Source organism: Pseudomonas sp. B392_1p, from assembly GCF_052245235.1.
GTDB lineage: Bacteria > Pseudomonadota > Gammaproteobacteria > Pseudomonadales > Pseudomonadaceae > Serpens > Serpens gallinarum.
Window position 1 is genome coordinate 57,672 of record NZ_JBQPXM010000007.1, and the last position, 115,343, is coordinate 173,014.

The 115,343-nt window shown below is 59.6% G+C and carries 98 protein-coding genes, 3 tRNA genes and 1 pseudogene (2 of these 102 cut by a window edge); 56 read left to right on the top strand and 46 right to left on the bottom strand.

Annotation, left to right across the window (positions count from 1 at the left end; genetic code table 11):
* Positions 1-8 carry the beginning of a universal stress protein gene (locus ACTV8E_RS11715; protein ID WP_251836176.1) on the bottom strand. It extends 889 nt beyond the left edge of the window, so 8 of the gene's 897 nt are visible here — the first part of the coding sequence; it begins with the start codon at positions 6-8; the stop codon falls past the left edge of the window.
* Between the two features lie 201 nt (positions 9-209).
* On the opposite strand from ACTV8E_RS11715, the gene ACTV8E_RS11720 reads away from it, so the two are divergent.
* The 3 genes from ACTV8E_RS11720 (at position 210) to ACTV8E_RS11730 (ending at position 2,968) form a co-directional block, all read left to right on the top strand.
* On the top strand, positions 210-1,187 hold the full coding sequence (locus tag ACTV8E_RS11720; protein WP_443199616.1) for a ribose-phosphate diphosphokinase: 978 nt from the start codon (positions 210-212) through the stop codon (positions 1,185-1,187).
* A gap of 9 nt (positions 1,188-1,196) precedes the next feature.
* Complete coding sequence (locus ACTV8E_RS11725) at positions 1,197-2,318, top strand: CapA family protein (RefSeq protein ID WP_443199617.1); 1,122 nt, start codon at positions 1,197-1,199, stop codon at positions 2,316-2,318.
* Positions 2,319-2,407: 89 nt separating this feature from the next.
* The gene (locus ACTV8E_RS11730; RefSeq protein ID WP_443199618.1) at positions 2,408-2,968 is read left to right on the top strand and encodes a phosphoribosyltransferase family protein; all 561 of its coding nucleotides are present in this window, start codon (positions 2,408-2,410) and stop codon (positions 2,966-2,968) included.
* 9 nt (positions 2,969-2,977) lie between these two features.
* Here ACTV8E_RS11730 and ACTV8E_RS11735 read toward each other — a convergent pair whose 3' ends face one another.
* Both ACTV8E_RS11735 and ACTV8E_RS11740 read right to left on the bottom strand, forming a co-directional pair.
* A complete protein-coding gene (locus tag ACTV8E_RS11735) occupies positions 2,978-3,646 on the bottom strand; it encodes a dienelactone hydrolase family protein (RefSeq protein WP_443199619.1) in 669 nt (222 codons plus the stop codon).
* Positions 3,633-4,343 carry a phosphoribosyltransferase gene (locus ACTV8E_RS11740; RefSeq protein ID WP_443199620.1) on the bottom strand — a complete coding sequence of 237 codons (711 nt, stop codon included), beginning with the start codon at positions 4,341-4,343 and terminating at the stop codon, positions 3,633-3,635. The genes ACTV8E_RS11735 and ACTV8E_RS11740 overlap by 14 nt, the downstream gene beginning before the upstream one ends.
* Positions 4,344-4,937: 594 nt before the next feature.
* On the opposite strand from ACTV8E_RS11740, the gene ACTV8E_RS11745 reads away from it, so the two are divergent.
* From ACTV8E_RS11745 to ACTV8E_RS11815, 15 genes are all read left to right on the top strand, one after another.
* The gene (locus ACTV8E_RS11745; RefSeq protein ID WP_443199621.1) at positions 4,938-6,383 is read left to right on the top strand and encodes a glycosyltransferase; all 1,446 of its coding nucleotides are present in this window, start codon (positions 4,938-4,940) and stop codon (positions 6,381-6,383) included.
* The gene (locus ACTV8E_RS11750; RefSeq protein ID WP_443199622.1) at positions 6,380-7,936 is read left to right on the top strand and encodes a glycosyltransferase; all 1,557 of its coding nucleotides are present in this window, start codon (positions 6,380-6,382) and stop codon (positions 7,934-7,936) included. The genes ACTV8E_RS11745 and ACTV8E_RS11750 overlap by 4 nt, the downstream gene beginning before the upstream one ends.
* Positions 7,937-7,938: 2 nt before the next feature.
* Positions 7,939-8,823, top strand: a complete 885-nt coding sequence (locus ACTV8E_RS11755) for a class I SAM-dependent methyltransferase (protein ID WP_443199623.1) — start codon at positions 7,939-7,941, stop codon at positions 8,821-8,823.
* Between the two features lie 47 nt (positions 8,824-8,870).
* Entirely contained in the window at positions 8,871-9,695 is an 825-nt protein-coding gene (locus ACTV8E_RS11760) for a class I SAM-dependent methyltransferase (protein ID WP_443199624.1), read from the top strand.
* A gap of 118 nt (positions 9,696-9,813) precedes the next feature.
* A complete protein-coding gene (locus ACTV8E_RS11765; RefSeq protein WP_443199625.1) occupies positions 9,814-10,956 on the top strand; it encodes an acyltransferase family protein in 1,143 nt (380 codons plus the stop codon).
* A 29-nt stretch (positions 10,957-10,985) separates the two neighbouring features.
* Positions 10,986-11,894 carry a GDP-mannose 4,6-dehydratase gene (locus ACTV8E_RS11770; protein ID WP_443199626.1) on the top strand — a complete coding sequence of 303 codons (909 nt, stop codon included), beginning with the start codon at positions 10,986-10,988 and terminating at the stop codon, positions 11,892-11,894.
* 132 nt (positions 11,895-12,026) lie between these two features.
* Positions 12,027-12,998: a GDP-mannose 4,6-dehydratase gene (gene gmd, locus ACTV8E_RS11775; protein ID WP_443199627.1), complete on the top strand. Its 972-nt coding sequence runs from the start codon at positions 12,027-12,029 to the stop codon at positions 12,996-12,998.
* A 6-nt stretch (positions 12,999-13,004) separates the two neighbouring features.
* Positions 13,005-14,444: a mannose-1-phosphate guanylyltransferase/mannose-6-phosphate isomerase gene (locus tag ACTV8E_RS11780; protein ID WP_251836188.1), complete on the top strand. Its 1,440-nt coding sequence runs from the start codon at positions 13,005-13,007 to the stop codon at positions 14,442-14,444.
* Positions 14,444-15,241, top strand: coding sequence for an ABC transporter permease (locus tag ACTV8E_RS11785; protein WP_251836189.1), 798 nt, complete (start codon positions 14,444-14,446; stop codon positions 15,239-15,241). The genes ACTV8E_RS11780 and ACTV8E_RS11785 overlap by 1 nt, the downstream gene beginning before the upstream one ends.
* On the top strand, positions 15,241-16,476 hold the full coding sequence (locus tag ACTV8E_RS11790; protein WP_251836190.1) for an ABC transporter ATP-binding protein: 1,236 nt from the start codon (positions 15,241-15,243) through the stop codon (positions 16,474-16,476). The genes ACTV8E_RS11785 and ACTV8E_RS11790 overlap by 1 nt, the downstream gene beginning before the upstream one ends.
* Before the next feature lie 22 nt (positions 16,477-16,498).
* Positions 16,499-17,878 (top strand): glycosyltransferase family 4 protein, encoded by a 1,380-nt coding sequence (locus tag ACTV8E_RS11795; protein ID WP_251836191.1) that lies wholly within the window; start codon positions 16,499-16,501, stop codon positions 17,876-17,878.
* A complete protein-coding gene (locus ACTV8E_RS11800; protein WP_251836192.1) occupies positions 17,862-18,995 on the top strand; it encodes a glycosyltransferase family 4 protein in 1,134 nt (377 codons plus the stop codon). The genes ACTV8E_RS11795 and ACTV8E_RS11800 overlap by 17 nt, the downstream gene beginning before the upstream one ends.
* Positions 18,995-20,107 (top strand): glycosyltransferase family 4 protein, encoded by a 1,113-nt coding sequence (locus ACTV8E_RS11805; protein WP_443199628.1) that lies wholly within the window; start codon positions 18,995-18,997, stop codon positions 20,105-20,107. Before ACTV8E_RS11800 ends, ACTV8E_RS11805 begins: the two co-directional genes overlap by 1 nt.
* Positions 20,108-20,197: 90 nt before the next feature.
* The gene (locus tag ACTV8E_RS11810) at positions 20,198-21,196 is read left to right on the top strand and encodes a catalase family peroxidase (RefSeq protein ID WP_443199629.1); all 999 of its coding nucleotides are present in this window, start codon (positions 20,198-20,200) and stop codon (positions 21,194-21,196) included.
* A gap of 39 nt (positions 21,197-21,235) precedes the next feature.
* Positions 21,236-22,783: an FAD-dependent oxidoreductase gene (locus ACTV8E_RS11815; RefSeq protein ID WP_443199630.1), complete on the top strand. Its 1,548-nt coding sequence runs from the start codon at positions 21,236-21,238 to the stop codon at positions 22,781-22,783.
* 526 nt (positions 22,784-23,309) lie between these two features.
* Here the strand turns inward: ACTV8E_RS11815 and ACTV8E_RS11820 are convergent.
* The 3 genes from ACTV8E_RS11820 to ACTV8E_RS11830 form a co-directional block, all read right to left on the bottom strand.
* Positions 23,310-23,394: transfer RNA gene (locus ACTV8E_RS11820), tRNA-Leu, on the bottom strand.
* Positions 23,395-23,448: 54 nt separating this feature from the next.
* Positions 23,449-23,524 (bottom strand) — tRNA-His (locus ACTV8E_RS11825).
* A 35-nt stretch (positions 23,525-23,559) separates the two neighbouring features.
* Positions 23,560-23,636: transfer RNA gene (locus ACTV8E_RS11830), tRNA-Arg, on the bottom strand.
* Between the two features lie 284 nt (positions 23,637-23,920).
* On the opposite strand from ACTV8E_RS11830, the gene folD reads away from it, so the two are divergent.
* On the top strand, positions 23,921-24,775 hold the full coding sequence (gene folD / locus ACTV8E_RS11835; protein WP_251836196.1) for a bifunctional methylenetetrahydrofolate dehydrogenase/methenyltetrahydrofolate cyclohydrolase FolD: 855 nt from the start codon (positions 23,921-23,923) through the stop codon (positions 24,773-24,775).
* Positions 24,776-24,835: 60 nt separating this feature from the next.
* Here the strand turns inward: folD and ACTV8E_RS11840 are convergent, their stop codons facing one another.
* From ACTV8E_RS11840 to ACTV8E_RS11865, 6 genes are all read right to left on the bottom strand, one after another.
* Complete coding sequence (locus ACTV8E_RS11840; protein WP_251836197.1) at positions 24,836-26,572, bottom strand: ABC transporter substrate-binding protein; 1,737 nt, start codon at positions 26,570-26,572, stop codon at positions 24,836-24,838.
* An 85-nt stretch (positions 26,573-26,657) separates the two neighbouring features.
* Positions 26,658-26,930 carry a DUF2160 domain-containing protein gene (locus tag ACTV8E_RS11845; protein ID WP_443199631.1) on the bottom strand — a complete coding sequence of 91 codons (273 nt, stop codon included), beginning with the start codon at positions 26,928-26,930 and terminating at the stop codon, positions 26,658-26,660.
* A 1-nt stretch (position 26,931) separates the two neighbouring features.
* Entirely contained in the window at positions 26,932-27,732 is an 801-nt protein-coding gene (locus ACTV8E_RS11850; RefSeq protein ID WP_443199632.1) for a carbohydrate ABC transporter permease, read from the bottom strand.
* A gap of 10 nt (positions 27,733-27,742) precedes the next feature.
* Complete coding sequence (locus ACTV8E_RS11855) at positions 27,743-28,609, bottom strand: carbohydrate ABC transporter permease (RefSeq protein ID WP_251836200.1); 867 nt, start codon at positions 28,607-28,609, stop codon at positions 27,743-27,745.
* Positions 28,606-29,703, bottom strand: coding sequence for an ABC transporter ATP-binding protein (locus ACTV8E_RS11860; protein WP_443199633.1), 1,098 nt, complete (start codon positions 29,701-29,703; stop codon positions 28,606-28,608). The genes ACTV8E_RS11855 and ACTV8E_RS11860 overlap by 4 nt, the downstream gene beginning before the upstream one ends.
* 9 nt (positions 29,704-29,712) lie before the next feature.
* Positions 29,713-30,795 (bottom strand): ABC transporter ATP-binding protein, encoded by a 1,083-nt coding sequence (locus ACTV8E_RS11865; protein ID WP_443199634.1) that lies wholly within the window; start codon positions 30,793-30,795, stop codon positions 29,713-29,715.
* Between the two features lie 248 nt (positions 30,796-31,043).
* Between ACTV8E_RS11865 and ACTV8E_RS11870 the strand changes: the two genes are divergently transcribed.
* From ACTV8E_RS11870 to ACTV8E_RS11880, 3 genes are all read left to right on the top strand, one after another.
* Entirely contained in the window at positions 31,044-32,861 is a 1,818-nt protein-coding gene (locus tag ACTV8E_RS11870) for a sigma-54-dependent Fis family transcriptional regulator (RefSeq protein WP_443199635.1), read from the top strand.
* Between the two features lie 731 nt (positions 32,862-33,592).
* On the top strand, positions 33,593-34,765 hold the full coding sequence (locus ACTV8E_RS11875) for an ATP-binding protein (protein WP_443199636.1): 1,173 nt from the start codon (positions 33,593-33,595) through the stop codon (positions 34,763-34,765).
* A gap of 227 nt (positions 34,766-34,992) precedes the next feature.
* The gene (locus tag ACTV8E_RS11880) at positions 34,993-35,193 is read left to right on the top strand and encodes a hypothetical protein (protein ID WP_443199637.1); all 201 of its coding nucleotides are present in this window, start codon (positions 34,993-34,995) and stop codon (positions 35,191-35,193) included.
* Between the two features lie 106 nt (positions 35,194-35,299).
* Here the strand turns inward: ACTV8E_RS11880 and cysS are convergent, their stop codons facing one another.
* Together cysS and ACTV8E_RS11890 are read right to left on the bottom strand one after the other, a co-directional pair.
* Positions 35,300-36,685 (bottom strand): cysteine--tRNA ligase, encoded by a 1,386-nt coding sequence (gene cysS / locus ACTV8E_RS11885; protein WP_273538802.1) that lies wholly within the window; start codon positions 36,683-36,685, stop codon positions 35,300-35,302.
* A gap of 3 nt (positions 36,686-36,688) precedes the next feature.
* Positions 36,689-38,362, bottom strand: coding sequence for a glutamine--tRNA ligase/YqeY domain fusion protein (locus ACTV8E_RS11890; RefSeq protein ID WP_443199638.1), 1,674 nt, complete (start codon positions 38,360-38,362; stop codon positions 36,689-36,691).
* A 118-nt stretch (positions 38,363-38,480) separates the two neighbouring features.
* On the opposite strand from ACTV8E_RS11890, the gene ACTV8E_RS11895 reads away from it, so the two are divergent.
* Together ACTV8E_RS11895 and lpxH are read left to right on the top strand one after the other, a co-directional pair.
* Positions 38,481-38,975 (top strand): peptidylprolyl isomerase, encoded by a 495-nt coding sequence (locus ACTV8E_RS11895; RefSeq protein ID WP_273538799.1) that lies wholly within the window; start codon positions 38,481-38,483, stop codon positions 38,973-38,975.
* 4 nt (positions 38,976-38,979) lie between these two features.
* Positions 38,980-39,711, top strand: coding sequence for a UDP-2,3-diacylglucosamine diphosphatase (gene lpxH / locus ACTV8E_RS11900; protein ID WP_443199639.1), 732 nt, complete (start codon positions 38,980-38,982; stop codon positions 39,709-39,711).
* 32 nt (positions 39,712-39,743) lie between these two features.
* Here lpxH and ACTV8E_RS11905 read toward each other — a convergent pair whose 3' ends face one another.
* A complete protein-coding gene (locus ACTV8E_RS11905) occupies positions 39,744-40,355 on the bottom strand; it encodes a tRNA-(ms[2]io[6]A)-hydroxylase (RefSeq protein WP_443199640.1) in 612 nt (203 codons plus the stop codon).
* A gap of 212 nt (positions 40,356-40,567) precedes the next feature.
* Here ACTV8E_RS11905 and ACTV8E_RS11910 point away from each other — a divergent pair, with 212 nt between their 5' ends.
* Positions 40,568-41,434: a universal stress protein gene (locus tag ACTV8E_RS11910; RefSeq protein ID WP_273538795.1), complete on the top strand. Its 867-nt coding sequence runs from the start codon at positions 40,568-40,570 to the stop codon at positions 41,432-41,434.
* Between the two features lie 80 nt (positions 41,435-41,514).
* Here ACTV8E_RS11910 and ACTV8E_RS11915 read toward each other — a convergent pair whose 3' ends face one another.
* Positions 41,515-41,976 (bottom strand): DUF1289 domain-containing protein, encoded by a 462-nt coding sequence (locus ACTV8E_RS11915; RefSeq protein WP_443199641.1) that lies wholly within the window; start codon positions 41,974-41,976, stop codon positions 41,515-41,517.
* A gap of 391 nt (positions 41,977-42,367) precedes the next feature.
* Here ACTV8E_RS11915 and acnB point away from each other — a divergent pair, with 391 nt between their 5' ends.
* From acnB to cobA, 12 genes and pseudogenes are all read left to right on the top strand, one after another.
* On the top strand, positions 42,368-44,977 hold the full coding sequence (acnB, locus tag ACTV8E_RS11920) for a bifunctional aconitate hydratase 2/2-methylisocitrate dehydratase (protein ID WP_443199642.1): 2,610 nt from the start codon (positions 42,368-42,370) through the stop codon (positions 44,975-44,977).
* 146 nt (positions 44,978-45,123) lie between these two features.
* Positions 45,124-45,333: a YgdI/YgdR family lipoprotein gene (locus tag ACTV8E_RS11925; RefSeq protein WP_251836214.1), complete on the top strand. Its 210-nt coding sequence runs from the start codon at positions 45,124-45,126 to the stop codon at positions 45,331-45,333.
* Between the two features lie 225 nt (positions 45,334-45,558).
* Positions 45,559-46,191 carry an ANTAR domain-containing response regulator gene (locus ACTV8E_RS11930; protein WP_443199694.1) on the top strand — a complete coding sequence of 211 codons (633 nt, stop codon included), beginning with the start codon at positions 45,559-45,561 and terminating at the stop codon, positions 46,189-46,191.
* A gap of 104 nt (positions 46,192-46,295) precedes the next feature.
* Entirely contained in the window at positions 46,296-47,624 is a 1,329-nt protein-coding gene (locus ACTV8E_RS11935; protein WP_443199643.1) for a PQQ-dependent sugar dehydrogenase, read from the top strand.
* A gap of 134 nt (positions 47,625-47,758) precedes the next feature.
* Positions 47,759-48,991, top strand: a complete 1,233-nt coding sequence (gene alaC / locus ACTV8E_RS11940) for an alanine transaminase (RefSeq protein WP_273535005.1) — start codon at positions 47,759-47,761, stop codon at positions 48,989-48,991.
* A gap of 367 nt (positions 48,992-49,358) precedes the next feature.
* Entirely contained in the window at positions 49,359-50,630 is a 1,272-nt protein-coding gene (locus tag ACTV8E_RS11945; RefSeq protein WP_443199644.1) for a CmpA/NrtA family ABC transporter substrate-binding protein, read from the top strand.
* A 17-nt stretch (positions 50,631-50,647) separates the two neighbouring features.
* A complete protein-coding gene (ntrB, locus tag ACTV8E_RS11950) occupies positions 50,648-51,487 on the top strand; it encodes a nitrate ABC transporter permease (RefSeq protein WP_443199645.1) in 840 nt (279 codons plus the stop codon).
* 119 nt (positions 51,488-51,606) lie between these two features.
* Entirely contained in the window at positions 51,607-52,395 is a 789-nt protein-coding gene (locus ACTV8E_RS11955) for an ABC transporter ATP-binding protein (protein WP_443199646.1), read from the top strand.
* 250 nt (positions 52,396-52,645) lie between these two features.
* Positions 52,646-54,493: a sulfatase-like hydrolase/transferase gene (locus ACTV8E_RS11960; RefSeq protein WP_443199647.1), complete on the top strand. Its 1,848-nt coding sequence runs from the start codon at positions 52,646-52,648 to the stop codon at positions 54,491-54,493.
* 339 nt (positions 54,494-54,832) lie between these two features.
* A pseudogene (locus ACTV8E_RS11965) lies at positions 54,833-56,086 on the top strand (NAD(P)/FAD-dependent oxidoreductase); the annotation flags it as partial.
* Positions 56,087-56,121: 35 nt separating this feature from the next.
* Positions 56,122-58,860, top strand: a complete 2,739-nt coding sequence (locus ACTV8E_RS11970; RefSeq protein ID WP_443199648.1) for a nitrate reductase — start codon at positions 56,122-56,124, stop codon at positions 58,858-58,860.
* Positions 58,861-58,886: 26 nt separating this feature from the next.
* Complete coding sequence (gene cobA / locus ACTV8E_RS11975; RefSeq protein WP_251836222.1) at positions 58,887-59,624, top strand: uroporphyrinogen-III C-methyltransferase; 738 nt, start codon at positions 58,887-58,889, stop codon at positions 59,622-59,624.
* Between the two features lie 46 nt (positions 59,625-59,670).
* Here cobA and ACTV8E_RS11980 read toward each other — a convergent pair whose 3' ends face one another.
* The 8 genes from ACTV8E_RS11980 to ppsA all read right to left on the bottom strand — a co-directional run bounded on the left by ACTV8E_RS11980 (position 59,671) and on the right by ppsA (position 67,561).
* Positions 59,671-60,648: an OmpA family protein gene (locus tag ACTV8E_RS11980; protein WP_443199649.1), complete on the bottom strand. Its 978-nt coding sequence runs from the start codon at positions 60,646-60,648 to the stop codon at positions 59,671-59,673.
* A 94-nt stretch (positions 60,649-60,742) separates the two neighbouring features.
* Positions 60,743-61,336: an RNA polymerase sigma factor SigX gene (gene sigX / locus ACTV8E_RS11985; protein ID WP_251836224.1), complete on the bottom strand. Its 594-nt coding sequence runs from the start codon at positions 61,334-61,336 to the stop codon at positions 60,743-60,745.
* Positions 61,337-61,420: 84 nt separating this feature from the next.
* On the bottom strand, positions 61,421-62,245 hold the full coding sequence (locus ACTV8E_RS11990) for a mechanosensitive ion channel family protein (protein ID WP_251836225.1): 825 nt from the start codon (positions 62,243-62,245) through the stop codon (positions 61,421-61,423).
* A gap of 3 nt (positions 62,246-62,248) precedes the next feature.
* Complete coding sequence (locus tag ACTV8E_RS11995) at positions 62,249-62,500, bottom strand: CrfX protein (protein ID WP_443199650.1); 252 nt, start codon at positions 62,498-62,500, stop codon at positions 62,249-62,251.
* Positions 62,501-62,553: 53 nt separating this feature from the next.
* Positions 62,554-63,549 (bottom strand): CorA family divalent cation transporter, encoded by a 996-nt coding sequence (locus tag ACTV8E_RS12000; protein ID WP_273534998.1) that lies wholly within the window; start codon positions 63,547-63,549, stop codon positions 62,554-62,556.
* A 16-nt stretch (positions 63,550-63,565) separates the two neighbouring features.
* Positions 63,566-64,054, bottom strand: coding sequence for a ribonuclease E activity regulator RraA (gene rraA / locus ACTV8E_RS12005; protein ID WP_251836228.1), 489 nt, complete (start codon positions 64,052-64,054; stop codon positions 63,566-63,568).
* Between the two features lie 73 nt (positions 64,055-64,127).
* Positions 64,128-65,123, bottom strand: a complete 996-nt coding sequence (locus tag ACTV8E_RS12010) for an alpha/beta fold hydrolase (protein ID WP_443199651.1) — start codon at positions 65,121-65,123, stop codon at positions 64,128-64,130.
* A 68-nt stretch (positions 65,124-65,191) separates the two neighbouring features.
* Positions 65,192-67,561: a phosphoenolpyruvate synthase gene (gene ppsA, locus ACTV8E_RS12015; RefSeq protein ID WP_251836230.1), complete on the bottom strand. Its 2,370-nt coding sequence runs from the start codon at positions 67,559-67,561 to the stop codon at positions 65,192-65,194.
* A 158-nt stretch (positions 67,562-67,719) separates the two neighbouring features.
* Here ppsA and ppsR point away from each other — a divergent pair, with 158 nt between their 5' ends.
* A complete protein-coding gene (gene ppsR / locus ACTV8E_RS12020; RefSeq protein WP_251836231.1) occupies positions 67,720-68,538 on the top strand; it encodes a posphoenolpyruvate synthetase regulatory kinase/phosphorylase PpsR in 819 nt (272 codons plus the stop codon).
* A 47-nt stretch (positions 68,539-68,585) separates the two neighbouring features.
* On the opposite strand, the gene prpD is transcribed toward ppsR, so the two are convergent.
* The 6 genes from prpD to ACTV8E_RS12050 all read right to left on the bottom strand — a co-directional run bounded on the left by prpD (position 68,586) and on the right by ACTV8E_RS12050 (position 76,852).
* Complete coding sequence (gene prpD / locus ACTV8E_RS12025; RefSeq protein WP_443199652.1) at positions 68,586-70,070, bottom strand: 2-methylcitrate dehydratase; 1,485 nt, start codon at positions 70,068-70,070, stop codon at positions 68,586-68,588.
* Between the two features lie 55 nt (positions 70,071-70,125).
* Entirely contained in the window at positions 70,126-71,316 is a 1,191-nt protein-coding gene (gene prpF, locus ACTV8E_RS12030) for a 2-methylaconitate cis-trans isomerase PrpF (protein WP_443199653.1), read from the bottom strand.
* A gap of 60 nt (positions 71,317-71,376) precedes the next feature.
* Positions 71,377-73,989, bottom strand: a complete 2,613-nt coding sequence (acnD, locus tag ACTV8E_RS12035) for a Fe/S-dependent 2-methylisocitrate dehydratase AcnD (protein ID WP_273534995.1) — start codon at positions 73,987-73,989, stop codon at positions 71,377-71,379.
* Positions 73,990-74,056: 67 nt separating this feature from the next.
* Positions 74,057-75,184 carry a bifunctional 2-methylcitrate synthase/citrate synthase gene (gene prpC, locus ACTV8E_RS12040; protein WP_443199654.1) on the bottom strand — a complete coding sequence of 376 codons (1,128 nt, stop codon included), beginning with the start codon at positions 75,182-75,184 and terminating at the stop codon, positions 74,057-74,059.
* A gap of 76 nt (positions 75,185-75,260) precedes the next feature.
* Positions 75,261-76,148 carry a methylisocitrate lyase gene (gene prpB / locus ACTV8E_RS12045; RefSeq protein WP_251836236.1) on the bottom strand — a complete coding sequence of 296 codons (888 nt, stop codon included), beginning with the start codon at positions 76,146-76,148 and terminating at the stop codon, positions 75,261-75,263.
* Positions 76,145-76,852: a GntR family transcriptional regulator gene (locus ACTV8E_RS12050; protein WP_251836237.1), complete on the bottom strand. Its 708-nt coding sequence runs from the start codon at positions 76,850-76,852 to the stop codon at positions 76,145-76,147. Before ACTV8E_RS12050 ends, prpB begins: the two co-directional genes overlap by 4 nt.
* Positions 76,853-77,158: 306 nt before the next feature.
* Here ACTV8E_RS12050 and rloA point away from each other — a divergent pair, with 306 nt between their 5' ends.
* Genes rloA through ACTV8E_RS12065 form a run of 3 tightly spaced genes read left to right on the top strand, consistent with a single transcriptional unit; the run spans position 77,159 to position 80,217 of the window.
* Positions 77,159-77,695, top strand: a complete 537-nt coding sequence (gene rloA, locus ACTV8E_RS12055; RefSeq protein WP_251836238.1) for a retropepsin-like aspartic peptidase RloA — start codon at positions 77,159-77,161, stop codon at positions 77,693-77,695.
* A gap of 8 nt (positions 77,696-77,703) precedes the next feature.
* Complete coding sequence (rloB, locus tag ACTV8E_RS12060; protein ID WP_251836239.1) at positions 77,704-79,230, top strand: osmotic stress tolerance membrane protein RloB; 1,527 nt, start codon at positions 77,704-77,706, stop codon at positions 79,228-79,230.
* Positions 79,231-79,233: 3 nt separating this feature from the next.
* The gene (locus ACTV8E_RS12065) at positions 79,234-80,217 is read left to right on the top strand and encodes an alpha-L-glutamate ligase-like protein (protein WP_443199655.1); all 984 of its coding nucleotides are present in this window, start codon (positions 79,234-79,236) and stop codon (positions 80,215-80,217) included.
* A 59-nt stretch (positions 80,218-80,276) separates the two neighbouring features.
* Here ACTV8E_RS12065 and ACTV8E_RS12070 read toward each other — a convergent pair whose 3' ends face one another.
* The 7 genes from ACTV8E_RS12070 to ACTV8E_RS12100 form a co-directional block, all read right to left on the bottom strand.
* A complete protein-coding gene (locus ACTV8E_RS12070) occupies positions 80,277-81,398 on the bottom strand; it encodes a MalM family protein (protein WP_443199656.1) in 1,122 nt (373 codons plus the stop codon).
* Between the two features lie 9 nt (positions 81,399-81,407).
* The gene (locus ACTV8E_RS12075) at positions 81,408-83,009 is read right to left on the bottom strand and encodes an outer membrane protein transport protein (protein ID WP_443199657.1); all 1,602 of its coding nucleotides are present in this window, start codon (positions 83,007-83,009) and stop codon (positions 81,408-81,410) included.
* Positions 83,010-83,027: 18 nt separating this feature from the next.
* On the bottom strand, positions 83,028-84,044 hold the full coding sequence (locus ACTV8E_RS12080; RefSeq protein ID WP_443199658.1) for a transporter: 1,017 nt from the start codon (positions 84,042-84,044) through the stop codon (positions 83,028-83,030).
* 67 nt (positions 84,045-84,111) lie between these two features.
* On the bottom strand, positions 84,112-84,873 hold the full coding sequence (locus ACTV8E_RS12085) for a C39 family peptidase (RefSeq protein WP_251836244.1): 762 nt from the start codon (positions 84,871-84,873) through the stop codon (positions 84,112-84,114).
* Positions 84,874-84,956: 83 nt separating this feature from the next.
* Positions 84,957-85,397 (bottom strand): DUF6160 family protein, encoded by a 441-nt coding sequence (locus tag ACTV8E_RS12090; RefSeq protein WP_251836245.1) that lies wholly within the window; start codon positions 85,395-85,397, stop codon positions 84,957-84,959.
* 200 nt (positions 85,398-85,597) lie between these two features.
* Positions 85,598-88,315 carry a LuxR C-terminal-related transcriptional regulator gene (locus ACTV8E_RS12095; RefSeq protein ID WP_443199659.1) on the bottom strand — a complete coding sequence of 906 codons (2,718 nt, stop codon included), beginning with the start codon at positions 88,313-88,315 and terminating at the stop codon, positions 85,598-85,600.
* Positions 88,316-88,317: 2 nt separating this feature from the next.
* Positions 88,318-91,011: a LuxR C-terminal-related transcriptional regulator gene (locus ACTV8E_RS12100; protein ID WP_443199660.1), complete on the bottom strand. Its 2,694-nt coding sequence runs from the start codon at positions 91,009-91,011 to the stop codon at positions 88,318-88,320.
* A 159-nt stretch (positions 91,012-91,170) separates the two neighbouring features.
* Between ACTV8E_RS12100 and pabB the strand changes: the two genes are divergently transcribed.
* The 5 genes from pabB to ACTV8E_RS12125 all read left to right on the top strand — a co-directional run bounded on the left by pabB (position 91,171) and on the right by ACTV8E_RS12125 (position 99,008).
* Positions 91,171-92,514 carry an aminodeoxychorismate synthase component I gene (pabB, locus tag ACTV8E_RS12105; RefSeq protein ID WP_443199661.1) on the top strand — a complete coding sequence of 448 codons (1,344 nt, stop codon included), beginning with the start codon at positions 91,171-91,173 and terminating at the stop codon, positions 92,512-92,514.
* Positions 92,515-92,657: 143 nt separating this feature from the next.
* On the top strand, positions 92,658-96,332 hold the full coding sequence (locus ACTV8E_RS12110; protein WP_443199662.1) for an ATP-binding protein: 3,675 nt from the start codon (positions 92,658-92,660) through the stop codon (positions 96,330-96,332).
* Positions 96,332-96,973 (top strand): hypothetical protein, encoded by a 642-nt coding sequence (locus ACTV8E_RS12115; RefSeq protein ID WP_443199663.1) that lies wholly within the window; start codon positions 96,332-96,334, stop codon positions 96,971-96,973. The genes ACTV8E_RS12110 and ACTV8E_RS12115 overlap by 1 nt, the downstream gene beginning before the upstream one ends.
* Positions 96,970-98,190, top strand: a complete 1,221-nt coding sequence (locus ACTV8E_RS12120) for a phosphoenolpyruvate carboxylase (RefSeq protein ID WP_443199664.1) — start codon at positions 96,970-96,972, stop codon at positions 98,188-98,190. Before ACTV8E_RS12115 ends, ACTV8E_RS12120 begins: the two co-directional genes overlap by 4 nt.
* Positions 98,175-99,008, top strand: a complete 834-nt coding sequence (locus tag ACTV8E_RS12125) for a DUF7281 domain-containing protein (RefSeq protein ID WP_443199665.1) — start codon at positions 98,175-98,177, stop codon at positions 99,006-99,008. The genes ACTV8E_RS12120 and ACTV8E_RS12125 overlap by 16 nt, the downstream gene beginning before the upstream one ends.
* A gap of 156 nt (positions 99,009-99,164) precedes the next feature.
* Here the strand turns inward: ACTV8E_RS12125 and thrH are convergent, their stop codons facing one another.
* Positions 99,165-99,782 carry a bifunctional phosphoserine phosphatase/homoserine phosphotransferase ThrH gene (gene thrH, locus ACTV8E_RS12130; protein WP_443199666.1) on the bottom strand — a complete coding sequence of 206 codons (618 nt, stop codon included), beginning with the start codon at positions 99,780-99,782 and terminating at the stop codon, positions 99,165-99,167.
* A gap of 185 nt (positions 99,783-99,967) precedes the next feature.
* On the opposite strand from thrH, the gene ACTV8E_RS12135 reads away from it, so the two are divergent.
* Entirely contained in the window at positions 99,968-100,702 is a 735-nt protein-coding gene (locus tag ACTV8E_RS12135; protein WP_443199667.1) for a phosphoadenylyl-sulfate reductase, read from the top strand.
* A gap of 83 nt (positions 100,703-100,785) precedes the next feature.
* Here ACTV8E_RS12135 and cysB read toward each other — a convergent pair whose 3' ends face one another.
* The gene (gene cysB / locus ACTV8E_RS12140) at positions 100,786-101,760 is read right to left on the bottom strand and encodes an HTH-type transcriptional regulator CysB (protein WP_443199668.1); all 975 of its coding nucleotides are present in this window, start codon (positions 101,758-101,760) and stop codon (positions 100,786-100,788) included.
* 319 nt (positions 101,761-102,079) lie between these two features.
* On the opposite strand from cysB, the gene ACTV8E_RS12145 reads away from it, so the two are divergent.
* Positions 102,080-103,156 (top strand): 3-deoxy-7-phosphoheptulonate synthase, encoded by a 1,077-nt coding sequence (locus ACTV8E_RS12145; protein WP_251836256.1) that lies wholly within the window; start codon positions 102,080-102,082, stop codon positions 103,154-103,156.
* Positions 103,157-103,208: 52 nt separating this feature from the next.
* Here ACTV8E_RS12145 and ACTV8E_RS12150 read toward each other — a convergent pair whose 3' ends face one another.
* On the bottom strand, positions 103,209-103,487 hold the full coding sequence (locus ACTV8E_RS12150) for a GNAT family N-acetyltransferase (protein WP_251836257.1): 279 nt from the start codon (positions 103,485-103,487) through the stop codon (positions 103,209-103,211).
* Between the two features lie 440 nt (positions 103,488-103,927).
* Here ACTV8E_RS12150 and ACTV8E_RS12155 point away from each other — a divergent pair, with 440 nt between their 5' ends.
* A complete protein-coding gene (locus ACTV8E_RS12155) occupies positions 103,928-104,179 on the top strand; it encodes an Lpp/OprI family alanine-zipper lipoprotein (protein WP_251836258.1) in 252 nt (83 codons plus the stop codon).
* Between the two features lie 93 nt (positions 104,180-104,272).
* On the opposite strand, the gene ACTV8E_RS12160 is transcribed toward ACTV8E_RS12155, so the two are convergent.
* From ACTV8E_RS12160 to ACTV8E_RS12170, 3 genes are all read right to left on the bottom strand, one after another.
* Positions 104,273-105,229, bottom strand: a complete 957-nt coding sequence (locus ACTV8E_RS12160; RefSeq protein ID WP_251836427.1) for a L,D-transpeptidase family protein — start codon at positions 105,227-105,229, stop codon at positions 104,273-104,275.
* 55 nt (positions 105,230-105,284) lie between these two features.
* Complete coding sequence (locus ACTV8E_RS12165) at positions 105,285-105,566, bottom strand: hypothetical protein (RefSeq protein WP_251836259.1); 282 nt, start codon at positions 105,564-105,566, stop codon at positions 105,285-105,287.
* A gap of 67 nt (positions 105,567-105,633) precedes the next feature.
* Complete coding sequence (locus ACTV8E_RS12170) at positions 105,634-106,239, bottom strand: arylesterase (RefSeq protein ID WP_251836260.1); 606 nt, start codon at positions 106,237-106,239, stop codon at positions 105,634-105,636.
* A 10-nt stretch (positions 106,240-106,249) separates the two neighbouring features.
* Here ACTV8E_RS12170 and ACTV8E_RS12175 point away from each other — a divergent pair, with 10 nt between their 5' ends.
* The 3 genes from ACTV8E_RS12175 to greB are packed head-to-tail and all read left to right on the top strand — an operon-like array spanning position 106,250 to position 109,975.
* Positions 106,250-106,933: an ABC transporter ATP-binding protein gene (locus ACTV8E_RS12175; protein ID WP_251836261.1), complete on the top strand. Its 684-nt coding sequence runs from the start codon at positions 106,250-106,252 to the stop codon at positions 106,931-106,933.
* Complete coding sequence (locus ACTV8E_RS12180; RefSeq protein ID WP_443199669.1) at positions 106,933-109,440, top strand: ABC transporter permease; 2,508 nt, start codon at positions 106,933-106,935, stop codon at positions 109,438-109,440. The genes ACTV8E_RS12175 and ACTV8E_RS12180 overlap by 1 nt, the downstream gene beginning before the upstream one ends.
* 37 nt (positions 109,441-109,477) lie before the next feature.
* Positions 109,478-109,975: a transcription elongation factor GreB gene (gene greB, locus ACTV8E_RS12185; RefSeq protein WP_251836263.1), complete on the top strand. Its 498-nt coding sequence runs from the start codon at positions 109,478-109,480 to the stop codon at positions 109,973-109,975.
* Here greB and ACTV8E_RS12190 read toward each other — a convergent pair.
* Positions 109,966-110,292, bottom strand: coding sequence for a class I SAM-dependent methyltransferase (locus tag ACTV8E_RS12190; RefSeq protein WP_251836264.1), 327 nt, complete (start codon positions 110,290-110,292; stop codon positions 109,966-109,968). The genes greB and ACTV8E_RS12190 overlap by 10 nt on opposite strands.
* 179 nt (positions 110,293-110,471) lie before the next feature.
* Here ACTV8E_RS12190 and thpR point away from each other — a divergent pair, with 179 nt between their 5' ends.
* The 4 genes from thpR (at position 110,472) to ACTV8E_RS12210 (ending at position 113,962) form a co-directional block, all read left to right on the top strand.
* Positions 110,472-111,002, top strand: coding sequence for an RNA 2',3'-cyclic phosphodiesterase (thpR, locus tag ACTV8E_RS12195; protein ID WP_443199670.1), 531 nt, complete (start codon positions 110,472-110,474; stop codon positions 111,000-111,002).
* Between the two features lie 167 nt (positions 111,003-111,169).
* Positions 111,170-111,514, top strand: a complete 345-nt coding sequence (locus ACTV8E_RS12200) for a lipase secretion chaperone (RefSeq protein WP_251836266.1) — start codon at positions 111,170-111,172, stop codon at positions 111,512-111,514.
* Positions 111,515-111,546: 32 nt separating this feature from the next.
* Positions 111,547-112,347 carry a TatD family hydrolase gene (locus ACTV8E_RS12205; RefSeq protein ID WP_443199671.1) on the top strand — a complete coding sequence of 267 codons (801 nt, stop codon included), beginning with the start codon at positions 111,547-111,549 and terminating at the stop codon, positions 112,345-112,347.
* Between the two features lie 133 nt (positions 112,348-112,480).
* Positions 112,481-113,962, top strand: a complete 1,482-nt coding sequence (locus ACTV8E_RS12210) for a methyl-accepting chemotaxis protein (protein ID WP_443199672.1) — start codon at positions 112,481-112,483, stop codon at positions 113,960-113,962.
* Positions 113,963-113,981: 19 nt separating this feature from the next.
* Here ACTV8E_RS12210 and ACTV8E_RS12215 read toward each other — a convergent pair whose 3' ends face one another.
* Positions 113,982-114,776, bottom strand: coding sequence for an acyl-CoA thioesterase (locus tag ACTV8E_RS12215; protein ID WP_443199673.1), 795 nt, complete (start codon positions 114,774-114,776; stop codon positions 113,982-113,984).
* Between the two features lie 138 nt (positions 114,777-114,914).
* Positions 114,915-115,343, bottom strand: the 3' portion of a protein-coding gene (locus tag ACTV8E_RS12220) for a CHAD domain-containing protein (RefSeq protein ID WP_443199674.1). It continues 336 nt past the right edge of the window; 429 of the gene's 765 nt are visible here — the last part of the coding sequence; its start codon lies beyond the right edge, outside the window; it ends in the stop codon at positions 114,915-114,917.

Sequence of the window (115,343 nt, forward strand, 5' to 3'; positions counted from 1 at the left end):
TGGCTCATGGAGTACTCCGTCGATGTGAAGATCGGGATACGGTGCGCTCGCCTGCCGACTGCCGAGCAGGGCCGTCTTGATCCTCAGCATAGGCCAGCCGTACCGTTTGATACCTGATCTCACGGACAATGGTAGCTGCCCCACCTACTTGACTCTGCCCCCACAGGGACAATGCTGAAAACATCAGCGCCGCGTCGTGGAGAGGTGTCATGGGCACAGAGCCACCCCTGCTGTTCGCCCTGCAAGGCAGCCAGGACTACGCACGTCGCGTGGCGCAACGTCTCGGCTGTCCGCTAAGCCCCCACGATGAGCACGAGTTCGAGGACGGCGAGCACAAATGCCGGCCTCTGGAGTCGGTCAATGGCCGGCAGGTAGTGGTCTTCCACGGCTTATATGGCGATAACCGGCACAGCGTGCACGACAAGCTTTGCCGGCTGCTGTTTTTCTGCGCGGCCCTCAAGGATGCCGGGGCTTGTCAGGTGCAAGTGGTCGCGCCCTACCTCTGTTATGGACGCAAGGAACGCCGCACCCATCCCCAGGACCCGGTGATCAGCCGTTATGTCGCAACCTTGTGCGAGGCATGCGGCGTGGACCGGTTGATGAGCCTTGAGGTGCATGATCTGGCGGCCTTCGGTAATGCCTTTCGCATACCGACCCAGCATCTGTCCTGCGCCGAGTTGTTCGCCGCCCATTTCGCCTCGCTGCTGGTCGGCGATGCGGAGGTGGTTGCGGTGTCTCCGGACGCGGGCGGCGCTAAGCGGGCGGAACTGTTCCGCCAGGCGTTGCAACAACGCATCGGCCGTCCGGTTGGCAGTGCGCTGATGGAAAAACATCGCAGCAATGACGTGGTCACCGGCTCGCTGCTGGGCGGCGACGTGCAAGGCAAGACGGCCATCATCGTCGATGACCTGATCAGCACTGGCGGCACGCTGCTGCGTGCCGGCCAAGCCTGTCGGGCGAACGGGGCCAGCCACGTGTTCGCCGCCGCGGCTCACGGGCTGTTTACCGAAGGCTCCGATCTGCTCGACAGCCCGCAGTTCGAGCACATCGTCGTCTGTGACAGCGTGCCCGCCTTTCGCCTGCCGGCGGAGTTGGTTGCGCGGCGCTTGCACATTCTCGATACCACGGCGGCCGTGGCGGCTCTGCTGGCGGACAGCTATGGCCTCCTCCTTCCCACGCCGTCGTGAGCACCTGCCATGTCAGGTAGCGCACAACAATGCCGACTGTTTCTGACCGGCGACCTGATGCTGGCCCGTGGCATTGATCAGATCCTGCCGCACCCGGGCAACCCCAGGCTCTACGAACCCTGGGTCAAGGATGCCCGCGACTATGTGCAACTGGCGGAACGGCGCAACGGGCCAGTGCCCCGGCCGGTGGAATTCGATTATGTCTGGGGCGTGGCGCTGGGGGCGTTGAGTCAACGCCAACCGGACCTGCGCCTGGTCAATCTGGAAACGGCGGTAACCCGCCGAGGCAAGCCGCAGCTCAAGGGCATTCATTACCGCATGCACGCGGCCAACCTGCCCGTGCTCATGAGCGCCCGCATCGACGCTTGCTCCTTGGCCAACAATCACGTGCTGGATTGGAGCGAGACCGGCCTCGCCGACACCCTCCACCACCTGGGCATTCAGGGCCTGCGCCATGCCGGCGCGGGGCGCGACCTGCGCAGCGCCGAGGCGCCGGCCATCCTGGCGCTGCCGGGAGAACGACGTCTGCTGCTGTTTGCCTTCGCCACCGGCGATTGCGGCGTGCCGCCGGAATGGGCGGCCCGTGATGATCGCCCGGGTGTGGCCCGCCTGGATGACCTCTCAATGCACAGCGTACAGCGCATCGCCCGCTGCATTGCTGCCCGGAAACGGCCCGGCGATCGTGTCGTCCTCTCGTTGCACTGGGGCGGCAACTGGGATTTTGCCGTGTCTGCAGAACAGCGGCGCTTCGCCCATGCACTGATCGACAATGCTGGTGTGGACGTGCTGCATGGCCATTCTTCGCACCATATCAAGGGCATCGAAGTCTATCGCCAGCGTTTGATTCTCTATGGCTGCGGCGACCTGTTGAACGACTACGAAGGCATCGAAGGCCACGCTACCTATCGCGGCGAACTCGGCCTGTTGTATTTCGCCGACCTGGACAATGAAGGCCGCCTGCTGGCGCTGGAGCTGCTGCCTACCCGCCGGCGGCGCCTGCGCCTGGAGTGGGCCGAGGGCGAGGACCGTCGATGGGTACAGGACACCCTGGAGCGCGAATGTGCACGCTTGGGCTGCAGTCTTCATAACAGCGGTGACCGGGCTTTCACCCTGGATTGGCCGATGCCCTGACCAGACGACAGCCAACCGGACGGCACCAACAGGCGCATCACGCCCGGCGCGCTATGGTTAAGCCGCTGCCATTGCCATGGAGAAGCCTCATGCCCAACCCTGTTCAACGGTTTTGCCTGTACGACGCCAAGGAAGTCGATGATGTACTGCGGCGCATGGCGCACCACGCGGCGATTCTGTTTGGCGACCGACCGGCTGCGCTGGTCGGTATCCTGCGCCGCGGCGAGCCGCTGGCCCGCCTGCTTCTGCAGCATCTGGCACAGTTGACCGGGCAACCCGAATGGCCGCTCTACCCGCTTAAAGTGAAGCGCTACGCTGACGATCTCAGCCTGCTGCATCCACACACGCTGTTGGCTGAAAACCCGCAACTGGCCGCACTGGATCTGGCCAATACGCCCTTGCTGGTGATCGACGATGTGCTCTATGAAGGCCACTCGCTGCTGCGCACCTGCGCCTACCTGGCCCATCTGGGGGCTACCGAGGTGCGCACAGCGGTGCTGGTCGACCGGCACGCGTGCCGCCAGCCTGTGCGAGCCGACATCGTCGGCGTGCATTTGCAGGTCGCGGCTGACGATGTCGTGGAATGTCACGTGCCGCCTTATGAAGACCAATTGCGCATCGAAGTCTGGCGCCACGGTGCCACGCACTGAGCTGACCTGTTACCGCTCAGCAGGAGAGTTGAGGAACCGCGTAAACCAATCACCGGCCAGCCGCGCCACTTCATTCAGCGTGCCGGGCTCTTCGAACAGATGACTTGCACCGGGCACGATCTGCACCTGCTGCTCCCCATGCAGACACTGGCTGACTTCGCGGTTCAGGCGCAGCACCTCCGGGTCTTCGCCGCCAACAATCTGCAAGGTGGGCGCCGCAACCCGGCCCAGCGACTCCTCCGCCAAGTCGGTACGCCCACCCCGGGAAACCACCGCACGAATCACATCCGGCCGCTCCGCTGCGGCCACCAGCGCCGCGGCCGCCCCCGTGCTGGCCCCAAATAGTCCCAGGTGCAGGCCAGATAATTCGTGGTCGTAACCCAGCCAGTCGATCACGCTGATGATGCGCCGCGACAGCAACGGGATGTCGAAACGCATTTCGTAAGTGACATTATCGATGCGCTGTTCCTGCTCGGTGAGCAGGTCGAACAACAGCGTCGCCAGCCCTCTCTCGCTTAAATAATGTGCCACTTGCTGGTTGCGCGGACTGCGCCGGCTGCTGCCGCTGCCATGCACGAAGACCACCAACCCTTGGGCCCTCTCCGGCTGCAACAGATCTGCCGCCAGCCCGGCATCGCTCAGCGTCAGGAACAAGGGCATTGCTTCACAAGCTCGCATCCGACTTACCTCCTGCGGTTTGTTCGCACTCGCGCTGCCAGGCGCGCTGCAGAAGCTCGATAACGTGTTGATCCGGTACCTGGGTGAAGTCCCGGTACCAGCGACCGATGGCGATCAGGTCGTCGGGAGCCAACGGACAGACCACTTCATCGGCCTCGATCCGCAGCTGCGCCAGCGTATCGGGGGGCGCCACGGGCGCCGCAACGACGATGTGCGCAGCGCCCTGTTGACGCACAGCCTGGACTGCGGCGCGCATGGTCGCCCCGGTGGCGATACCGTCATCTACCAACACCACCCACTGGTCATGCAAGGCGGGTACTGGCCGGCCGGCTCGATAGGCCTGATCGCGGCGCAACAGCTCATCGGCCTCCTGATTGGCCACGGCCTCCACCGCTGCATCCCCAATTCGGAGCGCGCGGATCACGTCGTGATTGAGCACCCGCACCCCACCACTGGCAATCGCTCCCATGGCCAGTTCAGCATGCCCCGGCACACCCAGCTTGCGCACCAGCATCAGATCCAGGCGCACATTCAGCGCCATGGCAATTTCATAGGCAACCGGCACACCGCCTCGTGGCAAGGCCAGCACAATGGCGTCGGATCGTTCTCGGTGGCCGTCCAACAACCCGACCAACGCCTGCCCAGCGGCGACCCGGTCGGGAATGGGTATTTCCAGTGAAGACGTGTAACGGGCCATCCGGCAACCCTCGAATGAGTGGTCAGGATGAGTGCGAGGTTACATCCAACCCTGCAAACCTCGCCTAGTCATGGATAGTGGCTGCGGATATTAATCACTTGCTGCGCAGTCGTTTTTACAGCATAGAAGACGCATGAGCCCTACAGGCTCCGTCCGACAGTCCTGCACACGCAGGTATCAGCATTAGTGGTGACCGGGAACCAAACCGAGGACAGTCTCGGCCGACTGCCCCATACAGCAACCAGGCCATTCACCGAAGCACTTTTCACCCACAGATTGGTCGGTCAAGGCCTTCCCAGCCCTACGCCCATGTGTCTGGAATGCCCGCTTTAGAGCCGAAACAAGACAACGGCAGCAAAAATTACAAACTGACTATCTGGTCACGCGATAGAAGCTCAGCGCGCTCTTGCAACCCGAGCAAAATACTGGTGCTATACCGCTTACCTGATCACCAAGGCATTCCGCGCAGCCGCCATCGAGCTGCCAAAATGTTGGCGAATCAGTATAAAAAGCTTGGCTGCTTAAAAATAATAATTGATAGGCCACGTTGCTAAGTAGCGGCGTGCTTTTATCCAGCCGTACATAGCGGTTCAAATGATAATTCTAATAAGTTCAAAAGTTCGCAGCGCCAATATCCAAGCATCGCTGGGCAAGCCTGAGTACAGCTATTTCTTCTTGATGAAGGACTTCCTGCCTGCGCTGGAGCGGGTAGGCACGGTAATCCAGGTGCAATCGCCGGACGAAATCGAGTCCTTGCACGCCAGCTATACCGCCCAGGGCGAAGCGGTCATCTTCATCAGCTTCAGCCCGCCGCATCAAACTCCGCTCAATCTTCCCTGCCCTACGGTGACGCTTTTTGCCTGGGAGTTTGACAGCCTGCCTTCGGTCGCTTGGGATAGTAATCCTCAGAATGATTGGCGTTATGTTTTTGCCCACAGCCACGGCGCAATTGCCACCAGCCGCGAAGCGGCACTGTTGGTGGAGCAGGCTATGGGAGATGATTTCCCTGTTACGTCTCTTCCCGCACCGGTTTGGGATCGCTTTGCAGCAATAGGATCAATCAATAGTACTTCCACCAGTGGAGAGCGGGAGTTTCCCTTCACCGGGATCGTAATCGACAGCCCTCTATTAGGGTTATCTGCAGATGGCCTCGTACGCAAGGCGGATGAAACTCCTATACAAGAGACTGTGATGCCGCAGCCTCCGGCTAGGCACTTTCAGGCAAAACCTTTGCTGGAAGCATGGCGACTCAGCATGACGCTTGTTAAAGACTGGTGGAAAGAGATTCGTCACTCTACCGATTCAAATGACGCCATTCTGACCTCACCGCAACGACAGGTTATCCCTGAAGTACCGCAGCACATTAAGGTCCGAGGAATCGTCTACACCACCGTTCTCAATCCGGCCGACGGCCGCAAGAACTGGATCGATCTGATTACTGCGTTCTGCTGGGCGTTCAAACACTCCGACGAGACCACCCTGATCGTCAAAATGACTCACCACGACCTCGAGTTTTATCGCGTAGCGTTGATGACGCTGCTGTCGCGCTTGGCCCCGTTTCAGTGCCGTGTTCTGGTTCTGCATGGTTTTCTGGAGGATGAGCACTACCAGGGACTCATTCGTGCCAGCGATTTCTATGTCAATGCCTCGTCTGGTGAAGGACTTTGCCTGCCCTTGATGGAGTTTCTGGCAAGCGGAAAGCCCGCCATTGCGCCTGACCATACCGCGATGGCCGACTATGTAAACGAGCGACTGGCTTTTGTACTTAAGCATTCACTTGAACCGACCTGCTGGCCGCATGACCCCACAGGGATGCTGTTCACCCACCGGCATCGCCTCAACTGGCAATCATTGATGCAGGCCTTTCACAGTAGCCATCAAATGGCTCGTGACAACCCTTCTCAGTATCAGGAAATGTCTCGCGAAGCGTACCAGCAGATGCGTTATTTCGCTTCGGTTGAACAGGTCAGCAAACCGCTCGAAAGATTCCTGCAACAGGTGCTGGATACTGAAGGTTGCTTATCGGGGGTTAAAGCATGAGATTTCTGGTTTATTCGGAAGTCACTGCCGAATGCATTGCCGAAAGTCTCGGCTTACCTGAATACAGCTATTACTTTGTTCTGCGCGACTTTCTTCCCATTCTCCGCCAGATAGGCGAAGTACAGATTGTCGAAAACCCTGAAACGGAAGTCGATCCGCTATACGACGCGGCTTACGCCAGAGGCGAGCGCTGTGTGTTCTTGTCTTTCTCGCCGCCGCACAAAACACCTCTGAACTTACGCTGTCCGATAATCCCGGTTTTCGCCTGGGAGTTTGACAGCATTCCGAATGAGTACTGGCTGGACGAAATGAACCAGGATTGGAGCCATGTCCTGACGCATTGTGGCCGTGGGATTACCCACTCCGGCCTCACAGTCCAAGCAGTCAAGAGCGAGCTGGGCGAGACCTTCCCAATTACTTCCATCCCTTCACCGGTATGGGACAAATTCCAGGCACTACGTGAATTTCCGAACGAACTGCCGCGGACCCAGGGTATAAAAATCCAATTGCGCGAAGGCGTAGTATTAGACACTCATGATGTAGCCCTTGAGCACTATATGCCGGGTCTTAATGCCGTGGCCAAATCTGTCGCAGCAGCACGAGATGCCAAAACCGCCTGCACTCCAACTGAACACAGGAAACTGCCCCTACCGCAACAATCACGACTTAAAATCACCCGGCGCTATTTAGGTGAGTGGTATTTGCAGGTATTGCGCCCTCTCCTACCCGGCCTGAAAGCACCCACTCCTGAATCAGTTCAGGCAAGCGAATCACCAACGATAAATTTGGCTACAGCAACCGAGGCACAACGGCTCGAACCACACAATCAAGTTGAACCTGCTGCGCTGCCAAAGTCCGGAGTAGAATTGCCTGCCATGGAATGGCCATTGTGCGAATGTAGCTTTGAATTGTCAGGCGTCGTGTTTACCGCCTTGTTCAATCCGTATGATGGCCGTAAGAATTGGGTCGATATGCTCACGGCGTTTTGCGCTGCGTTTAAGGAATGTGCAGACGCAACACTGGTGTTCAAGCTAGGCCATCATGAATATCAATCCGCGATGAATGACATGCTGATGTGCATGGCACGAATGCCAGCCTTCCAATGCCGCGTGATCTTGCTGCAAGGGTTTCTCGACAAAGCGGAATTCGACACCCTAGTCAGTGCCAGCGCTTTCGTGGTTAATGCCTCGCATGGTGAAGGACAGTGCCTGCCACTGATGGAATTTCTCTCCTGTGGCAAGCCCGCCGTAGCACCACGCCATTCGGCGATGCTCGACTATATCGATAGCGAAGTAGCGTTTGTTGTGGACAGTTGGCTGGATGCAACTGCCTGGTCCCACGATCCTCGCCTGGCCTACCGAACCTTGCGACACCAGATTGACTGGTCGTCACTGGTCGATGCGTATCGCGCCGCATACCACTGCGCACTAAAAGAGCCTGCACGTTACGCCCAGATGTCAGCCGCCGCGATTGAACGGATGCGCAAGCACTGCTCACAGGCGACCGCCAAGAGCAATTTCCAACGTTTCCTTCAAATCAACGAGGCGTATTGACTATGAATCAGTTCGATTTATTTCGTCGCCTCGGAGGCCTTCAAACCGATCCTCGGAGTACAGAGGAAATCTGGGCAGAAGTTTCTAGCCAGCCGGATTTCGTCGATTCACGGGACTGCGGTCTGGTCGACGCCGTGCAGAGCGGCTGGTACCTGGGAGAAAGTAACGAACTTTTCAAAGGTTTCCCAATCAGCGCCGAAGACTGCGTACTTGATGTCGGCTGCGGTGCAGGTGGCGCCACTCTGTTTTGCGCCAATCGTGGCGCACAGGTGACCTTTACAGACGTAGCGTCCGAGAAAATCGAATCACTACAAGCCAGGGTAGCGCTTACCCCAGCCCGAAAAGCTGAAGGCTTCGTGTCCGATAGCATGCCGTTGCCGGTGGCGACCAACAGCATGTCACGAGTTATTTCCATGGAGGTGCTCGAACACGTCGAGGATCCAGCGGCTTTTCTGCGCGAATTGGTGCGAGTAGGACAGCCCGGTGCGCTTTATCTACTAGCAGTCCCAGATCCCCTGGCTGAAAACATACAAAAAAACTTCGCTCCGGCTTATTACTTTGAACGGCCGAACCATATCCATGTGTTTGAACGGGATGAATTTTCCCGCCTGGTTAGTGAAGCCGGTCTAGAGATCGTCCAGCGCGATTCATTTGGTTTTTTTTGGACTTTTTGGATGTTTCTCTACTGGGCATTGGCCAAAGCTTCGGGCGCCGAGTTGACGGGCACTTCACATGACGTCGTGCAACCGCCTTACCCACCGCTGCTGAACGACTGGGCCAAGCTCTGGCACCAAATAATCCAAATGCCAGAAGCAGCCCCAGTTAAGCAGGCCCTTGATCAGTTATTGCCCAAAAGCCAGGTGATTATTGCTCGAAAGCCAGCTTGAGCACTGATTACCCACACATGCACTGAACTTCTTCTAAGGAAGGCAGGATGCTTCGACGATTGAAACAACTTATCTTCGTAAAAGGGACCTCCTCCCTCTTGGCTCCGGCGTCTCAGGAGTCTGCCATCCCACTCAACGACCCGACCTTGACCGATGCCTATTTGAGTGGCTGGTTTCGCCGAGAGGATGGGGAATTATTCGAAGGATTTCCAATCAATGCAGAGGATTCTGTCCTAGATATCGGCTGCGGTGATGGTCCGTTTGCATCGTTCTGCGCGGAGCGCGGCGCCGAAGTGATCTTCGCTGATATTGATGCTGACAAAGTTGCCGCTATTGAAACCATGCTCAAAGGCTCTCCAGCAAGAGCTATCCTGCCACTAGTAACGGACGCCAACCCCATTCCACTGCCTGATAACCGCGTCAATAAAGTGATCGCTATGGAAGTTCTGGAGCATGTCGCTGATCCGGCGCAGTTCATGCGCGAACTGGTACGCGTGGCCAAACCGGGCGCCCAATTTTTGATCACTGTCCCGGACCCTCTAGGCGAAAGCGTGCAAAAGAAACTAGCGCCAGCCGCCTACTTCGAGCATCCAAACCATATCCGCGTTTTTCAGCGGGAGGAATTTACTCACCTTATCGAAGAAGCCGGTCTGATTATCGAGCGACGAGCTGATTACGGATTCTACTGGTCGATCTGGTGGTTCTTCTTCTGGGCCTGCAAACAAGACCTGTCGCCCCCTTGGCATCCATTGCTTGAGTCATGGACATCCACTTGGAATTTATTGCTTTCCACGCCTGACGGTCCACGTATCAAGAAGGCGCTGGATGAAGCCATGCCTAAAAGTCAGGCGATTATTGCGCGTAAGCTATAGCTGGCGAATCGCGTAAAGAGACATTGCCAGCCTGCGACGAGAAGCAGAAAAAATTTATCAATATCTTCTAACTATGGGCTCCTTAAACTTTCCTTCTTTTCTGGGAAGAGGCTAACCAGTGACCACCCGAATCAACGAAGACATTCAGGCTCTACGTGCAATCGCAATAATTTTGGTGATCATACATCATGCACCTTTAAACCTAATCCAAGCTCTTCCTCCATTCCTTGAAAGATTTTACTCCTATTTTTTTGGCGCCGTCGGGGTAGATCTATTCTTTGTAATATCCGGCTTTGTTATTTCTCGCTCGTTGTTATCATCACTATCACATCAGGCGACACCACAAGCACTGCGTAGCTTTTGGTTAAAACGCGCTTACCGTATATTTCCGGCAGCTTGGCTATGGCTAACGATAATTATCATTCTAACTTTAACCTTAAATAAATCGGGATCATTTGGTAGCTTTCGCGCAGCCTATGAGGGTTCGATTGCAGCTGTCCTTAACATTGCAAATATTCGTTTCGGAAACTGCTATGGGTTCTTTGAGTGCGGCCCCACAACAGTCTACTGGAGCCTATCACTAGAAGAACAATTCTATATAATAATGCCGATTTTAATTTTAATTTTCAGAAAATTTACACCACACCTACTAACAATCTTCATAATCTCCCAGATAACTATTGATTCAATCACTCTGCCTTCAACTTTTAGAATGACAGGTCTCGCCCTTGGCGTTGTCATGGGCTGGTACTCGAAAAGCCAAAACTATCAGACCTTCTTTAAAATTTTCACTACAAATAAAACCAAACTCTTAATAGCTTTACTTTTTTTATGTCTCATGACCGTCCAAAACCCGAGCCTTAACATTACCTCGGAACGCCTTGGCTACCAGATAGTAGCACTCATATCTGGGATTTTAGTTTATATTGCTTCAATGAATCAGAATTGCTTTTTTGGAGCCGGCCGGGCCAATCATTTTATGTGCTGGATCGGCAACCGTTCTTATTCACTATACCTTAGCCACATGCCAGCTTTTTTCTTAACAAGGGAGATAGTATATCGATTTCCCGAAGAAGCACTTACTGGTCAATCCCTGCTGCTATTCTCTATTACCTGCTCATCAATACTAATGTTTATCTCTGCGGATCTTTGCTTCAAGTATGTAGAGCTTCCATTTCAAGAAAAAGCTCGTAGAGAATTAGAAAGATATAGAACTTTCGATTGTAAAAAACAGACTATAACCGAAGCATCTGTTAAGTAAAAAAATACTTGAATAGGGAGCAAATCCAGTTGAAGAAACGCCTACTAGTCACCGGCCTTAGTGGCTTCGTTGGCCGCCATTTGCAATCCCACCTGGAGTCCAAAAATGCCGCATGGGAACTAGTACTTCCAGCCGACCACTACGATCTGACCCAGCCAGAAACCCTGACTACTTGGTGCGCGGCCTGCCCTGACGCCGTCTTACACTTAGCCGGGCAGACTTTCGTACCGGAATCCTTTCGCACCCCCCAGCGCACGCTTGAGGTAAATCTTATAGGCACCCTCAACCTGCTGCAGGCGCTCAAGACCAACGGTTTCAACGGCACATTTCTCTATATTAGTTCGGGTGATGTTTACGGCCAGGTTCCTGAAACCGAATTACCCATTAAAGAAAGCCGCATTCCACGGCCCCGCAACCCTTACGCAGTAAGCAAATTCGCCGCAGAAATTCTTTGTCTGCAATGGGGTTATACAGAGTCCTGGCGTGTCATAATCGCTCGCCCTTTTAATCATACGGGCTCCAGCCAGAGCGATGCTTTTGTTATCCCTAGCATCGCTCGTCAGTTGATTCGAGTGCGCACAGGCGCACAACCATCAGCAATCGAGGCAGGAGATTTCGAGGTAACTCGTGATTTTCTCGATGTCAAAGACGTTATTCAAGCTTACTTTTATTTACTTGAGCACGGCCGAAGTGGGGAGGTTTATAACGTCTGCTCTGGTATTGGTCTACGTGTTCGAGATTTAATCGCAGAAATGGCCAATTTGGCAGGCGTTGAAGTTGAATTAGTCCAAGATCCTCATCGCATGCGCCGTTCAGAACAGCGGCGCGTGGTCGGATGCTCGGATAAATTACAACAGGAAACTGGATGGAAACCTTTCACGCCGATCAAGGATACCTTGCAGGACGTGCTTGCTGATTGGGAATCCCGAAAACAATAAATTTTTACTTAATCACCGGTTAGTGCTACCTAATATGCGAATTTGAAACTTTAGATCACGGGATAGTTTGCCAAGCATAACGACTTATTACAGTTACTGAGCATGCAGCAAGGAAAACAAGGAAAATAAGAAATGTCTAATGTTGCTTTGATTACCGGCGTGACCGGCCAAGATGGCGCCTACCTGGCCAAGCTGTTACTTGATAAGGGGTATGAAGTACATGGATTGGTAGCCCGGCGCAGCAGTGATACCCGCTGGCGTTTGCGTGAGTTGGGCATTGAGGGTGAGGTGCGTTATCACGACGGCGACCTCGCGGACGCATGCTCCATCCAACGCGCCGTAATCAAATCCAGGCCGCAAGAAGTCTACAACCTTGGTGCGCAAAGCTTTGTGGGCAGCTCGTGGGATCAGCCTGTGACGACCGGTATCGTGGACGGGCTGGGCGTAACCCACTTGCTCGAAGCCATTCGCCAGTTCGCGCCGGAAACGCGCTTTTACCAAGCCTCGACCAGTGAAATGTTTGGTCTTATCCAGGCCGAACGCCAGGATGAAAACACGCCGTTCTATCCGCGCAGCCCCTATGGTGTGGCCAAACTGTATGGCCATTGGATCACGGTCAATTACCGCGAAAGCTTTGACCTGCATGCCTCCAGCGGCATCCTCTTTAACCATGAGTCGCCGCTGCGCGGAATCGAGTTCGTGACGCGCAAAGTGACCGACGCGGCAGCCCGTATCAAGCTCGGCAAGCAAAAAGAGTTACGGCTGGGCAATATCGATGCCAAACGCGACTGGGGTTTTGCGGGTGATTACGTCGAAGCCATGTGGCTGATGCTTCAACAAGAAAAGGCCGATGATTATGTAATAGCCACCGGCGTGACCACCACCGTACGGGATATGTGCAAACTGGCCTTCGAGCATGTTGGCTTGAACTATGAGGATCATGTCGTTATTGATCCGCAATTCTTCCGTCCAGCCGAGGTTGACGTGCTGCTGGGTAATCCCGCCAAGGCTGAACATCAGCTGGGCTGGAAGCCGAAGACCAGCCTGGCTACTTTGATTCAAATGATGATGGAAGCCGATCTACGCCGCGTTGACCGGGAGTAAGGACACATGATCATCCCCGTTATCCTCTCCGGCGGAGCCGGTACACGCCTATGGCCTGTCTCCCGAGAAGACCATCCGAAGCCATTCATGCGCTTGCCGGATGGCCAGTCCTTGCTGCTAAAGACCTACCTGCGCGCCGCCGGGCTGATCGCCGATGGCGGCGAGATCGTCACGGTCACCAACCGCGAACACTACTTTGAAAGTAAAGACCACTTTGCAGAGGCCGAATTGGCCGGACGCAGAGCACGCTTTTTACTTGAGCCTCAGGGGCGAAATACTGCCCCGGCGATTGCAGTGGCGGCCTTGGCCTTGGCCGCTGAATATGGTGAAGACGTGGTCTTGGTGGTAATGGCTGCAGATCATCTGATCCATGATTTGTCCGGTTTCAAGACAGCTACAGAGCATGCAGTAACCCTGGCTCAGCAGGGTTACCTGGTTACCTATGGCGTACGCCCCACCGCACCGGAGACTGGCTTCGGCTATATCGAGGCCGGAAAGCAGATTGATGAATGGGGTGGATGCCAGGTTTACCAATTCGTTGAAAAACCTGACCGCGCTACCGCTCAGGAATATCTGAACAGTGGGCGCTTCCTGTGGAATTCGGGCATGTTCTGTTTTACCGCAGGCAGCCTGATCCGCGAGCTACATACCCATGCTCCGGATCTGATAGAGCAGGCGCGTATTTGTATTGAACACAGTCCGCTGCAAAACACGTCGGGGGTAGCGCTGCAAGAACTGCACGGTTCGAGCTTCGCCAGTCTGCCGGACATTTCCATCGACTATGCGGTAATGGAACGCTCCTCACGGGTCGCCATGGTACCGGCCGCCTTCGACTGGAGCGATATCGGCTCTTGGACGGCGCTGCGCCAACTTGTCGAGCCGGACAGCGAGCTAAATCGTGCTCACGGCAACGCCATCTTCATCGATAGCCGAAACACTTATGTGCAGACTCAGGGCCGGTTGGTGGCGACTGTCGGGGTTGATGATCTGATTGTGGTTGAAACCGACGATGCCGTACTGGTGGCCCACGCTGACCGGGCGCAGGACGTGCGCCAGGTCGCCAAGCGGCTGAAACTGGAAAACCACCCCGCCCACCGCCTGCATCGTACAGTTACTCGGCCTTGGGGGTCCTACACCGTGCTTGAGGAAGAAGCGCGATTCAAGATCAAACGCATCGTGGTCAAGCCTGGCGGCGCGCTGTCACTGCAACTCCACCATCATCGCAGTGAGCACTGGATTGTGGTGCAGGGTATGGCCAAGGTTATCAATGGCGGTGAACCGCGCTTCGTTAATAGTAACGAGTCCACCTTCATCCCCGCAGGACACAGACATCGCCTGGAAAACCCCGGTGTGATCGATCTGGTCATGATTGAAGTACAAAGCGGTGAATACCTCGGCGAGGATGACATCGTTCGCTTCGAAGACCAATACGGCAGGGTGCAGTAATGGCGCCGGATATAGCGCGCGCGGTATGGGGCTACCGCGGATTTGTACTGGGTAGCGTGCAGCGCGAGTTTCAAACGCGCTATCGCAATTCCTTGCTGGGTGCCGCCTGGACGATCCTCAATCCGCTGTCGATGATCATCGTGTACACGGTGATCTTCTCGCAATTGATGAAAGCTCGACTGCCGGGAGTGGACAACAGCCTGGCCTACGGCATCTACCTGTGCGCGGGCATTCTTGCCTGGGGGTTTTTCGCCGAGGTGATCGGTCGAAGCCAGTCGGTATTCCTGGAACACGCCAACCTCATCAAGAAGTTGAGCTTTCCGCGGATCTGCCTGCCGTTAATTGTGGTTCTGAATGCCGGGTTGAACTTCGCCATTATCTTTGCGTTGTTTCTCGGCTTTCTGCTCGTCACACAGAACTTTCCGGGCTGGGCCGTGCTGGCGGTGATTCCGGTGCTGGCCATACAGATCGCCTTCTCCATCGGCCTGGGCATCATCCTGGGTGTGCTCAATGTGTTCTTTCGCGACGTCGGCCAATTTGTCGGCATCGTTCTGCAATTCTGGTTCTGGCTGACCCCCATCGTATATCCGGCATCGATTCTGCCCGACGGCATACGTCCGGTGATCGAAGCTAATCCGATGTTCGCGCTGATCGCCGCCTACCAGGGAATTTTCGTCTATGGCCGCTGGCCCGAGTGGTCGACGCTCTGGCCGTCCGCAGTAATCGCAACAGTGCTTTGCCTGCTGGCAATGCGCTTGTTCCGTAAACGCTCCGGTGAAATGGTGGATGAACTCTGATGGGCAGCATTCAGGTTATTCAGCTGGGCAAGGCCTATAAGCAGTACCCCACCCGCTGGTCACGCCTGGCCGAATGGATGATTCCCTTCACCAAGCCACGCCACCAACTGAAATGGGTGCTGCAGGACGTCTCTTTCACCGTCAATCCCGGCGAGGCGCTGGGGATTATTGGCATCAATGGCGCTGGCAAAAGCACGCTGCTGAAAATGATCACCGGCACAACCCAGCCCAGCGCCGGTCAGATTCACATTCAGGGCCGGGTTGCCGCGCTTCTGGAGCTCGGGATGGGCTTTCATCCCGACTTCAGCGGGCGCCAGAACGTCTTCATGGCCGGACAGCTGCTGGGCCTTGACATGGAAGAACTGCACGCCCTGATGCCCGAAATCGAGGCGTTTGCTGAAATCGGCCCGTACATGGACCATCCGGTGCGCACTTACTCGAGCGGCATGCAGATGCGCCTGGCGTTCAGCGTGGCGACTGCACGGCGCCCCGACGTGCTGATCGTCGACGAAGCGTTGTCAGTCGGCGATGCCTATTTCCAGCACAAGAGCTTCAACCGCATCCGCGAGTTCCGAAAGGCCGGCACAACGCTGTTGATCGTTTCCCATGATCGCCAGGCGATTCAAAATCTCTGTGATCGGGCCATCCTGCTCGCCAATGGGAAGCTGGCCCTGGAAGGCGCACCCGAAGAAGTCATGGATTTCTACAGTGCCATGATTGCTGAAAAGGAGCAGCACACGGTGCGTCAGGAACGGCTCGATAATGGCAAGGTACGCACCATTTCCGGGACTGGCGAGGCCGGCTTTGCTGATATTGCCCTGCTCAATGCGCAGGGGCAGCGGGTCGAGGTGCTTGAGGTGGGCAGCCGCGCAACGCTTGAGATCACGGTCGAGGTTCGCGCACCGATCAGCCGCCTGGTGCTGGGCTTCATGATCAAGGATCGCATGGGTCAGTCTATTTACGGCATCAACACTCACCGCCTGCACCGTGAATTGGAAAACCTCTGCGCAGGCGAGCGCATCGTGTATCGCTTTGCGTTTCCAGCGAACCTGGGCAAAGGCAATTATTCGATTGCCTTGTCTCTGTCGCGTTTCGACTCGCATCTGGACACCAATTACGAATGGCGCGACTTCGCCCTGGTGTTTCACATGATCAATATCAACAAGCCCGACTTCGTCGGCTGCGCTTCGCTGGATGCCGAAATCAGCATACAGCGCGAGACACAGCCTGCATGAAGCGACTTATGGCGAGAACTGCATGCGCTTTCTGATTGAATGCACCTATGTCTATGAGCATCCGGAAGTCAATTCCGGCATCCAACGAGTGGTGCGCAATATCATCGGTCAACTGGGCAACCAGCAGACCGAGGTGGAATGCATACCGGTGATGATGAATGGCGGCCAGATCTATCAGGTCCTGAGCCTGGCCCCCCTAACAGTTGAGCATGGTCTCACCCAGCGTCAGGCCTGGATCGTGAAACTGGATCACCTGCGCAACCGTTACTGGTGGTGGCACTCGCGGCTGGAGCGGCTCTGGCCCTTTCGCAGCTCAGAAACCGCGCGTCGCTTGCTGTACTGGCCCTGCAAAGTTGCCAGCCTGCTGATCACCCTGCCCTTGCGTGGCCTCCTTCTAATCAACCGCAATTCGCCACCAGCGCCTCAGCGTGCGGTCCCATTGCAGGCTCAGGCGGGTGACCAGTTGATCTTGCTTGACTCGTCCTGGCATGCCGATTTCTTTCCCATGGCTGAGCGACTCAAAAGCCAAGGCGTCGGCATCATTTCAGTGGTGTATGACCTGATTCCGCTGACCCATCCGCAGTTCTGCGATGCGGGTCTGGTCAAGGTTTTTGACCGTTGGTTCGACTGGATCGCCGAAACCGCTGATGGCTTCATGGCCATTTCCAAAACCATCAGCCAGCAGGTCGAGGCGGAAATTCAACGTCGCCTGGGAAATGAAGAGGCCGCCAAACGCTGGCATGGCCATTTCCATCTCGGTTCCGAACTGGACCTGCTGCGCAAGGGACAACGTGTCGATGCCGACCTGCTAAGCATGTTTCGCGATCCGGCACCGGTCTACCTGATGGTCAGCACCATTGAGCCGCGCAAGAACCATGCTTATTTGCTGGACGCTTTCGAACTGCTGTGGGCCCAGGGCAGCCACGCGCGCCTGTGCATCATCGGCAAGGTCGGCTGGAAGTGCGATGCGTTGATTGCGCGAATCAAGCAACACCCCTTGCTGAATAAGCAGCTGTTCATGTTCAACCAGATTAATGACAAGGGCCTTGAATATGCCTATGCAAATGCCCGCGCGCTGGTTTTTCCGTCCCATGTCGAAGGATTCGGCCTGCCTCTGGTAGAGGCCATGCAGCGCGGTTTGCCGGTTATAGCCAGCGATATTCCGGTATTTCGCGAAGTGGGTAGTGATTTCATTGCTTATTTCGATTTGGCTGACCCACAGAGTCTGGCTATACGGGTAATACAATACGAATCCAACGGCGTCTTCCCCTCGAACAGACAGGTGTCCGACTGGCAGTGGATCGGTTGGCGCGAAGCCAGTCAGCAATTGATAGACGGCACGCTCATGGGGCTGCGCAACAATTCACGACAATCAAGCCAGCCCAATGCGAATTGCTCTTAACGCCAACATCTTGCGGGCGCCACGTACGGGCATCGGTCACTATCTCGCCGAACTGGTGCAGGCATTGTCCGCAGAGGAGCCCGAACTCGAGTTGCAGCTTTTCAACGGCTGGAGCTGGCAGTCTGAATTGCCCGCCGCGGCTCTGCCGGGTTATTCACGCTTGAGCAGCCTGATCAAGCGTTGCGTACCCCATGCCTATAAACTGCGGCGTAACATCGAGCAACAGCGATTTGCACGGTGCGCTGGCGACGCCTCGCTCTATCACGACCCCAGCCTGTGGCCCTTTGAGTTTGACGGCCCCATGGTCATGACCCTGCATGACCTGACCCATGTGCATTTTCCCGAGACCCAACCCAAGGATCGTCTGGCGGAAATCGAACGCCATGCCGCGAACAGTGTGAAGCGTGCGCGCCACATCCTTGTGGACTCCCGCTTTATCGGCAATGAGGTCTGTCGTCATTACGGCGTACCCATCGAACGCGTGACAGTGGCTCCTTTGGGCTGCTCGGCACGTTTTCACCCTCGCACAACATCGCAATTAATAGCGAGCCTACAACACCTGAACCTGCAACCCGGCCGCTACCTGTTGTGCGTGGGTACGCTCGAACCGCGAAAAAACCTGCAGGTAGCGCTGCGTGCCTATGAACACTTGCCTCCGGTAACGCGCGAGCAATACCCGCTGGTCATCGTCGGCATGTCTGGCTGGCGTCCCGAACAACTGGCAGCACCTCTGCAGAAAGCCTTGGCAACAGGTCAAGTACGCTTGCTGGGATATCAGGACGACAACCAAGTCGCCGAGCTTGTGGCGGGAGCAAGACTGATGCTGTTCCCATCGCTCTATGAAGGGTTTGGCTTACCCGTGCTCGAGGCCATGACCAGCGGCACGCCGGTAATTGTGACTCGCAATTCGTCGTTACCCGAAGTGGCAGGCGAGGCTGGCACCTATATCGACGCACATGATGATCGAGCCTGTGCCGAGTCTATCCAGCGGCTCATGGAAGATCAGCCGTACTGGCAACACCAACGCGACGCAGGTTTGCTGCGCGCCCAAGCGTTTTCCTGGCAGCGCTGCGCGCAAATCACGGCGAGCGTTTACCGACAAGTTGTGGAGTCCTGATGCGCGTTCTGCATTTTTTCAAAACCTACCTCCCAGATACCATGGGCGGAATCGAGCAAGTCATCTTTCAGCTGTGCGAGAGCATGCACCCGCACGGTGTTGACAGTGAGGTGTTGACGCTCAGTGCCAATCCCGGATCGTCCGAGCTAAAGGTCGGCGGTCATCGCGTTCATCAGGCCAAGCTTGATCTGCATCTGGCGTCCACAGGATTCTCGTTCAGCGCGTTGAGCCGTTTGAAAGCGTTGGCCGCACAGGCGGATATCGTGCATTACCATTTTCCATGGCCCTTCATGGATATGTTGCACTTCGCTGCGTCTATCGACAAACCTTATGTCGTGTCTTACCACTCGGACATCGTCCGCCAAAAATGGCTGCTGCACCTGTATCGCCCCTTGATGCTGCGTTTTCTCGCCAAGGCCAACCGTATAGTCGCCGCATCGCCTAATTACCTCGAAAGCAGCGAGGTGTTGACCCGCTTTCGGGACAAGGTCGACGTCATCACTTACGGCCTGGAGCGGGCGTCATACCCGGAGCCGGACGCCCTGCGCCTGCAGCACTGGGCGGAGCGTTTCGGCCCTCGATTCTTCCTCTTTGTAGGCGTCATGCGTTATTACAAGGGCTTGCATGTACTGCTCGACGCAGCGCATGGCACCGATTATCCCATCGTGATTGTCGGTTCCGGTCCTTTGGAACAGGAGCTGCATGCACAGGCCAAGAGGCTAGGGCTCACTCACTTGCACTTCATAGGCCGGCTTGACGAAGCAGACAAAGTGACACTACTGACACTGTGCACTGCCATGGTTTTCCCATCCCACCTGCGCTCCGAAGCCTTCGGGATATCCCTGCTTGAAGCAGCCATGTTCGGCAAACCGATGATTTCCTGCGAAATTAGCAGCGGTACTTCTTATATCAACCTGCACGGAGAGACCGGATTAGTGGTGCCTCCGGCCGATCCGATTGCCTTGCGCGAGGCCATGCGTAGCTTGTGGGACGATCCTCAGCGGACCGCTGAAATGGGAGTTAGAGCTGCACAACGCTACCGCGATTTTTTCACCGCTGACCGAATGGGCGAACAGATGGCCAATCTTTATGGAAAACTGCTAGACCGCTGACAGACTGACAAAGCGCCCGTATCTGCGAGACAACCCAGACTATGCTGCACGGTAATCTCCATTCGAGGCGACGCCTGCAGAGGCTCGGGCATGAAAATTCACTCTTTACTGACGGCAGGATTCCTCTCGACAGGGCTGGGCCTCATCGCACCGTCATGCTTGGCACAGGACGTGACGGCCGAGCAAATGGTGAACGCCTTCGAGAACACCTTCGGTGTCACCCCAGGAGAGCGTCGCAATCACATCAAGGGCACCTGCGCGACCGGTGAATTTGTCGGCTTGCCCACTGCGGCCGCCTATTCACGCTCGGCGCTGTTTTCCGGTGAAACCGTCCCAGTGGTCGCCCGCTTCTCACTGCCCGGCGGCAATCCCAAAGTGGCCGATACGGCAAAAATCCCCCGCGGCATGGCGCTGGAATTCAAGCTGGGCGACGGCAGCCTGCAGCACATGACCATGATCAACACGCCGTTGTTTGGCGCTGCCCAGCCGAAAACCCTTCTCGATCAGTTGATTGCCATGCAGCCTGACCCGGCAACCGGCAAGCCCGACCCGGAAAAGATCAAAGCCTTCCGCGCCAGCCACCCGGACAGCCTGGCGCAGGCGGATTTTCTCGCCAAACACAACCCACCGACCAGTTTCGCCACCAGCAGTTATTTCGGCATCCATACTTTCAAGTTCATTGATCGGAAGGATCAGACCACCTTGGTGCGTTGGCGCTTCGTGCCCCAGGACGGTGAGCAGCGCCTTTCCGACGCGGAACTCACCTCCTTGCCGGCGAACTTCCTTGAACAACGCTTAATGGAACGGACCCAGCAGGGGCCCGTTCGCTGGGACATGATCGTCACCCTCGGCGCTCCCGGTGATGCCGAGACCGACCCGACCGTGGCCTGGCCGGAGAACCGCGAACAGCTCAAGGTCGGCACTCTGACGATTACTGCGGCCATGCCACAGAAAGGCGCCGCCTGCGAAAAGATCAACTTCGATCCGCTGGTGATGAGCAGTGGCATTGCGCCCACCGATGATCCGATCCTGCTGTTTCGCTCACCAGCGTACGCAGCGTCGTTCGCCAAGCGGCTGAGCGGGCACTAGCACGCCCACTGGGCGATCACCTATTAAAAGAGTCGCGCCATGGCTCATGCCGATACCACACCCCGAGGCCCTGACCTCACCAACGGCGTGCCGGTGGCGCACGTGCCGACAACCGGCGTGCTGGTTGGCCATGTGGAGGGTGACGCCGTTCTGGTGGCCCGACTGGACGACGGCTTCCATGCGCTCAGCGCGACCTGTACCCATTATGGCGGGCCGCTGGCCGAGGGCCTGGTGGCCGGCGAGGAAATCCGCTGTCCCTGGCACCACGCCTGCTTCAGTTTGCGCACGGGAGCTGCGTTGCGGGCGCCGGCTTTCACCGCACTGACGAAATGGAACGTGGAGATCATCGACAACACCCTGTTCGTGCGCAGCAAGGCTACGGCCGAGCAGCCGGCAGCGCCCAGCGCGCCTCGCAACCGGCCAGGGCGCATCCTGATCATCGGTGGCGGCGCCGCCGGATTTGCCGCCGCCGAACGGCTTCGCGAGCTGGGCTACGCCGGCGCCCTATCGATGCTCAGCGCCGATACATCGGCACCCTACGACCGCCCAAACCTGTCCAAGGATTACCTGGCCGGCACCGCTTCGGAAGACTGGATTCCCCTGCGCGGACCGAAGTTCTACGCCAAGCGCGGGATTGATTTGCGCCTCGATTGCCATGTGACCGCCATCGATACTGACGCCCGCGAGGTAGCGACCCACTCTGGCGGGCGGCTGGCCTATGACTCCTTGCTCATCGCTACGGGCGCGGAGCCGCGACGTCTGTCTTTACCTGGATTCGAGCGGCCCAATGTGTTCCTGCTACGCTCGCTGGCCGATGCCCGGGCCATTATCGAGGCCAGCCAAGGCGCAGCTTCGGTGGCCCTGATCGGCGGCGGTTTCATCGGCTTGGAGGCGGCCGCCGCCCTGCGCCAACGTGGACTCAGGGTGCATGTGATTGCCCGGGATGAAGTGCCGATGGCGCGTGCGCTCGGCCGTGAACTGGGCAATTTTCTCACCGACCTGCATCGGGAACAAGGTGTGGTTTTCCACCTGAACGCGGCACCCTCCCACTTCGACGGCAAGGTGCTGACGCTGGAGGACGGCAGCCGGTTGGCGGCGGACCTGCTGATCGTGGGCGTAGGGGTTACGCCGCGCACAGAGCTCGCCGCTGCCGCCGGACTGACGATCCAGGACGGTATCCAGGTCGGCCTCGACCTACAAACCTCGCTCCCCGGCCACTTCGCCGCCGGGGATGCCGCCCGCTATCGATACGGTACGCAGCTGATCCGGGTCGAACATTGGGTGCATGCACAACGACAAGGCCAGACAGCCGCGGCCAATATGCTCGGTGCCGGACTGGCCTTTACCGATGTGCCGTTCTTCTGGACTCACCATTACGACCTGGACCTGCGCTACACCGGCTACGCGGCCGATTGGGACGACGTCCAGATCCATGGCAGCCTGACGGAGCAGGATTTCACGGCACGCTTCTTTCGCGCGGGAACCCTGGTCGCTGCGGCATCGGTCGGCCGCGACCTGGAAAACCTCTGCATCGAGGCGGCGCTGCAGCAGATGAACAATGACGCTGTTGCCGGCGGCATCAAATAATCCGCTCTGCGCTTACCTAAGGCGAAGAAACATGTTGCCGCATGGAGTGAAGGCGACTTAATGCTCGCTTTCGAGACGTGCCGCATGGTGATGGCACACATGTGGACTTCAAAGACAGAACGGCATAAGTCGTCGAGCATGGAAACAGCTTTAGCAAAGCGGGATACGGACTGCTGATCATCCTCGCTTTCTTATCGCTGGCTTATGCCCTCGATTGGAAGGAACGTAACAAACCATCTCACACTGCTGGCCAGACACAGACTTGGCTGCGACCCGCCGTGGCCATTGGCAGCCGAGAACACCAGATACAAAACTCTGAGGACGGCCCAGACATGATCGGACTGTTGGAGCATGCATTGAAATGGTGAGCGGGACGGGCCGCAGAAACGAAAACGGGGCAGCACCTGCAAAGGGCTGCCCCGTTTCTTTTCCCTGCCTGTAGTCCCATATCGGTCCCATGGCAGTCCCAAAAGGCACTTTATCGTCACTCTTGGGGAGGAAAACCCTTATGAATCAAGGGCTTAGATGGTGCGGACAGAGAGACTCGAACTCTCACACCTTGCGGCGCCAGAACCTAAATCTGGTGTGTCTACCAATTCCACCACGTCCGCATGTCAAGCTTGAAACGAAAACGCCAGGCTCGTGGCCTGGCGCTTTCTCGAATATGGGGTGGACGATGGGGATCGAACCCACGACACCAGGAGCCACAATCCTGTGCTCTACCAACTGAGCTACGCCCACCATATTGCGTTTACTTGTGCCTAAGCTGCCTTTAATGGCGCACCCGGCAGGACTCGAACCTGCGACCATCCGCTTAGAAGGCGGATGCTCTATCCAGCTGAGCTACGGGCGCTTAATTATCTGCATTCTCAGACTGAGCGCGGACTTTTAAAGCTTCGACTGCAGTAGAAATCCTAACTTCTATCCCTACTGCCATCTCACCCAGCGACTAGCTGTGCTCGACAAGTGGGGCGCATCTTAGCGATGCTCCTTCACCTCGTCAACACTCAAATGAAAAAAAATTCCTGTGAGATAAACGAGTTACGTCAAAGCACCGGGCGCACATCTTTGCCCACCGGCTTGCGCGTGAGAGAATGCCCGCCCCTTTCTTCCCCTTACGATGGTTAACCAAGCGTAATGACCGCACAACTGATCGATGGCAAAACGATCGCTGCCACTCTCCGCCAACAGATCGCCCAACGCGTGACTGATCGCTTGCAGCAAGGCCTGCGCGCGCCTGGCTTGGCCGTGATTCTGGTCGGACATGATCCGGCATCCCAGGTATACGTCGCCCACAAGCGCAAGGACTGCCAGGAGGTGGGTTTTCTGTCCCGCGCCTACGACCTACCGGAAAACACTCGCCAGGATGAGTTGCTTGGTCTGATCGACCAGCTCAACGACGACCCGGCCATTGACGGCATTCTGGTCCAACTGCCGCTGCCCAAGCATCTCGACGCCTCGCAACTGCTCGAGCGCATTCGTCCGGACAAGGACGTGGATGGCTTCCATCCCTATAACGTCGGCCGCCTGGCCCAGCGCATGCCGCTGCTGCGTCCATGCACCCCAAAAGGCGTGATGACCCTGCTGGAAAGCACCGGCGTGGATCTGCATGGTTTGAATGCCCTCGTGGTCGGTGCTTCCAATATCGTTGGTCGACCGATGGCGCTGGAGCTGTTACTGGCAGGCTGCACGATCACCGTGGCCCACCGTTTCACCCACGATCTGGAAGCCCACGTCAGGCGTTCCGATCTGCTGGTGGTCGCCACCGGCATCACCGACTTGGTCAAGGGTGAGTGGATCAAGCCGGGCGCCATCGTCATCGATGTTGGTATTAACCGTCAGGCAGACGGCAAGCTGCGCGGTGACGTTGAGTTTGCCCCGGCTGCCGAGCGCGCCAGTTGGATCACTCCGGTACCGGGTGGCGTCGGCCCCATGACCCGCGCCTGCCTGCTGGAAAATACGCTGTACGCCGCTGAAGAACTGCATCCTTAAGCGCTGGCAGACAATAAAACGGCACCTTCGGGTGCCGTTTTTTATTGGACAGTCTGCTGCTTACCGCGCCTGCTCCCAGGACTTGATCAGCTCCTCGTAACTCACCGTTTGCCCCTGTGGCTTCTCGTTGGCCAGCTTCGGTTTCGGCGCACCCGGCTGGTTCAGCCAGTATTCGGGATCGCGCGGCTCGTTGAGTTTCGGCCCGCAGTTGGGCTGCACACCGGAGCGCTCGATACGCGCCATCATGGTGTCCTGGGCTTCGGCCAAACCATCCAGAGCCTGTTGGGGGGTCTTGTCACCGCTGGCCGCTTCGGCAATGTACTGCCACCAGAGCTGCGCCAGACGCGGGTAGTCCGGGACGTTGGTGCCGGTCGGCGTCCACTGTACCCGCGCCGGGCTGCGGTAGAACTCCACCAGGCCACCAAGCTTGGGCGCGGCCTCGGTCATGGCCGCCGACTCGATATCGGATTTGCGGATCGGCGTCAGGCCCACCAGGGTCTTCTTCAGCGATACCGTTTTCGCGGTGACGAATTGCGCATACAGCCAGGCGGCCAGCCGACGCTTCTCCGGCGTGGATTTTAGGAAGGTCCAGGAACCGGCGTCCTGATAGCCGAGCTTCATGCCCTCTTCCCAGTACGCGCCCTTGGGCGACGGAGCCATGCGCCACTTGGGTGTGCCGTCCGGGTTGACCACCGGCAAGCCGGGCTTGGTCATATCCGCCGTGAACGCGGTGTACCAAAATATCTGCTGGGCAATGTTGCCTTGTGCCGGGACGGGTCCTGACTCCGAAAAGGTCATGCCCTGCGCCTCGCGTGGCGCGTATTCACGCATCCAGTCGACGTATTTCTGTGTCGCATAGACCGCGGCCGGACCATTGGTATCGCCGCCACGGCTGACACTGGAGCCGACCGGATGGCAGTTCTCGACGCGAATCCCCCACTCGTCCACCGGCAAGCCATTGGGCAAGCCCTTATCGCCGGCACCAGCCATGGAAAACCAGGCATCCGTGAAGCGCCAGCCCAGCGACGGGTCTTTCTTGCCGTAATCCATGTGCCCATAGACGCGCTTGCCGTCGATTTCCTTGACGTGCTTGCTAAAGAATTCGGCGATGTCCTCATAGGCCGACCAGTTCACCGGCACGCCCAACTCGTAGCCGTAGCGCTCCTTGAATTGCTGTTTCAGTTCCGGGCGCTCGAACCAGTCGGCGCGAAACCAGTAGAGGTTGGCGAACTGCTGGTCGGGCAGCTGATAAATCTTGCCGTCCGGCGCGGTGGTGAAGGAAATACCGATGAAGTCGTCGAGATCGAGGGTCGGCGAGGTCACGTCCTTGCCTTCGTTCTTGATCATGTCGCTGATCGCAACCGCCTTGCCGTAGCGAAAATGCGTGCCGATCAGGTCCGAATCATTGACCCAGCCGTCATAGATGTTCTTGTCGGACTGCATCTGCGTCTGCAGCTTCTCCACCACGTCGCCTTCCTGGATCAGGTCGTGGCGCAGGCGAATGCCGGTGATTTCGGTAAAAGCGCGCGCCAGGGTCTTGGCTTCGTACTCGTGGGTGGTGATGGTTTCCGAGACGACGTTGATCTCCATGCCGCGAAACGGCTCAGCGGCCTTGATGAACCACTTCATCTCCTCCATCTGCTGTTCCTTGCTTAGGCTCGAGGGCTGGAACTCTTCCTCGATCCACTTCTTCGCCGCATCCTCATAAGCGTCGGCCCAGGTCAGGCCACTGATACCGGACAACGTCAGCAGGGCCGCCAGTGCCGTGCTATGTCGGGTCTTGTTATTGTCGAACATAGACACCTCCAGGTATTCAACGTCTGCTGCGCGTCAGCCCTGCTGCGCTAAACGTTGGCTTTTAAGAAGGAACCGACCCACTCAGTCAGCCCCAGCGCATCACCGCACATAACCAGACGACGGATAGCGCCGAGGCTATCCACAGATTCCAATCAGTCACGCCGACTACCAGCAGATGCAGGTAGGCGCTACCCAATAAACCGATGAACAGCCGATCACCTCGCGTGGTGCTGATCGGCAGGAAACCCTTGCGCTCGAGGCTCGGCGAACGCAGCTGCCAAAGGCTCATGCCGAGCAGTAGCACGCCGATGCCGGCGAAGAACAACGCGGTGGGTGAGGTCCAGGCCATCCACGCCATGTCATACCCGCCCCAGGGCAAAGCCCTTGGCCACGTGGTTGCGCACGAACCAGATGACCAGCATGCCGGGCAGGATGGTCAGCACCCCGGCGGCGGCCAGTACACCCCAGTCGATGCCGGCGGCGGACACCGTACGGGTCATCACCGCGGCAATCGGCTTGGCGTTCACCGAGGTCAGGGTGCGCGCCAGCAGCAGTTCGACCCAGGAGAACATGAAGCAGAAAAACGCAGTAACGCCGATGCCCGAGCGGATCAGGGGCACGAAAATCTTCACGAAGAACGTGGGAAAGCTGTAGCCGTCCAGATAGGCCGTTTCGTCGATTTCCTTGGGCACCCCGGACATGAAACCTTCAAGAATCCACACCGCCAGCGGCACGTTGAACAGGCAGTGAGCCAGTGCAACGGCGATATGCGTGTCAAACAACCCGATCGATGAATACAGCTGGAAAAACGGCAATAAAAACACCGCTGGCGGCGCCATGCGGTTGGTCAGCAGCCAGAAGAACAGGTGCTTGTCGCCCAGAAAGCGGTAGCGCGAAAAGGCATAGGCCGCTGGCAGTGCCACGCCCAGGGAAATCAGCGTGTTGAGAGACACGTAATACAGCGAGTTGATATAGCCGCTGTACCAGCTGCGGTCGGTGAAAATTACCCTGTAGTTGTCCAGGGTGAACTCCCGCGGCCAAAACGTCAGGCTGCCAAGAATCTCGCTGTTGCTCTTGAACGACATGTTCAGCAGCCAATAGATGGGCACCAGCAGAAATAGCAAATAGATCACCAGGACAAGGACTTTGCGGATGTTCATCGGCCGGCCCTCAGCGCGTCTGGTCGCCGTGGGTCATGGCCGTGTAGAACAGCCAGGACAGCAGCAGGATGATCAGGAAATAGATCAGCGAGAACGCCGCCGCCGGCCCCAGGTCGAACTGTCCCACGGCCATCTTGGTCAGCGTCTGGCTGAGGAAGGTGGTGGCATTGCCCGGCCCGCCGCCCGTGAGCACGAACGGCTCGGTGTAAATCATGAAGCTGTCCATGAAACGCAGCATCACCGCGATCAGCAGCACGCTTTTCAGTTTGGGCAGCTGGATATGGCGAAACACCGCCCAGGCCGAGGCTCGGTCGATACGCGCCGCCTGGTAATAGGCATCCGGAATCGCCCGCAGACCGGAGAAGCACAGCAGCGCCACCAGCGAGGTCCAATGCCAGACATCCATGACCAGCACCGTGACCCAGGCATCCAGCGTATTGGACGCATAGTTGTAGCTGATGCCCAACCGCGTCAGCACCCAGCCCAGCAGACCGATATCGGCGCGGCCGAAGATCTGCCAGATGGTGCCCACCACGTTCCAGGGAATCAGCAGCGGAATGGCCATGAGGATCAGGCACAGCGAGGCCCAGCGTCCACGAGCCGGCATGTTCAAGGCAATGGCGATGCCCAGGGGAATCTGGATCAGCAGCACGCAGGCGGAAAACACGAACTGGCGCAGCAGCGAATCGTGCAGGCGCGGGTCCTGCAGAACCTGACGGTACCAGTCGGCGCCGACGAAATAGCGCGTCGAGGGATCGAAAATGTCCTGCACCGAGTAGTTCACCACAGTCATCATCGGCAACACGGCGCTGAAGGCCACCAGCAGGAACACCGGCAGCACCAGCCACCAGGCACGGTTGTTGGGAACCCGATTCATTCCTCGCCCTCCACCAGCAGGTCATCGGCATACAGCATCAGCCACTGGCCGGGGAAACTGACCCACGCCCGTCCGGTCGGTGCTGGATCTTCTTCAGCCAGGCGGGCCTTGAGGCGCTGGCCCGCTAGGAGAAAGGTAAGGATCTTGTAGGTGCCCAGATCTGCGAGGTGCTCCACCTCGGCACCCAGCATTCCCTCGCGAGGCTCTGCGCAGACCTGCACGAATTCAGGACGAATGCCCACGTGCAGACGCTTGCCACTGAGTGCCGGCAAGCGCCGCAGCACGCCGGACGACAAGGGGAGATTCACGTCTGCGAAGCCCACCCCACCGGCCTCGGCGCGCACCTCGATCAGGTTCATCCCCGGGCTCCCAATGAAAAAACCCACGAAAGTGTGCCGTGGCCGCTCGAACAACTCGCGCGGCGTACCGAATTGAACGATCTGCCCGGCGTGCATCACCGCGATCTTATCGGCGAAGGTCGAGGCCTCCAACTGATCGTGGGTGACGTAGATCATGGTCAGGTTGAACTGCTCGTGGATCTGCTTGAGCTTGCGGCGCAGCTTCCACTTCAGGTGCGGGTCGATGACCGTGAGCGGCTCGTCGAAGAGGATCGCCGACACGTCGTCGCGTACCAGACCACGGCCCATGGACACCTTCTGCTTCTCATCGGCGGTCAGGTTGCGCGCCTTACGCTGCAGCAGCGCCTGCAGGTCAAGCACCTCGGCGATTTCCCGCACCCGGCTATCGACCTTGCTGGCCGGCTGCCCCTGGTTACGCAGCGGAAAGGCCAGGTTGTCGTACACCGTCATGGTGTCGTAGACCACGGGGAACTGGAACACCTGGGCAATGTTGCGCCGCTCCGGCGGCAAGTCGTTGACCACTTTGGTGTCAAATAGCACCTCGCCCTGGGAGGGCGTGAGCAACCCGGAAATGAGGTTGAGCAATGTGGTCTTGCCGCATCCTGAAGGGCCAAGCAGCGCATAGGCACCGCCCTGCTCCCAGACATGGTTCATCTCCAGGATGGCGTAGTCTTCTGCGCCACTGGGACGACGGTTGTAGCTGTGGGCCAGGTTGTGCAGGCGGATCTCGGCCATCTCGCTTCCTCAGGCGTGCAGGCCCGGCGCCCGAACCAACTGGTCTCGGGCATCGAACACGAACAGCTTGTGGGTGGGGATGTACACGTGGATCGGTGCGTCCACGTCGTAGTCATGTACGCCCTGCAAGTGCAGCACCAGGCCGAACTGTTCGTTGCGCAGATGCAGGAAGGTTTCCGAGCCGCTGATTTCGGCCAGCTCAACCACGCCGGACACTTCCAGATCGTCATCGTTAGACGGTACAAGGCCGATATGACTGGGTCGTACACCAAAGCGATAACTTCCCTCCGCCAGGCTGCGCAGATCGGCGTTCAGCGGAAAGTGCAGGGAGTCCTGCACGCTCACCTCGTTGGCGGTGATCCGTCCAGAGAGCAGATTGATCGGCGGCTCGGAGAACAACTCGGCGGCCAGTACCTGACTGGGCCGATGGTAGACCTCTGCCGTCGGACCGCTCTGGATCACCTGGCCCTGATGCAGGATGGTCACCGTGCCGCCGAGAGCCAGCGCCTCATTGGGCTCGGTGGTCGCATACACGGCGATGCTACGGCGCGCCTTGAACAGCTCGCGCATTTCCTGGCGCAGTTCCTCGCGCAGCTTGTAGTCGAGATTGACCAGCGGCTCGTCGAACAACACCAGTTCAGCGTCCTTGACCAGTGCCCGGGCCATCGCCGTACGCTGCTGCTGGCCGCCCGACAGCTCCAACGGATAACGCTCGAGCAGCCCCTCGATGCGCAGCATCTGTGCGGTCTCGCGCACCCGATGCTCGATCTCTTTCCGCCCCGTGCCGTTCTGGCGCAGCGGCGAAGCGATGTTCTCGAACACGCTCAGGGTCGGGTAATTGATGAACTGCTGGTAGACCATCGAAACGTTGCGCTTGCGCACCGGAATACCCGTGACATCATGGCCATGCATCAGGATGCGCCCACTGCTGGGCTGGTCGAGGCCGGCCATCAAGCGCATCAAGGACGTCTTGCCGGACAGCGTGCGGCCGACCAGCACGTTGAAGGAGCCCGGTTCAAAGCTCAGGTTCACCGCGTCGATATGCGTCTGTCCATCGACGACTTTCGAGACTCGATCCAGCGTCAGCGACATGGCGGACCCTGCAACGTTATTGTTTGCCTCTGCTTAGCGACAAGCATGCCAACCCGCTTATCAGGCTCTAAAACGGCATCTCACGCGATTCCGGCGCCTGCCGGCGAGCGCGCCTTGAACAACCTTGAACATTGACACTGCACAGGTACGTACAAGACTGTTCACACACACTTGGGTTTGGCGGCGCTGAAAAGCCACGCAGTCTTTTCGGGAATCGGGCCGCAGCCCCCTCTCGCTGAGGCGCCGCCATGACCGCTTCTACCCATGAAGCATTGATCCGCGACTCCTGGACACGCTGCGAAGGCTACGGTCTTACCCACCGCAGCCCGCCCCGTTTCAGCACCGAGGACGGGCTGGATATCACCACGCTGCTGCACACTCAACACACCCTGCTGCATACCACCCAGCGCGAAGTGTTGCCTTACTACGAAAACATCCTGGCCAATTCCCGCTGCCTGGTATTGCTCACCGATGCCCAAGGGCTATTGCTGCACTCCTGGGGTGACCGGCGCAATATCGAGCCTGCCCTGCAGCCGGGTTTCAGCCTCGGCGCCAGTTGGCTGGAGCGTCATTGCGGCACCAATGCCATCGGCACCGCCCTGGCCTGTGAGCAGGCACTGCATATTCAGCGCGACGAGCACTTTCTCGAAGCCACCCGCTGTCTGAGTAGCGCTGCCGCGCCGATCTGCGATGCACAGCGCAGGGTAATCGGCGTCCTCGATGTGTCCAGCGACAGCTACCTGCCGCCCTCTCACACCCTGGGGCTGGTGAAAATGCTCTGCCAGTCGGTGGAGAACCGCCTGCTCCTCGATCAGTTTCACCGCGAGCATCATCAGCTGGTCTTCAATACCGGCCAGGACAATTTGGACAGTCCCTGGGCGGGCCTGCTGCTCTTCGATGACAGCGGCTGGGTCGTCGCCGCCAACCGGCGCGCCGACAGCCTGCTGGGCACGACGGCGGCCCAAACCCATCTGGAGCGCTTGTTCGATACGCCCCTGCGGCTGTTGCTTGATCTGCCCGAAAAGCAACCCTTGCTGCTGCACAGCACTGGCCAAGTGCATTTTCATGGCCAGGTACGAAAATTTCAGCGTCCAGGGCCCGTGGTCACAGCTGCGCAGCGAGTTTGGCAACCGCTCACACTCAGCGATATCAACCTGGGTGATGCTCAGGTTCATAAACTCGTCGATCAGGCGCTGCGCCTACTGGAAAAGGATATTCCCCTGCTGATCCACGGCGAAACCGGCGTCGGCAAGGACGTCCTGGTCAAGGCGCTGCACCAGGCCAGTTCACGGGCCGGCCGGCCGTTGGTGGCCGTCAACTGCGCAGCGCTGCCTACCGAACTGGTGGAGTCGGAACTGTTCGGCTACGAAAAAGGCGCGTTCACCGGCGCCCACCAAAAAGGCAGCCTTGGGCTGATCCGCAAGGCTGACAAGGGCCTGCTGTTTCTGGATGAAATCGGTGATATGCCTCTCAACGTCCAAGCCCGTCTATTGCGGGTCTTGCAGGAACGCTGCGTGCAGCCGCTGGGCGGCGGCGACGCGGTTACCGTGGACTTCCGCTTGATCTGCGCAACCAATCGTCCCCTGCGCGAGGAAGTTGCCGCTGGACGATTCCGGGCTGATCTTTATTACCGCATCTGCGGCCTGGGCCTGAAAATCCCCCCGTTGCGCCAGCGCAGCGACAAGCTTGCCCTGATCCAGCGTGTCTGGGAGCAGCACCGCGCGCCGAGGCAAACCGCCGGCCTCAGTCCCGAGGTGATGGCACTGTTCCTGCGTCACCCCTGGCCGGGCAACCTGCGCCAACTGAGCAATGTGCTGAAGATTGCCTTGGCCCTGGCCGACGACCAGCCCATCCGCGTGGAACATCTGCCTGAGGAGTTTTTCGGCGACCTGCAACCCGCGTCTGGCCCGCAACCGCAGGCTCATTTAGTGCCGACGGATATCGCCAACGACACCCTGATCAACCAACTGCAGGCCTGCGGCGGCAATGTCTCACGCCTGGCACGCAGCTTGGGAATCAGCCGCACGACGCTGTACAAACGGCTACGCGAGCCAATGGGAACCTAACGCACGGCTGCCTTTATTGGGGCGGGCCAACCTGAGCGGGAGCCGATATGCCCTACCAAACGAGGCACGCATCTTTGACGGGGCTGCACCCGCGTTACGTAAAAAACTGCCGTCACGCCGGTAGGGGCGAATTCAAAAGCGTTCCACTTCGTCACCGTCCAACTCAACCAGGCCATAACACCACACCGCGGCTACCCCTCGGGCCTAAGCACTCTGCGCACCTCGCATAAAAGCGTTCGCTATCGAACCAGTGCAGGGCTTGCGCAACCGACGGATGCAGAATCCAGCTCTGCGCATTTTTCGCTGAGCCAGCCTTAACTGACCCGTTCATGGGGTATGGCCGCAGCACGTTGTGCCGCACTCGCATCAGTCGCCACCACGTGCCGAAAGTCTTGGGCCAGATGGGTTGCCGCCTGGCCATTGCCCGCTCCGCAATCCCACGAGAGACCATGCTGCCCGCATTGTCGGCTCAGCCACTTGAACAACTAGCCGGGATAGGTGGGCTGATGCTCAAGGTAGTCTTGGGTCACATTCTTGAAATGATCAACAAACACCTTGGGCATCATGCTGTCTCCCTATTGTCCCAGGCCGGTTAGCGTGGCGATGTTACTGAGTTTTCCAAGGTGGGAGATGAACAGACCTGATAGCGATAGTTCAACGTGTCGGCCCTCAATGGGTGATTACTGTAACTGCGGCCCGGATACAGGCTGCGTCCAGCAGGAGGCTCGTCCATGGCCCACTTTTCGCTGACGTCGCGCCTGAGCCTACTGTTCACACTGGCGGTGTGCGGCGTTCTGGTCGCGTCTGGGTTCGTGTTCGATCAATTCAGCCAACGCCATTTCGACAGGTTCGACCAGTACGTGCTGGAGGAGAAACTCAATGGCGCCGAAACTCTATTACTGGGGCTTGGCGATCTGCATCAATTGCAGGTGGTGCAACCCGAGCTGCAGTCTCTAATGGGCGGACACCGTGACTTGTCCGCGCTGATTTTCGATGCCGATGGGCGCGTTCTGTTCAGCGAACCCGAACAGGTCGCAATTCCGCTGAATTACCCGCAATGGCAGCGGCGAGGGACCGCCGAATGGTCGCACAACGCGAAAACCTGGCGTGGTCTGCAGCGCCAGATCACACGCGACGGGCAACAGCTCAACGTGTTGCTGATGCTGGATGTCACTGAGCATCGCGCGTTTCTTCGTTCTCTGAGCGGCTGGTTATGGGCTGCCCTGCTCCTGGTCATACCCGGCAGCGTGCTGCTGGGATGGACCATAGCGAGCAGAGGGCTGCGCCCGGTTCACGAGCTGAGCCAGACGGCAATTTCGGCCTCGGCACAATCACCCGTGGTGTGCCTCTCCACCCAGCAAATACCTGCCGAGCTGTTGCCGCTGGCCTTGGCGTTCAATGCCGTCCTAGCCCGTCAGGCACGCATAATCGACGACATCCCAGCCAAGGCCAACCCTGACTCAATCCTCTCGCATCGCGAGCCTGTCGAGCTGCGTGAGTTATGCGCTAGTGTGCTGGATTTTTATGAAGTACCCGCCAAAGGGCGTGGCATCCACTTTGAACTAGATGGCACAGGCATGCTGCAAGGCGATGCTCTGATGCTGCGTCAGGCCTTGTCGAACCTGCTGGCGAACACACTGCGCGACACGCCGGACGGCGCAACGATATCGCTGGAAATTGCACAGGACGAACACTGCCTATTCCTGACACTGGCCAACCCAGGTATTTCCTTGCAACCAGAGCCACGGCAGCCGGTGAGCGAACCTGGTGGCTGCGTATACCACGTTCGGGGCGTTGACCGAGGAGGGGCCTTCACCCATTCCATCATCGAAGCGCACCAGGGAAGCATCAGCTACAGCACCGTTAATGGCGAGAAGTCACTTGCATTGGTGTTTCGCATCTAGGCCGCCCTTATCCTCTACGCATCTGCATAGGATGCTGTCAGCGCGCTCGTAGGGTGGCGTGGAGCGCAGCGATACCTATCATCGAGCCTTGCTCGAATCGAGTGTCCATGCCCCTTTAGCTGAAAGCGTTGAGGCCTAACAAGCGATAGGCGGTAAAGAAAGATTGCAACTTGTGATGGCATAATGGCACTACGAAGCAACCATCCTTTACCTGCTACGAGTTCCTTATGGGCACAGAAATATGCTACTCGGTCATTCTGGAACACAGCCAGGGAGTGCTGCTCGAAAACGCGACGACCGAGCAACTGGAGGCGTTTTGGGATGCCAACGACACGCGCTACTTCGGACTACGCCTGGAAAACGAGAACAGCACACATGCTCAGGTGATCGTTACGGATGTAATGCCCGAGGAAGAAGAAGACCTCTAACCTCCATATGTAAAGTGCCTGCGCAGGGTAACGTTTCGTCCGCCCCCAACAGCTTCTCCAATGAAAAAAGGCCGCATAGCGGCCTTTTTTCATCAGTACGACAGGTTTACTCAGCCAGACGCCAGGTCGTGCCACCCTTGCCATCTTCCAAGACCACACCCATCGCCGTGAGCTGGTCGCGAATACGGTCGGATTCGGCCCAATTCTTCTCCGCGCGCGCTTGCAGGCGCGCAGCGATCAGGGCATCCACTTCGGCCGCATCGACCTTGCCAGCGGCACCGGCCTGCAGGAAAGCCTCAGGCTCGAGTTGCAGCACGCCGAGTACGGCAGCCAACTCTTTCAGGCGTGCAGCCAGCGCGGCAGCGGATTGCACATCCGTGTCACGCAAGCGGTTGACCTCGCGGATCATCTCGAACAGTACCGAACAGGCTTCCGGTGAGTTGAAGTCATCGTCCATGGCCGCGGCAAAGCGCTCCATGAATGCTTCGCCACCGGCGGGTGCCGCTTCAGGCAAGCCTTTCAGACCGTTATAGAAACGCTCCAGGGCGCCCTTGGCTTCCTTGAGGCTGTCTTCGGAGTAGTTGATCGGGCTGCGGTAGTGGCTGGCCACCAGCAGGTAGCGCACCACTTCCGGGTGGTACTTCTCCAGCACTTCACGGATGGTGAAGAAGTTGCCCAGGGATTTGGACATCTTCTCGCCGTCCACGCGCACCGCGCCGGCGTGCATCCAGGCATTGGCGTACAACTTGCCGGTGGCCGCCTCGCTCTGCGCGATTTCGTTTTCATGGTGCGGGAACACCAGGTCCGGGCCGCCGCCATGAATGTCGAAGGTTTCACCCAGGCAGCAGGTGGACATCACCGAGCACTCGATATGCCAGCCGGGACGACCGGCACCCCAGGGCGACTGCCAGCTCGGCTCGCCGGGCTTGACGCCCTTCCACAACACGAAGTCCAGCGGGTCTTCCTTGGCCTCGTCGACCTCGATGCGCGCACCGATCTTCAGGTCTTCGATCTTCTTGCGCGACAGCTTGCCGTAGCCGGCGAATTTGCCGACCCGGTAATACACGTCGCCATTGCCCGGCGCGTAAGCGTAGCCCTTGTCGATCAAGGTCTGGATCATCGCGAACATGCCGTCGATGTGCTGCGTGGCACGCGGCTCGATGTCCGGGCGCAGCACGCTGAGGCGCGCCTCGTCCTCATGCATGGCGGCAATCATGCGTTCGACCAGCGCTTCGAACGGCTCGCCGTTCTCCTGGGCGCGGCGGATGATCTTGTCATCGATGTCGGTGATATTGCGCACATAGGTGACGTCGTAACCCCGGTGACGCAGCCAGCGCGTCACCACGTCGAACGCCACCATCACCCGCGCATGGCCGATGTGGCAGAAGTCATACACCGTCATGCCGCACACGTACATGCGCACCTGGTTGTCGACCAGGGGCGTGAAGACGTCCTTGGTCTTGCTCAGGGTGTTGTAGATCGACAACGCCATGGATCAGGCTCCCCAGGAGTCGCGCAGCGTGACGGTGCGGTTGAACACCAGCGCACCCGGCGCGGAATCCTGACTGTCGACGCAGAAGTAGCCCTCGCGCTCGAACTGGAAGCGCTCTTCGGCCACGGCATTGGCCAACGAGGGTTCGGCGCGGCAGCCTGTGAGTACGACCAGGGAATTAGGATTGATGTTGTCCAGGAAGTTGCCGCCGCCCTCTTCGCTTTTTTCCGGGTTCGGCGAGCGGAACAGGCGATCGTACAAGCGCACTTCGCACTCAACGCTTTCGGCGGCCGGCACCCAATGGATCACACCCTTGACCTTGCGGCCTTCCGGATTCTTGCCCAGGGTGTTCTCGTCGTAGGAGCAGCGCAGCTCGACGATATTGCCCTCGGCGTCCTTGATCGCTTCGTCGGCGCGGATCACGTAGCTGCCGCGCAGGCGCACTTCGCCGCCTGGGATCAGGCGCTTGAAGCCGGCCGGCGGTACTTCCTCGAAGTCGCTGGCATCAATGTAGATTTCGCGGGAGAACGGCAGCACGCGCACGCCCATGTCCTGCTTGGGATGGCGCGGCAACTCGAGGTTTTCCACCTGCCCTTCCGGGTAGTTGGTGATCACGACCTTGAGCGGCTTGAGCACGCACATGGCGCGCCCTGCGTTGGCGTCCAGGTCTTCGCGCAGGGCGAATTCCAGCATGCCGATGTCCACCAGGCCGCCCGCGCGGTTGACACCGATCATGTCGCAGAAATTGCGGATCGAGGCCGGGGTATAGCCACGGCGGCGGAAGCCGGACAACGTAGACATGCGCGGATCATTCCAGCCGGCGACATGCTGCTCGTCCACCAACTGCTTGAGCTTGCGCTTGCTGGTAATGGTGTAGTTCAGGTTGAGGCGAGCAAATTCATACTGGCGCGGCGTGGCCGGCACCGGCAGGTTGTCCAGGAACCACTCGTACAGCGGACGATGGTCCTCGAACTCCAGGGTGCAGATCGAGTGGGTGATCCCTTCGATGGCATCCGACTGACCGTGGGTAAAGTCGTAGCTCGGGTAGATGCACCATTTGTCACCGGTCTGGTGATGGTGGGCGTGACGAATGCGATAGAGGATCGGGTCGCGCATGTTCATGTTCGGCGAGGCCATGTCGATCTTCGCCCGCAGGGCGCGCGCGCCATCGGGGAACTCGCCGGCTTTCATGCGCGCAAACAGATCCAGGTTCTCCTCAACGCTGCGCTCGCGGAACGGGCTGTTCTTGCCGGGTTCGGTCAGGCTTCCGCGATACTCGCGCGCCTCATCCGGTGACAGGTCGCAGACATAGGCCTTGCCGGTGTTGATCAGGTGCACGGCCCAGTCATACAACTGGTCGAAATAGTCGGACGCGTAGTGCTCTTCGCCGGCCCACTGGAAACCCAGCCACTGCACATCGGCCTTAATGGCATCGATGTATTCCTGGTCTTCCTTGGCCGGGTTGGTGTCATCGAAACGCAGGTTGCACTGCCCGCCGAACTCTTCGGCCAGGCCGAAGTTCAGACAGATCGACTTGGCATGGCCGATGTGCAGGTAGCCGTTGGGCTCCGGCGGGAAGCGGGTAATGATTTTCGCGTGCTTGCCACTGTCCAGGTCGGCCTGAACGATGGGGCGGAGGAAATTCGCGGCGGCGGCGGGAGTCTCGGGCTTGCTCATGGGATCCTTGGACAGACAGTGCGCGGCTCAGGGTAGGCCGGGCAAAACAAAGGCCGTATCATAGCCCAAGCTGTCAAGCACCTGACAGACCTACTAATCCGCTACAGAGAGCCTTGTCATGATCAAGCTGCACACCAACCACGGCACCATCACCCTGCAACTGTTCGCCGACAAGGCCCCGGAAACCGTGGCCAACTTCATTCAGTATGTAAAAGACGGCCATTACGACAACACCGTCTTTCATCGGGTCATCAGCAATTTCATGATCCAGGGCGGCGGCTTCGAGCCGGGCATGAAGCAGAAATCCACCCGTGCCACCATCAAGAACGAGGCCAATAACGGCCTGTCCAACAAGAAATACACTGTCGCCATGGCCCGCACCATGGAGCCGCACTCGGCCTCCGCGCAGTTCTTCATCAACGTCAAGGACAACGATTTCCTCGACCACACCGCGCCGACCATGCAGGGCTGGGGCTACGCGGTCTTCGCTGAAGTGACCGAAGGTCAGGACGTTGTGGATGCGATCAAGGGCGTGGCCACCACCTCCAAGGCCGGCCACCAGGACGTGCCGGTGGAAGACGTGGTGATCGAGAAGGCGGAAGTCATCGAGTAAGACGATGATCCTGCTGATCTCCGATCTGCACCTCGAAGAACAACGCCCGGACATCACCCGGGCGTTTCTGCGTTTTTTGCGCGAACGCGCCGTGCAGGCCGAGGCCCTGTACATCCTTGGCGACTTTTTCGAGGTCTGGATCGGCGATGACGGCATGTCGCCCTTTCAGCACGACATCGCCGTAGCCCTGCGCCAGCTGAGCGAGACGGGCACACGCATCTTCCTGATGCATGGCAATCGCGACTTCCTCATCGGCCAGGCGTTTTGCCGCGAGGCTGGCTGCACCTTGCTGAACGACCCCTGCGTGGTGGAGCTGGAAGGCGAACGGGTCCTGCTGATGCACGGCGACAGCCTGTGCACCGCCGACCAGGCCTACATGCGCATGCGTCGCTTGCTGCGCAACCCGCTGTCGCTGTTCATCCTGCGTCATTTGCCTCTGGCAAAGCGGCAGCAATTGGCGCGCAAGCTGCGCAATGAAAGCCGCACCCAGACGCGCATGAAGGCAGAGGCAATCACTGACGTCACCCCGACCGAAGTGGAGCGGGTGATGGCCGAACATCGCGTACACACCCTGATCCACGGCCACACCCACCGTCCGGCCGTGCATGAGCTGACCGTCAACGGCCAGCCGGTGCAACGCATCGTGTTGGGCGATTGGGACACCCAGGGCTGGGCCTTGCAGATAGACGAACAGGGTTTGGAGCAGGCGCCGTTTGCGTTGGAAGCAGAAGCGTAGCCATTGATGGTTATCGCTTCGCTCCACCCATCCTACGCAGCGTAGGATGGCACGCCGCTGTGGAAGCGGAATTCCGTGTCCGGGCTTTCGATCAACTCGCGCTCCAGCTCGCGAAAGCGCAGGACCGACGCATCCACATCCGCTTGCTCACCGAAGGCGTAGGCGAACTTCAGGTAGTTCTGGAAATGCCGCGCTTCGGACTGCAGCAGCCCCGCATAGAACTTGCCCAATTCCTCATCCAGGTGCGGCACCAGCGCCTCGAAACGTTCGCAGCTGCGCGCCTCGATATACGCGCCGACGACCAGGGTATCGACCATCTTGTGCGGTTCGGACGTGCGCACGCCTTTGCGCAACGCCGAGGCATAGCGGCTCGCCGACACGGGGCGCAGATTAATCTTGCGCTTCTTGATCAGGCGCAGAACCTGCTCGTGGTGTACCAGCTCCTCGCGGGCCAGGCGCGACATGTAATTGACCAGGTCCAGCCGGTCGTTGTAGCGGGCGATCAGGCTCAACGCCGTCGAAGCGGCCTTGAATTCGCAGTTCTTGTGATCGAGCAGGAGGACCTCCTGCTCCGTCAACGCGACGCTCACCCAGGCTTCGGGCGTGCGGCAGCCCAGAAAGTCGTGAATTTCCGGCAAACTCACGCCAGCCTCCCGGAATCCGCAAGGAAACGAGCCCGCAAAGGGGATAGAGCGACAGATAACAGCATGAGTCTCGGCTCGGTTGCAGAAAACGGGGCATTATACGAGTGCCGGCCCGTGATAACAGGCCTGCGCACTTGATATGAGTCAACGCGATTTATCGCACCCCGACTAAAGTGGAAGCTAATCAATTCCCGGTTTGAAGGAGCACACCTATGCAAGCGATCCGCCGCATTCTGGTCATCGTCCAGCCCGAGCTGCCTGAGGCGCTTGCCCTCAAACGTGCCAAGTTGATCGCCGGCGTCACACAATCGCAGCTTCACCTGCTCATTTGTGCGGAGGGCAAACAGGACCATTCCGCCCTGTTGGCAGAGCTGGGCGAGCAGCTAAAGGCTGAAGGCTACAGCGTCAGCACCCAGCAATACTGGAAGGAAAATCCGCACCAGACCGTCATCGCCGTGCAGCAAGCCGAGGGTTGCGCACTGGTGATCAAGGAACATCAGCGCGACAGCCTGCTGAAAAAAGCCTTTCTGACGCCCGAGGACTGGAAGCTGCTCCGCTATTGCCCCTGCCCGGTGCTGATGGTGAAAACCGAAAAGCCCTGGAGTGGACGTCCCGTATTGGCCGCCGTCGATGTGGGCAACTCCGACAACGAACATCGCACGTTGCACAGCGGCATTGTCAGCCACGGCTTCGACATCGCCAGCCTGACCCAGGGCGAACTGTATGTCCTGAGCGCCCACCCCTCGCCAATGCTCTCCGCCGCCGATCCGACCTTCCAACTCAAGGAAACCATCGAGGCACGCTACCGGGAAGCCTGTAAGCAATTCCAGAAAGATTTCGAAATCGCTGACGATCACTTGTATGTCAAGGAAGGCCCGGCTGACGTACTGATTCCGAAAACCGCCCACAAGCTCGATGCCGCTGTGACCGTGATCGGCACCGTGGCGCGCACCGGGCTGTCTGGCGCGCTGATGGGCAACACCGCCGAAGTGGTGCTGGATTCACTGGAAAGCGACGTACTGGTGCTCAAGCCGAATGACATCATCGCGCACCTCGAAGAACTGCTCAGCAACCGCTAAAACGCCAACCAAAAAAGCCGCTCTTATGGAGCGGCTTTTTGTAACGCCAGGCGTACCCGTCGCAGGACGGTTCACTTACGTCACAGAACCTCACGCCCTTTAGCGACCATGATTTGCTGGTAATGCGCTTCAGATAGGGCAAAAAATTCATTATCGATGGCATCGCGCACGTCGACCAGGCTCCAGTCACTAAACTCCGGCAACAACGCCAGGCCATAGGCATCCAGGCGATTGATCAGGCGTGCGCCACGTGCGATTAATTGATACGCCCAGCAATAGGGCGATTGCTCGGCCACGAAGCGAATCTGGCGTTGTTCCAGTTGCTGGCGCAGACGCGCCGCATCCAGGACTTGCAGCTTGCTGCGCATCACATGAACCAGCAACGTCTCCAGGCGCAGCATGATTTCGTGCTTGCGCTCATCGTCATAGCCATTCCACTCCACCACTTCGTGGAGAAAGCGCTTGCAACCACGGCACACCAGATCCCCATAGACGGTGGAGCAACGACCGATGCACGGAGTCTTGATGGGCGTTTTGGACATGACGAAACGAGCTGGAAAGTCGAACAGGGCGGCATCTTAGCCCTTTGTCTAACCCCGGTCACCCCGCCTGCCCCATGCGTGCGGGCTTAACTTCGGACGTAATCTCCATTAGAATCCACCCGCCTTTTTAGGCGCCAACGTCCGAGCGAAGCTGTTTTCAAAGCGTCACGAGCACAGTTGAGAATCCGAACGGGACGAAGTGGCGCAGACACTGCCCAGTGCCGGTAGCCCTACCCCTCGTCCCAATCGGCGTAAAACTTTGAAAACAGCTTCTTGAGGGGGAATTTTCGCAGTCATGGCGAAGCCGCCCATAACGCGGCAGAGCGCATGGCGCGACGATTCTCAGGAAAAGTGTCCCGCCCTCGATGGGACCACTGATGAGGTAATAACTGTGCTTGAAGCTTACCGCAAACACGTAGCAGAGCGTGCCGCCCAGGGTATCGTGCCCCAGCCGCTAAACGCCGAACAAACCGCAGGCCTGATCGAGCTGCTGAAGAACCCACCGGCCGGCGAAGAAGCTTTCCTGGTCGACCTGATCACCAACCGTGTTCCCGCGGGCGTTGACGAAGCCGCCTACGTCAAGGCCGGTTTCCTTTCCGCTATCGCCAAGGGCGAAGCCTCCTCTCCGCTGATCAACAAGCAACGCGCCGTTGAACTGCTGGGCACCATGCAGGGCGGCTACAACATCGCCACTTTGGTCGAGCTGCTGGACGATGCCGAGCTGTCCGCCGTGACCGCGGAGCAACTCAAGCACACCCTGCTGATGTTCGACGCCTTCCACGACGTCGCCGAAAAAGCCAAGGCCGGCAATGCCAACGCCAAGGCCGTGCTGCAGTCCTGGGCTGACGGCGAGTGGTTCCAGAAGCGCCCGGCGCTGGCTGAAAAGATCACCCTGTCCGTCTTCAAGGTCACCGGCGAAACCAACACCGACGACCTGTCCCCGGCTCCGGATGCCTGGTCGCGCCCGGACATCCCGCTGCACGCCCTGGCCATGCTGAAGATGGCCCGCGACGGCATCAACCCGGACGTTCCCGGCTCGGTCGGTCCGATCAAGCAGATGGAGGCACTGAAGGCCAAGGGCTTCCCGGTTGCCTACGTCGGTGACGTGGTCGGTACCGGTTCGTCCCGCAAGTCTGCCACCAACTCCGTGCTGTGGTTCTTCGGCGACGACATCCCGAACGTGCCGAACAAGCGCGCAGGTGGCTTCTGCTTCGGCACCAAGATCGCCCCGATCTTCTATAACACCATGGAAGACGCCGGCGCTCTGCCGATCGAGTTCGATTGCTCCAACCTGGCCATGGGCGACGTCATCGACGTGTACCCCTACAAGGGCGAAGTGCGCCGCCACGGCAGCGACGAGCTGGTCACCACCTTCGAACTGAAGACCGACGTGCTGCTGGACGAAGTCCGCGCTGGCGGTCGTATCCCGCTGATCATCGGTCGCGGCCTGACCGACAAGGCTCGCGCCGAACTGGGCCTCGGCCCGGCCAACCTGTTCAAACTGCCGGTCGCTCCGGCTGACAGCGGCAAGGGTTTCACCCTGGCCCAGAAGATGGTTGGTCGCGCCTGCGGTTTGCCGGAAGGCAAGGGCGTACGTCCGGGCACTTATTGCGAACCGAAGATGACCACTGTCGGTTCCCAGGACACCACCGGACCGATGACCCGCGACGAGCTGAAAGACCTGGCGTGCCTGGGCTTCTCCGCTGACCTGGTGATGCAGTCCTTCTGCCACACCGCCGCCTATCCGAAGCCGATCGACGTCACCACCCACCACACCCTGCCGGACTTCATCAAGAACCGTGGCGGCGTGTCGCTGCGTCCCGGCGACGGCATCATCCACAGCTGGCTGAACCGCATGCTGCTGCCCGACACCGTCGGCACCGGTGGCGACTCGCACACCCGCTTCCCGATGGGCATCTCCTTCCCGGCCGGTTCCGGTCTGGTGGCCTTCGCCGCCGCCACCGGCGTCATGCCGCTGGACATGCCGGAATCCGTACTGGTGCGTTTCAAGGGCGAAATGCAACCGGGCATCACCCTGCGTGACTTGGTCCATGCCATCCCCTACTACGCCATTCAGGAAGGCATGCTGACGGTCGAGAAGAAGGGCAAGAAGAACATCTTCTCCGGCCGCATCCTGGAAATCGAAGGCCTGAACAACCTGACCGTTGAACAAGCCTTCGAACTGTCCGACGCCTCCGCCGAGCGTTCGGCTGCCGGTTGCACCATCAAGCTGCCGGAAGAGGCCATCGCCGAGTACCTGAAGTCCAACATCACCCTGCTGCGCTGGATGATCAGCGAAGGCTACGGCGATGCCCGTACCCTGGAGCGCCGCGCCCAGGCGATGGAAGCCTGGCTGGCCAAGCCGCAGCTGCTGGAAGCCGACCAGGACGCCGAATACGCTGCCGTGATCGAAATCGATCTGGCCGACGTGAAGGAGCCGGTTCTCTGCGCCCCGAACGATCCGGACGACGCCCGTCTGCTCTCCAGCGTTGCTGGCGAGAAGATCGACGAAGTGTTCATCGGTTCGTGCATGACCAACATCGGTCACTTCCGCGCCGCCGGCAAGCTGCTGGAGAAGGTCAAGGGCGGCATTCCGACCCGTCTGTGGCTGGCTCCGCCAACCAAGATGGATGCTCACCAGTTGACCGAAGAAGGCTACTACGGCATCTACGGCAAGGCTGGCGCGCGCATGGAAATGCCGGGCTGCTCGCTGTGCATGGGTAACCAGGCACGTGTCCAGACCGGTTCAACCGTGGTGTCCACCTCGACCCGTAACTTCCCGAACCGCCTGGGTGATGCGACTAACGTGTACCTGGCGTCTGCCGAGCTGGCTGCGGTCTCCTCGATCATCGGCAAGCTGCCGACTGTCGAAGAGTACATGGCCTACGCCAAGGACATCGACAGCATGGCTGCCGATGTCTACCGCTACCTGAGCTTCGACCAGATCGCCGAGTTCCGCGAAGCCGCTGCGAGCGCCCAGATCCCGGTCGTTCAAGCCTAAGCGTCATCGGTAAACGAAAAGCCCCGCCTTGTGCGGGGCTTTTTCGTTTCCGGCACGTCTGGTCATTTTGTCGGGAGCATCTGGCGCCTTCGCTTGTCATTACCTTGTACGCCGATTTGGCGGATCAACGACAAGAGAGGTAGATCATGAAGCACTGGATCATAGCCGCATGCTGCGTGCTGGGCCTTGCCGGCTGCGCCAGCGACTACATCATTGCCACCAACGATGGACAGATGCTCGACAGCCGCGACAAGCCCAGGCTGGACGATGACACCGGCCTGCTCGAATACAAGGATGAGGAAGGGCGCACCAAGCAGATTCCGCAGTCGCATGTCCGGCAGATCATCCAGCGCTGACGCTATCTGTCCGCCTTACATTCATGAGACCTGCCTGCCGCTGTTGTTCGGCCTGAAACGGGCCACTGGCGGGCAGAGCTTTCCATCCCTTGGCATAGCCCTTGCCTGACTTCATTCACGCCTTGTTACGCTCAACGAACTTTCCTGCTGGCAACCGCTTCACCGAAGGCGGACGCCCGAGTGAGTCGGTCTGAGCGCATCGACACGCACCAGGATGAAGCCATGATGAACAATTCCCGTTACCCGCTGCCCCCAAAAGAGGCGGCAGCCCACCCACTGCGCATCCTGCTGATCAATGACACCGCAAAAAAAATCGGTCGCCTGAAAAGCGCCCTGCTGAAGGCGGGCTTCGCGGTTATCGACGAGCCGGGGTCGAGTCTCAATCTGCCTGAGCGTGTGGCGGCAGTACGCCCCGATGTGGTGTTGATCGACAGCGAATCCCCGGGGCGCGACGTGCTGGAGCACATCGTCCAGATCACCCGCGAGCAGCCCCGGCCGATTGTCATGTTCACCGACGAGCACGATCCGGACGTAATGCGCCGCGCCATCCGCTCCGGGGTCAGTGCCTATATCGTCGAAGGTATCCAGGCCGAGCGCCTGCAACCCATTCTTGATGTGGCCATGGTCCGGTTTGAGAGCGAACAGGCATTGCGGGCCGAATTACAGGCTCGCGAGGCGCAACTGGCAGAACGCAAGCGTATCGAGTTGGCCAAAGGCCTGCTGATGAAGATGAAGCAGTGCAATGAAGAAGAGGCCTATACCCTGATGCGTCGCCAAGCCATGGGGCGGCAGCAGAAGCTGATCCAGGTGGCCGAACAGGTCATCGCCATGAGCGAACTGCTGGGTTCCGAGGGCTAACCCCTGGAGCTTCGATCCCTTCACCCTGCCTCGGGCATCCAGAACCAAACAGCCTGCTCAGGAGTCTGCCACTGAAGGGAAAACCACTTTTCCCGGAGGCGCGCATGTCCTCTTATCGCCTGTTTCTGTCCAGTCTGCTTGTTCTGAGCCTCAGTGCCTGCAGCGAACACGCTTTGCTACCTGTCGAAGCAGGCTACGGACCCAATCCTGCGCTGCCCGAACCCAACAAGACACTGATTCCAACCGTCAACGTGGCCACCGCCGTGGGCTGGCCGGAGAATGGCCGGCCTTCACCCGCTGCTGGCCTTGTCGTACACGCTTTCGCGAGGGGTTTGGATCATCCCCGCTGGCTGTATGTACTGCCCAATGGCGATGTCCTGGTGGCGGAGACCAACGCGCCGCCCAAGCCCGAGAAAAAGAAAAGCATCAAGTCCTGGTTCACCGACAAGGCAATGGAACGAGCCGGCGCCGGCGTCCCCAGTGCCAACCGGATCAGTCTGCTGCGCGACAGCGATCGGGATGGCGTAGCCGATGTGCAGACGCCTTTTCTGGAGAATCTCAACTCGCCCTTCGGCATGGCGCTGGTCGGCGATCAGCTGTACGTGGCCAACACGGACGCGGTGGTACGCTTTCCCTATCGTGCAGGCCAGACCCGCATAAATGTGCAGGGCGAGAAAGTGATGGACCTGCCAGGCGGACCGATCAACCATCACTGGACCAAGAATCTGATCGCCAGCCCGGACGGTCGCAAGCTCTATGTCACCAGCGGCTCCAACAGCAATGTGGGCGAAAACGACCTGGAAAACGAAGCAGGTCGGGCGGCAATCTGGGAGCACGACCTTGCCACGGGGCAGTCGCGTATTTTTGCGTCGGGCCTGCGCAACCCCAACGGCCTTGATTGGGAGCCGCGCACGGGCGCGCTGTGGACGGCCGTGAACGAGCGCGATGAGATCGGCAGTGATCTGGTGCCTGACTACGTCACCTCGGTGCAGGACGGCGGTTTTTATGGTTGGCCTTACAGTTACTACGGCCAGAACGTTGATAAGCGCGTCAAACCTGCGCGCCCGGATCTGGTGGCCAAAGCGCTGGTACCGGATTACGCCCTCGGCGCCCACACCGCCTCGCTGGGTATCAGCTTCGCCGAAGGTAGCGCCCTGCCCCGCTTCAGCGAAGGACTGTTTGTGGCCCAGCACGGGTCCTGGAACCGCAAACCCCACAGCGGCTATAAAGTGATTTTCATCCCCTTCGCCGATGGCAAGCCCAACGGCCAGCCTATCGATGTACTGACCGGTTTCCTCAACGAGAAACAAGAAGCCATGGGGCGGCCGGTGGATGTACTCCTCGACAGCCAAGGCGCGCTGCTGGTCACTGATGATGTTGGCAATACAGTGTGGCGGGTCAGCTTAGAGACCCGCACACCCTCCAGCCCCTGAGTGCATATAGGTTAAACAACGACGGAGGCGGAGCTTGCGGCCAGTCGCCTCTTCGGCGTATGTTCTGCGCCTGGCCAGCGCACTGGCCAACGTCGCTCGGACGGTTCCGGGCGCTTACGTACTCCGAGGAAAGCATGTCTGACAAGGCACCGCGCCGCTTTGCGCGCATCGATCGTCTCCCCCCTTATGTATTCAACATCACCGCCGAATTGAAGATGGCCGCCCGCCGCCGTGGCGAGGACATCATCGACTTCAGCATGGGTAACCCGGACGGCGCCACGCCACCGCACATCGTGGAAAAAATGGTCCAGGTCGCCCAGCGCGAGGACACCCACGGTTACTCCACCTCCCGCGGGATTCCACGCCTGCGCCGCGCCATCTCGCACTGGTACGGGGATCGCTACGATGTCGAGATCGACCCGGAAAGCGAAGCCATTGTCACCATCGGCTCCAAGGAAGGCCTGGCGCACCTGATGCTGGCAACTCTGGACCAGGGCGACACCGTGCTGGTGCCCAACCCCAGTTATCCGATCCACATCTACGGCGCGGTGATTGCTGGCGCCCAGGTGCGCTCGGTGCCGCTGATCCCAGGCGTGGATTTCTTCGCCGAATTGGAGCGGGCGATCCGCGAGTCGATTCCCAAGCCGAAGATGATCATCATCGGCTTTCCCTCCAACCCCACGGCCCAGTGCGTGGAATTGGATTTCTTCGAACGCGTGGTGGCGCTGGCCAAGCAGTACGACATTCTTGTGGTGCACGACCTGGCCTACGCCGACATCGTCTACGACGGCTGGAAGGCCCCGTCGATCATGCAGGTGCCCGGCGCCAAGGATGTCGCCGTGGAGTTCTTCACCCTGTCCAAGAGCTACAACATGGCGGGCTGGCGCATCGGCTTCATGGTCGGCAACCCCGAGCTGGTCAGCGCGCTGGCGCGCATCAAGAGCTACCACGACTACGGCACCTTCACCCCCCTGCAAGTCGCCGCCATCGCGGCTCTGGAAGGCGACCAGCAATGCGTGCGCGACATTGCCGAGCAGTACAAGCAACGGCGCGATGTGATCGTCAAAGGCCTGCACGAAGCCGGCTGGATGGTCGAGAACCCTAAGGCCTCGATGTATATCTGGGCAAAGATTCCTGAACCTTATGCTCACCTGGGCTCGCTGGAGTTCGCCAAGAAGCTGCTGGCTGAAGCCAAGGTGTCGGTCTCGCCGGGGATCGGCTTTGGCGACTATGGTGACGACCATGTGCGCTTCGCCTTGATCGAGAATCAGGATCGCATCCGCCAGGCAGTGCGTGGCATCAAGGCGATGTTCCGCGCTGATGGCCTGGTTACCCCTCCCGCCAAGGCCCGCAAAGCCGAGGCCTGATTCTCATCTGCCTGAACTGTGGGGCCGGCCCCACAAGTTAGCTAAGCCACCGCAGCCGAGAGCGGCCTCGAACCTGTGAGTCGCTCGCCGGCATGCGCTGCTCTGGCGCAAGGCGCCTTCTGCGCCGCACAACCACAAGGCATTTACCTGCCCCCACTCACAAAGAAAATCTCAACCCTTTGTTTTAAAAGCTTTTTATAAGAAAAGAAAAATTGGCAAGCCCTTTGCTTTATGGAACATAACTTCGCATAGCACGCCAACGGCGGCGGGCTGCGCTTCACGAACAACGGCGTTCGTCAGACCGACCTCTTTGGAGGAACCGTCTGGCACGCCGTTTTTTATTGCCCGGAGTAAAGGAGCCACACCCATGAGCGAGCGAAATTCGGATATTCCGCTGGACAGCAACCGTCGCCACTTTCTCAAACAGTCCATTGCGATTGCCGGCGTCACCGGCCTTAGCCTCGCCGCCCCCGGTTTTTTGCGCAGCAGTGCCTGGGCCGCCGGCTCGGATGCGCCAGAGAAGACCGACCTAAAGATCGGCTTTATCCCGCTCACTGACTGCGCTTCGGTGGTGGTGGCCGCCACCCAGGGTTTCGGCAGTAAATACGGGCTGACTATCATCCCGAGCAAGGAAGCGTCTTGGGCCGGGGTGCGCGACAAGCTCAACACCGGCGAACTGGATGCCGCCCATGTGCTGTACGGGATGATGTACGGCGCCCAGTTGGGCGTGGCTGGCCCGCAACGAGACATGGCCGTGCTCATGGGACTGAACCAGAACGGCCAGGGCATCACGCTCTCTAGGCAACTGCGCGACGCCGGCGTCACCACTGGCGAGCAACTGGCCGCCCATGTCAAACAATCCTCCACGCCGCTGACCTTCGCCCAGACCTTTCCCACCGGCACGCATGCCATGTGGCTGTATTACTGGCTCGCCGCCCACGGCATCAACCCGCTGAGCGATGTGAAAACCATCACCGTGCCGCCGCCGCAGATGGTGGCCAACATGCGGGTCGGCAACATGGACGGCTTCTGTGTTGGCGAGCCCTGGGGCGCGCGAGCCATCTTCGACAAGGTCGGTTTTACCGCAGCCACCAGCCAGCAGATCTGGCCGGATCACCCGGAAAAAGTGCTCGGCACCACGCGCTCTTTTATCGAGCGATACCCCAATACCGCCCGCGCACTGGTCATGTCCTTGCTGGAAGCCAGCCAGTTCATTGATGCCAGCGTGGAGAACCGCAAAAGCACGGCCAGGCTGATCGCCGGCAAGGCCTATGTGAACGCGCCGGTGGACGTGATCGAGCAGCGCTTCCTCGGCAATTACGAGGACGGCCTGGGCAAGAGCTGGCAGGACCCGCACGCCATGGTTTTCTGCCGTGAAGGCAGCGTCAACTTCCCCTATCACTCCGACGGCATGTGGTTTCTTACCCAGTTCCGCCGCTGGGGTCTGATCAAAGAGGAGCCGGACTACGCTGCCGTGGCCGCAGGCATTAACCAGACCGCGCTGTACCGCGAGGCGGCCAGCGCGCTCAACCTGCCTGTACCGGATAGCGTGATGCGCAGCAGCACGCTGATCGACGGCAAGCGCTGGGATGGCAGCAACCCGGCGGCCTACGTCCAGTCGTTTGCCGTCAAAGCCTGACATTTAGGAGAGTCACCATGAATGCTTCCGTGACGCCCCCCCTGCAAACGCCCAGCGCGCAGTTGCCGACCAGAACGCTGGCCACTCTACTGCGCCCGCTGTTCAAGGCCTGCGTGCCGCCGCTCCTGGGGATTGCGCTGTTTCTATTCGTCTGGTCGCTGATTGCAGCGAAAAGCACAGGACTACCAGGACCGCTGAGCACCGGGCAGGCGGCGCTGCTGTTGTTTGCCGACCCCTTCTACGACAACGGCCCCAACGACATGGGTATCGGCTGGAACATTCTCAACTCGCTGGGTCGGGTCGGGGTCGGTTTCGGCTTGGCGGCGCTGATCGGCATCCCGCTGGGCTTCGCCATCGGCCGTTTCGCCTTCCTGGCCAGCATGCTGTCACCCATCATCAGCCTGCTGCGCCCAGTCTCGCCGCTGGTCTGGCTGCCCATTGGCCTGCTGGTCTTCGAGGCGGCCGGGCCGGCGTCCATCTGGGTGATCTTCATCAGCGCGATCTGGCCGATCATCCTCAACACCGCCGCCGGCGTGGCCAGCGTGCCGCAGGATTACCTGAACGTGGCGCGGGTGCTCAAGCTCTCCGAGTTCAAGGTGCTTACCCGCATCCTGTTCCCCGCCGTACTGCCGCACCTGATGACTGGCATTCGCCTGGCCATCGGCGTCGCCTGGCTAGTGATCGTTGCGGCGGAAATGCTCACCGGCGGCATCGGTCTGGGCTTCTGGGTGTGGGACGAATGGAACAACCTCAACGTCGAGCACATTCTGATCGCCATCATCATCGTCGGCCTGGTTGGCCTAGTACTGGAACAGAGTCTTGTGTGGCTGGCCAAGCGTTTCGATTACGCGAGCTGATTGTTAGGCCAGCACGCTGGCCGTCACCCCCAAAACGACATTTACCTACGGCCTGAACCCCGGGTGGACAACCGTTGTGTGTTGTCCGCCAAACGTACACAGCAGGCAGGAGCTTTGTGATGGAAAAATTCGTTGAGCTGACCCGAGTCAGCAAGCACTTCGATACCCGCAAAGGCCGCTTTCAGGCCCTCAGCGACGTCAACCTGAGCATCGCCCAGGGCGAATTCGTTTCGCTGATTGGCCACTCCGGCTGCGGCAAGTCCACCGTCCTCAACCTCATCGCCGGCCTGCTGGATGCCAGCGAGGGCGGACTGATTTGCAATGGCCGGGAAATCGACGGTCCAGGACCGGAGCGTGGCGTGGTATTCCAGAACCACAGCCTGCTGCCCTGGATGACCTGCTTCGCCAATGTCTACCTGGCGGTGGAGAAGGTGTTCGCTCAGGAAAGCAAAGCTCAGCGCACCGCGCGCACCGAGGCGGCGCTGCATATGGTCGGCCTGGATCACGCTAAGCACAAATACCCCAGCGAGATCTCCGGCGGCATGAAACAGCGCGTCGGCATCGCCCGCGCACTGGCCATGGAGCCCAAGGTGCTGCTCATGGACGAGCCGTTCGGCGCCCTGGACGCCCTGACCCGCGCCCACCTGCAGGATGAGCTGCTGCGCATCGTTACCGCCACCCGCAGCACGGTGGTGATGGTGACCCATGACGTTGACGAGGCAGTGCTGCTCTCCGACCGTATCGTGATGATGAGCAACGGCCCGGCCGCCACAATCGGTGACATCGTCAGGGTCGAACTGGCGCGACCGCGAAACCGTCTGGCACTGGCCAACGATACCCAGTACCACCGCTACCGCAGCGCGGTGCTGGAATTCCTCTATCAGCGCCAGCAGCGACCGGCAGCGTGATCTCCATGTGTTCAGGGCCTGTGCAATACAGGCCTGTTTCTTATTAAAGAAACGTTCTCTCCCGCCGATTATCCCTCCACGCAGACAAGAAACGATGCACCTGTGTCAAGCAATCCGTGCGAGTTTCTGCCCTGCCACCTCAGCGCAATCAGCATTCGGTCACAGAGCGTCGCTTTTGACCGCCATTGAATGCCCGAAAGCGCTCTTGCCAACTTGCGGGGAGCATGGCTCCCGAGACACAGGAATTTCCATGCATCGCCCAATTCCCTATCGCCTGCGTGCCGATACCCTGTTCTGGATGCTGAGCTGGTTAGCGCTGGCAGTGCACCTGACTACTTTTTTTGAAGCTTCGACCACGCCTGGCTTGATGTTTTATCAGTTCGTGCTGATTGGCACCTACGCATTGATGTTCCTCTTCCCCTCGTGGTTGCTGAGTCGCCTGAGCCGCTGGTTGCCCCGCGGTGGGCAATTCACAGTGCAGATCGTGATGACGACGTTGGTGCAGCTGTTGGTTTATACCGATGGCCTGCTATGGACCCTGTACGGCTTCCATTTAAATGGCTTCGTCTGGAACATCATTACCACGCCAGGCGGTATTGCCGCGCTGGGCTCTTCGGAGTCCAGCTATTTCGGCTTCGCCATGATTGGCTTCGGCTTTCTCCTCAGCCAGACAGTATTGCGCCTGCTGGCCAGCGCCGTGCTCCGTTTCGCTCCCCGCCTGCGCCTGCCGCGCATGGCCTGGGTGTTGTCGCTGTTCTTCATCATGACCTTGGGTGATCGATTCAGTTATGCCGTGAGCCAGTTCTATGGCTACACCCCGTTGCTAGAAACGGCGCAACGCGTACCTTTCTATCAGCCGCTGACCATGAGCCGATTCCTGGATGAAACGCTGGGGCTGGACCGTCCGCAAAGCCTGAAAATCGAAAACGCCACCCTCAAGGGCCAACTGGCCTACCCGCAGGCACCTCTATACATCCAGCCGCCGGAAAAACCGCTGAACCTGGTCTGGCTGGTGTCCGAGTCCTGGCGTGCCGACACCCTCAATGCCCATGTCATGCCCCAAACGACGGCCTTCTCCGAACACGCGCTGCGCTATCAGAACCACTTTTCCGGCGGCAACGGCACACGCATGGGGCTGTTCAGTCAGTTCTACGGTCTACCGGCCAACCTCTGGTTCCCGGTGCTCAACGCGCGAATCGGTAGCCCAGTGATCGACGTGCTGCAGCAGCAGGACTATCAGATCCGTCTGTTCACCAGCGCCAAGTTCACCTATCCGGAATTCGACAAGACCCTGTTCGTCCGCGTCCCACCGGAGCAGATGCAAGCGTTCGACAGCGCCCCCACCTGGCAGCGCGATCGCAAGAACGTTGGCGACCTGCTGGACTTCATCGACCAGCGCGACCCGAACAAACCGTTCATGACGTTCATGTTCTTCGAGTCGCCCCACGCCAATTACAATTTCCCGCCCGAGTCGGTGATCGAACCGGATTACCTGCCAGATTTCAGCTACGCCAGTATGGATCTTGAGCGTGATATCGAAGGCATTCGCAAGCGCTACCTGAACGCCGTGCATCACTTGGACGGCCAGATCGCCCGGGTACTCGACCACCTGAAGGCCAAGGACCTGATGAACGACACGCTGATCGTGATCACCGGCGATCATGGCGAGGAGTTTATGGAGCACGGCCGCTGGGGCCACAATTCCACCTTCTCCGATGAGCAGATCCGCGTACCGATGGTGCTCTGGGTGCCCGGTCGGGAAGCCCAGCAAGAAAGCCTGCGCACCAGCCATGTCGACCTGTTGCCAACTCTGTTGCCGTTGCTCGGCGTGCAGAATCCGGGACGCGATTACAGCATCGGCCACAGCCTGTTCGAACCCAAGGCCAACCGTACGCTGATCGCCGGCGACTGGGATCGTTTGGCCTTTATTGATGAACACCACAAGGTCGTAGTGCCCTTCGCCAATGGCAACTTCACCGCCATGCAGGCCAGCCAAGCCAATGACAATGCTCTGCCTAATCCGATGCAGGTCGTGCAACAGCTCTTGCCCGTGATTCGCACGGAGCTGCAAGGCTTCCGCCGTTTCATGGCGCACTAAGCCTGAGGCCGGTACACCTTCGTGCACCGGCCTGCTTTCCTGACCCGAACACCGCCTCGCGTACACCGCCCAGCGAACGCGCACCCATGCGGGCAACCCGCACTATTGCGGTGCAGCTCCAGCGGACCCAGCGCTCCTGAAAAGCTCCTGCATCGGCCGTTTGACCAGTTGGCACAACCCCTGCTTTATCCCCACTGACAGACATCGCGCTCGGCCCTCAACGACGACAGCCAGCGCTTCCCGAATGAATTGGGGAACAGGACAAAGGCGTCCTTGCCGGATAACCGGCGGGACGCCTTTTTTGTTTTTCGGCTTCGGCCTCCGTGACGGAGAAGCAGGATGAAAAAACTCAAGCTGGTGTTGGTGGGCAACGGCATGGCCGGAGTGCGCACACTGGAGGAGTTGCTCAAGCTCACTAAAGATCTTTATGACATCACCGTGTTCGGCGCCGAGCCGCACCCCAATTACAACCGCATCCTCCTGTCGCCGGTCTTGGCAGGCGAACAGACCTTCGAGGAAATTGTCCTCAACGACCTCGACTGGTATGCACAGCACAACATCCGCCTGCTGCTTGGCCGCACGGCGGTGAAGATCGACCGTCACCGGCGCACAGTGATTGCCGACGACGGCAGCGAGGTTGAATACGATCGCCTGCTGCTCGCCACCGGCTCCACCCCGTTTATCCTGCCGGTGCCGGGACACCGACTGAACGGCGTGATCGGCTACCGCGACATTGCCGACACCCGCACAATGCTGGACACCGCCAAGAGCTACCGTCACGCCGTGATCATCGGCGGCGGCCTGCTCGGCCTGGAAGCCGCCAACGGTCTCAAGCAACGGGGCATGGACGTCACCGTGGTGCACCTGGGCGACTGGCTGCTGGAGCGTCAGCTCGACCGTACTGCCGGCAAGTTGCTGCAGAGCGCAATGGAATCACGCGGCATCCGCTTTCGTCTAAGCGCCGTCACCGACGAGTTGCTCGACAACGGTGACGGCCGCGTCTGCGCTGTCCGCTTCAAGGGCGGCGAGGTGGTTCCTGCCGACCTGGTGGTCATGGCCGCCGGCATTCGCCCGAATGCCGCTCTGGCAGAAAGCGCTGGCCTGCCCTGCAACCGCGGCATCCTGGTCAACGACACGATGCAGACTTACGACCCGCGCATCTACGCAGTCGGCGAGTGTGCCAACCATCGCGGCACCACCTATGGCCTGGTGGCGCCGCTATTCGAGCAGGCCAAGGTCTGCGCCAACCATCTGGCTCAGTTCGGCATTGGCCTATACAAGGGCTCGGTCACCTCCACCAAGCTCAAGGTCACCGGCATCGACCTGTTCTCGGCTGGAGACTTCATGGGTGCTGAAGGCACCGAAACCATCATCCTTTCCGACCCTCTCGGCGGCGTATACAAAAAACTGGTGATCAAGGACAACATACTGGTTGGCGCCTGCCTGTATGGCGACACCGCTGACGGCGGCTGGTATTTCCGCCAGGTGCGCGAACGGAGCGATATCAGCCAGATACGCGATTACTTGATGTTCGGCCAAAGCTGCTTCGGCGACGGGGCCTATCGGGACCCGCACAGTCCCGCTAGCTCGCCTCAGGTCATGCACCCAAACACCGCGGCCGACTGCGCATGAACCCGCCGCCAATCCTGGAATCGAGTGTCGTGCCTACCCAGCCCACTATCACCGCTTCGACCTGTTGCTACTGTGGTGTCGGCTGCGGCGTGCTTATCGAACACGACGGCGAGCGTATCCTCGGCGTACAAGGCGACCCCGACCATCCGGCCAATTTCGGCCGGCTTTGCAGCAAGGGCGCGTCCCTGCACCTGACCGGCGATGTCGACGCCCGCGCCCTGTACCCTGAGCTGCGCCTGGGTAAAACCCTGGCCCGCAGCCGCACCAACTGGGACACCGCACTGGACCACGCAGCCACGGTGTTCGCGGACACTATCACCGCGCACGGCCCGGACAGCGTGGCCTTCTACATTTCCGGCCAGTTGCTGACCGAGGACTACTACGCCTTCAACAAACTGGCCCGCGCCCTGGTGCACACCAACAACATCGACAGCAATTCGCGGCTGTGCATGTCCAGCGCAGTGGTGGGCTACAAGCGCAGTCTGGGCGCCGATGCCCCGCCCTGCTCCTACGAGGACATCGAACAAAGCGACTGCCTGCTGATTGTCGGCAGCAACATGGCCTACGCCCACCCGGTGTTGTTCCGCCGTCTGGAAGCCGCCAAAGCGGCACGCCCACAGATGCGCATCATCGTGGTCGACCCGCGGCGCACCGACACCTGCGAACTGGCCGACCTGCACCTGGCCATCCTGCCCGGTACCGATGTCGCATTGTTCCACGGCCTGCTGCACCTGTTGCTGTGGGAAGGCTGGATCGACCGAGCCTATATCGATGCGCACACCCAGGGCTTCGATGAGCTCAAGCAACTGGTGCGTGACTATTCGCCAGCCAGCGTCGCCGGGCTATGCGGCATCAGCCTCGAGGAACTGCAACACTGCGCCCGCCTGATTAGCAGTGCACCCACCTTCTTGAGCCTGTGGTGCATGGGCCTGAACCAATCCACCGCCGGCAGCGCCAAAAACAGCGCGCTGATCAACCTGCACCTGGCCACCGGGCAAATTGGCAAACCTGGCGCCGGCCCCTTTTCCCTGACCGGCCAGCCGAACGCCATGGGCGGCCGTGAAACCGGCAGCCTGAGCAACCTGCTGCCCGGCCATCGCGAAGCAGGCAACCCTGAACACCGTGCCGAAGTCGCGGCCTATTGGGGCGTGGAGCAATTGCCGGTAACCAGCGGTCTTTCCGCCGTGGAGCTGTTCGACGCGGTACATGACGGACGCATCAAGGCGCTGTGGATCGCCTGCACCAACCCGGCGCAGTCGCTGCCGGACCAACAAAAAATTCATGAGGCGCTGAGTCGTTGTCCCTGCGTGGTGGTGCAGGACGCCTTCGCCACGACAGAAACCTGCAGCTTCGCCGATTTGTTACTCCCCGCCGCCAGTTGGGGTGAAAAAGACGGCACCGTGACCAACTCGGAACGGCGCATTAGCCGGGTACGCCGCGCCGTCACGCCACCCGGCGAGGCGCGCGCGGACTGGTCCATCATCTGCGATTTCGCCCGCCGTCTGGAGCAGCGCCTACGGCCTGGCCGGCCGAGCCTGTTCGACTTTACTAGCCCCGAAGCGCTGTTCGAGGAGTACAAGGGCCTCACTGCTGGCCGCGACCTGGATTATTCCGGCCTCAGCCACGCTGTGCTGGAACAACTGGGCCCGCAGCAATGGCCGTTTCCGCCTGGCGCCCGCCAGGGCACGCCGCGCCTGTACCTCGACGGGCGCTTTTCTACCGCAGATGGCCGCGCGCGCTTTATCGCCGAGCCTTACCGGGCCGCGAAAGAACTACGCGACGCCCGTTATCCGCTGCTCCTCAATACCGGTCGCCTGCGGGATCAGTGGCACGGCATGAGCCGTACCGGCACCGCCGCGCAGCTGTTTGGCCACGCGCCAGACGCGGTGCTCGGCCTGCATCCTGATGATTTGCGCCAACGCCAGCTGCGGCACGGCGATCTGGTGCGGCTGCGCAGCCGGCGCGGCAGCCTGATCCTGCCGGTTCACGCCGACGAAGCGCTGCTCCCCGGCCAGGCCTGGCTGCCCATGCATTGGGGCAACCGCTTTCTCAAAGGCCTGGGTATTAACGTGCTGACCCAGCCCGCTTTCGACCCGCTGTCCAAGCAGCCGGAGCTTAAAATCAGTGCCGTTGACGTAGAAAAAGTGGAGCTGCCTTGGCAGTTGTTTGTCCTGATCGAAGGCGATGTGCAGCGCCATTTCAACGAGTTACGCCCGTTATTTGAAAACTTCGCCTACGCCAACCTGAGCCTGGCGGGGCGCGATCGCCCGGCATTGCGGATCAAGGCCGCCCACTCACGGGCGCCTGATGCCGAGTGGCTGGCACGTATCGATAGGTTGCTCGGCCTGCACGAAGGAGCGGTCCTGGCCTACGACGACCCGCACCGCACAGTGGGCAAGCGCCTGCGCATTGAGGACGATCGCATCGTCGCCCTGCGCCTGGCCGGCGAAACCCTGGCCCGTGACTGGCTGCAAAGCCTATGGGAAGAAGGCCGGTTTGACACCGAACTGCGCCGCTGGCTGCTGGCCCCGCTTTCTGCGCAACCCGGCGGCGACACCAAACCCAGCAAGACCCTGTGCAATTGCCTGAACGTCAGCGAAAACAGTGTCTGCGCCGGCATAGCCAGGGGGCTCGATCTCAGCGGCCTGAAACACGAACTCAAATGCGGTACCAGTTGTGGCTCTTGCGTGCCTGAGATCCGGCGATTGCTGGCAAGTCGGCCGATGGCTGTTTGAACATATTCGTTATGGAAGGAAAAACCATGAATGCAAAAGTCTGGCTGGTCGGTGCGGGTCCCGGTGATCCGGAGTTACTCACACTCAAGGCGGTGAAGGCGTTGCAGCACGCCGACATCGTGATGATTGATGATCTGGTCAACCCGGCGGTACTGGAGCACTGCCCCAATGCCCGTGTGATCCCGGTGGGCAAGCGCGGCGGCTGTCGCTCTACACCCCAGGCGTTCATTCACCGGCTCATGCTGCGCTACGCCCGGCAGGACAAGTGTGTGGTGCGCCTGAAGGGCGGCGATCCGTGCATTTTTGGTCGCGGCAGTGAAGAAGCCGACTGGTTGAGCGCTCGCGGCATCCCAGTCGAAATCGTCAACGGCATTACCGCCGGGCTGTCCGGCCCCACTGCTTGTGGCATACCCTTGACCCGGCGCGGCATTGCCCGTGGCGTAACCCTGGTGACCGCTCACACCCAGGATGACAGTACGCAGGACTGGGCCGCGCTGGCCAAGGGCGGCACTACCTTGGTGGTGTACATGGGCGTGGCCAAACTGACAGAAGTGCGTGACAGCCTGCTGGCCGGTGGTATGCGCAGCAACATGCCGGTGGCCCTGATCGAAAATGCTTCCCTGCCGCAGCAACGCCATTGCCGCAGCACATTAGCCGCCATGCAACAGGCGGCTACTGACTTTCAATTGAAAAGTCCGGCGATCCTGGTAATTGGCGAAGTAGCGGCGCTTCCCGCCACGTTGCAACTGTCGCAATCCGCCTAAACGAAAAAACCGGCCGAAGCCGGTTTTTCCTAACTGGGGAGGAAGCTTATTGAGCCTCAGCTTCCACATGCGCTTCCACACGACGGTTGATCGCGCGTCCTTCCTCGGTTGCGTTGTCCGCGACCGGTCGGGTTTCACCGTAGCCGATCGAGTCGACACGGTTGCCGCCAACACCGTAATCATCAACCAATACCTTGCGCACAGAGTTGGCGCGCCGCTCGGACAGGTCGAGGTTATAGGCATCGGTGCCCACGGAGTCAGTATGGCCTTCGACCGTGGTCCGGGTATCCGGGTACTGGCTCATGAAGTCCGCGAGGTTCTGAATATCGGCGTAACTGTCAGGCCGCACGACGTCCTTATCGAAGTCGAACTTGACGTCCAGCTCGACACTTACCACGTCAGGTACTGGCTCTTCCTGAGGCATCGGCTCCGGCATCGGCTCCGGTGCTGCCGCTACCTCACGCTGGGTTCCGCCAAAGTTCAAACCCACGCCGACACCGGCCATCCACTCGCTGTCGCCACGGTCGATGTTATGCATGCCATCGACACCAGCGCGGGCGAAGAACATCTCAGTGAAATAATATTTCACCCCTGCGCCGACATTGGCAAACGTGCTGCTGTCGCGGCCACTGCGGTCAGCCTGGCCAATGCTCTGGTGCGCCACTCCGGCGGACAGGTACGGGCGCAGCCCTACACCTGGCTCACCGAAGTGATAGACGGCATCGAGAGCCGCCAAGCTACCTTTGATTTTTTTGTGCCCGCCATCGGCGGCGACGGGATCGTCTGAGGAGAGATCGTGATATTCGCCATAGGACAAGCCCAGAGAAACATCATCGGTGAGAAAGGTGCTGATACCTGCGCCGTAGAGCTCACCTGAGCTTTCAATATCACGTCGGCTATCCGGGTAATATTGTTTACCGAAGGCTTCCACCTCAACAGCACCTTGACCTTGGGCCAGCGTCTGCAAAGAAGTCGCGGCAAGCAGGGAGCCAATGGCAACACCTAAGGTGTTCTTGAGCTTCATCCTTATATCCCCATCTGATGTGGTATGTGCGCTCCTGATAATGAACTTGTGATTTAAAAGTTCGAGGAGCCTGAACCATAGAGGGGGATTGCCGCTACAAAGTTTCCAGCGCGCCGGAAAATTTTTCCCGCATTCGGTCCAAGGCGCGCTTGTAGCGCATCTTGGTGGCACTCAAGCCCATGTGCATGATGTCGGCAATTTCCTGAAACTCCAGCTCTGCGACAAAGCGCAACACGAGTATTTCACGATCGATCGGATTGACGTGCACCAGCCAGCGATCCAATCCCCCTGTATCTTGAAGCGTGGCGGTTTTTTCTTCCGCGGCTTCTTCCTGAGGATCCAGACTCAGGGCATCGAGCAGCCTGCGCTTGCGACGTTCCTTGCGATACTGGGTGATGCATTCGTTGTAGGTGATGCTGTATAGCCAAGTTTTGAACTTCGACTTGCCTTCGAAGTTCTTCAAGCCATACAAAACCTTGAGCATGACTTCCTGACAAACATCATCGGCATCCCGGTCATTACCCAGATAACGGGCACAGACATTGAACAGGGTGCGCTGATAACGACGCATCAACTCCTCGTAGGCCCGAGTAACGTGAAACAACTCCGAATGGGCGCGCGCGACCAACTCCTCATCGGATAGATCGCGGGGATTGTAGCGCTGGCTGGGGGGATGGGCTTTATTCAAAACTAGTCTATCGGAGGTCGGGTCGAATCCGCATCAGCCCTTAGGGTCGGGCAAATCGGTGCATACAGTAGCAGGATTGCAGCCTTAGCGGCTGCTGACCCGATGTTCTAGCATCATTCGATTGGCAATCGACACCAATTCGCCCTCATCGGTGAGCAAAACGGTTTTCACCGTACCAATTTCTTCGATTTGGCCTTTGATTTCCGCGACCACGACATCCTGCCCGACCTCATACAGTTCCCGTACGTAGATCCCGGCAATGATCTGCCCGGCGATGTCCCGACTGCCCAGCCCCAACGCCAGCGCCACCGCCAGTCCAACCGTGATCAGCACGATGGCAATGATGTTGTTGAGCAGATCGGTCTTGACCTCAAGTTGGCCAATAGCCACTGAGATGCTGATGATGATCACCATGGCCTGGGCCACACGGCCAAGGGTATTGGCATATTCCAAGCCGACACCTTCGGCGGCGCCACGCACCAGACTGCTCGCCAGTTGGGCGAGCAGCACACCGGCGAGCAAAACCAGAGCCGCGCCGAACACCTTGGGCAAATACAGAGCGAACACGTCGAGGGTCGCGGATACCCGCTGCAGCCCCAGCGACTCGGCCGCCGAGACCAGGAACACCAATAACACGAACCAGTAAACGATCTTGCCAATCAGGGTGGACACCGGAACCCGGATGCCCACGCGAGACATCATTTTGTTCATGCCGGTACCGGCCATCAACCGGTCGAGGCCGATCTTAGCCAGCAGCTTCGACAACAGCGTATCAAGCAGCTTGGCTACCACGAAACCAAGCAGCACCACGACCAGCGCGCCGAACATCCGAGGAATGAACGCCGCTACCGAGCCCCACATGGTACTCATGGCGTTGACGAGGCTTTGGGTCCAGGGATCGAATTCCATTATTCAGTCAGCCTTTTTTTCAGCAAAACGAGCGGATGCAGAGAGTTTTCGTGAGGTCGGCTTGAGGTGCCCCGAACCGTTGTTCAGGGCAATCATCAGCGCCTCGAACCAGTTACCCACCAGCGAGAAAAGATCACCGGCTCCAACCTGGCGATTGGCGGTCTTCAGAACACGTCCCAGCGCAGCCCCGTCATCATGGGAGGCCGGCACCGATTTGAGCATGTCGCGCAGGGATTTTTCAAAGGGATCTTGCATGGGAACCTCGGGTTGCCTGTCGGCTAGACGTGGCGAGAAATGGGCAAGTCACATCACAACCAGCGCAAACGGCGGAACCACCACCACTCAACGGCCAGCACTAGCGCCATTAACAGGCACACCAGCAGAAACCCATAAGGGCTTTCGATGCCCGGCATGCCGCCGACATTGACGCCCAGCAATCCAGCCAAAAAACTCAGCGGCAGAAACAAACCGGTAATGATGGCCAGGCGGTAGAGGGTTCGTCCCACATGCTCGCTGCGCCGTTGCTGTTCAGCTTCCAGCAGCAAGGCCACTCGCTCGCGGATCGATTCAAGCTCTTCCAGATACCGGATCAAACGGTTGTTAAGCTCATTCCAGTAAACGGTATCGTCCGCCACGAACCAGGACAGGCGACTGCGTGACAGCGTGGCGAACAGATCACGCTGCGGGGTCAGAAAACGGCGCAACGCAGCCGCCCGGCGACGAATCTGCAGGAGTGAACCATGTTCAGGCAAATGACGCTCATCGGCCTCGGCACGCTCTTCCAGTTCATCGAGCTGCTCAGCCAGCTGAGTCAGTGGCGCCTCAAGCTTCTCGGTCATGCTCTCAGCCAGGTACAACAAGGCTTCGGAAGGCGTTTTCGGTCCTTCGCTGCGTGCCCAGGCGGCAATCATCTCATCGGTTGCATGTAGGGGGCGCAGACGCAGTGAAACAAGCCGTCGGCTATCGGCGAAGAAGCGCGCCGACACCATGTCCTCCGGCTCGGCGCCGGGATTGAAATTGACGCCGCGCAGAAACAGCAGCAGTTGCTCGTCGTCCAGCGTCAGCACACGCGGGCGGGTTGCGTCTTCGAGCAGCAGATCGCAACTGAAGACAGAGAGCCCGCTGGCCGTGCGCAACCACCGTTGCGCCTGGACATGACCGCGATCCCAATGCAACCAGAGGCTCTCCCCCTCTTCCAGGCAAAGCCCTTCAAGGTCCTCGGGTGCCAGTCCTCGCGCACCGCCTCGGCCATCCATCACGAAGGCATGCAGCAGGCCACTCTCAACCACGTTGGTCATCTGCATCAGCGCAACAGATGTATCAACCCGGCATGCTCAACGGCTGTGGGGAAACAATGATGCCGTTGTTGTCGGCATACACGTAATGTCCGGGGTGGAAAGTCACACCGGCAAACGCCACCACCACATTGAGGTCACCGATGCCGCGCTTGTCGGTTTTCATTGGATGGCTGGCCAGCGCCTGCACGCCCAAGTCCGTTTGAGCCAACATGTCCACATCACGCACGCAACCGTACACCACGATGCCTTCCCAGCCGTTTTTGGCGGCCTTCTCGGCCAGCATGTCGCCGAGCAGCGCACGGCGCAGCGAACCACCGCCATCGACCACCAGCACTTTACCTTCGCCCGGCTGATCGACCTGCTCCTTGACCAGCGAATTGTCCTCGTGGCACTTGATGGTGACGATCTGGCCACCAAAGGAATCACGCCCGCCGAAGTTGGCAAACATCGGTTCGACGGCCTGCACCAGGTCCGGATAGGCATCGCACAGATCAGGGGTGACGTATTGCATGAGGTAGCTCCTTGGATTGTTCTCGGTGAACGAAACAGCCGTCAGGCGAGACATCTTATCTGCAGTAACGCCTTTAGCACAGGGCTTTGCCCGTAACCGGAGGTGTCGCCTGCGGCGCCGCCAGTCGCTGCTCCTGCAGCCAGTCGAGCATCAAGGGCCAGACTTCACGCTGCGCCGATTTGCTGACCAGCATCTCAATATGTCCGAAGGGATTACTGAATCCGCTCTTGGGTCCCAGACACAGGAGCTCCCGCTGCGACGAGCCAAACTGCTTGAGCAGCTTTTGGCAGGCTTTGGGTGAATCCTGCCGATCCCCTTCTGCCGCCACCGCCAGAACCGGAATCTGCACGTCAGCCAACCCAGCCCACCAGTTGCTTTGCGCGTTCCCAAAACGCCCGAACAATCCGTGCCAGCGCAGGGTTTCCCTGACTACAGCAACGGGCTCATCTTCCGGCCCGCGCTTCAGACGATGCCCCGACAGGTACTTGAAGCAACTGAGCAACCCATGCGCAGCCAGTTCCAGCGGCGGAAATTTCAGCGGCCAATAGATCTGACTTACCTGACTGCCAAACAGCGCAATCGATGCAGCTTCGCGGTCGGTCAGGTAGTGACCGCCAAACGCAGCCGCCAGCACCACGCCCCCCAGCGAATGCCCCATCCAGTGAGGCGCATGGCCAGATTGTTCCTGGATGAAGGCCGCGATGGCCGGCAGGTCGTAACGGGCATAGTCCGCTACCCGGTTACGTCGATAGTCACGATTGCGCGGCGACAGGCCATGCCCGCGCATTTCAGGTATCCACACATCGAACCCGGCACGCGCCAGAAAGGCGCCAAAACCGATTCCTCGCGGCGAAAACCAGAATCGTCGATTGGAGAAGCTGCCGTGCAACAGGACGACCGGAATGCCCCGCTTGCCCGGCTCTTGTGCCCGGCCCAGTCGGGTGACGGCCAGTTCGACCGTCTCGTCGGGGCTGTTGCGGGGTTTCAGCAGGTAAACATCTTCGCTCAGATCGCCGCAAAGGTCGGCGCTGAGCAGTACAACAGGAAAAAGCCGACTGCTACTTTGCATTTTTTGATTTTCTTGAACATAAAAAAAGGCGGGTAGAAACACCCGCCTTGCCAGTATGGTCGATAGACTCAGACTTGACCTTCCGCCAGGAAGAACCAGGTATCGAGAACCGAGTCAGGATTCAGCGACACGCTTTCGATGCCTTGTTCCATCAGCCATTTGGCCAGATCCGGATGATCCGAGGGGCCCTGGCCGCATATGCCGATGTACTTGCCGGCCTTGTTGCAAGCCTGGATGGCGCTGGACAGCAGCTTCTTGACCGCCGGATTACGCTCGTCAAACAGGTGGGCAATGATGCCCGAATCACGGTCCAGGCCAAGGGCCAGCTGGGTCATGTCATTGGAGCCGATGGAGAAGCCGTCGAAGAATTCCAGGAACTCGTCAGCCAACAGGGCGTTGGAAGGCAACTCGCACATCATGATCACGCGCAGGCCGTTCTCGCCGCGCTTGAGGCCATACTGGGCAAGCAGATCCACCACCTGGGAGGCTTCGCCCAGGGTGCGCACGAATGGCACCATCAGCTCGACGTTGGTCAGGCCCATGACGTCGCGCACCTTTTTCATGGCGCGGCATTCCAGTTCGAAGCAGTCGCGGAAGGACTCGCTGATGTAGCGCGAGGCACCACGGAATCCGAGCATCGGGTTTTCTTCTTCCGGCTCGTAGAGCTTGCCGCCGATCAGGTTGGCGTACTCGTTGGACTTGAAGTCCGACAGGCGCACGATGACTTTCTTGGGCCAGAACGCAGCAGCCAGAGTGCTGACGCCCTCGACCAGTTTCTCGACGTAGAAATTGACCGGATCGTCATAACCCGCGATGCGCTTCTGCACGCTGTCCTTGATTTCCGGCGGCAGGCTGGCGTAGTTCAGCAGCGCCTTGGGGTGCACGCCGATCATGCGGTTGATGATGAACTCCAGTCGCGCCAGGCCAACACCGGCGTTGGGCAATTGGGCGAAGTCGAAGGCGCGGTCCGGGTTGCCAACGTTCATCATGATCTTGAACGGCAGTTCGGGCATGGCGTCGACGGAGTTCTTGCGAATATCGAAACCCAGCTCACCTTCAAAAATGAACCCGGTATCGCCTTCAGCGCAGGATACGGTCACACCCTGGCCATCTTTCAGCACCTGGGTGGCATTGCCGCAACCGACCACAGCCGGAATACCCAGCTCGCGCGCGATGATTGCCGCGTGGCAGGTGCGCCCGCCACGGTTGGTAACGATGGCGCTGGCGCGCTTCATGACCGGCTCCCAGTCCGGATCGGTCATGTCGGAGACCAGCACGTCGCCAGGCTGAACCTTGTCCATCTCGGACACGTCGTTGATGATCCGGACCGGACCGGCGCCGATGCGCTGGCCGATGGCACGACCTTCAACCAGTACGGTACCCTTTTCTTTCAGCAGGTAACGTTCCATGACGTTACCGCTGGTGCGACTCTTCACGGTTTCCGGACGCGCCTGCACGATGTACAGCTGGCCGTCGTCACCGTCCTTGGCCCACTCGATGTCCATCGGACGGCCATAGTGTTTCTCGATGATCAGCGCCTGTTTGGCGAGGCTGGTCACTTCTTCGTCGGTCAGGGCGAAACGGGCACGGTCGGCACGATCGACTTCGACGGTTTTCACCGATTTGCCGGCCTTGGCTTCGTCGCCATAGACCATCTTGATCGCCTTGCTGCCCAGGTTGCGACGCAGGATGGCCGGACGGCCCGCCTCCAGGGTCTGCTTGTGAACATAGAATTCATCGGGGTTGACCGCGCCCTGCACGACGGTTTCGCCCAGGCCGTAGGCACCGGTAATGAACACGACATCGCGGAAACCGGATTCGGTATCCAGGGTGAACATGACGCCCGCGGTAGCGGTTTCCGAACGGACCATGCGCTGTACGCCAGCAGACAGGGCGACCAGTTTGTGATCGAAGCCCTGATGCACACGGTAGGCAATGGCACGGTCGTTGAACAAGGATGCGAAGACTTCCTTGGCGGCGCGAATCACGTTCTCCACACCACGAATGTTGAGGAAGGTTTCCTGCTGGCCGGCGAACGAGGCATCCGGCAGGTCTTCAGCGGTGGCTGAGGAGCGCACGGCAACGGCCATGTTCGGGTTGCCCTGGGACATTTCGGCGAAGGCGGTGCGGATATCGGCATTCAGTTGCTCGGGAAACTCAGCTTCCATCACCCACTGGCGAATCTGCGCACCAGCCTTGGCCAGGGCATTCACGTCATCGACGTCAAGCGAATCGAGCAGCGCGTGGATTTGGTCGTTCAGACCGCTCTGCTCCAGAAAGTCGCGATACGCCTGGGCGGTGGTCGCAAAACCACCGGGTACGGAAACGCCGGCACCTGCGAGGTTACTGATCATCTCGCCCAGGGAGGCGTTCTTGCCCCCTACGCGCTCGACGTCGTGATTGCCGAGCTTATCGAGGGAAACTACGTACTCAACCAAGGTATTCTCTCCACGCTGTATGGGATAGGCTCATGCGGATCTGCTCCGCTCGATTGGCCTGCCCCGGGGAAATAAGTGACAATGCCCACCGACCCGGCGTGGACATAGCCCGGGTATGATAGCCAAGAATCGTTCCTACCTTAAGGCCTTCGGCGCAAATGAAACGAACTGCTTTCTTCATCTCGGATGGAACCGGCATCACCGCCGAAACGCTTGGGCAAAGCCTGCTTGCACAATTTGAAAACATCACGTTTCAGAAGCTGACCCGGCCTTATATCGACAGTGCCGAAAAAGCGCGGGCCATGGTACAGCAAATCAATACTGCGGCAGAAAAAGACGGCATGCGCCCGATCATCTTCGACACCATCGTGAACCAGAGCATCCGCGACATCCTGGCGCAGTCAGACGGTTTCATGATCGACATCTTTTCCTGCTTCCTGTCGCCGCTGGAGCAGGAACTCAACGCCAGCTCCTCTTACTCGGTGGGCAAGTCGCACTCCATCTCGCACAGCGCCAACTATATGGAGCGCATCGAGGCGGTGAACTTTGCCCTCGACAATGACGACGGTGCGCGCACGCATTACTACGACAAGGCCGATCTGATTCTGGTTGGCGTATCGCGTTGCGGCAAGACGCCGACCTGCCTTTATATGGCTATGCAATACGGCATCCGCGCCGCCAACTACCCGCTGACCGAAGAAGACATGGAGCGCCTGCAATTGCCGGCGGCCCTCAAGCAATACAAGAGCAAGCTGTTCGGCCTGACCATCGATCCGGACCGGCTGACCGCCATCCGCAACGAGCGCAAGCCCAACAGCCGGTACGCCAGCTTCGCCCAGTGCGAATTCGAGGTGCGCGAGGTGGAGAATCTGTTCCGCCGCGAGAACATCCCCCACATCAATTCCACGCATTTCTCGGTGGAAGAGATCTCCGCCAAGATTCTGGTCGAGATCGGTGTGGAGCGGCGACTCAAGTAAAGCCGCGCCTCTTGGACAGGGCGTGACGTCGCGCCCTGCCGTCTTGCTCAGATCACAAACAACTCCATGAAGCGGTTAACCGGCATCGCCTCCAGCCGAGCCTGATCCGAGCACAACTCGACGATCTGCGCACATCGCTGAGGGGCGAAACGCGTAGCCAGGCTCGCCTTGAACTTCTCCGCCAGTAAGGGGATGCCCTCGGTACGGCGCCGCCGGTGGCCCAGCGGATACTCCACCTCCACATTCTCGGTACACGAGCCATCCTGGAAGAACACCTGCACGGCATTGGCAATGGAGCGCTTGTCAGGGTCCAGATAGTCACGGCTGTAACGCGGCTGCTCGACCACGCCCATCTTTTCGCGCAGCTCATCGATGATCGGGTGAGCAGCATGGAATCCATCCTCGTAATGCTCGGCAGTCAGGTGGCCGAAGATCAGCGGCACGGCAGTCATGTACTGCAGGCAATGGTCACGGTCGGCGGGGTTGGCCAGCGGGCCGACCTTGGAAATGATGCGGATTGCCGATTCCTGGGTGGTGATAACGATCCGGTCGATCGCATGTAGCCGCCCCCGCACCTGCGGATGCAGTATCACCGCCGCCTCGCATGCGGTCTGTGCATGGAACTCGGCGGGAAAGCTGATCTTGAACAGCACGTTTTCCATGACGTAACTTCCGTAGCCACGTGAAAAACGGAACTCGCGCTCGTTCTGTGTTTTGGTCTGCAAATCAACATTTGTGTGACTGAACGACACGTCATAAAAGCCCCACTGCCGCGTGCTCAGCACACCGGGTATGCCCATTTCGCCGCGCCGGGCGATATCGGCCAAACGCACGCCACGGCTGGACGCATCGCCCGCCGCCCAGGATTTTCGCGAACCGGCGTTGGGTGCGTGGCGATAGGTACGCAACGCCTGTCCGTCCACAAAGGCATGGGACAGTGCAGACAATACCTGCTCACGGCTCGCTCCCATCAGCTTGGCACACACCGCGGTGGAGGCCACCTTGACCAGCAGCACGTGATCGAGGCCGACACGATTGAATGCGTTATCCAGGGCCAGCACGCCCTGGATCTCATGGGCCATGATCATCGACTCGAGCACGACACGCAGCGGCAACGGTGCATCGCCTCGGGAAACCGCGAGCTGCGAGAGATGATCGGCTACGGCGAGAATCGCGCCCAGGTTGTCCGAGGGATGCCCCCACTCCGCCGCCAGCCAGGTGTCGTTGTAATCCAGCCAGCGGACCAGGCAGCCAATGTCCCAGGCGGCCTTGACCGGATCCAGGCAGAAACGTGTGCCTGGTACGCGCGCGCCCTGCGGCACTACCGTGCCTTCGACGAGGGGGCCCAGATGCTTGGTGCATTCGGGAAAGCGCAGCGCCAGCAACGCACAACCCAGGCTGTCCATCAGACAATGACGCGCAGTACTCAGCGCCTCTTGCGACTTGACCCGGTAGCCCAGGACATAGTCGGCGATATCCTGCAGAACCTGGTCGTACTCGGGGCGATCGTTCAGATCAACGTTGGCGCTCATGACACTGACCCTCGGTAATGAGGATCAGTGTAGGAGACCCGCTCTGGCAGGCCGGCTAAAAGGCGTCGCCGGGCACGCGCACCCAGCCATCCATCAGCACCCGGGCGCTGCGACTCATGATGGCCTTGGTAACCGTCCACTGACCCTTGACCTGGCGGGCTTCGGCACCCACCCGAAGGCTGCCCGACGGGTGACCGAAGCGCACCGCGCTGCGCTCGCCACCGCCCGCAGCGAGGTTGACCAGGGTGCCGGGAATAGCTGCAGCAGTACCGATTGCCACCGCAGCCGTGCCCATCATCGCATGGTGCAGCTTGCCCATCGACATTGCGCGTACTAGCAGATCCACGTCGCCAGCGTTCACGGCCTTGCCACTGGAAGAAACGTAATCGGCCGGCGGCGCCACGAAGGCCACCTTCGGCGTGTGCTGACGCTGGGCCGCCTCGGACAGGTCCTTGATCAACCCCATGCGCACTGCACCTTGGGCACGAATGCTTTCGAACAGCTCCAGCGCCTTGGCATCGCCATTGATCGCTTCCTGCAATTCGGTGCCGGTGTAGCCGAGCTCCTGTGCATTGACGAAGATCGTAGGAATACCGGCATTGATCATTGTCGCCTTGAGCGTACCGATACCCGGCACCTCCAATTCATCCACCAGATTGCCGGTGGGGAACATCGCACCGCCCTCACCTTCGCCCTCATCGGCTGGATCGAGAAACTCCAGCTGCACTTCGGCCGCGGGGAATGTCACCCCATCCAGCTCGAAGTCGCCGGTTTCCTGTACATCCCATTGAGTGATAGGTACATGGGCGATGATGGTCTTGCCGATATTCGCCTGCCAGATCCGCACGGTTGCCACACCGTGCTCAGGAATCCTGCTGGCCTCCACCAGACCGCCACTGATGGCAAACGAGCCGACCGCTGCCGACAGGTTGCCGCAATTGCCGCTCCAGTCCACGAAGGGTTTGTCGATCGATACCTGGCCGAACAGATAGTCGACGTCGTGATCGGGCCGGGTGCTCTTGGACAGGATGACTGTCTTGCTGGTGCTGGAAGTCGCTCCGCCCATACCATCAATCTGTTTGCCGTACGGGTCGGGACTGCCGATCACCCGCAGCAACAGCGCATCGCGCGCAGCCCCTGGCACCTGAGCGGCTTCGGGCAAATCCTGCAGGCGAAAGAACACGCCCTTGCTGGTACCGCCGCGCATGTAGGTGGCGGGAATCTTGATTTGGGGTAGGTGTGCCATGAATGCTGTCCTGAATAATGGCCAGAGGCTGCACGACCGCAGCCGCTGGCCCAGAGCGATTTAACGGGCCTCGTCCGACTCCAGGAAGTCCTGGGCGAAACGCTGCAATACGCCGCCGGCGTCGTAGATCGACACCTCTTCATCACTGTCCAGGCGACATGTCACCGGCACGTCCAGGCGTTCGCCGTTGCGCCGAGTGATGATCAGCGTCAGGGTTGCTCGTGGAGTGCGTTCGCCGATCACATCGAAGGTTTCGCTACCATCGATGCCCAGCGTCTTGCGGTCGGTGCCCGGCTTGAACTCCAGCGGCAACACACCCATACCCACCAGGTTGGTGCGGTGAATGCGCTCGAAGCCTTCGGCCACGATGGCCTCTACACCGGCCAGGCGCACGCCCTTGGCCGCCCAGTCGCGAGACGATCCTTGTCCGTAATCGGCGCCGGCGATAATGATCAACGGCTGCTTGCGATTCATGTAGGTTTCGATGGCTTCCCACATGCGCATCACCTGCCCTTCGGGCTCGACACGGGTCAGTGAACCCTTTTTCACCTGCCCATCAACCACGGCCATTTCATTGACCAGCTGCGGGTTGGCGAAGGTGGCGCGCTGCGCCGTCAAGTGGTCGCCGCGGTGCGTTGCGTAGGAGTTGAAGTCCTCTTCCGGCAGGCCCATCTTCGCCAGGTATTCACCCGCAGCGCTGTCGGGCAGGATGGCGTTGGAGGGCGACAGGTGGTCGGTGGTGATGTTGTCCGGCAGCACTGCCAGCGGGCGCATCCCCTTGAGTGTGCGCTCCCCAGCCAGGGCGCCTTCCCAGTAGGGCGGACGGCGAATATAGGTGGACATCGGGCGCCAGTCGTACAGCGGGCTCTTGGCCTCTTCCACCGTACCCAAATCGAACATCGGAATGTAGACCTGCTTGAACTGCTCCGGTTTGACGCTGGCAGCAACGATGGCGTCGATTTCCTCGTCGCTCGGCCACAGGTCCTTCAAGGTCACGGGGTTGCCTTGGGCGTCGTGGCCCAGCACATCCTGCTCGATGTCGAAGCGCACGGTGCCGGCAAGGGCATAGGCCACCACCAGCGGTGGCGAGGCGAGAAACGCCTGCTTGGCATAGGGATGGATACGGCCATCGAAGTTGCGGTTGCCGGACAGCACGGCCGTGGCATACAGGTCGCGGTCGATGATTTCCTGCTGAATCACCGGGTCCAGCGCACCGGACATGCCGTTGCAGGTGGTGCAGGCGTAGCCGACGATGCCGAAACCGAGCTTTTCCAGTTCGGGCAGCAGGCCGGCCTCTTCCAGATACAGCTTGGCGACCTTGGAACCCGGAGCGAAGGACGTCTTGACCCAGGGCTTGCGCAGCAGACCCAGTTCGTTGGCCTTCTTCGCCACCAGGCCGGCAGCGACCACGTTGCGCGGGTTGGAGGTGTTGGTGCAACTGGTGATGGCGGCAATGATCACTGCGCCATCGGGCATCAGGCCTTGGGCTTCCTCGGCGCGGGCCGCAGCCAGCTGGGTGTCGCTGGCGATACCGCGCTCCTGCAGCGCACTGGTCGGCAGGCGACGGTGCGGGTTGCTCGGGCCGGCCATGTTGCGCACGACGCTGGACAGGTCGAACGACAGCACGCGCTCATACTGGGCGGTTTTCAGTGCATCAGCCCAAAGGCCAGTGGTGCGGGCGTAATTCTCGACCAGCGCCACCTGCTCCGGCTCGCGACCGGTTAGCTTGAGGTACTCGAGGGTCTGCTGGTCGATGTAGAACATCGCCGCCGTCGCGCCGTATTCGGGGCACATGTTGGAGATGGTGGCACGGTCGCCGATGGACAGGCTGTCGGCACCTTCGCCAAAGAACTCGACCCAGGCACCGACTACGCGCTCCTGACGCAGGAATTCAGTCAGAGCCAGGACAATATCGGTGGCAGTGATGCCCGGCTGACGCTTGCCGGTCAGCTTGACGCCGACGATATCCGGCAGGCGCATCATCGACGCGCGGCCCAGCATCACGGTTTCGGCCTCCAGGCCGCCGACACCGATGGCGATGACGCCCAGGGCATCCACATGGGGCGTATGCGAGTCGGTACCGACGCAGGTGTCCGGGAAGGCCACACCGTCGCGCGCCTGGATCACCGGGCTCATCTTCTCCAGGTTGATCTGGTGCATGATCCCGTTACCGGCTGGGATCACGTCGACATTCTTGAATGCAGTCTTGGTCCACTCGATAAAGTGGAAACGGTCTTCGTTGCGACGCTCTTCCACGGCGCGATTTTTCTCGAACGCGTCCGGGTCGAAGCCGGCATGTTCCACCGCCAGTGAGTGGTCGACAATCAGTTGGGTCGGCACCACCGGGTTGACCTTGGACGGGTCGCCCCCTTGCTCGGCAATCGCATCGCGCAGGCCTGCCAGATCCACCAGCGCGGTCTGGCCAAGGATGTCATGGCACACCACGCGAGCCGGGTACCAAGGAAAGTCCAGGTCCTGCCGGCGCTCGATGATCTGCCTCAGTGAGTCGCTCAGCATGGCCGGATCGCAGCGGCGTACGAGCTGCTCAGCCAGAACTCGCGAGGTATAGGGAAGCGTGTCGTAGGCGCCCGGCTGGATGGCTTCGACCGCGGCCCGGGTATCGAAATAGTCCAGCTGGGTGCCTGGCAGGGATTTACGGAATTCGGTGTTCATGCCTTGGACTCATGGTGATGTTTCATAAAGCGGATGAGCGGACCGGTGCCGGCCCGCTCCTGGCAAATCAGCGCTGGTCGATCGGCACGACCTTGCGCAACTCCACGCCGACGTACTCGGCACTCGGTCGGATGATGCGGTTGTTGGCACGCTGCTCGAAGACGTGACTGCACCAACCGGCCATGCGCGAGCAGACAAAGATCGGCGTGAACAGCGGCGTCGGAATGCCCATGAAGTGATAAGCCGAGGCGTGGTAGAAATCCGCGTTGGGGAAGAGCTTCTTCTGTTCCCACATGGTTTCATCGATGGCCACCGAGACCGGGTAAAGCACGGTGTCGCCCACAGTGTCGGCAAGTTTTTTCGCCCATTGCTTGATCACTTCGTTACGCGGGTCGCTGTCTTTGTAGATCGCATGGCCGAAACCCATGATCTTTTCCTTGCGCTCAATCAGCGCCAAGGTGCCGGCACGGGCCTCTTCCGGCGTCTTGTAGCTGGCGATCATCTCCATCGCCGCTTCGTTTGCACCGCCGTGCAGCGGGCCGCGCAGCGTGCCGATGGCGCCGGTGACGCAGGAATAGATGTCGGACAGGGTCGAAGCACACACCCGCGCCGCAAACGTGGAGGCGTTGAACTCATGCTCCGCGTACAGAATCAAGGAGACGTTCATCACCTTGACCTCCAGCTCGCTCGGCTTGCGCCCATGCAGAAGTGCCAGAAAATGTCCGCCGAGGCTTTCTTCATCACTGGTGCAGTTGATGCGCACGCCGCCATGGCTGAAGCGGTACCAGTAGGCCATGACCGAAGGGCCCATGGCCAACAGCCGGTCTGCCTTGTCCTGCTGCTGGGAGAACTCGGTTTCCGGTTCCAGCATGCCCAGCACCGAGCAGGCGGTACGGATCACATCCATGGGGTGCGCATTGGCCGGAGCGCGCTCCAGGACTTCCTTCAGCACATCGGGCAGGTCGCGCCACTGGTGCAGCCGCTCGCGATAGGCGGCCAGCTGGGCAGCATTCGGCAACTCGCCATGGAATAACAGGTAGGCCACTTCCTCAAAACAGGCATGCTCGGCCAGATCACGCACGTCATAACCGCGATAGGTCAGACCGGCGCCCTCCTTGCCAACCGTGGACAGGGCGGTTTGCCCGGCGATTTGCCCGCGCAGTCCTGCGCCGGTGAGTACTTTTGCGTCAGCCATTGCTTTCTCCTTCTTGGATTTGTTCTGGATAGTGCACAATTGCCTTGCCGGCTCCTTGTCAGGCGCCTTGTTCGTTTCAGCCCTTCTTCTGCGCAAACAACGCATCGAGACTTTGCTCGAAGGCGTGATAATTAATGCGTTCGTACAGCTCCATGCGCGTCTGCATGGTATCGATCACGTTCTTCTGCGATCCATCGCGACGGATCGCGGTGTAAACGTTCTCGGCCGCCTTGTTCATGGCCCGGAACGCAGAGAGTGGATACAACACCAGAGATACAGCGGCACTGGCCAGCTCTTCGGTGGTGTACAACGGTGTGGCACCAAATTCTGTGATATTGGCCAGAATCGGCGCCTTTACACGCTCGGCGAACGTGCGGTACATGGCCAATTCGGTAATCGCCTCGGGAAACACCATGTCGGCACCGGCTTCCACGCAGGCGGCTGCGCGGTCCAGTGCGGCGTTCAGGCCTTCCACCGCCAGCGCATCGGTACGCGCCATGATCACGAAGCTGTCGTCCGTGCGGGCATCGACCGCCGCCTTGATGCGATCGACCATTTCCTGTTGGGAAACGATTTCCTTGTTGGGACGATGACCGCACCGCTTGGCGCCTACCTGGTCCTCAATATGAATCGCGGCAGCGCCGAACTTGATCATCGACTTGACCGTGCGCGCCACGTTGAAGGCCGAGGCGCCAAAGCCGGTGTCGACATCCACTAGCAGCGGCAAGTCGCAGACATCAGTGATACGGCGTACATCGGTCAGGACATCATCCAGACCGGTGATGCCCAGATCCGGCACCCCTAGAGAACCGGCGGCCACCCCGCCCCCCGACAGATAGATCGCTTTGAAACCCGCGCGCTTGGCCAGCAGTGCATGGTTGGCATTGATGGCACCGACCACCTGCAGGGGATGCTCGGCAGCCACCGCGTCACGAAAACGCTGGCCCGGAGTACTTTGGCTCATGACTCACCTCTTTGCTGATTGTCCTGAAAGTATTGCTCGGCATTGCGCCGCGACGCGGCTATGTGCCGACGCATCAATAATTCGGCCAGTTCGCCGTCTCGCTCGGCGATAGCATCGAGAATACGATGATGCTCGCTGAAGGCCTGATGCGGCCGGTTTGGCGTTTTGGAAAACTGAATGCGGTACATGCGTACCAACTGGTACAGCTCGTCGCAGAGCAACTTCACAAGCGTCTGATTGCCACTGCCCTGGATAATCCGGTAGTGGAAATCAAAATCGCCCTCCTGCTGGTAATAACCACGCCCAGCCCGGAATGCTTCGTCGCGCTCATGGGTTTCCAGAACGCGCCGCAATTCGTCGACGTCCCCTTGGGTCATGCGCTCAGCCGCCAAACGGCAGGCCATGCCTTCCAGCGACTCACGTATTTCGTACAGCTCGATAAGCTCGCTCTGGCCCAATGACACAACTCGCGCACCCACATGGGGAACTCTTACTAAAAGTCGCTGTCCCTCAAGGCGGTGAATGGCTTCCCGAAGCGGTCCGCGACTGATGCCATACACTCGCGCAAGCTCCGGCTCGGAAATCTTGCTCCCCGGAGCAATCTCTCCCCTGACAATTGCCGCCTGAATGCTGCGAAACACTTGTTCGGACAGGGTTTCCCCGTCCTCGCCCTTGACCTGAGCAGCGAACTCAATTTCAAACATTGTCGACACCTTGAATTCTCCTGCGGGCAAGGATAGCCGAAAACCGGGCAAATCAACTAGCCGATTACCCAATATTGTCGACACTCATCGAGAAACGCCATGCTACCTTCGTCACCCTTTCCGGCCCCCGATCGCGTAACAGCGATGCAATCGCAGTCACAAAACCTGCGTGTTAGAATCTGCGCCCCAAGCGCTAACCTGAGCACCGCGAATCAGTCCATTTCCCTGAACTCGCTGGCACCCATAGGCTTCCGCCACGCCGCCAGTCATCTTTGACCCCGCCGCCGATAGCAATTACTGGACCCTATGAGACGCACGTTTTCGATCGCCTTCAGCTTTCTGTTTTGCTTTGCCAGCCAAAGCTTTGCCCTTGAAAAAACCATCTATGGTTTGAACGAGTACGCCCTGCTTGCCGACCTCGATAAACAATTGGCAGCCAAACTCGACACGGGGGCGAAAACCTCATCCCTCAGCGCCCATGACATTCAACGCTTCAGTCGTGAGGGAGAAACCTGGGTTCGTTTCCGTCTGGGCCTTGAGGGGGCCGACGATTCGGTGATCGAGCGGCCGTTATCGCGCATCAGCAAGATCAAGCGTCGTGCTGGTGATATTGATCCTGAGGAAAACAAGACCTACACCGCTCGCCCAGTCATTGAGCTGCAGCTCTGCCTGGGGCAGGCACAACGTACGATTGAGGTAAACCTCACAGATCGCAGCGCCTTTCAATATCCATTATTGATAGGCTCCGAAGCGCTCAAACAATTTGAAGCCTTGGTCGATCCCAGCCTTAAATACGCAGCCGGCAAACCCGACTGCGCACCTGACGCACCCTCTGGCGAGTAAACAGCCCCATGCGCTCTCTTACCCTGCATCTGAAAATCCTGATCACCATCCTGGTGGCCTTGGGCGTTCTGATTACGGCCTATCAGATCTTCATACTGGGCATTCCGGTCACTGAGGACGAAACCGATGATCTGTGGAATATCGACGCCAAAGTCGAGTTTCAAGCCAACCCCAGGGAACCGGTCAAGGTTCAAATGTTCGTCCCGCCGCTGAACCAAGACCATGTCAGCCTCAATGAAAGCTTTATCTCGAACAATTACGGGGTGAGCATCAACCGCATCGATGGCAACCGCAAAGTTACCTGGTCGGCCCGCCGGGCCAACGGCAGCCAGACGCTGTATTACCGCCTGGTGCTTACCAAGCGCTACGGTGTGGAAAAGCCCGAAGAAAAAGGGCCTATCTTCCGCGATAGCATCCCCATCGAAGGGCCGGAAAAAATTGCCGCCGAAGCGCTGCTGGCGCCCATTCGCCAACATTCGGCGGATGTTGAAACGTTCATCAGCGAAACCATCAAGCGGGTCAACAATACCGCTGACGACAATGTCGGGCTGTTATTGGGGGGAGACCGATCAATCCCCAACAAGGCCAAGGTCATCGACCTGTTGCTGTCCGTTGCCCATGTCCCGATGGAACGGGTCAATGCCATTCGGTTGACCGCCGATATCTCCCAGACGCCGGAGCTGTGGCTGCGCAGTTACAACGGCAGCCAATGGTTGTACTTCAATCCGGTTACCGGGGAGCAAGGGCTACCGAGCGACCGGCTGATCTGGTGGGTCGGCGACGACCCGCTGGTCAGCGTCGAAGGCGGCAAACAACCCCATGTCACCTTCACCCTCAATAACAGCGAGATCAATGCGATCCGTCTGGCCAAGCTCACCGATGAGCAAACCGACGCCGGCTTCCTCGAATACTCGCTTTACGGTCTGCCGCTGCAAACCCAGCAGACTTATCAGATCATGATCATGATTCCCATCGGCGTGCTGGTGATCCTGATCCTGCGCAACCTGGGCGGCCTGCAGACCCTTGGCACGTTTACCCCGGTACTGATAGCCCTGGCCTTCCGCGAAACCCAACTGGGTTTCGGTATTGTCCTGTTTACCTTGATTACCGCACTGGGCCTGTCACTGCGATCCTATCTTGAGCACCTCAAACTACAGATGCTGCCACGCCTTTCCGTGGTGCTGACTTTCGTTGTGGTGCTGATTGCAATCATCAGTTTGCTCAGCCACAAGCTGGGCCTTGAGCGCGGCCTGTCCATCGCCCTGTTCCCCATGGTCATCCTGACCATGACCATCGAACGCTTGTCGATCACCTGGGAAGAACGCGGCGGCACCCATGCCTTCAAGGTGGCGATCGGCACGCTGGTTGCGGCGACCCTGGCTTTCATGCTGATGAGCATTCCAGAGCTGACCTATTTCATCTTCACCTTCCCGGCGGTATTGCTGATCATGGTGGGCTTCATGCTGGCAATGGGGCGCTACCGTGGCTACCGCCTGACCGAACTGTTCCGCTTCAAAGCCTTTTTGAAGGACTGAGCCATGTTAGGTCTATGGAGAACCTGGAAGGGCCTGAACGACAAAGGCATCATGGGCATCAATCGGCGCAATGCGGACTACGTGCTGAAGTACAACAAGCGCAGTCTGTACCCGATTGTCGATGACAAGATCATCACCAAGGAACGGGCCATCGAGGCCGGCATTCACGTCCCGGAGATGTACGGGATCATCGAGACGGAAAAGCAGATCGAGAAGCTCGAAAAGATCATCGGCGGGCGCAGTGATTTCGTCATCAAGCCCGCCCAGGGCGCAGGGGGTGACGGCATTCTGGTGATTGCCGACCGTTTCGAAGGCCGTTACCGAACGGTGTCCGGCCGAATCATCAGCCTCGAGGAAATAGAGCAGCAGATCTCCAACATTCTCTCGGGCCTGTACTCCCTGGGCGGCCACCGTGACCGGGCGCTGATCGAGTATCGCGTCACGCCCGATCCGATCTTCAAGAGCATCAGCTACGAAGGCGTACCGGACATCCGCATCATCGTACTGATGGGCTACCCAGTGATGGCCATGCTGCGCCTGCCCACCCGCCAGTCCAACGGCAAGGCCAACCTGCATCAGGGAGCCATCGGCGTGGGCGTGGATCTGGCCACGGGGGTTACCCTGCAAGGCACCTGGCTGAACAACAAGATCAGTAAGCACCCAGACACCACCAATGCCGTGGATGGCGTGCAATTGCCCAACTGGGACGGTTTCATGAAACTCGCCGCGGGTTGCTACGAGCTGTGCGGACTGGGTTACATCGGCGTTGACATGGTCCTCGACCAGGACAAGGGGCCGTTGATTCTCGAACTCAATGCCCGCCCCGGTCTCAACATCCAGATTGCCAACGATTGCGGCCTGACACACCGGGCCCATGCCGTCGAGGCGCACCTGGCAAACCTGAAGAAGAAGGGCGACAAGGACACGCCTGAACAGCGCGTGAAATTTGCCCAGGAGTTGTTCGGGCACGTCCCAGCAAAGGTTTGAACCCAATCACTGCCTATAGAAGAAAGCCCGACCTACGCGTCGGGCTTTTTTACATCGACTCAGCGAATGATGGCCAGTTCGAACTCGCCATGATCTACATGGCGGTGCGTCTGCAGGCCAGTCGAATCAATCGCTGCTCGCTGCAGGGGACGGTTGAAGGGCTTGTTATCCAGAGTGCGCAAGGCGCGGTCTTCATCCGTGGTCAGCAACAGCACATAGCGTTCCCCCTGTCCGGCATGCACGGGAACAGTGCCTTCCAGAAAGGCATAGCGATACCAGGTTTCCGGATGCAGCTGGTACACGGCATCGCTCACCAGGCGAGTGGGACGCTTGGCTTCGTCCAGAAACAATAGAGAGGGATAAACAACTTGCTTGTTGGCGAAACTGCGCACCCGCAAACCGTAGGTGTGCTGCGAGCGCGGCAGGCTGAGGGCCGCGTAGTAGCTTCGCCCCATGGGGAACTGCAAACTTGGCGAGAAGCGGCTCAGCTCCTGGTAGCGAGGCTCCTCTACGGAAAGCTCGGTAAATGCACTGTCCGACAATTGTGTGCAACAACGTTCGAGCAACTCCTGGTATGGACCGCCATCGCGCGCCTGGCTCCCCTTGAGTAACGCCTGCAGCGCTGGGCTGGGCTGGCCATCCAAGGCAGGCAGCCCGGGTGTTGCGCGGGCGAACTCGATTTGCCGCCCCTCGGTGAAGGAAATGGGCGCCGGCACCGCTGCTGGTTCGGCGCCTTGCGGCAGTGGCGAGTTGTGCATGCGCCCCTGGTCATCGACCCAGGTGTAATAAGCCTTGCCGTGTTCACTGCGTACAAAGCTGCGACCTTCCAGAACGTCGGCGTCGATGTAATCGGTGGGTGTATCTCCACTACGCAGTCGTTTGGTATCTGGCCCTGCTTCCTCGGGGCCGGAGTACACACTGTTGTGCAAATTGCCGCTGGCATCGACCCAGGTGAAGTAGCGACGTTTGCTTTCTGCCACCGCACCTGAGGTCCATCCCCCACTCCGTTTCTGGTCGCCAGCCTCGATACGCCGCTCGGCCTGCCGCTGCTGTGCTGCATAGTGCTCATCGACGAACGTGTTATGCACGCGCCCCTGGTCATCGATCCAGGTAAGATAACGTCCATTGTCTGCCTGGGCGCAGGTTCCGACGATCAGCAACATAAGCAGCACAAAAGGCATAGCGCGTACTCAAAAGCGGGTTCGATAAGTCAGGGCAAACACATAGGCTTTTACGGTGGTTTTGATGTCCAGGTCGGCATACGGGTTATAAACCATATCCAGCAGCCCCGAACAGTTCACGTTGCAACTGCTTCCTCCCGGAATGCTTTGTTTGCTGACCATGTAATTGAAGCCGATATCGACCTCGGTCTCTTGATCCCACCGATAACCAGCGCCCAAGCCATAAAGATCGGCATCTCCCAAGGGGGCGAGCGCATCCGCCTTGTTGCCAGGTATCGCCGATTTGCGGGGTTCATATCCCAGGCGCAAGCTCAAGCGATCATTGACGTCATATTGCAGCCCGAAGGCCATGCTCCACACAGACTCATAATCACGAGAGAGAATGATTGAATTGCGCGTGGCGTTATTGGGTGAAAACACACTGGCCACCTTCAGGAAATCCAAAGGCCGGTCAAACTTCAGCTCGAAATCTTCCCACGCTGAATAGTCGGTCCATTTTACATCCATATTGAACTGCCACTGGCGATGCGGTTTTATTTTGATGCCGGTGGAAAAATGTGCCGGATAGGTTAGGTCCATCGACACGTTACCTTGCTCATAGGCATAAAGCCCATCAGCGGACATGACACTCAACGGCGGGAGGATACCGAACACCGAGCTTTTCAATCCTTGCCACAAACCTTGCCAGTCTTTCGTGTAATCAATGCGATAAGTACCTTGCATGTGCATTTTGGCTTCGCTTTGATACACAGCGCCCAAGGCAAACCACTCTTTTGGCTCCCATAGAATCCCAAGGTTCCAGGTCGGCGAAAGAGTTTGCTGCAGGTCCACATCCAATTCGGCAAGATCGGTGAACGGCCCAAACTCATCTCCCCCGCATATATTGAGAAGCACATCCAGCGGGCTGCTGCCTACCACGCACATCGCCTCACGCAAAGCCGCCACTAGCCCGGTGAGCATCCCCGGCGCGCGAAGGTCCTGCTTTAGCGCCAGAGCCTGATGGGAAAAGCCAATCGATAAGCCGACGGACAATTCATCGTTCACCTGATACCCCACCGAAGGGGAGAAATAAGTGATGCGTTGCATCACCACTTCCTTACCCTGATAACGGCCCGGGTCATCGTCATCCCGAACATAACCCACAGCTTGAGGCGTATAAATATTGGTGGCAAAGGTAAATTTGGAGCCAGGCGGATTGATGGAAAGGCCTGCAAGCGGCGCCACCAGCAACGGTATTTCTGTGGTCCCCCCCAACCCCGGCAAATACATCGCCGAACTGGTGGTTCTGCTCCGAGTTCCGGCAATAGGATCGTTCTTGTAGCCGAAGAAGCGTTCTCCATAATCGGCCGGCGCATCGAACTCAGCACGAATATCCATACCACCGGCGATAAGTTTTACTGCAGTTTGCCGACCTTTGAGCTTGGTAAGAGCGGCAGGATTATAATGCACGGCATCGATACCGCTGGAATCCGCAGTGATGGCATTGCCCAAGGCCATGGCCTTAGGGTTGCCAATGGTCAGGTTTTGAGAAAATTGAGCCTGACTTTGCATTGCCCAGAGCAACGTCACCCCGGCAATCGCTCGCGCGAGCGGCGAAATTCGCTTACTCATGAATAGTCCGCCTGCGGGTTATTGGGCCTTCAGGCCCTTGATATCCAAGGGCATGGAGATTCCCAGCAGGACATCGGGCGAATCCTCGGTCATGCCAAACCCGGCATTGACATTAACGATGCGGTCTGGAGAAGTTCGCAGACCCAGCGAGAAATTCATAACCGCACTGGTTTGTTCAGTTCCCTTGCTGGTGCTGTCAATAAACTCGTATTCAGGCTTCAGGTTGTGAGCCATCTGATAGGAAGCAGCCAGCGATACATCGTAGGACAAGGCATAAGCAAATCCCATGCTCAATGAGAAGGTTGACCCAGGTCTGACTTCTTGCAGTAACCTGCTGCCGAATACTTGGTCTATATCTTTAACCGGCAGGTTGTAGGTATAACCCAACGAGCCGAACAGAACGACCGGATCAATGACATAGGACATGTTTGCCCCGAGGCCCAGGCTGTAATAACCGTTACCTGTCGATAAGTCTTCACCGAGATTGATGTCGTATGGGCTTTCGCCGGTGGGAAGACCAAGGTTGGCATACAAGGTAGTGACCGGCCGGCCGCGATGCGAATTCCAGGGTTGCCAGCGCAGGCTGGTGGATATATCGCCCAGGCTATATACATCCAGATCCCGCTCGGTGTCGTATTTGGCAATCAAGGGCAAACGCACACTAAAGGTCAGGTTATCCCAAACGCCATAGTCGAACGTAAACGAGTTGGTAAAGGTGTGCTGAGCCTCGCTTTGGCCTATTACGCTATATACGGGGTTGCTTACATCGTTATTGGCCCGGATGGTCTGAATCACCGTATCGCGAGTAAGGGAGTAATCGAAACCGTAGGTCAGTGTACGCTCTCCTTTCTTCAGCAAGGTATAGCTTTTTTCCGCCGCTTGGAAAACCTCTTCCAGCGCTTTTGCGCTATCTGCGTCTTCCTCTTTTTTGCTTAATGCTTCGCGCGCCTCATTAACGTCCTGTTCGGCTGCCCACACTGGACCAGCACTGGCTATTACCAAAAAAGCCAGCCACGCAACTCCCCTAACTCCCATGGCGCTACCCCTATTATTTTTAGATGCCGACACATCCTGTGCAGCGGGTGCTTATTGCGGCGGATAATTACTTACGGCGGATATATTGAATGCCACCGCCTGAGCCAAGCTCAGCAGCTTGGTTCTGGCTAAATTTCGCCAACTGTGGAAATTCGCGGAAAGCCAGAAGGCTGGTCGTTCGATCATCCACAAGCCGCATATCTCGCTCATCCAATGCCAGCGCATTTATAGAGGGGTTATCCCCCGGGTAGACGATGAATAATACGTTCTGATCCCACACAGCTTCGAAACGTGCCCGGGTAAAGCTGATATTGCCCAAGGCGGGGTCGGCCACAAACACATGGTCGTCACGTACATCCCGCACTACGACGAAATGCTTGAAGCCAGCATATTCAATAGGCACGATTGCAGGATGTTCCAGGCCTTCCAGATCGTCGAATTCAGCTCGAAAACCACCGCTTTCATAGCCCAGCGCTGCTACGAAACGCTTCATATCCAGCAAGGAAAAACCGCGTCGCTCGGCGATTTTTTCTGCCTCCCCGTAGTGCAGCAAGCCTTCCATGACCTGGCGCTCTTCCAGATTGCGCCCCAGGTAGTAATCCAGCAGCGTCGTCAGAGCGGCTGAACCGCAGCTGTAGTCATAGGCCTGACGAATCACATTACGAAACTGCAATTGATTCATCGGCTCCAGCACTACGCTTTCGCGCAATTGCCCTGCAGGAGTAAGTCCGTAGGTCAGATTGACCGTACCCTCGCGGACCGGCTTGGTATCCACTGTCTCGGTAAAACCGACAACGGCCAGCAAGCTGCCCAATAAAATCTCGATCATCTTTGCTGTGCACTCCCTTACCTGAGGAAGCGATCTACCAGCCAGAGCCGGTAGACCACCTTAAGCCTCAAGCCAACTGGTGCTTAGTGACCCCAGATCTTGATGGTAGTACCGGCCAGGTTCTGATCGATAATTGCCAGGGAGCCAATGCTGGCGGCAGAGGCGTCACCGACCTTGATGGCGGCGATTTCGATCTGACCGGTCATTTCCGGCAGGGAGATTTGCAGCTGCTGAGTATCGGTACCGGCGATATCAGTGGTAACCACGTCGATCATCAGCGGGTTGGCATCGGAAATGCTGAAGCCGGTGAAGGTGATACCTTCCAGGCGCAGGCTGCCGCCGTTGGTATCGTTATCGGTGTACACAATGGCGCCGATGCTGCCGTTGAAGTCACCGGACAGGCTAATGCCGTCCTGACCGGTCACGCTTGCCAGGGCGTTGTCATCCATGGCCTTGAGGTCGGCCTGAGCCATGAACGGAGCGGCCAGAAACGCTGCAGCCAGAGCCAGTTGGTTCAATTTCATTATTGTTATCTCCACAGTTCACAGATGGGGTTATCCATAGACACTGCCGCGACACCTGCCTCGACAGTAGGACCCCTCACCGCCCCGTACGGCATCTTCCTTGTGGGGCGGAAAGCGCTGAGCTCGTCCTGCGAACAAAACTAGTGGCGGTTGGGCTGGCTGCCAGCCCATCCAAGGGATGGCGGCCCCATTGATGAGGCTCAGGCTTCGCTGAGCAAGCCGAGACTCTTGCCCTTGAGCACGGCCTGGGTGCGGCTGCGCACGCCGAACTTGGCGAACAGGTTGTGCAGATGCCACTTGATGGTGGCTTCGGAGAGGTGGATGGCCTGGGCGATGTCACGGTTCGACAATCCCGCCGCCACCAGCCTCAATATTTCCCGCTCGCGATGGCTGACATCTTGATTCTCATCGATTTTCAGCGGATCAACAGCCAGCCGGCGACATTGTTCACGCAGCATTTCCCCCAACATTTGCCAGGCCTCGGTGCGCGGTTCACGGGCTTGCCAGGCATTCCAGAGCGGCAGCAGCCACAACGCATCATCCAGAAATGCTCGTCGGTAACCCCGCGCCCAGGCATCTTGCACGGTTTGACGCAGCAATAAGAACGCCTTGTCGCTGTTACCTTTGCGCCAATACGCTACACAGAGTAACAACGACAGTCGCAAGCGCCGGTCACACAGGTGTGCAGCCGTTTGCCTGGCCAGCATGTTTTCCAATGCCAGCTGAGCCTTGTCTGGCCGCTGTTCGGTCAGTGCCAGACGAGCTTGCGCCATCGCCAAGGCAGCAAAGGCATCCGGATAGCGGATGGGATCAAGCTTGTCCAAATGCTGCTCCAGTTGAAGGCAGGCTCGCGATGCCTCGTTGGGGCGGTGCATCCATAACAAAAACTGCACTTTGCAGCCCATCGCCAGGGCGAAGACTCGCTGGTAGCCGGGGTCCTGCAAGCCTTCCAGCCATTCATCGAGATCAGCCAACCCCTGTTCGGCTTCCCCCGCATAAAAACGCGCCTTGGCCATGACCAGGCGTGCGCGATTGACCAGCTCGACAGGGGTGGCCACATCACGCCAGGTGGTCGCCCGAGGCAGCTCGGCAAGAATGGCCGCGTGCCGGTCCTGCTCATAAAGCAAGTCGGAGTACGCCAGCGCCAACGGACCGCCCACCCGGCTGTGTCGTCCAAACACCTGATTCACGCGTTTTCTCGCGGCCTCCGCGAGAGCACGGCCACGCTCCAGCTCGCCGTACTCCTTGCAAATCAGGGACTCGATAAGGCTGATCATGACGCTTAGGTATTCGCTGTCCACGTCGTTGAGATGCGTACGTGCACTGGCAATGGATTTGGCCGCTTCGGCAAAATCGCCCAGCAAGGCGTAGGCCGCTGCCTGCACGCAAAATAGACTGGCGCGGAAGAAAGGCTGCCCTTCGCGTACCGCCCCCAACCAGTGGCGCGCCACTTTCAGGGAAGTCTCCAGCTTATCCTGATACAGCAGAATCAAGGCTTTGAGTACCTGAGCCGCACCGAGTAATTCGGCAAGCCCGGTATGCATCGTTCTGCCCTGCCCTTGCAGCAATCGATTGCTTACGTCTTCTATCAGGGCTTCGGCTTCGGCAAATTTCTGTTCGAATGCCAACTGCCAGGCATAGAACAGTTGAAACACGGTGTGCTCGCGGATCTGTTCGGCAGGCACGCGCTTGAGCATGGCCAGCACACTGTAAACCCGATTCCCCGTTACCAGACGAATGCCCTGGCGCTCCAGCAAGTCGGCTGCAAAGGCGAAGTCCCGGGCGCGCAGCGCGTAACCAATGGCACGGTCGGCATATCCCTGAGTCTCACTCCAGCGAGCTGCCGCGAGCAGCAAGGCCGCCGGCTCGCCTTGCCTGACCAGGCGCCCCTGAAGAAACTCGGTGAACAAATGGTGATAACGAAACCACTCCCCCAGGGTATCGAGCGGGATTATGAACAGCTGCTCGGCCTGCAATCGCTTGAGCATCGCGCGACCCGTGTCATGCCCGGTCAAGGTGTTACAGAGATCGGCACAAAACTCATCGAGAATCGAGGTTTGCTCTAGAAACCAGCGCACGTCCGCTGGCAAACCTTCCAACACATCTTCCGTCAGGTAATCGGCAATATCACGCTCGGTGCCCGACAACTCGACAAGAAACTGGCGGCGGTCCGGATGACGAGCCAGCGCCAGGCTGGCCAGATGAAGCGCGGTGATCCAGCCTTCCGTGCGTTTGTGCAACAGCGCAAGCTCTTCATCGCTCACCTCTTGCTGCCGGATGCAGCGGAAATAATCCGCGGTTTCCTGGCGGCTCAAACGCAGGTCTTCAGCCTTGAGCCAATAGACCCGCTCTGACAGACCTGGAGCCGTGAGATATTGGGGGTTGAAACGGGTGCTGCTGATCAGATGTATCTGCTCTGGAAGATTGCGAAGCAGATACGCCACACCCTGGCCGAAGCCTGGATGACGGATGCGATGTACGTCGTCCAGAATCAGATAGATATGTTCTTCCACCCGGCGCAGATCGGTTATGAACGCTTCCAGCAAGGCTTCCAGCGGCCAGCTCAGGCCATCGCGCAGTAGCCCGGCGGTATTGGCTCCGAAGCCAGGCAATACCGACTCCACCGCAGCCAGCAGGTACTCCAGCAGTCGTTGCGGCTCACTGTCCCCGTCATCGCAGGACAGCCAGGCAACGTTGTGCCCTGTCGCCTGCAAGCGCTGGCGGAGCTGACTGAGCACGGTGCTTTTTCCATACCCGGCCGGTGCACTGAGTACCAGCAAGGGAAACCGTCGGGCCTGGAACAGGCGATCGATGAGTACCTCACGGGACAGCAGCGAGTGTCCCTCCAGTTCGGCAGGAAACAGCTTGGTGCGTAACAACGGCAGCCGCTGAGATTGTGCGGAGATCTGGTTGGTCATGATCAGAGCATCTCCAGCTCGCGGGCACGGCGAATGGCCTGGGTGCGATTGCGTACCTTGAGCTTTGCGTAGATGTTATGCAGGTGCCATTTGACCGTGCCAAGGGCCAGCGACAATTGCTGACCTATTTCTTCATTGGACATGCCTTGGGCTGCAAGGCGCATCACATCGAGCTCCCGTGCGGTCAAACCGTCACTCGGTGCCTCCTGCGCGGCCGGTACCTGGCCGCCCGGCCAAAAGCCCAGCAAATCACGTAGAAAGCCTTGCAGCGCAGGGTGTCTCTCTGCGGCTTCCAACTGCAGCAGCATGACCCGAACAGCCTGCCCTTCTTCGATAAATACACTGCGCAAACCTTCGCGCTCAGCCCTCATCAAGGCTTGAACCAGCAAACTTTGCGCTCGTTCCTGATAGCCCAGACGCTGGTAGCTGAGCGCGGCCAGCACATCCAGACGCAGATGCTGCAAGCCATGCCAGCCTTTTTGCAGCTGCCCTCGAAGCTGGGTGATTTCATGCAATGCCTCGCTGTATTGACCTCGTTTCTGGTACAGACGAATGCGGCTCAGCCCCAGAAAAAGGGTGACAGGATTGAAAGTGCGCTGCGCATAGCTAGCTGCCAGTCGGCTCCATTCGATGCTTTTCAAGCGCTGCTCGGCGCGCTTGAACGAGTCATCGCCCGGTTCTTGCACAATCAGTGCAATCTCTTCCGCAACCGCCTGCGCATAGAATCGCCAGGACTGATTGCGCGAGGCCAGATTCTGCATCGCGGCCAGGCTAGCCATGGCCTCTTTGATATGCCCCTGGGTGCGCTGCAGCCGTGCCAGGCACAGGAGCCCCTGGGCGTACAAATCAATCGGATTGATCACGTCAACATGCTTGAGAGCCCAGTGCAGCCTTTCTTCTAGTCCGCCGAAACGTCCCTGGTGATAGGCAATCAAACACGCGCTGATGACGGGCAGCGCCAGGGCTGGGCTGGTTTCGCCAAACCCTGGCACCATGCGGGCGCGCAACTGCTCGGACAAATGCTGCGCCTGACGCAGCTGGCCCTGTTCCAACGCCAGCATCACCTCGACGTTGCTGAGCTGCATATCCAGGTAACGGCCTTCTAGGAAGTGATTGCGCTGCTGGGCCAGCGCCAGTAAACGACGCGCCTGGTCGGGCTGAGCCAGCATCACCAGGGCCAGCGCACCGATCACCAGCATGGCTACCTCAAGGAAAGCGGCATGCTGGCCCAGCTGGGCTTCGATCTTGCGGGCCAGACTGACGCAAACGTCCAGATCATCTTTTTGCAGGGCCAGCATGGACTTGACCGCCAACGCAGCCAGGTAGCCCTCGCGCAGGGGTACGTCCACCTCGCCGGACCAGCGTGACAGCAACTCATCGAGCAAACGATTGGCTTCAGGCAAGGCCTGTTTAGCCGCCTTGTCCCAGACATCGGCCAGCATCAGCACCGGATAGCGCTCAACAATCGAATCGGGAACCTGCAAGCGCCAGCGATACAATCGGTTGAGTTGCCCCCGGTTGATCAGCTCCAACCCGTAGCCGTCCACCAGCGCGGCCAGCATTTCGGGATCGTCAGCCAGGCTGGCATGCTCAATGGCCAGGTTCTGCATGCGATGATTGGTGAACCAGAGGGACGCCTTGAAATGCAGCTGCTTGAAACGTTCAAAGCTCTGCTGCCGCAACCGGTTACGCAGGAAATCGGCGAAGAGATGGTGGAAGCGATACCACTGCCGCTCGCGGTCCAGCGGCACGAGAAACAACTGCCTGACTTCCAAGCTTTCCAACAATGCCTGGCCATCCTCGCGACCGGTCAAGGCGTTGGCCAGCTCCCCGCTCAATTGGCTGGCCACACTCAACGCCAGCAGCACATCCTGCAGTTCGGCCGAGAGTTGTTCGAAGACTGTGCACAGCAGGTAATCGCCCACCGCGGTTTGATCGCCTGCGGGTATGGACTGCAGGCTGCTGCCCTGTGGTTGATGGCTCAGCCACAAGCTGACCAGTTGCACGCCGATCATCCAGCCTTCGGTTTGCGCATACAGCGTTTGCAGGCCCGTTTCATCCAGCCGCAGGCCCCGGTAATGTAAATAATCGCGGGCCTCGGTCGGATCGAGGCGCAGCTCCTCCGGGCCGATATCCAGCAACAGGCCCTTGGCCCGCAGCGTGGCCAGATTCAAGGCCGGCTGGGTCCGCGCGCCGATCGCCAGGGTAAATCCGGGCGATGCCAGCAGGATCAGGCGCCCCAGGGCAGCGAGCAGCTCCTTATCGGTGACCTGGAAATCGTCCAGCACCACCAGCAGGGGGTGTGTCAGCCGGGTCAGCTCGACCAGCACGCTCTCCATCACGACCGTTACCGGCGTGCTCATCGTGTTGCACAGATACGCCAGCGCGTCCTCGCCGAACCCTGGCAACACCGTACGCAACGCATTGATCAGTCGCATCAGGAATCGCGCAGGATCATCATCACCGTCGCCCAACGCCAGCCAAGCACAGGTGCTGCCGGGTTGCTGAGCCATGACCAGTTCGCCCAGCGCGGTGCTTTTGCCGAATCCCGCCGGCGCGCACAGCAGAATCAGCCGCGCCTGGGGATTGGCGGCAAACAGAGCCTGAATACGCGGGCGCGGCAAGTAGCCGGCCGATGTGGGTGGAGGGAGTCGCGTTGGGCGCGCAAGGCTTCCTGACCCAGATACAACATCCATGATTTAACCCCTTTATATTTATCGTTATGCCCGGATTTTGAAATCCGCAGGGTGTTCCATACTTACCAGCCCCGCTGGGCAGTGCGCAAATATGGCAGAACTCTAGGCCGAAGCAGTCCTACGGAATACAATCGCCTTCACAAAAAACGACGGTTTCCGATGTCCATCTGCATTTGTCATCCCCTGCCCTACCTCGCTGATCCAGCTGACTACTTCGCGCTTGTCCGCCACGCTCCGGGAGCCGTGCTGCTTGACAGCGGCCGGCCCACAGCGGAGCGAGGACGCTATGATCTGCTCTCCGCATGGCCTATGGCACAGCTGACGGCTGCCGCTGGCGGAGCCGCCAACGTCTTTTTCCAACGCTTGCGCGATGCCTTGAGCCTGCTGGGTCCGAGCGAAGCACCCGCGGATCAGCCTCTGCCCTTTGTGGGCGGCCTGATCGGTTACCTGTCCTACGACTTCGGCCGGCGCCTGGAACTCATGCCGAATTCCGCAGTGGATGACCTGGCCCTGCCGGATGCCCATTTCGGCCTGTACGCCTGGGCGTTGATCAGCGATCACCAGCTCCAGCGTAGCCAGTTGGTGTTCCATCCGCGACTGGATGAGGCCGAGCGCCAGCGCCTGATCCGCCTGTTCAGCCAGCCGGCAGCGATAAGTGAAGGCGCCCCCTTCAAGCTGGACGGCCCGTTTCAAGCGGACATCAGCGTTGACAACTACGAGACCGCGATTGGCAAGATCCAGGCGTATATCCAGGCCGGGGATTGCTATCAGGTCAATTTCGCCCAGCGCTTTCGCGCCTCCTGCAGTGGCGATGCCTGGCACGCCTATCAAGCGTTGCGCGCCGCGTGCCCGACCCCCTTCGCCGGCTTTCAGCAACTGCCTGGAGCGAGCATTCTCAGCCTGTCGCCCGAGCGTTTTCTGCGCGTGCACGAAAACCAGGTGGAAACCCGGCCGATCAAAGGCACCCGCCCACGCGGCACCTCCCCGGAAGAAGACCGCCGCCAGGCCGACGCCTTGCTGGCCAGCCCCAAGGACCGCGCGGAAAACCTGATGATCGTAGACCTGCTGCGTAATGACCTAGGCCGCAGTTGCCGCATAGGCTCAGTGCGTGTGCCCGAGCTGTTCGCGCTGGAGAGTTACCCGAACGTGCATCATCTGGTCAGCAGCGTGACCGGCGAGCTGGACGCCAGCAAGGATGCCCTGGACCTGCTGGCCGGCAGCTTTCCCGGCGGTTCGATCACCGGCGCGCCCAAGGTGCGCGCCATGCAGATCATCGACGAGCTGGAACCTGCCCGCCGGGCGCTCTACTGCGGCTCGCTGCTGTACCTGGATGTGCGCGGGGAAATGGACAGCTCAATCGCCATTCGCAGCCTGCTGATCAAGGACGGTCAGATCGCCTGCTGGGGCGGCGGCGGCATCGTCATGGATTCCGACTGGCAAGCCGAATATCAGGAATCCATTACCAAGGTACGCGTGCTGATGGAAACCCTGGAAGCCCTGTAGCGTTTGTTGCTGTGGATCGCTCAGAACTGCTGCACGTGCAGCACAAGCTCCCAAAATGTGATGATTCCCGTCGAAAGCGGCTCGGCAGCAGGCCGCAGCTTGCTTAAACTGCGCCCCTGCTTCGCCTCTACAAAAGGATTCGCATGCCCAGCCTGAATCGCCTCATTCTGATCAACACCCACCTCAAGGGTGTCGTCGAGCTGGTCGTGGACGACCACACCAACATCTGCGGGACCAACGCCTCCGGCAAGACCACATTGCAGCGCCTGGTGCCGGTATTCTACGGCGAGTACCCCAGCCGCGTGGTACCGGCCACTCGTGACAGCTTCGAGCGCTGGTACCTGCCCACCGAGCAGAGCTTCATCGTCTACGAATACCAGCGCAAGGACGACGAGCCCTGCCAGGCGATCCTGGCCACCAGCAGCGACGGCCGTGGCGTGGATTACCGGTTGGTACACAAGGGCTTCGACATGGAGGACTACACTCGCAGCCGCCAGGGCGACAGCATCGTCTGCCGCACCATGAACGAGCTGGGACGGCACTTCCGTTCGTTGGGCATCACCGTCAGCAACCAGCTCAATACACGCCAGTACCGGGCCATCATTCAGAACGACCGCACCCTGCTCTCCGCCGACAGCCAGCGTAGCGAACTGCGCCAACTGGCCCGCCAGTTTTCCCTGTGCAGCGGCGAGCACAGCCTGCGCCACATCGAGAAGCTGGTGCGCGCCGTGCACTCGCGTGAAGGCAAGATGGAAACCATCAAGTCGATGGTCGCCGCCATTCTGGAAGAGGACGGCGTGACACCGCCCACCACCCACCTCAGCCCGCAGAAAGTCGAAGACTGGATTCGCGACAGCCAGTTGATCCAAGGCTTCGCCGACCTGCGCCCCGAATTCGCCCGCTTAGAGCGCGACTTCCAGGAATTGCTGACTTGTGAGGCCCGCCTGAGTGGCCTGCTGCAAGCCTTCCGTACCGACGAGCCGCAATTGTTCGCCCGCCAGGAAACCCTGAAGAGCGAATTGGAACAGCTCGCTTTCGAGCTCAAGCGCCTGGAAGATGATTGGAAGGAGCAGCGGGACGCCCTAAGCCTGGAACTCTCGCAGGTCCAGGCCCGGGTTAAAAGTGACGAAGAACAGCTCAACCATATTGACGACCTGTACCAGCAGTACCTGGACTCCGATATCGACCAGGCCAAGGCCGACCTGGAAAAGCTCGACGGCTGGAAGCTGGAGCTGGACAACCTCAGGGAACGCCTGCACCTGCTCACCGAGCAGCATGCCGACGTTCAGAACGCCTACCTGGAACGCAAGCAGATCGTCCAGGAGCGCCAGCAGGACGCCCTGGATCGCCTGCATGAACAGGAAAGCAAAGTCCGCGACGAACTGGCTGGGCGCACCCAACAGAGGCACGATGCCCTCAGCCAGTTGGACAAATCCTTCGCCACCCGCCGTCAGGAAACCGAAACCACCTTTCGCGAGCAGAAACACGCCCGCGAACTGGAACGCAAGGACTACGAGCAACGCATCAGCCAGTTCGGCTACAGCGAAGAGGAAAGCCGCAGCCTGGACATCCTCGACCGGCGCCAGGAAGAGGCCGACGAGAAGCGCGATGGCGCCAGCCAGCAGGTAGAGACTTTGGCTCAGCAAGAGCGACAGTTGCTGCGCCAGCGGGAAGAACTGGCCCAGCAACATCAGCTTGTAGCCCGCAAGGTAGGTGAGCGCGAGCGGGAAAAAGACGTCGCAACACGCCTGCTCTATCCCGGCCAGCACACCCTGCTGGAATTCCTGCGCCGCGAACAGCCGGGCTGGGAACGACACCTTGGCAAGCTGATCGAGCCGGGCCTACTGGAACGCACCGACCTCAAGCCCGCCCTGAGCGAAACGTCAGCCGACAGCTTCCATGGCCTGCGACTTGACCTGGCCACGCTGCCAATACCTGAGCACGCCGCCGACGAAGCGGTGCTGCGTGCCCGCCTGCAGCTGGCCGAGGACAACCTGCAGGCCGCGCGCAATCAGCAGGAGGCCTTGGAAACCCAGCTGGGCGAACAGACTGCGGCGCTGGACGACCTTAATACCCGGCTGGTGCAGGCGCGTACCGAACTGCAGCGTTGCAAGGATGACCGCCAACGCCTGCGCGACGAGCGCGCCACCCTCAAGGAGCGCCTGGACACCGCCCTGGCCGAGCGCCGGCGCGAAGCCCGCAAGCAGTTGAGTGCGCTGGACGATAGCCTGACCCGCTTGGCTGCGGAGCAGGAGCAGCTGTTGGCCGAACTGAGTGAGCAGCATCAGGAGGCTCGCCTGGAAGCCTCGGCCCACTGGCAACAGGTGATTCAGGACTTGGAACAGCGTCTGGCATCGCTGCGCGGCCAAATGGATGAGCAGCGCGCCCAGGGTAAGAGCGAGCTGGCTGCCTGCGAAAGCTGGTACCAGAACGAGTTGAAATCCCGCGGTGTCGACGAGAATCAGTTAATCGAACTGAGGAATGGCATTCGTCAGCGCGAACAGCGCATCCGCGAGACCGAAGCCCGGCGTTCGGAGGTGCACCGTTACGAAGAGTGGTATGCGCTCACCTGGCTCAAACGCAAACCGCAGCTGCAAGAAGAGCTGATGAGCCGCAAGGCCGAAGCCAGCGACCTCAAGCAGCAACTGGATGCGGCCACCCAGGCTTACAAAAGCCAGCGCGATCAACGGGAGCAGCAGCGCAAGCAGGGCCTGCAACGCCAAGGGCAGATCAGCGAGCAACTGGATCTGCTCAAGGGGCTGCTGCGCCGCCTTGGGGAAGGCAAGTTGCCGCGCGAAGGGCAGACACCTGAAGGCGAACTGGACGAGCGCTTGCGCCTCGGCCAAGAGCTGCTGCAAGGCCGCGAAACGCTGATGACCACCATTCGCCAGCACGTGGATCGCTTCGACAGCCTGCTGGCCGGCAAGAGCGGCTCCAGCCTCACGGAAACCTGGGAGCGTGGCCGCGAGGAGTGCACGCTGGTCAGTGAACGTGGCGTGCCAACCCTCGACTACCGCCGGCTGGTGCCGATTCTCGCCCAACTGCTCAACGAGCTGGTGCCGCAAAGCATCAAAGGCCTCTTGGAACAGGGACGCATTTTTGGCAAGGACCTGTTCGACTACTTCGACGTGCTCGCCGATATCGACAAGCGCATCGCCAGCCAGAGCGCGCGCATCACCCGCGAAGTCAGCGATGAGCTGTTCCTTGACGGCGTGTCCAACTCGGCGGTGACCATCCGCTCGCGGATCACCGAGCTGGAGTTCTGGCCGGAGCTGCGCAGCTTCGTCAACGCCTACCGCGAATGGCAGCACGGCGGCTTCGCCGAACTGCCCGGCGAAGATTACACCGGCAGCATGCGCCGCGCCCTGGAAGTACTCGGCCGCTCGGCACTGACCAGCGGCATCGCCGGTCTCTTGGAAATCGAGTTGCGCCTGCGTGAGGGCAACAGCGACCTGGTGATCCGCACCGACCGACAGCTCAACGAGTCCTCCAGCCACGGCATGGCCTACCTGATCCTCTGCAAGTTCCTGCTGGCCTTCACCCGCCTGCTGCGCGGCGACGCGCCGGCGGTAATCCACTGGCCGATCGACGAACTGGGCACGCTGCACCACAACAACGTGAAGAAGATCTTCGACGCCTGCACCAGCAACCGCATCCGCATCCTCGGCGCGTTCCCCAATCCGGATTCCGAGGTGCTGTCGCTGTTCAAGAACCGCTACATCGTCAACAAGCAGACCCGCCAGCTGCAGGTGGTCAAGCCGCGCCTGGATGTGATCGGCGAGCGCCTGAAGGCGCGCCAGACCGAGGAGATCGCCTGATGCTTTCCAACAAGGGACAGGTCATCGAACGCCTGCTGCAGGGCGCCTTCATCTGCCGCACCACCAACGAGGAAGGCTGGCGCTTTCTGAAAAACCCGACCAACCGCGAACAGGTCGACGATTACCTGACCACCCTTAACCGCGTGGTGGCCAGCGTGGGCAGCGGCGCGGAAGCGGAAGTCTTCTATTGCGCCTACCGCCAGCTGGGTGAAAACGAACGCAAGGTCGTAGGGCAGCAGTTCCGCGACGTCAGCCACGCCCTTACCCCACTGGTGGAATGGCTGCTGCTGGTGCAGGAAGCCAGCGCCCAGGACGCTCCACTCACCGAGGGCAGCCCCATCCGCCTGAACGAGTTGCAGGGCATCGTCGAAGACACCCCGGCGTTTCGCGAGCAACTGGCGCGTATCAGCCATTACCGGCTGTTCGGCTCCATCAGCGCTAGCGTCGACGCGCAAATCAAGCAGGTGTTCAAGAAACTGTGCGACATGGGCTATCTGCTGCGCCCCAATCCGGAAAAGCAGATTTACATTGGCACCGGCAAGCTGGATTACCTTTATGAGGTGATCCGCTTCATCGACGAGGCCGAGGGCCTTGCGCTGGAGGGTCGCGCCGAGGCCGCCAGCCAGAGCAACCTGCTATGAGCGGCAACCTGCACCATGCCGGGGTGCGCTTTTTACGCCAACTGGGCCGGCATGCCGAACCCATCATGGATGCTTACCTGGCCGGCTCCATCAGCGACGAAGCGCTTGAGCCCGGCGTACAAGATCGGCTGGTCAAGGATGGTGTTCTGTACCGCCCGGAGCCCGGTGCCGACCTGCACCTTCGCCGTACGGTCCGCGCCCTGCTGGAAGAAGCCCTGAAGGATGACCGCAACCGGCAGATCGACGCCAACACTGGCACCACCCTGGCCACCTTCAAGACCCTTGCGGCCCACTACACCGAAGCCCGCCACCAGGGCGACTACGCCGCCGCCGACGCCTATCTGGCCGACCTGCGCGAACACGTCTACAGCTTCTGCGAAGGCCTGACCCACAGCATCCGCATGCTGTGGAGCCGCATCAACAACGAGTTCGGCTATGTAGGCAGTCTGAACGCCAAGATCCGCGAGAACGAATTGGCTCAATCCCAAGTCAGCGAGTTGCTGGCGGGGCTGGAGCTGGTCGATTTCCAGCACCTGGCCGACACTGCCGGCGACCTGCGGGAACTGCGTCGCCTGCTGGTCACCCGCTTGCAACGCAGCGTCAGCGACGCCTATCTGGAACTGGGCGTGGTGCAGGCGCGCCTGCTCGACCTGCTCGGCCGCTTCCGCAAGATCCAGGGCCGCACCCGCCTGCTGCGCGGCTGGAGCCTGCATATCGACCAGCACCCGGACTACCAGCCCGGCCAGCACACCGCCCTGCCGCAAATGCCCCAGTTGCTCAATCTGGCTGAGGCATTGCTGGCGCCGGCCGCCGTGGACATCCACGACAGCGTATTGGAAGCTGAACTGCTGGCCCTGGCATCCCAGGTGCGCGCTCAGCGCGCGGAACGCGCCGTGATGGCCCTGCCGGAAGCCGGCGAGCTGTTGCTTGGTGAGGTGGAAAGCTTTGAAGTGCAGAGCAGCGCAATCCAGGACGCGGTGCAGGACTACTTCTGCCAAGTCATCGAAAGTGGACAACAACTCTCGGCGCTGACCTGGCGCGCTGAGCAGCGCTTGCCGTGGGACGAGGAAACCTGGCTGTATCAGGTAATTGGCGGCTACGAAGCCCTGCCCGATGAGCAGAAGGATTATTTCGAGTTGCTGCCCGAAGGCGAGGATCACCCGGTGTTCAGCGGCAACTTCATCGTGCGGGATCTGGCGTTGTGTTTGTCTCTCTGACCCGGGTGCATGCCAAGGCGGTGCACCACTTGCTGCGCAACCGCTTACCGGACGTGCCCTACAGCGCAACCTGGAAGGACATCCATCGCGCGTTCGAATTGGGCCAGGTCGAGCGGCGCCGTCTGCATTTCACTCCGCAGGAGCGCGAGCTGCTGCGCGACGAAGCCCGACGGCGTTTCGGTTGGGATCTGATGAATCCCCTGCCGAATGAGGACCGCATCGAGGCGGCCGCTCAGGCCATCAACGAGAAGCTTGCGCCACGCCAACCCGATGAGGGTTTCGTATTGGCCAAGGGTGTTCTTCCGTTTATGGTCGCCGCGCCCACTCTGCCAAATGAATGCGCGTTGCGTGTTCCGGTCAACCATCTGGACCTGGCGGCCATTTGCAACGTACTGGTGGTCGAAAATCTGGATTGCTTCGATCAAATCCATCGTTTCGCGCTACCAGACAGGCTCGATGCCGCACTGGTGCTCTACCGTGGCCATAGCGCGCTCACCCGGGGAACGCGGCAGCTGCTACAGGGACTGCCCGCTTTGGTTCCGGTTGTGGTCTTTGCAGATTTCGACCCTGCCGGGCTGGCCATCGCTGCAACCCTCCCGCGCGCCAGCCATGCGCTGATACCGCAGCTCACGCCCGACCTGCTCGCCAAAGGCAGCCGCGAGGATTTCCACGGCCAACACAAGGAAAGCAAGCACCTGGACAGCATCGAGCTGGGCGGCTGGCAAGCGATATGGGAAGAGATGACGCAGACGGGCCTCAGCATCAAGCAACAGCACCTGCTGGCGCAAGGCGTACCGTTGCGTTGTATCGCGCGATGATGGCGAGGTCTCGGTGGTGCCGGGTTTATCCCGGCTGACGGAGGTAGGAACGTCGCCAGGATGTAGGCCATCCAGCACGCCGGCGCATGCTCGGCCCGGGATAGCCTCCTTCGTAAAGTGCTTAACAAAGGCGGCCTTTCGGGCCGCCTTTGGGTCTTACAGACTCAGCGGACGATTGGACGCCGTGAGGAATTCCTGCTTCAGATCTTCGAAGGTATGCACCGCCGGGAACTGCGGGAACTCGCGGATCACGTTGTCCGGGGCGTGGAACAGGATGCCGGCGTGAGCTTCCGAGAGCATGGTGGTGTCGTTGTACGAATCACCCGCTGCAATCACGCGGTAGTAAAGGCTCTTGAGGGCTACCACGGACTGGCGCTTCGGATCCTTCTGGCGCAGCTCATAACCCACCACGCGGTCAGTCTCGTCAACCAGCAGCTTATGGCAAAGCAGGGTCGGGAAGCCCAGCTGGCGCATCAGCGGCTGGGAGAACTCATAGAAGGTGTCGGAGAGGATCACGACCTGGAAGCGCTCACGCAGCCAGTTGATGAACTCCACCGCGCCGTCCAGCGGCTTGAGCGTGGCGATCACTTCCTGGATATCGCCGAGCTTCAGGCCGTGCTCGTCGAGAATGCGCAGACGCTGCTTCATTAGCACGTCGTAATCCGGAATATCCCGGGTCGTGGCCTTGAGCGCATCGATACCAGTTTTTTCCGCGAAGGCAATCCAGATCTCTGGTACCAATACGCCTTCCAGGTCGAGACAGGCAATCTCCACGAGCTACTCCTAAGCGAGGTTTGAAATGAAGCGGCACTCTAGCCGCTCGCCCTACCCCATGCAATGCCGCCGCTTATAACCAGATGAGACAAATGCACGCTGCTTGGTTATTTATGGGCACGGCCAAGGGTTTGTTAGGATGCCGCCGCAGAGCGCGTCCAGCGCCATGATCATGAGGAAGCCTGATGAGTCACCCCTTCAATGTCGCCGAATTGGCGGCTCTGTATGCCGAACGTTCGCCCCAGGACATTCTCAAACTTGCCTTCGAGCACTTTGGCGACGACCTCTGGCTTTCCTTCAGCGGTGCCGAGGATATCGTCCTGGTGGACATGGCCTGGAAGCTCAACAAGAACGTCAAGGTCTTCAGCCTGGACACCGGCCGCCTGCACCCGGAAACCTACCGGTTCATCGATCAGGTGCGCGAGCATTACGGCATTCCTATCGAAGTCCTTTCCCCAGACGCGCGCCTGCTGGAACCGCTGGTCAAGCAAAAAGGCCTGTTCAGCTTTTACAAGGACGGCCATGGCGAATGCTGTGGCATTCGCAAGATCGAACCGCTGCGCCGCAAACTCGCCACGGTGAGCGCCTGGGCGACAGGCCAACGTCGCGATCAGAGTCCGGGCACGCGCAGCCAGGTGGCAGTGCTGGAGCTGGACAGCGCCTTCTCCTCGGCCGAACACGCCCTTTACAAGTTCAACCCACTCGCGCAAATGAGCAGCGAAGAAGTCTGGGGTTATATCCGCATGCTTGAGATTCCCTACAACCCCTTGCATGAGCGCGGCTTCATCAGCATTGGCTGCGAACCTTGCACCCGCCCCGTGCTGCCCAATCAGCATGAGCGCGAAGGCCGCTGGTGGTGGGAAGAGGCCACCCACAAGGAATGCGGGCTGCATGCTGGGAATTTAATTGCCAAGAAGTAGTTGTGGGAAGGAAGCGCATTCACCTGAAATGCCCAGGGTGGAAACCAAGGCGGTTCTCCACCCTTGTTGTCAAACAAGAAGCCTCAGTGAGTCGGCAACTCGACATTTTCGAACAGCTCATCCAGTTCGGCCTTGTTCCGGCACTGCACGGCTTTGGCAACCACATCGCGATTCAGGTGCGGCGCGAATTTTTCGACAAAGTCGCACATGAAGCCGCGCATGAAGGTGCCGCGGCGAAAGCCGATCTTGGTCACGCTGGACTCGAACAGATCACTGGCATCCAGGACGACAAGGTCCGGATCCAGTTGCTCGTCCACGGCCATTTTCGCCACGATCCCCACACCCAGCCCCAGGCGTACATAGGTCTTGATCACGTCGGCATCGGCTGCTGTGAACACCACCCTGGGGCTCAGGCCGCGGCGGCTGAACGCCTCATCTAGCTTCGAGCGGCCGGTGAAACCGAAGACATAGGTCACGATCGGATACTCGGCCAGCGCTTCGAGGGTCAGCTTCGGCACCTTGCACAAGGGATGTCCCTTGGGCACCACCACGCAGCGGTTCCAGCGATAGCAGGGCATCATGATCAGATCGCCGAACAATTCCAGGCCTTCAGTGGCGATGGCGAAATCCACGGTGCCGTCGGCTGCCATTTCCGCAATTTGGGTTGGCGATCCCTGGTGCATGTGCAGGGCAACGTCCGGGTATTGCTTGATAAAGGAACTGATGACTGGCGGCAAAGCGTAGCGGGCCTGGGTATGCGTGGTGGCCAGCGAGAGCACCCCTTTTTTCTCGTTGGAGAATTCCTGGGCAATCTGCTTGATGTTCTCGACCTTGCGCAAAATCTCCCCGGCGGTATGAATGATGCTTTCGCCCGCCGGAGTTACACGCGTCAGGTGCTTGCCGCTACGGGCGAACACTTCCAGCCCCAATTCATCTTCCAGCAGGCGAATCTGCTTGCTGATTCCTGGCTGCGACGTGTAGAGGCTCTTGGCAGTAGCCGACACGTTCAGATCATGGTGTGCCACCTCCCAGATGTAACGCAGTTGCTGAAGCTTCATGGCAGATCCTCAAATGTTACGGCGGCGATGTGGCTAGCGGTTTCTTATAACCATATTAATCCAACCAGACAAAAAACAACTGAGACAAGTATTAAAAAACCGTATCGGTGTCGCGAAAACGTTGCGGCGCCCACCTCGAGCGCAAAGCAACCGGATGGGAATGACCGAGCGAATACACACAGGCAAACAGGGCTTTCGCCAGCCCGCCCCATTGTCGAGCCCGCAGATAAAGCGTTAAGGTTGCTCTCTTCCTCACCATGCCCTTCCTGCTGTGCACGCCGCAAGGGGATGCCTGGCCCCCGACTGACGAGTAACACCGATGGCAGATTTACCGATCAATGACCTGAACGTTGCCTCCAACGAAGCCCTGATCACGCCGGAGCAACTGAAGCACGAAATGCCCCTCACCGAAGCCGCCCGCCGCACCGTGACACACGGTCGCCAGGTGATTCGGGACATTCTTGATGGCAAGGATCATCGCCTGTTCATCGTGATTGGCCCTTGCTCGATCCATGATCTCAAAGCGGCCCATGAATACGCTGAACGCCTTAAAGTGTTGGCTGAGCAAGTATCCGACACGCTGTTCCTGGTCATGCGCGTCTATTTTGAGAAGCCGAGGACCACGGTAGGCTGGAAAGGCCTGATTAACGACCCTTACTTGGATGACTCCTTCAAGATCCAGGACGGACTGAGCATTGGTCGCAAGTTGCTGCTCGACCTGGCCGACATGGGTCTGCCAGCTGCCACCGAAGCCCTGGACCCCATCTCCCCGCAATATTTGCAGGATTTGATTAGTTGGGCCGCCATCGGCGCGCGAACCACCGAATCCCAGACCCACCGGGAAATGGCGTCTGGCCTTTCTTCAGCAGTGGGCTTCAAGAACGGTACGGATGGCGGCTTGGCCGTCGCTATCAATGCCTTGCAATCCGTTTCTCGCCCGCATCGCTTCCTGGGTATCAATCAGCAAGGCGCGGTCTCCATCGTCACCACCAAGGGCAACACCTACGGTCACGTCGTGCTGCGTGGCGGCAACGGCAAACCCAACTATGACTCGGTAAGCGTCGCGGTCTGCGAACAAGAACTGGCCAAAGCCGGTATCACGCCCAACATCATGGTCGACTGCAGTCACGCCAACTCCAACAAGGACCCCGGCCTGCAACCACTGGTCATGGATAACGTTGCCAATCAAATTCTGGAAGGCAACACCTCCATCATCGGGTTGATGGTCGAGAGCCACCTTGGCTGGGGCAGCCAATCCATTCCCAAGGACCTTGACCAACTCCAGTACGGCGTCTCGATTACCGATGCCTGTATCGATTGGCAAACGACTGAGAAAGCCGTGCTTAGCATGCATGAGAAATTGAAGGATAAGCTGCCCGAGCGCCGCAAGCGCTAAGGCTGCGGAACGTAAAAAGCCGGGCATTCGCACTGCCCGGCTTTTTTATGTGTCACTGTTTACCTGCCCTTCGTTCTCGCCGCTCCATATAGCGTTCTACATAGGAGCATGAAGGGATTACCGAATAGCCCATACTCTCGGCATACTGCAAGGCATGCTCGGTCAGGGCCGCCGCAATGCCCTTGCCGCGCAAGGCATTGGGTACATAGGTGCGATAAATATCCAGCGTTTGCTGACCCAGGTCCATATAAGCCAGATAGGCGTGATGGCCTTCCACGGTCGCCTCAAATTGATGACCGGCCACGTCATGATGGATAGCTAGCTCGTTCATGTGATTCCTCGTCAGGCCGAACCGATTACTGTGCAAAGCAAGCCTGCCTGGCCATTGCAATACCTCGTGCCGGGCATCCAGCCGCCACACTGTACACCCCCTTGATGCGCTGACCAAAGCAAACAACGCAAGGCAAACTTCCTGAGCGCCGGTCGAGACAATAAACACTCTTAGAAGTTCATCCCAGTTAAACTTATTTATAGCGCTCTACTTCTCTCGGCAACGGAACCTCTTACCGAAACAAAACTCTATAATAGCTTGCCCCAATAAAACCTAAACTAAAGAAAGCGCCATCACAGTTAAAACCTCTGCAGAACAATAAAAAAACCACCTAACTTGCACCATATCCGTTTACTTACTAAAAGTTACAGGTACTATGTACGCCGCTGATTTCCCCAACGGGAAATTGCACTTTAGAAAGCCCAAAGAAGGGGAACACGATGAACAACGTTCTGAAATTCTCTGCTCTGGCCCTGGCCGCAGTTCTGGCTACCGGTTGCAGCAGCATGTCACAGGAATCCGAAGCACGCCTGACCGCCAGCGAGGATGCTGCCGCTCGCGCTCAAGCTCGTGCCGACGAAGCCTACCGCCTGGCTGATGAAGCAATGGCCGCTGCGCAGAAAGCACAGCAGACCGCAGACGAGGCCAACGAACGCGCCTTGCGCATGCTGGAGCGCGCCAGCCGCAAGTAAGAGTCTGGCCTCAGGCTATCAAGCCGACCCTAACAGGGTCGGCTTTTTTTATGAGCGGCGTAGCTTAACGATTGGCAAACAAGCGAACCCGAATCAGCGGGGTGTTATCTCAGCAGCGAGCGCCGTATTTCTTGTGGCAATCTCGATTGGCAGTCCATCTTCTGCCGCAATCACTTCGCGCAACATTTCCCAGTCCAACTGCAGGTTCTGCAATTCGTCCCAGCGCAGTAAGGTATTGATCACCTTCGCATGTTTGTCCACCACCGAGAGTTTGCCCTCTTTACCTTCCAGTGGCGCATGCACTTCAAGGTAGTATTTATTAGCACTGACCCCCACCTTATAGGGCTGATCAATAATACGCACCGCAGTGCCAACCGAAGCCATCGCTGCCAATTCCAACACGTTGTGATTGAGCATGCGAAAGCATCCATGACTGACACGCATGCCAATACCGAACTTCTTGTTCGAACCATGAATGAGATAACCCGGTAAAGCCAAGGTCATCTTGTAGGGTCCCAAGGGATTATCGGGACCGGGTGGCACCACGCTCGGCAAGGGATCACCCTCGGCAGCATGCTCTTCGCGAATCGACTTGGGTGGATACCAAGCGGGATTGGCAAACTTGGCCGCGATGCGAGTTTCAGCGACGGGCGATGACCAGCCCTCACGACCAATTCCGAGGGGATAGGTATGCACCACCGCCTGCCCTTTCGGATAGTAATAAAGACGGTATTCCGCAAGGTTGATCACGATCCCTTCACGTGGACCCGGCGGCAGAATGAAGCGTGTCGGAAGAATGATCTCGGTACCCTCGCCAGGGAGCCAGGGGTCCACCCCCGGATTGGCGGCAACCATTTCCAGGTAGCCAAGGTCATGGCTCTCGGCAATTGCGGCAAAGGTATCTTCGTAACGCGCCTTGATAACCTGAACCTGCCCTACCACGTCCTCGTGGGGCGGAGGCAGAGGAAACTCCATGGCATGGACTGCGCCAGTGCTCACCAAAGCCATCAATGAGAGACTGCGAAAGACCGTGGAAGCACACGCGAACATCCGGATTGTATCCTTGAAGTGACAAATCGAAGGCCGGTTTGAAAGGCCGGCTATGTCAGACTTCAAAACCGGATAATCGTTCACCCCGACGATGTGCTTCAAGCGTAGCCTGGCAAACTGGGCACAGCCGCGAGTCACGCAGCAATTCCCGACTCAACGAACGCCAGCGCGGCTGAGCCGGCAGCAGACCGCCGCACAAGGTGCGATCCACATGTCCCGCCAATTCCAGCTGCCGCTCGATCAGATGCAGGCGCACCTCGCGGCAGGCGAACAGATCCAACTGCTCGTCTGGCTCGATCAATTTATAGGCATACAGGGACCAGGCGCGGCGTGGCATGTTGGGCTCCATGAAGGGGGCGCAACATTAGCCGAAAGCCTGGGCGCGGAAAAGCCTCGAGAGCCCCTTAAAGCATCTGTTTGAGCAATGGCCAGAGATTGTCGAGCATCCGTTGCTGGGCTGCTGGCGCCGGATGAATGCCATCAGCCTGCATCATGCCCTCGACACCGCCGACGCCTTCCAGAAAAAACGGCACCCAAGGTACTTGTGTCTGCGCCGCAAGGTCCGAATACACCTGCTCGAATGCTCGGGTGTAGCGCAGTCCATAGTTGGGCGGTAACCGCATGCCAAGCAACAGCACCTGGGCCCCGCTGTCACGGCTGCGTTCAATCATGGCGAGCAGATTTTGCTGCATTTGCGCTGGGGGCAAGCCTCGTAGGCCGTCATTGCCACCCAACTCAAGAATCACCCACTCCGGCTGATGCTCGGCGAGCAGCCTGGGCAATCGAACCAGACCGCCAGCGGTTGTGTCACCACTGATCGACGCGTTGACCACCCGATGATCCAGGCCCTCTTCCTCCAAGCGCTGTTCCAGCAAGGCGACCCAACCCTGGCGGGTATCCATGCCCAGAGCGGCGCTGATACTATCGCCGACGACCAGCAGGGTGCCGGCCAAGGAATTTTGCGACCACAGCAGCACAGCCATGGCCCCCGCAATACACCAAGCCCGCATCGGAATCTCCATGAACACCTGCATTCTCAATGCCCGCAACCTTAGCAAAGTGGTCCCCAGCGCGGAAGGCGACCTGACCATTCTGCACAGCCTGTCTCTGGATCTGAGCGCCGGCGACAGCCTGGCCATCGTTGGCAGCTCCGGTTCGGGTAAATCGACGCTGCTGGGCCTTCTCGCCGGACTGGATCGCCCCAGCAGCGGCGAAGTCATGCTCGCCGGCCACGCGCTGGAGCAACTGGACGAAGATCAGCGTGCGCGTGTGCGCGCCGAACACGTCGGCTTTGTGTTTCAGTCCTTTCAGTTATTGGACAGCCTCAATGCACTGGAAAACGTCATGCTGCCTCTGGAACTGGATGGGCGTCTCGATGCGCGCCGGCGTGCCGACGAACTGCTGCAGCGGGTAGGTCTGGAACATCGTCTGCAGCATTACCCCCGCCAGCTTTCCGGCGGAGAACAGCAACGCGTGGCGATTGCCCGCGCCTTCGCTGCCGAACCGGACGTGCTGTTTGCCGACGAACCCACCGGCAATCTCGACACCCAGACCGGCGAGCGTATCAGCGACCTGCTTTTCGCCCTCAATCAGGAGCGCGGCGCCACCCTGGTACTGGTGACCCACGACCAACGCCTGGCCCATCGCTGTCGACGGCAGATCCGCCTTGAAGCGGGACACCTTGTCACCCGGGACGAACCCTGATGGCCGGCCTGCCGTTACGCCGCCTGCTGACCCTCGCGACGCGGCAACTGCGGCGTGATGCCCGCTCTGGAGAATTGCGCGTGCTGTTCGCCGCCGTGTTGGTCGCCGTCGCCGCCAGCACGGCCATCGGATATTTCAGCACGCGACTGAACGATGCCATGTTGCTGCGCGCCAGCGAATTTCTCGGTGCCGATCTGGTGCTCAATGGCTCGGCGCCGGCCGCCCCGGAACAGCTGCGAAGCGGCCGTCAGCTAGGTCTACAGCATGCCCGTGTAGTGGAGTTCTCCAGCGTGATTGCCACTGACCAAGGCATTCAGCTGGCCAGCGTCAAAGCGGCAGACAGTGAATACCCGCTACGTGGCGAACTGCGCAGCGCACCCGCGCCTTATGAAGCAGAAACCCCTGGCAGCGGGCCGTCCCGCGGCGAAGCCTGGGCCGAGGCTCGTCTGTTCGCTGCGCTGGATCTCAAGGTCGGCGACAGTATCGAAGTCGGTGAAAAACAACTGCGCCTGAGCCGTGTCCTCACCTACGAGCCGGACCGCGCTGGCGATTTCTACAGCCTGACACCCCGCGTGCTGATGCACCTCGACGACCTGGATGCCACCGGCATCGTGCAGCCGGGCAGCCGGGTCCGCTACCGAGAGCTATGGACCGGCGACACCCAGCAATTGGCGGACTATCGCGCCGCTCTCGCTGGCCAGCTGAGCCCCCAGCAGCGCCTGGAAGACACCCGTGACGGCAATCGGCAAATCGGCACTGCGCTGGGCCGCGCCGAACGCTACCTGAATCTCGCCAGCCTGGCAGCCGTCTTGCTTGCTGGGGTGGCCGTGGCGCTGTCGGCCAGCCGGTTCGCCATTCGCCGCTACGACGCCAGCGCGTTGTTGCGTTGCCTGGGTCTATCACGGCACGAGGCCTTGGGACTCTATGCCGTGCAATTGCTGCTGCTCGGAGTGCTGGCCAGCAGCCTGGGCGCCGCGCTCGGCTGGCTGGCGCAGCATGGGCTGTTCCACCTGCTGCGGGATTTACTGCCCACCGACATTCCACCTGGCGGCCTGCTGCCGGCGCTGGCTGGAATGGCCATCGGCTTGCTGGCCCTGGCGGGTTTCGCCCTGCCACCCCTGGCAGCGTTGGGCCGAGTCCCACCGTTGCGCGTATTACGCAGCGATGTCTTGCCTTTGCCACCCAGCGCATGGCTGGTGTACGGCTCCGCGCTCGTGGCGCTGGGCATCATCATGTGGCGCCTGAGCCTGGACCTGACGCTCACCCTGGCCATGATCGGCGGGGGGCTGTTGGCCGTCTTGCTGCTGGGTGGACTGTTGCTGTTCGGCCTACAGGGCCTGCGCCGCCTGCTGAGCAATGCGAGCCTGCCTTGGCGCCTCGGACTGGGCCAATTGTTGCGCCATCCACTGGCCGCTGCCGGACAGGCGTTGGCGTTCGGCCTGATCCTGCTGGCCATGGCGCTCATCGCCTTGCTACGCGGCGAACTGCTGGATACCTGGCAGGCGCAATTGCCGGCCGATGCACCCAACCATTTCGCCCTGAATATTCTGCCTGGCGACAAGGACGCCTTTAACACACGCCTAGCGGCCTTGCAGGTGCAAGCCGCCCCGTTGTATCCCGTGGTGCCGGGCCGCCTGATCGCCATTAATGACCAGCCAGTACGCCAACGGGTAAGCAAGGAATCACAAGGCGAGCGGGCGATCCGCCGCGACCTCAGCCTGACCTGGGCCGCCGACCTGCCCGCTGACAACCTGCTCAAGGCCGGCCACTGGTGGCAACCGGAAAACGCAGCGGATTCGCTGCCGGGCGTTTCGGTGGAGAGCGAACTGGCCGAAAGCCTGGGACTGCAACTGGGTGACAGGCTGCGCTTCAACGTGGGCAGCAATGAGCGCGAAACACGCGTCACCAGCCTACGGGAGGTGGACTGGAACAATTTCCAGCCCAACTTCTACATGATCTTCGAACCAGGCACGCTGCAATATCTGCCGACCACCTACCTGACCAGCTTCTATTTACCCGCCGGCCAGGAACGCCAGCTAGTCGAGCTGGCACGCGCCTTTCCCACCGTCACCCTGCTGCAAGTGGACGCCCTGCTGGCGCAACTGCGCAGTATCCTCTCCCAAGTGACTCTAGCCATCGAATATGTGTTGTTGTTTGTACTGGCCGCCGGCCTGGCCGTTCTGTTTGCCGGCTTACAGGCGACCCTGGACGAACGCATTCGCCAAGGTGCGCTGTTGCGGGCGCTGGGCGCCCGGCGGCGCTTGCTGATCAAGGCCCGCCGCAGCGAATTCGCTTTACTCGGTGCTACCAGCGGCGTACTCGCGGCACTGGGTTGCGAGTTGATCAGCGCGCTGCTTTATCGTTTCGCCTTCGACCTCGCGTGGCATCCGCATCCCTGGCTGCTGCTATTGCCGGTGCTGGGCGCCTTGCTGATCGGCGGGGCCGGCATGCTCGGCACCCGCCGAGCCCTCAATGCCAGCCCCCTGCAGGTGCTGCGCGAAGGTTGACCTTGTACCCTTATCCTTTTGCCAGACGTGGAATGCCATGAGCCGTTATCGTCCGCCCCGCAGCGCCGGTACGCCGCTGATCACCCCGGAAGGGGAAGCGCGCCTGCGCGCCGAATTGCATGAACTGTGGAATGTACGTCGCCCCCAGGTGACCCAATCGGTGAGCGAGGCCGCCGCGCAGGGTGATCGCTCGGAGAACGCCGAATACACCTACGGCAAGAAAATGCTGCGCGAGATTGACAGCCGCGTACGCTTTTTGCGCAAGCGTCTGGAAAGCCTCAAAGTGGTCAGCGAACGGCCCAGCGATCCCGACAAGGTCTACTTTGGCGCCTGGGTCACGCTGGAGGACGACGAGGGCGAGACCGCGCGCTACCGCATCGTCGGTCCAGACGAACTGGATCTGAAGAACCACCTGATCAGCATCGACGCCCCGCTGGCACGGGCCCTGGTCGGCAAGGCGCTGGACGCCGAAGTGCGCGTCGCCACGCCGACCGGTGAGAAAACCTGGTACGTGATGGCGATCGATTACCCTTGAGTCGGGCCCGTGCGGCGGGTGATCAATCCCTTGCGAGCAATGCGAGTCAGGTCATGAATATAGTCAGCCGCCTGTTCACCGCGCGGTGCTTCGATAACGGCCAAATCGAAACTGTCCGTTGCGTAAGCGGACAACGAATCACCTTCGGCACTGAATTGGATCAGCAGGGTTTTGGGCTTACCCCAGCGCTTCGGCACGCCATCCAGGTAGCGTAAAAGCGTGGGTTGATGACAACCGCCCAGGAGAATCTTGGGATCGCGGCAGATCAGCCCGGACGTGATCGGGGCCAGACGTAGCTTGCTGTGCTGTACATTCATTTGGAGAACTTCCGCCTCAAAGGGAACCGCTGGACAGCGGTGGGAGGCGACACCGGAACCAGCGCTTTAGCGGTATTTCGAAGTCATGGACTCCAGGCGCCCCGCAAGTAGCTGACTAAATCGGCGCAAGGCATGAATCCTATGGAAATCAGCCCGTTACTGTCAACCAGCGAGTGCTCATGAACTCACCTCATTTGCGTCTGTTTTTTGCCTTGCCCTGCCCACCGCAGCTTGCCGCGCAAATAGCCACGTGGCGAGACAGTCTGGGAATAGAAGGGCAACCGGTGATGCCCGCCGGCCTGCACGTGACCCTGGCATTTCTCGGTCAACAGCCGCTGGACAAGCTGCCCTTGCTTGAGCGGATGGCCGCTGGGCTCCAGATCGCACGCTTTCACCTGCAACTCGATCAGTTGCAGCAGTGGCACTCCGGCCTTTTAGTGCTCACCCCCAGCCAGCCACCTGAAGCGCTCCTGTACCTGCAGCGCGAACTTCAACGCCACTTGCTCGCCGCCGGCCTACCTGTAGACGCACGTCCATTCCGCCCACACCTGACGCTGTTGCGCCGAGGACACACCAGAATTGTCCCTGCGGAGCCATGTTTCGCCTGGACCGCTGAAGAGTGGGGTTTATTGGCTTCCGAGCCCCGTTCCGTCAGCTCCCGTTACCGGTTGTTGCAAGCTTGGCCGTTGCTGCGGCACAGCGACTCCTGATGGGTCATGGCGTAACAACCCCTCCGCTCGAGCGTCTCTGCAATTGCTAGGAAACGCCTGACCCAGAGCCGTTACATATAAATCTGAAAAATCGGCATGTTTCCTGCTTAGCACTGTTTCCATGCGTGCGTCCATGGTTGCGCCGCAGCCCGTACCGAGTCCTGGCCATGAATAAGCCTCTGCTTGCCCTTTTACTGGTTCTCATCATTGGTTTATCCGGCCTCGGACTTCTGTTGCCGCCCTCCCAAGCCCTGTTTGCCGGAACGCCCGTGGCCGATGGCCGCAGTGAACAGGATCGGCCCCGGCCGGCGGACTGGGAGCAGCGTTTACGCGCGTATCACAAGGCCAGCGCACGCTTGCAGCTCAATGAGAGCCTGTCTCCCGAGGACAGGCGCACAGCGCTGGAGCGTTTGCGCGACGAGCACTTCAGTGACGAGGAGCTCCGCTGGCTGGAGCGCTACCCGGCCTCCGACACCGCTTTGCAACCGCCCTCTGCCTCGCCAATTGAGTAAACTGGCCGCTTCGTAACATCGCAGCGAACGCCATGCACCTTATCGATATCGGCCTCAACCTCACCCATCCCAGTCTTGCTCGTGATCTTGACGGTGTGCTGGAACGCGCCGAAGACGCCGGCGTCAAGCAAATGATCATTACCGGCACAAGCCTGCCGGAAAGCGAGCAGGCACTGCAGCTCTGCGAGGAGCATGACCCTGAGCAACGGCGCCTGTTCAGCACCGCAGGGGTACATCCCCACGCCGCCAGCCAATGGAATGCAGCCGTCGCTGTTGAACTGCGCGCGTTGCTGCAACACAGCCGAGTACGCGCAGTGGGTGAATGCGGCCTCGACTTCAATCGTGATTTCTCACCGCGCCCGCAGCAGGAAAAAGCACTGGAAGAACAGCTTGAGCTGGCGGTCGAACTGCAAATGCCGGTCTTTCTTCATGAACGCGATGCGGACCACCGCCTTTTGGCCATCCTGCGTGACTATCGCGACCGCTTGCCGGCCGCCGTGGTGCACTGTTTTACCGGCGAGCGTCAGGCGCTGTTCGGCTATCTGGACCTGGATCTGCACATCGGCATCACAGGCTGGATCTGCGATGAGCGCCGCGGCACCCACCTGCATCCCCTGGTTCGGGAGATCCCAGTTGGCCGGTTGATGCTAGAAAGCGATGCACCCTATCTGCTGCCGCGCACACTGCGTCCAAAACCGAAAAGTGGTCACAACGAACCGGCTTATCTGGGCGAAGTGTTGCGCTGCGTCGCCCTGCATCGCAACGAAAGCATCGAAGCCGTAGCCGCGCACACCAGTGCATGCGCCCGACAGTTTTTCGCATTACCGGATTAACGGACTCAAGTCGGGGCAACCTCAGGCCGTTACAGGGTAGAGCAAAGAGTTGATTACCATCACAGGGCCGGGCATTCTGGCCAATCAATGATGGCAACACGCCACCCAATTTCTCCAACAATAGAGCAGTCTAATGGCCCTCTGGATTCGCGATCTTTCCCTGAAATACAAATTTTGGGCCCTTAACGCTGTCTCCTTCGCCACCACCCTATTGTTGGTGATCTTTGCCATGCTGCAAGAGCAGGATGGCCGGGCCAGCGAAGCCCGCCATCAGGCGCAGCTCAAGGCACAACTGCTGGCCAGTTGGCCTAGCCAACAAGCGCTGCCGCACGATCCGTTACTGGTGTCCTTCGCCAAGGGCGACAGCCCCCAGCTGCAAGGCCAGCGCGCCACTCGCCTGGCCAATGCAACCGGCTGGGTAGCACTGGAACATGACGCGCTGTTTGGCCAACAGCCCTTGATCGGCGTCCAAGTGATCGAGCGTGACAACGGCCAGCGGCTGGCCGTATTGGCCCGCGCGCCCAGCCTGAGCCAGATCTTCTTTGATCGCATGGGTCAATACGCCCTCGCCGTGCTGATTTTGATGCTGGCTCTGCTGGCCAGCTCGCAGCTGCTGATCCGTTTTCTGCTCGGCCACCTCGACACACTCAAAGCCGTCATGCTGCATGTCGAGAAAACCGGCGACCTGGCAGCCCGCGTGCCACTTGAAGGCGGCGACGAGGTTGGCCAGATGGCCAGCGCCTTCAATGCCATGCAAAATGGCTATCAGCGCATCGTCAACGTCGTGGCGCAGACGGCCAGCCGCCTCGATCAGGGCGCTTCACGCCTGGCGGCAGACATGAACGACGTGCAGCAGGGCATGCTCGGCCAGCAAAGTGAAACCGACCAGACCGCCACGGCGATCAACGAAATGTCGACCACCGTCGCCCACATCGCCCAGCATGCGGCCGATACGCGCGATCAGTCCCAGTCAGCCGATGAATTGGCCGGTGCCGGCCAATCGGTAGTGCACCGCGTCGAGGGTTCCATCGCCACGCTGTCCAAGGGAGTGCAGGAAACCGCCCAGATGATCGAGCGACTGGCCGAGGACAGTCAAAAGATCAGCAGTGTAGTGGGCGTTATTCACGGCATCGCCGACCAGACCAACCTGCTGGCCCTGAACGCCGCCATCGAAGCCGCTCGCGCCGGCGAACAAGGCCGGGGGTTTGCCGTGGTCGCCGATGAAGTGCGTCACCTGGCCAAACGTGTTCAGGTCTCAACCGACGAAATCACCCAGATGGTCACCGCGCTGCAAGGCGGCACCCGGGACGCCGTGGAATTCATGCAGGAAAGCTCTCTGCGGGCCGACGACTGCGTACAGCTGGCCCAAGAGGCTGGCACCGCACTCACCGCCATCACCAATGCGGTGGCGCAAATGCGCGAGAGCAATACGCAGATTGCGGTTGCCGCCGAACAGCAAAGCCAAGTGGCGGAAGAAATGACCCGGTCGGTGGTGGGCATCCGTGATCTATCCGAACTGACCGTGCGCAAAACCAGCGCCTCCACCTCCACCAGTAACGAACTCGCCCACCTGGCCGCCGAGCTGAGCAAGGCGATTCGCCAACTCAAGCTCTGAAGCTCTGACAGGTGCCGCCTCAGTCGAAGACCACCACGGTTTGCCGACTCAGCGCCAGCAACTCTCCGGCGGGCGACCACAAGCCCGCCGCGATATGCCCATAGCCATCGCGGGCATGCTCGATGCGCGCCTGGTAGTGGCACCAGTCGCGGCTGCTGATCAGCGGTTGCGGCTGGATAAACTCAATGGTCCAGGTCAATGAACTGCCTGGAGCTGGGCTGCTCAGGTAGCTGAGCAGTGCGGGCGGCCAGGCGTCTACCAGCGCGAGCACCAGGCGCTCATCCACCGCGACATCTGGCACTTCACCTCGCAGGCGCACCCAGCCGCCCATCTCGCGCGCCGCAGTGTTGCTGAACGGTAAACCGCCCTGCCCCCAACGCATGGCCAGATGGCGTGTGAACTCTGGCGTCACGCCGCGCAGATAAGGCAGCTCCTGACAGTTCTCCACCGCCTTGATCGGCGGAGCAGGCTCGGCCTCCACAGTCACGGTAGAAGTGCGCCCCGAGCCGAAACTGCCCTGCACCAGCGTCACCACTTGACCATCCTGCACAGCGCGTCCCAACACCTGACTGACGGCACGTCCTTCGCGCAATACCTCGACCTCGAAACGCACCTCCTTGGCGCACACCATCGGGGCAACGAAGGTGACCGCCAGGGAACGCAACGGGCGCGCGGCGGGTACTTGGGCGCGCATGGCCTGATAAACCAGTGCCACGGCCACACCACCGAAAACGGCACGCCCTTGGCCCCATTGTTCCGGCACACTCATGGCAGCTTCGCCACAGCCGGCTCGCATCACGTCGAAAAAATCCATTGGCAACCTTCGGCACAGACTGAGTTAAGGGAGATGCATAGGCCGCGCGCGGCGTCCTGTTCCGGCAACGCTAGCGGACTCAATCGCCTCGACCAACAGGCACCTATGCCAAACAGGATGGGGAATCAGCAATCAGGCTCAACGCGCCAAGACCCGCTGCAGGCGTACCAAAGCGCGCTCAGCCTGCTGCTCGGCAGTGGCAAGTTGCACCTGCCAGGCGGCGCAACAGATGCGCAGATCAGGTTCGACCTTGGCACGTTCCAGCCATTGCCAGCGATCATGCCATTCGCCCAGTAACGCTTGCGCGCGCTGCAGGGCCTTGGCCGCCTTGTTCGGGATTCCCGCATGCCTGGGGTAGGCCTGCGCGCCGTAGCGCACCCGTTTGATCAACAGGCGCAAGCGGTGAGGGTCATGGTCAGCGTCATGCAGCGCTTCGGCCAGACGATGGCGCTCCCGGGCCAAGCGCTTGTCGACGCGAGGACCGAGCGGTGGCAAGAGCCGGTTGCGCTCAGCGGTACGCCACAGCGCCGGCCAGGCCGCCAGAATGGCCTGCAATTGTTGTAACGG

Coding starts and splice junctions, on each gene's coding strand:
- ACTV8E_RS11720 (WP_443199616.1), top strand. CDS start 210: ATGGGCACAGAGCCACCCCTGCTGTTCGCCCTGCAAGGCAGCCAGGAC.
- ACTV8E_RS11725 (WP_443199617.1), top strand. CDS start 1,197: ATGTCAGGTAGCGCACAACAATGCCGACTGTTTCTGACCGGCGACCTG.
- ACTV8E_RS11730 (WP_443199618.1), top strand. CDS start 2,408: ATGCCCAACCCTGTTCAACGGTTTTGCCTGTACGACGCCAAGGAAGTC.
- ACTV8E_RS11735 (WP_443199619.1), bottom strand. CDS start 3,646: ATGCGAGCTTGTGAAGCAATGCCCTTGTTCCTGACGCTGAGCGATGCC.
- ACTV8E_RS11740 (WP_443199620.1), bottom strand. CDS start 4,343: ATGGCCCGTTACACGTCTTCACTGGAAATACCCATTCCCGACCGGGTC.
- ACTV8E_RS11745 (WP_443199621.1), top strand. CDS start 4,938: ATGATAATTCTAATAAGTTCAAAAGTTCGCAGCGCCAATATCCAAGCA.
- ACTV8E_RS11750 (WP_443199622.1), top strand. CDS start 6,380: ATGAGATTTCTGGTTTATTCGGAAGTCACTGCCGAATGCATTGCCGAA.
- ACTV8E_RS11755 (WP_443199623.1), top strand. CDS start 7,939: ATGAATCAGTTCGATTTATTTCGTCGCCTCGGAGGCCTTCAAACCGAT.
- ACTV8E_RS11760 (WP_443199624.1), top strand. CDS start 8,871: ATGCTTCGACGATTGAAACAACTTATCTTCGTAAAAGGGACCTCCTCC.
- gmd (WP_443199627.1), top strand. CDS start 12,027: ATGTCTAATGTTGCTTTGATTACCGGCGTGACCGGCCAAGATGGCGCC.
- ACTV8E_RS11780 (WP_251836188.1), top strand. CDS start 13,005: ATGATCATCCCCGTTATCCTCTCCGGCGGAGCCGGTACACGCCTATGG.
- ACTV8E_RS11785 (WP_251836189.1), top strand. CDS start 14,444: ATGGCGCCGGATATAGCGCGCGCGGTATGGGGCTACCGCGGATTTGTA.
- ACTV8E_RS11790 (WP_251836190.1), top strand. CDS start 15,241: ATGGGCAGCATTCAGGTTATTCAGCTGGGCAAGGCCTATAAGCAGTAC.
- ACTV8E_RS11795 (WP_251836191.1), top strand. CDS start 16,499: ATGCGCTTTCTGATTGAATGCACCTATGTCTATGAGCATCCGGAAGTC.
- ACTV8E_RS11800 (WP_251836192.1), top strand. CDS start 17,862: ATGCGAATTGCTCTTAACGCCAACATCTTGCGGGCGCCACGTACGGGC.
- ACTV8E_RS11805 (WP_443199628.1), top strand. CDS start 18,995: ATGCGCGTTCTGCATTTTTTCAAAACCTACCTCCCAGATACCATGGGC.
- ACTV8E_RS11810 (WP_443199629.1), top strand. CDS start 20,198: ATGAAAATTCACTCTTTACTGACGGCAGGATTCCTCTCGACAGGGCTG.
- ACTV8E_RS11815 (WP_443199630.1), top strand. CDS start 21,236: ATGGCTCATGCCGATACCACACCCCGAGGCCCTGACCTCACCAACGGC.
- folD (WP_251836196.1), top strand. CDS start 23,921: ATGACCGCACAACTGATCGATGGCAAAACGATCGCTGCCACTCTCCGC.
- ACTV8E_RS11840 (WP_251836197.1), bottom strand. CDS start 26,572: ATGTTCGACAATAACAAGACCCGACATAGCACGGCACTGGCGGCCCTG.
- ACTV8E_RS11845 (WP_443199631.1), bottom strand. CDS start 26,930: ATGGCGTGGATGGCCTGGACCTCACCCACCGCGTTGTTCTTCGCCGGC.
- ACTV8E_RS11850 (WP_443199632.1), bottom strand. CDS start 27,732: ATGAACATCCGCAAAGTCCTTGTCCTGGTGATCTATTTGCTATTTCTG.
- ACTV8E_RS11855 (WP_251836200.1), bottom strand. CDS start 28,609: ATGAATCGGGTTCCCAACAACCGTGCCTGGTGGCTGGTGCTGCCGGTG.
- ACTV8E_RS11860 (WP_443199633.1), bottom strand. CDS start 29,703: ATGGCCGAGATCCGCCTGCACAACCTGGCCCACAGCTACAACCGTCGT.
- ACTV8E_RS11865 (WP_443199634.1), bottom strand. CDS start 30,795: ATGTCGCTGACGCTGGATCGAGTCTCGAAAGTCGTCGATGGACAGACG.
- ACTV8E_RS11870 (WP_443199635.1), top strand. CDS start 31,044: ATGACCGCTTCTACCCATGAAGCATTGATCCGCGACTCCTGGACACGC.
- ACTV8E_RS11875 (WP_443199636.1), top strand. CDS start 33,593: ATGGCCCACTTTTCGCTGACGTCGCGCCTGAGCCTACTGTTCACACTG.
- ACTV8E_RS11880 (WP_443199637.1), top strand. CDS start 34,993: ATGGGCACAGAAATATGCTACTCGGTCATTCTGGAACACAGCCAGGGA.
- cysS (WP_273538802.1), bottom strand. CDS start 36,685: ATGGCGTTGTCGATCTACAACACCCTGAGCAAGACCAAGGACGTCTTC.
- ACTV8E_RS11890 (WP_443199638.1), bottom strand. CDS start 38,362: ATGAGCAAGCCCGAGACTCCCGCCGCCGCCGCGAATTTCCTCCGCCCC.
- ACTV8E_RS11895 (WP_273538799.1), top strand. CDS start 38,481: ATGATCAAGCTGCACACCAACCACGGCACCATCACCCTGCAACTGTTC.
- lpxH (WP_443199639.1), top strand. CDS start 38,980: ATGATCCTGCTGATCTCCGATCTGCACCTCGAAGAACAACGCCCGGAC.
- ACTV8E_RS11910 (WP_273538795.1), top strand. CDS start 40,568: ATGCAAGCGATCCGCCGCATTCTGGTCATCGTCCAGCCCGAGCTGCCT.
- ACTV8E_RS11915 (WP_443199641.1), bottom strand. CDS start 41,976: ATGTCCAAAACGCCCATCAAGACTCCGTGCATCGGTCGTTGCTCCACC.
- ACTV8E_RS11925 (WP_251836214.1), top strand. CDS start 45,124: ATGAAGCACTGGATCATAGCCGCATGCTGCGTGCTGGGCCTTGCCGGC.
- ACTV8E_RS11930 (WP_443199694.1), top strand. CDS start 45,559: ATGAACAATTCCCGTTACCCGCTGCCCCCAAAAGAGGCGGCAGCCCAC.
- ACTV8E_RS11935 (WP_443199643.1), top strand. CDS start 46,296: ATGTCCTCTTATCGCCTGTTTCTGTCCAGTCTGCTTGTTCTGAGCCTC.
- alaC (WP_273535005.1), top strand. CDS start 47,759: ATGTCTGACAAGGCACCGCGCCGCTTTGCGCGCATCGATCGTCTCCCC.
- ACTV8E_RS11945 (WP_443199644.1), top strand. CDS start 49,359: ATGAGCGAGCGAAATTCGGATATTCCGCTGGACAGCAACCGTCGCCAC.
- ntrB (WP_443199645.1), top strand. CDS start 50,648: ATGAATGCTTCCGTGACGCCCCCCCTGCAAACGCCCAGCGCGCAGTTG.
- ACTV8E_RS11955 (WP_443199646.1), top strand. CDS start 51,607: ATGGAAAAATTCGTTGAGCTGACCCGAGTCAGCAAGCACTTCGATACC.
- ACTV8E_RS11960 (WP_443199647.1), top strand. CDS start 52,646: ATGCATCGCCCAATTCCCTATCGCCTGCGTGCCGATACCCTGTTCTGG.
- ACTV8E_RS11970 (WP_443199648.1), top strand. CDS start 56,122: ATGAACCCGCCGCCAATCCTGGAATCGAGTGTCGTGCCTACCCAGCCC.
- cobA (WP_251836222.1), top strand. CDS start 58,887: ATGAATGCAAAAGTCTGGCTGGTCGGTGCGGGTCCCGGTGATCCGGAG.
- ACTV8E_RS11980 (WP_443199649.1), bottom strand. CDS start 60,648: ATGAAGCTCAAGAACACCTTAGGTGTTGCCATTGGCTCCCTGCTTGCC.
- ACTV8E_RS11990 (WP_251836225.1), bottom strand. CDS start 62,245: ATGGAATTCGATCCCTGGACCCAAAGCCTCGTCAACGCCATGAGTACC.
- ACTV8E_RS11995 (WP_443199650.1), bottom strand. CDS start 62,500: ATGCAAGATCCCTTTGAAAAATCCCTGCGCGACATGCTCAAATCGGTG.
- ACTV8E_RS12000 (WP_273534998.1), bottom strand. CDS start 63,549: ATGCAGATGACCAACGTGGTTGAGAGTGGCCTGCTGCATGCCTTCGTG.
- rraA (WP_251836228.1), bottom strand. CDS start 64,054: ATGCAATACGTCACCCCTGATCTGTGCGATGCCTATCCGGACCTGGTG.
- ACTV8E_RS12010 (WP_443199651.1), bottom strand. CDS start 65,123: ATGCAAAGTAGCAGTCGGCTTTTTCCTGTTGTACTGCTCAGCGCCGAC.
- ppsR (WP_251836231.1), top strand. CDS start 67,720: ATGAAACGAACTGCTTTCTTCATCTCGGATGGAACCGGCATCACCGCC.
- prpD (WP_443199652.1), bottom strand. CDS start 70,070: ATGAGCGCCAACGTTGATCTGAACGATCGCCCCGAGTACGACCAGGTT.
- prpF (WP_443199653.1), bottom strand. CDS start 71,316: ATGGCACACCTACCCCAAATCAAGATTCCCGCCACCTACATGCGCGGC.
- acnD (WP_273534995.1), bottom strand. CDS start 73,989: ATGAACACCGAATTCCGTAAATCCCTGCCAGGCACCCAGCTGGACTAT.
- prpC (WP_443199654.1), bottom strand. CDS start 75,184: ATGGCTGACGCAAAAGTACTCACCGGCGCAGGACTGCGCGGGCAAATC.
- prpB (WP_251836236.1), bottom strand. CDS start 76,148: ATGAGCCAAAGTACTCCGGGCCAGCGTTTTCGTGACGCGGTGGCTGCC.
- ACTV8E_RS12050 (WP_251836237.1), bottom strand. CDS start 76,852: ATGTTTGAAATTGAGTTCGCTGCTCAGGTCAAGGGCGAGGACGGGGAA.
- rloA (WP_251836238.1), top strand. CDS start 77,159: ATGAGACGCACGTTTTCGATCGCCTTCAGCTTTCTGTTTTGCTTTGCC.
- rloB (WP_251836239.1), top strand. CDS start 77,704: ATGCGCTCTCTTACCCTGCATCTGAAAATCCTGATCACCATCCTGGTG.
- ACTV8E_RS12065 (WP_443199655.1), top strand. CDS start 79,234: ATGTTAGGTCTATGGAGAACCTGGAAGGGCCTGAACGACAAAGGCATC.
- ACTV8E_RS12070 (WP_443199656.1), bottom strand. CDS start 81,398: ATGCCTTTTGTGCTGCTTATGTTGCTGATCGTCGGAACCTGCGCCCAG.
- ACTV8E_RS12075 (WP_443199657.1), bottom strand. CDS start 83,009: ATGAGTAAGCGAATTTCGCCGCTCGCGCGAGCGATTGCCGGGGTGACG.
- ACTV8E_RS12080 (WP_443199658.1), bottom strand. CDS start 84,044: ATGGGAGTTAGGGGAGTTGCGTGGCTGGCTTTTTTGGTAATAGCCAGT.
- ACTV8E_RS12085 (WP_251836244.1), bottom strand. CDS start 84,873: ATGATCGAGATTTTATTGGGCAGCTTGCTGGCCGTTGTCGGTTTTACC.
- ACTV8E_RS12090 (WP_251836245.1), bottom strand. CDS start 85,397: ATGAAATTGAACCAACTGGCTCTGGCTGCAGCGTTTCTGGCCGCTCCG.
- ACTV8E_RS12095 (WP_443199659.1), bottom strand. CDS start 88,315: ATGACCAACCAGATCTCCGCACAATCTCAGCGGCTGCCGTTGTTACGC.
- ACTV8E_RS12100 (WP_443199660.1), bottom strand. CDS start 91,011: ATGGATGTTGTATCTGGGTCAGGAAGCCTTGCGCGCCCAACGCGACTC.
- pabB (WP_443199661.1), top strand. CDS start 91,171: ATGTCCATCTGCATTTGTCATCCCCTGCCCTACCTCGCTGATCCAGCT.
- ACTV8E_RS12110 (WP_443199662.1), top strand. CDS start 92,658: ATGCCCAGCCTGAATCGCCTCATTCTGATCAACACCCACCTCAAGGGT.
- ACTV8E_RS12115 (WP_443199663.1), top strand. CDS start 96,332: ATGCTTTCCAACAAGGGACAGGTCATCGAACGCCTGCTGCAGGGCGCC.
- ACTV8E_RS12120 (WP_443199664.1), top strand. CDS start 96,970: ATGAGCGGCAACCTGCACCATGCCGGGGTGCGCTTTTTACGCCAACTG.
- ACTV8E_RS12135 (WP_443199667.1), top strand. CDS start 99,968: ATGAGTCACCCCTTCAATGTCGCCGAATTGGCGGCTCTGTATGCCGAA.
- cysB (WP_443199668.1), bottom strand. CDS start 101,760: ATGAAGCTTCAGCAACTGCGTTACATCTGGGAGGTGGCACACCATGAT.
- ACTV8E_RS12145 (WP_251836256.1), top strand. CDS start 102,080: ATGGCAGATTTACCGATCAATGACCTGAACGTTGCCTCCAACGAAGCC.
- ACTV8E_RS12150 (WP_251836257.1), bottom strand. CDS start 103,487: ATGAACGAGCTAGCTATCCATCATGACGTGGCCGGTCATCAATTTGAG.
- ACTV8E_RS12155 (WP_251836258.1), top strand. CDS start 103,928: ATGAACAACGTTCTGAAATTCTCTGCTCTGGCCCTGGCCGCAGTTCTG.
- ACTV8E_RS12160 (WP_251836427.1), bottom strand. CDS start 105,229: ATGTTCGCGTGTGCTTCCACGGTCTTTCGCAGTCTCTCATTGATGGCT.
- ACTV8E_RS12165 (WP_251836259.1), bottom strand. CDS start 105,566: ATGCCACGCCGCGCCTGGTCCCTGTATGCCTATAAATTGATCGAGCCA.
- ACTV8E_RS12170 (WP_251836260.1), bottom strand. CDS start 106,239: ATGCGGGCTTGGTGTATTGCGGGGGCCATGGCTGTGCTGCTGTGGTCG.
- ACTV8E_RS12175 (WP_251836261.1), top strand. CDS start 106,250: ATGAACACCTGCATTCTCAATGCCCGCAACCTTAGCAAAGTGGTCCCC.
- ACTV8E_RS12180 (WP_443199669.1), top strand. CDS start 106,933: ATGGCCGGCCTGCCGTTACGCCGCCTGCTGACCCTCGCGACGCGGCAA.
- greB (WP_251836263.1), top strand. CDS start 109,478: ATGAGCCGTTATCGTCCGCCCCGCAGCGCCGGTACGCCGCTGATCACC.
- ACTV8E_RS12190 (WP_251836264.1), bottom strand. CDS start 110,292: ATGAATGTACAGCACAGCAAGCTACGTCTGGCCCCGATCACGTCCGGG.
- thpR (WP_443199670.1), top strand. CDS start 110,472: ATGAACTCACCTCATTTGCGTCTGTTTTTTGCCTTGCCCTGCCCACCG.
- ACTV8E_RS12200 (WP_251836266.1), top strand. CDS start 111,170: ATGAATAAGCCTCTGCTTGCCCTTTTACTGGTTCTCATCATTGGTTTA.
- ACTV8E_RS12205 (WP_443199671.1), top strand. CDS start 111,547: ATGCACCTTATCGATATCGGCCTCAACCTCACCCATCCCAGTCTTGCT.
- ACTV8E_RS12210 (WP_443199672.1), top strand. CDS start 112,481: ATGGCCCTCTGGATTCGCGATCTTTCCCTGAAATACAAATTTTGGGCC.
- ACTV8E_RS12215 (WP_443199673.1), bottom strand. CDS start 114,776: ATGGATTTTTTCGACGTGATGCGAGCCGGCTGTGGCGAAGCTGCCATG.